This window comes from Staphylococcus caseorum, from assembly GCF_049943195.1.
Classification (GTDB): Bacteria; Bacillota; Bacilli; order Staphylococcales; family Staphylococcaceae; genus Staphylococcus; species Staphylococcus equorum_A.
The window spans coordinates 2,018,506-2,133,848 of sequence record NZ_JBNFUA010000001.1 but is presented as its reverse complement, the minus strand read 5'-3'; the positions used below and the strand labels follow the sequence as shown (position 1 = coordinate 2,133,848).

At 33.1% G+C, this 115,343-nt stretch carries 104 protein-coding genes, 6 pseudogenes and 2 riboswitches (2 of these 112 only partly in view); of the genes and pseudogenes, 67 read left to right on the top strand and 43 right to left on the bottom strand.

What is annotated here, in order from left to right:
* The 3 genes from cysC to add form a co-directional block, all read left to right on the top strand.
* Nucleotides 1–62, top strand: the 3' portion of a protein-coding gene (gene cysC, locus ACP3TL_RS10935) for an adenylyl-sulfate kinase (RefSeq protein WP_069832264.1). Its footprint begins 538 nt before the window's first position; 62 of the gene's 600 nt are visible here — the last part of the coding sequence; its start codon lies beyond the left edge, outside the window; its stop codon occupies nucleotides 60–62.
* Between the two features lie 72 nt (nucleotides 63–134).
* Nucleotides 135–335 (top strand): hypothetical protein, encoded by a 201-nt coding sequence (locus ACP3TL_RS10930; protein WP_069832263.1) that lies wholly within the window; start codon nucleotides 135–137, stop codon nucleotides 333–335.
* A 202-nt stretch (nucleotides 336–537) separates the two neighbouring features.
* Nucleotides 538–1,497: an adenosine deaminase gene (add, locus tag ACP3TL_RS10925; RefSeq protein ID WP_256092656.1), complete on the top strand. Its 960-nt coding sequence runs from the start codon at nucleotides 538–540 to the stop codon at nucleotides 1,495–1,497.
* Nucleotides 1,498–1,843: 346 nt separating this feature from the next.
* Here the strand turns inward: add and ACP3TL_RS10920 are convergent, their stop codons facing one another.
* On the bottom strand, nucleotides 1,844–2,446 hold the full coding sequence (locus tag ACP3TL_RS10920; RefSeq protein WP_069832262.1) for a class I SAM-dependent methyltransferase: 603 nt from the start codon (nucleotides 2,444–2,446) through the stop codon (nucleotides 1,844–1,846).
* 255 nt (nucleotides 2,447–2,701) lie between these two features.
* On the opposite strand from ACP3TL_RS10920, the gene ACP3TL_RS10915 reads away from it, so the two are divergent.
* On the top strand, nucleotides 2,702–3,883 hold the full coding sequence (locus ACP3TL_RS10915; RefSeq protein ID WP_069832261.1) for an FtsW/RodA/SpoVE family cell cycle protein: 1,182 nt from the start codon (nucleotides 2,702–2,704) through the stop codon (nucleotides 3,881–3,883).
* Nucleotides 3,884–3,901: 18 nt separating this feature from the next.
* Complete coding sequence (locus tag ACP3TL_RS10910; protein WP_285336754.1) at nucleotides 3,902–4,462, top strand: phosphatase PAP2 family protein; 561 nt, start codon at nucleotides 3,902–3,904, stop codon at nucleotides 4,460–4,462.
* A 273-nt stretch (nucleotides 4,463–4,735) separates the two neighbouring features.
* On the opposite strand, the gene ACP3TL_RS10905 is transcribed toward ACP3TL_RS10910, so the two are convergent.
* A complete protein-coding gene (locus tag ACP3TL_RS10905; RefSeq protein ID WP_069832260.1) occupies nucleotides 4,736–5,521 on the bottom strand; it encodes a VLRF1 family aeRF1-type release factor in 786 nt (261 codons plus the stop codon).
* 240 nt (nucleotides 5,522–5,761) lie between these two features.
* Here ACP3TL_RS10905 and ACP3TL_RS10900 point away from each other — a divergent pair, with 240 nt between their 5' ends.
* The 8 genes from ACP3TL_RS10900 to ACP3TL_RS10865 all read left to right on the top strand — a co-directional run bounded on the left by ACP3TL_RS10900 (nucleotide 5,762) and on the right by ACP3TL_RS10865 (nucleotide 12,279).
* Nucleotides 5,762–6,160 carry a hypothetical protein gene (locus ACP3TL_RS10900; protein WP_069832259.1) on the top strand — a complete coding sequence of 133 codons (399 nt, stop codon included), beginning with the start codon at nucleotides 5,762–5,764 and terminating at the stop codon, nucleotides 6,158–6,160.
* Nucleotides 6,161–6,199: 39 nt separating this feature from the next.
* The gene (locus ACP3TL_RS10895) at nucleotides 6,200–6,532 is read left to right on the top strand and encodes a YflT domain-containing protein (RefSeq protein ID WP_069832258.1); all 333 of its coding nucleotides are present in this window, start codon (nucleotides 6,200–6,202) and stop codon (nucleotides 6,530–6,532) included.
* Between the two features lie 21 nt (nucleotides 6,533–6,553).
* Nucleotides 6,554–7,450, top strand: a complete 897-nt coding sequence (locus ACP3TL_RS10890) for an ABC transporter ATP-binding protein (RefSeq protein WP_277575749.1) — start codon at nucleotides 6,554–6,556, stop codon at nucleotides 7,448–7,450.
* A 1-nt stretch (nucleotide 7,451) separates the two neighbouring features.
* Nucleotides 7,452–7,826 (top strand): hypothetical protein, encoded by a 375-nt coding sequence (locus ACP3TL_RS10885; RefSeq protein WP_256092649.1) that lies wholly within the window; start codon nucleotides 7,452–7,454, stop codon nucleotides 7,824–7,826.
* Between the two features lie 9 nt (nucleotides 7,827–7,835).
* Nucleotides 7,836–9,041, top strand: coding sequence for an ABC transporter permease (locus tag ACP3TL_RS10880; RefSeq protein WP_256092648.1), 1,206 nt, complete (start codon nucleotides 7,836–7,838; stop codon nucleotides 9,039–9,041).
* Between the two features lie 448 nt (nucleotides 9,042–9,489).
* Nucleotides 9,490–10,437, top strand: coding sequence for a ferrochelatase (hemH, locus tag ACP3TL_RS10875; protein WP_069832256.1), 948 nt, complete (start codon nucleotides 9,490–9,492; stop codon nucleotides 10,435–10,437).
* A gap of 13 nt (nucleotides 10,438–10,450) precedes the next feature.
* Nucleotides 10,451–11,932 (top strand): catalase, encoded by a 1,482-nt coding sequence (locus tag ACP3TL_RS10870; RefSeq protein ID WP_069832255.1) that lies wholly within the window; start codon nucleotides 10,451–10,453, stop codon nucleotides 11,930–11,932.
* 20 nt (nucleotides 11,933–11,952) lie between these two features.
* Complete coding sequence (locus ACP3TL_RS10865) at nucleotides 11,953–12,279, top strand: PH domain-containing protein (RefSeq protein ID WP_069826353.1); 327 nt, start codon at nucleotides 11,953–11,955, stop codon at nucleotides 12,277–12,279.
* Nucleotides 12,280–12,394: 115 nt separating this feature from the next.
* Here ACP3TL_RS10865 and ACP3TL_RS10860 read toward each other — a convergent pair whose 3' ends face one another.
* On the bottom strand, nucleotides 12,395–13,129 hold the full coding sequence (locus tag ACP3TL_RS10860) for a glucose 1-dehydrogenase (protein ID WP_069832254.1): 735 nt from the start codon (nucleotides 13,127–13,129) through the stop codon (nucleotides 12,395–12,397).
* A gap of 144 nt (nucleotides 13,130–13,273) precedes the next feature.
* Here ACP3TL_RS10860 and ACP3TL_RS10855 point away from each other — a divergent pair, with 144 nt between their 5' ends.
* The gene (locus ACP3TL_RS10855; protein ID WP_277575750.1) at nucleotides 13,274–13,708 is read left to right on the top strand and encodes a MarR family winged helix-turn-helix transcriptional regulator; all 435 of its coding nucleotides are present in this window, start codon (nucleotides 13,274–13,276) and stop codon (nucleotides 13,706–13,708) included.
* A 44-nt stretch (nucleotides 13,709–13,752) separates the two neighbouring features.
* Nucleotides 13,753–14,508, top strand: coding sequence for an SDR family NAD(P)-dependent oxidoreductase (locus ACP3TL_RS10850; RefSeq protein ID WP_069832252.1), 756 nt, complete (start codon nucleotides 13,753–13,755; stop codon nucleotides 14,506–14,508).
* A gap of 133 nt (nucleotides 14,509–14,641) precedes the next feature.
* On the opposite strand, the gene ACP3TL_RS10845 is transcribed toward ACP3TL_RS10850, so the two are convergent.
* Nucleotides 14,642–15,067 carry a MaoC family dehydratase gene (locus ACP3TL_RS10845; protein ID WP_069832251.1) on the bottom strand — a complete coding sequence of 142 codons (426 nt, stop codon included), beginning with the start codon at nucleotides 15,065–15,067 and terminating at the stop codon, nucleotides 14,642–14,644.
* 117 nt (nucleotides 15,068–15,184) lie between these two features.
* Nucleotides 15,185–15,565, bottom strand: a complete 381-nt coding sequence (locus ACP3TL_RS10840) for a winged helix-turn-helix transcriptional regulator (protein WP_069832250.1) — start codon at nucleotides 15,563–15,565, stop codon at nucleotides 15,185–15,187.
* 120 nt (nucleotides 15,566–15,685) lie between these two features.
* Between ACP3TL_RS10840 and ACP3TL_RS10835 the strand changes: the two genes are divergently transcribed.
* Nucleotides 15,686–16,867: an MFS transporter gene (locus tag ACP3TL_RS10835; RefSeq protein ID WP_285326657.1), complete on the top strand. Its 1,182-nt coding sequence runs from the start codon at nucleotides 15,686–15,688 to the stop codon at nucleotides 16,865–16,867.
* A gap of 114 nt (nucleotides 16,868–16,981) precedes the next feature.
* Nucleotides 16,982–18,061 carry an amidohydrolase gene (locus ACP3TL_RS10830; protein ID WP_277575752.1) on the top strand — a complete coding sequence of 360 codons (1,080 nt, stop codon included), beginning with the start codon at nucleotides 16,982–16,984 and terminating at the stop codon, nucleotides 18,059–18,061.
* Nucleotides 18,062–18,185: 124 nt separating this feature from the next.
* On the opposite strand, the gene ACP3TL_RS10825 is transcribed toward ACP3TL_RS10830, so the two are convergent.
* Complete coding sequence (locus tag ACP3TL_RS10825; RefSeq protein WP_069832248.1) at nucleotides 18,186–19,607, bottom strand: MDR family MFS transporter; 1,422 nt, start codon at nucleotides 19,605–19,607, stop codon at nucleotides 18,186–18,188.
* Nucleotides 19,608–20,191: 584 nt separating this feature from the next.
* Between ACP3TL_RS10825 and mbcS the strand changes: the two genes are divergently transcribed.
* On the top strand, nucleotides 20,192–21,769 hold the full coding sequence (gene mbcS / locus ACP3TL_RS10820) for an acyl-CoA synthetase MbcS (RefSeq protein ID WP_069832247.1): 1,578 nt from the start codon (nucleotides 20,192–20,194) through the stop codon (nucleotides 21,767–21,769).
* Between the two features lie 201 nt (nucleotides 21,770–21,970).
* On the opposite strand, the gene ACP3TL_RS10815 is transcribed toward mbcS, so the two are convergent.
* The gene (locus tag ACP3TL_RS10815; RefSeq protein ID WP_277575753.1) at nucleotides 21,971–22,516 is read right to left on the bottom strand and encodes a DUF1541 domain-containing protein; all 546 of its coding nucleotides are present in this window, start codon (nucleotides 22,514–22,516) and stop codon (nucleotides 21,971–21,973) included.
* Nucleotides 22,517–22,535: 19 nt separating this feature from the next.
* Nucleotides 22,536–24,581 (bottom strand): heavy metal translocating P-type ATPase, encoded by a 2,046-nt coding sequence (locus ACP3TL_RS10810; RefSeq protein ID WP_069832245.1) that lies wholly within the window; start codon nucleotides 24,579–24,581, stop codon nucleotides 22,536–22,538.
* 183 nt (nucleotides 24,582–24,764) lie between these two features.
* Here ACP3TL_RS10810 and ACP3TL_RS10805 point away from each other — a divergent pair, with 183 nt between their 5' ends.
* The 3 genes and pseudogenes from ACP3TL_RS10805 to ACP3TL_RS10795 all read left to right on the top strand — a co-directional run bounded on the left by ACP3TL_RS10805 (nucleotide 24,765) and on the right by ACP3TL_RS10795 (nucleotide 27,177).
* Entirely contained in the window at nucleotides 24,765–25,496 is a 732-nt protein-coding gene (locus ACP3TL_RS10805) for a MerR family transcriptional regulator (protein ID WP_069832244.1), read from the top strand.
* A 177-nt stretch (nucleotides 25,497–25,673) separates the two neighbouring features.
* Nucleotides 25,674–26,378: pseudogene (locus ACP3TL_RS10800) on the top strand (dihydropteridine reductase).
* Nucleotides 26,379–26,589: 211 nt separating this feature from the next.
* Nucleotides 26,590–27,177: pseudogene (locus ACP3TL_RS10795) on the top strand (undecaprenyl-diphosphatase).
* A gap of 154 nt (nucleotides 27,178–27,331) precedes the next feature.
* On the opposite strand, the gene ACP3TL_RS10790 reads toward ACP3TL_RS10795, so the two are convergent.
* Nucleotides 27,332–27,535: a TM2 domain-containing protein gene (locus tag ACP3TL_RS10790; protein ID WP_285336753.1), complete on the bottom strand. Its 204-nt coding sequence runs from the start codon at nucleotides 27,533–27,535 to the stop codon at nucleotides 27,332–27,334.
* 262 nt (nucleotides 27,536–27,797) lie between these two features.
* On the opposite strand from ACP3TL_RS10790, the gene ACP3TL_RS10785 reads away from it, so the two are divergent.
* Both ACP3TL_RS10785 and ACP3TL_RS10780 read left to right on the top strand, forming a co-directional pair.
* Nucleotides 27,798–28,436: a 4'-phosphopantetheinyl transferase family protein gene (locus ACP3TL_RS10785; protein WP_069832243.1), complete on the top strand. Its 639-nt coding sequence runs from the start codon at nucleotides 27,798–27,800 to the stop codon at nucleotides 28,434–28,436.
* Between the two features lie 204 nt (nucleotides 28,437–28,640).
* Nucleotides 28,641–32,495: a non-ribosomal peptide synthetase gene (locus ACP3TL_RS10780; RefSeq protein ID WP_081325275.1), complete on the top strand. Its 3,855-nt coding sequence runs from the start codon at nucleotides 28,641–28,643 to the stop codon at nucleotides 32,493–32,495.
* A 207-nt stretch (nucleotides 32,496–32,702) separates the two neighbouring features.
* On the opposite strand, the gene ACP3TL_RS10775 is transcribed toward ACP3TL_RS10780, so the two are convergent.
* Both ACP3TL_RS10775 and fmdA read right to left on the bottom strand, forming a co-directional pair.
* The gene (locus ACP3TL_RS10775) at nucleotides 32,703–32,969 is read right to left on the bottom strand and encodes an FmdB family zinc ribbon protein (protein WP_285326663.1); all 267 of its coding nucleotides are present in this window, start codon (nucleotides 32,967–32,969) and stop codon (nucleotides 32,703–32,705) included.
* Nucleotides 32,969–34,163, bottom strand: a pseudogene (gene fmdA / locus ACP3TL_RS10770) (formamidase). The gene ACP3TL_RS10775 and the pseudogene fmdA overlap by 1 nt, the downstream one beginning before the upstream one ends.
* Before the next feature lie 653 nt (nucleotides 34,164–34,816).
* Between fmdA and ACP3TL_RS10765 the strand changes: the two are divergent.
* The 6 genes from ACP3TL_RS10765 to ychF all read left to right on the top strand — a co-directional run bounded on the left by ACP3TL_RS10765 (nucleotide 34,817) and on the right by ychF (nucleotide 43,063).
* Entirely contained in the window at nucleotides 34,817–36,346 is a 1,530-nt protein-coding gene (locus ACP3TL_RS10765; RefSeq protein WP_285326664.1) for an NADH dehydrogenase subunit 5, read from the top strand.
* 1 nt (nucleotide 36,347) lies between these two features.
* Nucleotides 36,348–38,975 carry a DUF2309 domain-containing protein gene (locus ACP3TL_RS10760; protein ID WP_069832240.1) on the top strand — a complete coding sequence of 876 codons (2,628 nt, stop codon included), beginning with the start codon at nucleotides 36,348–36,350 and terminating at the stop codon, nucleotides 38,973–38,975.
* Nucleotides 38,976–39,177: 202 nt separating this feature from the next.
* Nucleotides 39,178–39,546, top strand: coding sequence for a Na-translocating system protein MpsC family protein (locus ACP3TL_RS10755; protein WP_002506093.1), 369 nt, complete (start codon nucleotides 39,178–39,180; stop codon nucleotides 39,544–39,546).
* 1,298 nt (nucleotides 39,547–40,844) lie between these two features.
* On the top strand, nucleotides 40,845–41,729 hold the full coding sequence (locus ACP3TL_RS10750) for a mechanosensitive ion channel family protein (protein WP_069832239.1): 885 nt from the start codon (nucleotides 40,845–40,847) through the stop codon (nucleotides 41,727–41,729).
* Between the two features lie 21 nt (nucleotides 41,730–41,750).
* Entirely contained in the window at nucleotides 41,751–41,966 is a 216-nt protein-coding gene (locus ACP3TL_RS10745; RefSeq protein ID WP_002506091.1) for a DUF951 domain-containing protein, read from the top strand.
* Complete coding sequence (gene ychF, locus ACP3TL_RS10740) at nucleotides 41,966–43,063, top strand: redox-regulated ATPase YchF (RefSeq protein WP_069832238.1); 1,098 nt, start codon at nucleotides 41,966–41,968, stop codon at nucleotides 43,061–43,063. Before ACP3TL_RS10745 ends, ychF begins: the two co-directional genes overlap by 1 nt.
* Before the next feature lie 1,016 nt (nucleotides 43,064–44,079).
* Here the strand turns inward: ychF and ACP3TL_RS10735 are convergent.
* Nucleotides 44,080–44,874, bottom strand: a complete 795-nt coding sequence (locus ACP3TL_RS10735; RefSeq protein ID WP_069832237.1) for a GH25 family lysozyme — start codon at nucleotides 44,872–44,874, stop codon at nucleotides 44,080–44,082.
* 404 nt (nucleotides 44,875–45,278) lie between these two features.
* On the opposite strand from ACP3TL_RS10735, the gene rpsF reads away from it, so the two are divergent.
* From rpsF to rpsR, 3 genes are read left to right on the top strand one after another with little or no spacing between them, the layout of a single operon-like run.
* Nucleotides 45,279–45,584 (top strand): 30S ribosomal protein S6, encoded by a 306-nt coding sequence (gene rpsF, locus ACP3TL_RS10730; protein WP_069826483.1) that lies wholly within the window; start codon nucleotides 45,279–45,281, stop codon nucleotides 45,582–45,584.
* 19 nt (nucleotides 45,585–45,603) lie between these two features.
* On the top strand, nucleotides 45,604–46,143 hold the full coding sequence (ssb, locus tag ACP3TL_RS10725) for a single-stranded DNA-binding protein (RefSeq protein WP_069816640.1): 540 nt from the start codon (nucleotides 45,604–45,606) through the stop codon (nucleotides 46,141–46,143).
* Nucleotides 46,144–46,194: 51 nt separating this feature from the next.
* Nucleotides 46,195–46,437, top strand: coding sequence for a 30S ribosomal protein S18 (rpsR, locus tag ACP3TL_RS10720; RefSeq protein ID WP_002506086.1), 243 nt, complete (start codon nucleotides 46,195–46,197; stop codon nucleotides 46,435–46,437).
* A 79-nt stretch (nucleotides 46,438–46,516) separates the two neighbouring features.
* Here rpsR and ACP3TL_RS10715 read toward each other — a convergent pair whose 3' ends face one another.
* Nucleotides 46,517–47,578: a type I restriction endonuclease gene (locus tag ACP3TL_RS10715; protein WP_069832236.1), complete on the bottom strand. Its 1,062-nt coding sequence runs from the start codon at nucleotides 47,576–47,578 to the stop codon at nucleotides 46,517–46,519.
* A 447-nt stretch (nucleotides 47,579–48,025) separates the two neighbouring features.
* Here ACP3TL_RS10715 and ACP3TL_RS10710 point away from each other — a divergent pair, with 447 nt between their 5' ends.
* Entirely contained in the window at nucleotides 48,026–48,214 is a 189-nt protein-coding gene (locus ACP3TL_RS10710) for a hypothetical protein (protein ID WP_069826482.1), read from the top strand.
* Between the two features lie 217 nt (nucleotides 48,215–48,431).
* Complete coding sequence (locus ACP3TL_RS10705; protein ID WP_069832235.1) at nucleotides 48,432–49,733, top strand: peptidoglycan recognition protein family protein; 1,302 nt, start codon at nucleotides 48,432–48,434, stop codon at nucleotides 49,731–49,733.
* Between the two features lie 153 nt (nucleotides 49,734–49,886).
* On the opposite strand, the gene ACP3TL_RS10700 is transcribed toward ACP3TL_RS10705, so the two are convergent.
* The gene (locus tag ACP3TL_RS10700; protein ID WP_069832234.1) at nucleotides 49,887–50,090 is read right to left on the bottom strand and encodes a hypothetical protein; all 204 of its coding nucleotides are present in this window, start codon (nucleotides 50,088–50,090) and stop codon (nucleotides 49,887–49,889) included.
* A 143-nt stretch (nucleotides 50,091–50,233) separates the two neighbouring features.
* On the opposite strand from ACP3TL_RS10700, the gene ACP3TL_RS10695 reads away from it, so the two are divergent.
* A complete protein-coding gene (locus ACP3TL_RS10695) occupies nucleotides 50,234–50,473 on the top strand; it encodes a hypothetical protein (RefSeq protein ID WP_069832233.1) in 240 nt (79 codons plus the stop codon).
* Nucleotides 50,474–50,627: 154 nt separating this feature from the next.
* On the opposite strand, the gene iolG is transcribed toward ACP3TL_RS10695, so the two are convergent.
* Complete coding sequence (gene iolG / locus ACP3TL_RS10690; protein WP_069832232.1) at nucleotides 50,628–51,506, bottom strand: inositol 2-dehydrogenase; 879 nt, start codon at nucleotides 51,504–51,506, stop codon at nucleotides 50,628–50,630.
* Between the two features lie 109 nt (nucleotides 51,507–51,615).
* Between iolG and hypR the strand changes: the two genes are divergently transcribed.
* A complete protein-coding gene (gene hypR, locus ACP3TL_RS10685; RefSeq protein ID WP_069832231.1) occupies nucleotides 51,616–52,050 on the top strand; it encodes a redox-sensitive transcriptional regulator HypR in 435 nt (144 codons plus the stop codon).
* Nucleotides 52,037–53,359 (top strand): hypothiocyanous acid reductase MerA, encoded by a 1,323-nt coding sequence (gene merA, locus ACP3TL_RS10680; RefSeq protein WP_069832230.1) that lies wholly within the window; start codon nucleotides 52,037–52,039, stop codon nucleotides 53,357–53,359. The genes hypR and merA overlap by 14 nt, the downstream gene beginning before the upstream one ends.
* A 64-nt stretch (nucleotides 53,360–53,423) precedes the next feature.
* Here merA and ACP3TL_RS10675 read toward each other — a convergent pair whose 3' ends face one another.
* Both ACP3TL_RS10675 and ACP3TL_RS10670 read right to left on the bottom strand, forming a co-directional pair.
* Nucleotides 53,424–53,600: a hypothetical protein gene (locus ACP3TL_RS10675; RefSeq protein ID WP_176722975.1), complete on the bottom strand. Its 177-nt coding sequence runs from the start codon at nucleotides 53,598–53,600 to the stop codon at nucleotides 53,424–53,426.
* A gap of 205 nt (nucleotides 53,601–53,805) precedes the next feature.
* Entirely contained in the window at nucleotides 53,806–54,030 is a 225-nt protein-coding gene (locus tag ACP3TL_RS10670) for a hypothetical protein (protein ID WP_069816656.1), read from the bottom strand.
* Between the two features lie 299 nt (nucleotides 54,031–54,329).
* A riboswitch (guanidine-I (ykkC/yxkD leader) is annotated at nucleotides 54,330–54,427 on the top strand.
* A 52-nt stretch (nucleotides 54,428–54,479) separates the two neighbouring features.
* Here ACP3TL_RS10670 and ACP3TL_RS10665 point away from each other — a divergent pair.
* The 3 genes from ACP3TL_RS10665 to ACP3TL_RS10655 all read left to right on the top strand — a co-directional run bounded on the left by ACP3TL_RS10665 (nucleotide 54,480) and on the right by ACP3TL_RS10655 (nucleotide 55,860).
* Nucleotides 54,480–54,806, top strand: a complete 327-nt coding sequence (locus ACP3TL_RS10665; protein WP_069826287.1) for a DMT family transporter — start codon at nucleotides 54,480–54,482, stop codon at nucleotides 54,804–54,806.
* Complete coding sequence (locus ACP3TL_RS10660; protein ID WP_069832229.1) at nucleotides 54,806–55,120, top strand: DMT family transporter; 315 nt, start codon at nucleotides 54,806–54,808, stop codon at nucleotides 55,118–55,120. Before ACP3TL_RS10665 ends, ACP3TL_RS10660 begins: the two co-directional genes overlap by 1 nt.
* A gap of 113 nt (nucleotides 55,121–55,233) precedes the next feature.
* Complete coding sequence (locus tag ACP3TL_RS10655) at nucleotides 55,234–55,860, top strand: LysE family translocator (protein ID WP_069816662.1); 627 nt, start codon at nucleotides 55,234–55,236, stop codon at nucleotides 55,858–55,860.
* 99 nt (nucleotides 55,861–55,959) lie between these two features.
* Here ACP3TL_RS10655 and ACP3TL_RS10650 read toward each other — a convergent pair whose 3' ends face one another.
* Complete coding sequence (locus ACP3TL_RS10650; RefSeq protein ID WP_069832228.1) at nucleotides 55,960–56,325, bottom strand: magnetosome magnetite crystal formation protein family; 366 nt, start codon at nucleotides 56,323–56,325, stop codon at nucleotides 55,960–55,962.
* A gap of 140 nt (nucleotides 56,326–56,465) precedes the next feature.
* Here ACP3TL_RS10650 and ACP3TL_RS10645 point away from each other — a divergent pair, with 140 nt between their 5' ends.
* A complete protein-coding gene (locus ACP3TL_RS10645) occupies nucleotides 56,466–57,044 on the top strand; it encodes a histidine phosphatase family protein (protein WP_069826291.1) in 579 nt (192 codons plus the stop codon).
* A 41-nt stretch (nucleotides 57,045–57,085) separates the two neighbouring features.
* Here the strand turns inward: ACP3TL_RS10645 and ACP3TL_RS10640 are convergent, their stop codons facing one another.
* The 7 genes from ACP3TL_RS10640 to ACP3TL_RS10610 all read right to left on the bottom strand — a co-directional run bounded on the left by ACP3TL_RS10640 (nucleotide 57,086) and on the right by ACP3TL_RS10610 (nucleotide 65,548).
* Nucleotides 57,086–57,301 (bottom strand): hypothetical protein, encoded by a 216-nt coding sequence (locus ACP3TL_RS10640; protein ID WP_002511986.1) that lies wholly within the window; start codon nucleotides 57,299–57,301, stop codon nucleotides 57,086–57,088.
* 427 nt (nucleotides 57,302–57,728) lie between these two features.
* Nucleotides 57,729–58,355, bottom strand: a complete 627-nt coding sequence (locus ACP3TL_RS10635; RefSeq protein WP_069816668.1) for an NDxxF motif lipoprotein — start codon at nucleotides 58,353–58,355, stop codon at nucleotides 57,729–57,731.
* A 615-nt stretch (nucleotides 58,356–58,970) separates the two neighbouring features.
* On the bottom strand, nucleotides 58,971–60,494 hold the full coding sequence (gene ahpF, locus ACP3TL_RS10630; protein ID WP_069832227.1) for an alkyl hydroperoxide reductase subunit F: 1,524 nt from the start codon (nucleotides 60,492–60,494) through the stop codon (nucleotides 58,971–58,973).
* 16 nt (nucleotides 60,495–60,510) lie between these two features.
* Nucleotides 60,511–61,080: an alkyl hydroperoxide reductase subunit C gene (gene ahpC, locus ACP3TL_RS10625; protein ID WP_069816672.1), complete on the bottom strand. Its 570-nt coding sequence runs from the start codon at nucleotides 61,078–61,080 to the stop codon at nucleotides 60,511–60,513.
* A 563-nt stretch (nucleotides 61,081–61,643) separates the two neighbouring features.
* Complete coding sequence (locus ACP3TL_RS10620; RefSeq protein WP_069826292.1) at nucleotides 61,644–61,997, bottom strand: helix-turn-helix domain-containing protein; 354 nt, start codon at nucleotides 61,995–61,997, stop codon at nucleotides 61,644–61,646.
* Between the two features lie 440 nt (nucleotides 61,998–62,437).
* Nucleotides 62,438–64,429, bottom strand: a complete 1,992-nt coding sequence (locus tag ACP3TL_RS10615; RefSeq protein ID WP_069832226.1) for a catalase — start codon at nucleotides 64,427–64,429, stop codon at nucleotides 62,438–62,440.
* A gap of 339 nt (nucleotides 64,430–64,768) precedes the next feature.
* Nucleotides 64,769–65,548, bottom strand: coding sequence for a 2-keto-4-pentenoate hydratase (locus tag ACP3TL_RS10610; RefSeq protein ID WP_069832225.1), 780 nt, complete (start codon nucleotides 65,546–65,548; stop codon nucleotides 64,769–64,771).
* A gap of 166 nt (nucleotides 65,549–65,714) precedes the next feature.
* Between ACP3TL_RS10610 and nfsA the strand changes: the two genes are divergently transcribed.
* Nucleotides 65,715–66,470: an oxygen-insensitive NADPH nitroreductase gene (gene nfsA / locus ACP3TL_RS10605; RefSeq protein WP_277575756.1), complete on the top strand. Its 756-nt coding sequence runs from the start codon at nucleotides 65,715–65,717 to the stop codon at nucleotides 66,468–66,470.
* Nucleotides 66,471–66,545: 75 nt separating this feature from the next.
* Entirely contained in the window at nucleotides 66,546–67,121 is a 576-nt protein-coding gene (locus tag ACP3TL_RS10600) for a hypothetical protein (RefSeq protein ID WP_069832402.1), read from the top strand.
* Between the two features lie 115 nt (nucleotides 67,122–67,236).
* On the opposite strand, the gene ACP3TL_RS10595 is transcribed toward ACP3TL_RS10600, so the two are convergent.
* The 4 genes from ACP3TL_RS10595 to ACP3TL_RS10580 all read right to left on the bottom strand — a co-directional run bounded on the left by ACP3TL_RS10595 (nucleotide 67,237) and on the right by ACP3TL_RS10580 (nucleotide 71,387).
* A complete protein-coding gene (locus tag ACP3TL_RS10595) occupies nucleotides 67,237–68,616 on the bottom strand; it encodes an L-cystine transporter (RefSeq protein ID WP_069832223.1) in 1,380 nt (459 codons plus the stop codon).
* Between the two features lie 276 nt (nucleotides 68,617–68,892).
* Complete coding sequence (locus ACP3TL_RS10590) at nucleotides 68,893–69,939, bottom strand: hypothetical protein (RefSeq protein ID WP_069832222.1); 1,047 nt, start codon at nucleotides 69,937–69,939, stop codon at nucleotides 68,893–68,895.
* A gap of 125 nt (nucleotides 69,940–70,064) precedes the next feature.
* A complete protein-coding gene (locus ACP3TL_RS10585) occupies nucleotides 70,065–70,727 on the bottom strand; it encodes a hypothetical protein (RefSeq protein ID WP_069826279.1) in 663 nt (220 codons plus the stop codon).
* A gap of 246 nt (nucleotides 70,728–70,973) precedes the next feature.
* Nucleotides 70,974–71,387 carry a general stress protein gene (locus ACP3TL_RS10580; protein WP_069832221.1) on the bottom strand — a complete coding sequence of 138 codons (414 nt, stop codon included), beginning with the start codon at nucleotides 71,385–71,387 and terminating at the stop codon, nucleotides 70,974–70,976.
* A 227-nt stretch (nucleotides 71,388–71,614) separates the two neighbouring features.
* A riboswitch (purine riboswitch) is annotated at nucleotides 71,615–71,717 on the top strand.
* Between the two features lie 250 nt (nucleotides 71,718–71,967).
* On the opposite strand from ACP3TL_RS10580, the gene xpt reads away from it, so the two are divergent.
* The 6 genes from xpt to ACP3TL_RS10550 all read left to right on the top strand — a co-directional run bounded on the left by xpt (nucleotide 71,968) and on the right by ACP3TL_RS10550 (nucleotide 80,008).
* Nucleotides 71,968–72,549 carry a xanthine phosphoribosyltransferase gene (xpt, locus tag ACP3TL_RS10575; RefSeq protein WP_069816693.1) on the top strand — a complete coding sequence of 194 codons (582 nt, stop codon included), beginning with the start codon at nucleotides 71,968–71,970 and terminating at the stop codon, nucleotides 72,547–72,549.
* Nucleotides 72,546–73,814 (top strand): xanthine permease PbuX, encoded by a 1,269-nt coding sequence (gene pbuX, locus ACP3TL_RS10570; protein WP_069832220.1) that lies wholly within the window; start codon nucleotides 72,546–72,548, stop codon nucleotides 73,812–73,814. The genes xpt and pbuX overlap by 4 nt, the downstream gene beginning before the upstream one ends.
* A 35-nt stretch (nucleotides 73,815–73,849) precedes the next feature.
* Entirely contained in the window at nucleotides 73,850–75,316 is a 1,467-nt protein-coding gene (gene guaB / locus ACP3TL_RS10565) for an IMP dehydrogenase (RefSeq protein ID WP_285326862.1), read from the top strand.
* 21 nt (nucleotides 75,317–75,337) lie between these two features.
* The gene (gene guaA / locus ACP3TL_RS10560) at nucleotides 75,338–76,879 is read left to right on the top strand and encodes a glutamine-hydrolyzing GMP synthase (RefSeq protein WP_069816699.1); all 1,542 of its coding nucleotides are present in this window, start codon (nucleotides 75,338–75,340) and stop codon (nucleotides 76,877–76,879) included.
* 463 nt (nucleotides 76,880–77,342) lie between these two features.
* Nucleotides 77,343–79,379, top strand: a complete 2,037-nt coding sequence (locus ACP3TL_RS10555; RefSeq protein ID WP_277575766.1) for a DUF1430 domain-containing protein — start codon at nucleotides 77,343–77,345, stop codon at nucleotides 79,377–79,379.
* On the top strand, nucleotides 79,376–80,008 hold the full coding sequence (locus tag ACP3TL_RS10550; RefSeq protein ID WP_069832202.1) for an ABC transporter ATP-binding protein: 633 nt from the start codon (nucleotides 79,376–79,378) through the stop codon (nucleotides 80,006–80,008). Before ACP3TL_RS10555 ends, ACP3TL_RS10550 begins: the two co-directional genes overlap by 4 nt.
* A 296-nt stretch (nucleotides 80,009–80,304) precedes the next feature.
* Here ACP3TL_RS10550 and ACP3TL_RS10545 read toward each other — a convergent pair.
* Both ACP3TL_RS10545 and ACP3TL_RS10540 read right to left on the bottom strand, forming a co-directional pair.
* A pseudogene (locus ACP3TL_RS10545) lies at nucleotides 80,305–80,512 on the bottom strand (halocin C8 precursor-like protein); the annotation flags it as partial.
* 263 nt (nucleotides 80,513–80,775) lie between these two features.
* Nucleotides 80,776–81,003, bottom strand: coding sequence for a hypothetical protein (locus tag ACP3TL_RS10540; RefSeq protein ID WP_069832201.1), 228 nt, complete (start codon nucleotides 81,001–81,003; stop codon nucleotides 80,776–80,778).
* Between the two features lie 687 nt (nucleotides 81,004–81,690).
* Between ACP3TL_RS10540 and ACP3TL_RS10535 the strand changes: the two genes are divergently transcribed.
* From ACP3TL_RS10535 to cspD, 4 genes are all read left to right on the top strand, one after another.
* Nucleotides 81,691–81,885 (top strand): hypothetical protein, encoded by a 195-nt coding sequence (locus ACP3TL_RS10535; protein WP_069832200.1) that lies wholly within the window; start codon nucleotides 81,691–81,693, stop codon nucleotides 81,883–81,885.
* Nucleotides 81,886–81,919: 34 nt separating this feature from the next.
* Nucleotides 81,920–82,120: a hypothetical protein gene (locus ACP3TL_RS10530; RefSeq protein WP_277579927.1), complete on the top strand. Its 201-nt coding sequence runs from the start codon at nucleotides 81,920–81,922 to the stop codon at nucleotides 82,118–82,120.
* Between the two features lie 132 nt (nucleotides 82,121–82,252).
* Nucleotides 82,253–82,636 (top strand): phosphate-starvation-inducible PsiE family protein, encoded by a 384-nt coding sequence (locus tag ACP3TL_RS10525; protein ID WP_256092389.1) that lies wholly within the window; start codon nucleotides 82,253–82,255, stop codon nucleotides 82,634–82,636.
* Nucleotides 82,637–83,232: 596 nt separating this feature from the next.
* The gene (cspD, locus tag ACP3TL_RS10520) at nucleotides 83,233–83,433 is read left to right on the top strand and encodes a cold-shock protein CspD (RefSeq protein WP_002506017.1); all 201 of its coding nucleotides are present in this window, start codon (nucleotides 83,233–83,235) and stop codon (nucleotides 83,431–83,433) included.
* 117 nt (nucleotides 83,434–83,550) lie between these two features.
* On the opposite strand, the pseudogene ACP3TL_RS10515 reads toward cspD, so the two are convergent.
* Nucleotides 83,551–84,713, bottom strand: a pseudogene (locus tag ACP3TL_RS10515) (MFS transporter).
* 114 nt (nucleotides 84,714–84,827) lie between these two features.
* Here ACP3TL_RS10515 and ACP3TL_RS10510 point away from each other — a divergent pair.
* Nucleotides 84,828–85,717: pseudogene (locus tag ACP3TL_RS10510) on the top strand (LysR family transcriptional regulator).
* A 436-nt stretch (nucleotides 85,718–86,153) separates the two neighbouring features.
* Here ACP3TL_RS10510 and ACP3TL_RS10505 read toward each other — a convergent pair.
* Nucleotides 86,154–86,402 (bottom strand): hypothetical protein, encoded by a 249-nt coding sequence (locus tag ACP3TL_RS10505; protein WP_069832198.1) that lies wholly within the window; start codon nucleotides 86,400–86,402, stop codon nucleotides 86,154–86,156.
* A 339-nt stretch (nucleotides 86,403–86,741) separates the two neighbouring features.
* On the opposite strand from ACP3TL_RS10505, the gene ACP3TL_RS10500 reads away from it, so the two are divergent.
* The 3 genes from ACP3TL_RS10500 to ACP3TL_RS10490 all read left to right on the top strand — a co-directional run bounded on the left by ACP3TL_RS10500 (nucleotide 86,742) and on the right by ACP3TL_RS10490 (nucleotide 89,742).
* Entirely contained in the window at nucleotides 86,742–87,311 is a 570-nt protein-coding gene (locus ACP3TL_RS10500) for an RNA polymerase sigma factor (RefSeq protein ID WP_069816724.1), read from the top strand.
* The gene (locus ACP3TL_RS10495; protein WP_069832197.1) at nucleotides 87,301–88,119 is read left to right on the top strand and encodes an anti-sigma factor; all 819 of its coding nucleotides are present in this window, start codon (nucleotides 87,301–87,303) and stop codon (nucleotides 88,117–88,119) included. Before ACP3TL_RS10500 ends, ACP3TL_RS10495 begins: the two co-directional genes overlap by 11 nt.
* Nucleotides 88,120–88,266: 147 nt before the next feature.
* Nucleotides 88,267–89,742 (top strand): Mur ligase family protein, encoded by a 1,476-nt coding sequence (locus ACP3TL_RS10490; protein WP_069832196.1) that lies wholly within the window; start codon nucleotides 88,267–88,269, stop codon nucleotides 89,740–89,742.
* Between the two features lie 193 nt (nucleotides 89,743–89,935).
* On the opposite strand, the gene isaB is transcribed toward ACP3TL_RS10490, so the two are convergent.
* Nucleotides 89,936–90,727 carry an immunodominant staphylococcal antigen IsaB family protein gene (gene isaB / locus ACP3TL_RS10485; protein ID WP_069826229.1) on the bottom strand — a complete coding sequence of 264 codons (792 nt, stop codon included), beginning with the start codon at nucleotides 90,725–90,727 and terminating at the stop codon, nucleotides 89,936–89,938.
* Nucleotides 90,728–91,079: 352 nt separating this feature from the next.
* Nucleotides 91,080–91,673: a histidine phosphatase family protein gene (locus tag ACP3TL_RS10480; protein WP_069832194.1), complete on the bottom strand. Its 594-nt coding sequence runs from the start codon at nucleotides 91,671–91,673 to the stop codon at nucleotides 91,080–91,082.
* Between the two features lie 269 nt (nucleotides 91,674–91,942).
* On the opposite strand from ACP3TL_RS10480, the gene ACP3TL_RS10475 reads away from it, so the two are divergent.
* Entirely contained in the window at nucleotides 91,943–93,157 is a 1,215-nt protein-coding gene (locus ACP3TL_RS10475) for a CynX/NimT family MFS transporter (RefSeq protein WP_069816735.1), read from the top strand.
* Between the two features lie 96 nt (nucleotides 93,158–93,253).
* On the opposite strand, the gene ACP3TL_RS10470 is transcribed toward ACP3TL_RS10475, so the two are convergent.
* A complete protein-coding gene (locus tag ACP3TL_RS10470) occupies nucleotides 93,254–93,988 on the bottom strand; it encodes a poly-gamma-glutamate hydrolase family protein (protein WP_069832193.1) in 735 nt (244 codons plus the stop codon).
* A gap of 309 nt (nucleotides 93,989–94,297) precedes the next feature.
* Between ACP3TL_RS10470 and ACP3TL_RS10465 the strand changes: the two genes are divergently transcribed.
* Together ACP3TL_RS10465 and ACP3TL_RS10460 are read left to right on the top strand one after the other, a co-directional pair.
* Nucleotides 94,298–94,831, top strand: a complete 534-nt coding sequence (locus ACP3TL_RS10465; RefSeq protein WP_069816739.1) for a hypothetical protein — start codon at nucleotides 94,298–94,300, stop codon at nucleotides 94,829–94,831.
* Nucleotides 94,832–95,018: 187 nt separating this feature from the next.
* Nucleotides 95,019–95,756 carry an alpha/beta hydrolase gene (locus ACP3TL_RS10460; protein ID WP_069832192.1) on the top strand — a complete coding sequence of 246 codons (738 nt, stop codon included), beginning with the start codon at nucleotides 95,019–95,021 and terminating at the stop codon, nucleotides 95,754–95,756.
* Nucleotides 95,757–95,937: 181 nt separating this feature from the next.
* Here the strand turns inward: ACP3TL_RS10460 and ACP3TL_RS10455 are convergent, their stop codons facing one another.
* Together ACP3TL_RS10455 and brnQ are read right to left on the bottom strand one after the other, a co-directional pair.
* Nucleotides 95,938–96,309 (bottom strand): iron chaperone, encoded by a 372-nt coding sequence (locus ACP3TL_RS10455; RefSeq protein WP_069832191.1) that lies wholly within the window; start codon nucleotides 96,307–96,309, stop codon nucleotides 95,938–95,940.
* Between the two features lie 128 nt (nucleotides 96,310–96,437).
* Entirely contained in the window at nucleotides 96,438–97,742 is a 1,305-nt protein-coding gene (gene brnQ / locus ACP3TL_RS10450; protein WP_277575771.1) for a branched-chain amino acid transport system II carrier protein, read from the bottom strand.
* 297 nt (nucleotides 97,743–98,039) lie between these two features.
* Here brnQ and ACP3TL_RS10445 point away from each other — a divergent pair, with 297 nt between their 5' ends.
* The gene (locus tag ACP3TL_RS10445) at nucleotides 98,040–99,371 is read left to right on the top strand and encodes a sodium-dependent transporter (protein WP_176722980.1); all 1,332 of its coding nucleotides are present in this window, start codon (nucleotides 98,040–98,042) and stop codon (nucleotides 99,369–99,371) included.
* A gap of 394 nt (nucleotides 99,372–99,765) precedes the next feature.
* Here the strand turns inward: ACP3TL_RS10445 and ilvD are convergent, their stop codons facing one another.
* Entirely contained in the window at nucleotides 99,766–101,466 is a 1,701-nt protein-coding gene (gene ilvD / locus ACP3TL_RS10440) for a dihydroxy-acid dehydratase (protein WP_069816750.1), read from the bottom strand.
* Between the two features lie 483 nt (nucleotides 101,467–101,949).
* Between ilvD and ACP3TL_RS10435 the strand changes: the two genes are divergently transcribed.
* On the top strand, nucleotides 101,950–102,735 hold the full coding sequence (locus tag ACP3TL_RS10435; protein ID WP_069832188.1) for an arylamine N-acetyltransferase family protein: 786 nt from the start codon (nucleotides 101,950–101,952) through the stop codon (nucleotides 102,733–102,735).
* A 160-nt stretch (nucleotides 102,736–102,895) separates the two neighbouring features.
* A complete protein-coding gene (locus tag ACP3TL_RS10430) occupies nucleotides 102,896–103,867 on the top strand; it encodes a LysM peptidoglycan-binding domain-containing protein (protein WP_069832187.1) in 972 nt (323 codons plus the stop codon).
* A gap of 154 nt (nucleotides 103,868–104,021) precedes the next feature.
* Here the strand turns inward: ACP3TL_RS10430 and ACP3TL_RS10425 are convergent, their stop codons facing one another.
* Nucleotides 104,022–104,291 (bottom strand): hypothetical protein, encoded by a 270-nt coding sequence (locus ACP3TL_RS10425; protein ID WP_285326918.1) that lies wholly within the window; start codon nucleotides 104,289–104,291, stop codon nucleotides 104,022–104,024.
* A gap of 208 nt (nucleotides 104,292–104,499) precedes the next feature.
* Here ACP3TL_RS10425 and ACP3TL_RS10420 point away from each other — a divergent pair, with 208 nt between their 5' ends.
* The gene (locus tag ACP3TL_RS10420) at nucleotides 104,500–105,351 is read left to right on the top strand and encodes a GNAT family N-acetyltransferase (RefSeq protein ID WP_069832186.1); all 852 of its coding nucleotides are present in this window, start codon (nucleotides 104,500–104,502) and stop codon (nucleotides 105,349–105,351) included.
* A 109-nt stretch (nucleotides 105,352–105,460) separates the two neighbouring features.
* Entirely contained in the window at nucleotides 105,461–106,705 is a 1,245-nt protein-coding gene (locus ACP3TL_RS10415) for an ammonium transporter (RefSeq protein WP_069832185.1), read from the top strand.
* A gap of 65 nt (nucleotides 106,706–106,770) precedes the next feature.
* On the opposite strand, the gene ACP3TL_RS10410 is transcribed toward ACP3TL_RS10415, so the two are convergent.
* The 3 genes from ACP3TL_RS10410 to gltC all read right to left on the bottom strand — a co-directional run bounded on the left by ACP3TL_RS10410 (nucleotide 106,771) and on the right by gltC (nucleotide 109,647).
* A complete protein-coding gene (locus ACP3TL_RS10410) occupies nucleotides 106,771–107,556 on the bottom strand; it encodes a YibE/F family protein (protein ID WP_069826428.1) in 786 nt (261 codons plus the stop codon).
* Nucleotides 107,553–108,665, bottom strand: coding sequence for a YibE/F family protein (locus ACP3TL_RS10405; protein ID WP_069832184.1), 1,113 nt, complete (start codon nucleotides 108,663–108,665; stop codon nucleotides 107,553–107,555). The genes ACP3TL_RS10410 and ACP3TL_RS10405 overlap by 4 nt, the downstream gene beginning before the upstream one ends.
* A gap of 94 nt (nucleotides 108,666–108,759) precedes the next feature.
* The gene (gene gltC, locus ACP3TL_RS10400; protein WP_069832183.1) at nucleotides 108,760–109,647 is read right to left on the bottom strand and encodes a glutamate biosynthesis transcriptional regulator GltC; all 888 of its coding nucleotides are present in this window, start codon (nucleotides 109,645–109,647) and stop codon (nucleotides 108,760–108,762) included.
* Between the two features lie 137 nt (nucleotides 109,648–109,784).
* Between gltC and gltB the strand changes: the two genes are divergently transcribed.
* Nucleotides 109,785–114,284 carry a glutamate synthase large subunit gene (gene gltB, locus ACP3TL_RS10395; RefSeq protein WP_069832182.1) on the top strand — a complete coding sequence of 1,500 codons (4,500 nt, stop codon included), beginning with the start codon at nucleotides 109,785–109,787 and terminating at the stop codon, nucleotides 114,282–114,284.
* 19 nt (nucleotides 114,285–114,303) lie between these two features.
* On the top strand, nucleotides 114,304–115,343 hold the 5' portion of the coding sequence (locus ACP3TL_RS10390; protein ID WP_069832181.1) for a glutamate synthase subunit beta. Its footprint extends 424 nt past the window's final position; only the first 1,040 of its 1,464 coding nucleotides appear in the window; the start codon lies at nucleotides 114,304–114,306; its stop codon lies off the right edge, out of view.

Sequence of the window (115,343 nt, the reverse complement as noted above, 5' to 3'; positions counted from 1 at the left end):
ATAGTATCGAGCAATCTGTAAATAAAATTGTTAACTATTTGAAAGTGTATCAATATATTTAGATAGATGAGTTAAATTTTGTGGTGTGTTGATTTAAGTATTTAATAAAGATAAAACACGAAAGGGGAATATGGATGGAAATCTTAAATATAATTGCTTATAGTTTGCTTATTATATTGATCTTAGTAGTGTTTTGTGGTGTTTTCCTAGTAAATAAAGGACAAGATAGAAGTTATTTTATGCTAGAGTTCAAAGTGATTGTAGTTATATTGTTCACATGCTTTATAGGCTTAGGTATAACATTAACAATTTTGGGTTATTTTGGAAAATTATAATAAATTAAAGGGCATAAGCGATTTATAATTGATTAGCATCGGTCTTTAATGTAGATGGTTTTATGGTCATGTTAAAATAATCATGTTATAGTATATGAATTAATTTCTAATAAAATCTTTCTTTGTGTCTACAGCAAAATATAATTATAGTGACATATTGGAAGTAAGGAAGGTTTCGGACATGAATAAAACCATATAAGATATATCTAAAATAGAACTTCATTGTCATCTCGATGGCTCAACAAGTATAGCGTTAATCAAGCAACTTGCTTCTGAACAAAATATAGTTTTAAAAGAATCCCGTTTGCTCGTAAGTGAAAATTGTGAAAGCCTAGATGAATATTTGCAGTGTTTTGATGAAATATTAAAAGTGCTACAGACAAAAGATAGTCTCAAAAGAGCTGTCGTAGATGTTGCACAACAGGCAAGTAAGGATAATGTAAAGTATATAGAAATTCGCTTTGCACCGTTATTGCATACTGAACACGACTTGTCGTTAGCAGATGTATTGGAAGCAGTCGAAGCGGGCGTCCAACTTACAACAGAAACGATGGATATCAAAATTAATTTATTGGTTTGTGCAATGAGACAGCATGAAGCTACAGTGAATGAAGCGCTTTTCGATTATCTTGAGCAGAGAGATAGTGAAGTGGTGCGTGGGATTGATTTTGCAGGTCCTGAAGCAGCATTTCCACCAGAAGCTATTCGTACCACAATTCAATACGGTTTAGATAAAGGGTTTAATCTCACTTTACACGCCGGTGAATGTGGATGTATGCATAATGTTATGGAGTCTATTAAATTAGGCGCAAAACGTGTGGGCCATGGTGTTGCCATTAATGAAAATGAAGCTGCGTTACAAGAAATAAAGAGAAACAATGTGATGTTAGAAATGTGTCCGAAAAGTAATGTTCAAACGAAAGCGATAAAGGATTTAACAGAATTAAACATACCTTATTTGCTAGAGCAGGATATACCTTTTATTATTAATACGGATAATCGTACCGTCACTCAAACTTCACTAAATGAAGAGTATGCGTTATTAATGAAACATCAATTGATTTCATTCGAACAGATTGAATTTATCAATTTAAGAGCAGTTCAATATGCCTTTTTGTCAGATGTTGAAAAAGAAAATTTAAAAGCAGTGATGCAATCATAAAAAAATGAACTTCCAATAGTTGGAAGTGCTCTTAAAGTCTCTGACTTTATTGGCAGTTTTTGTGCATGCTTTCCGCGGGCACAGCCTCAGCCTGTAGTCTTCGGCTAGTGCTTTCCCCGCAGGAGTCAGCCCAAATCACTGCCATTTTCTAAAACAATAATAATATATTTATTACTTATTGAACTTATACAAAGGCAAAAGCATATAAAAAAGAAGATATAACTGAATTAACAAAAAGAGAACTTCCTTTTCTAATAAGTGTTAAATAAAGAAATGAATCAACAAAGATGGTCTACGTTCTGAGAGAACTTCCAATAGCTGGAAGTTCTCTTTTTTGTATAACAGATTATGAACGGCCAGATGCAATAAATAAACTCGCATCTTTATTCATAAATATATTTTCACCTTCATAAAATGTGTGTGATTGGACATGTGTTAAGTCTAATTCAGTAAATAGTTGCTGGATATCTTCTTGTTCAAAGCCACTATAGACTTTTGGATGATATACATTTTCATTCTTATTAAAATCAACAAGAACGAGCAGCCCACCAGGATTTAATTTTGCACGTAACGCTGTTAATAATGCTTTGTAATCACCGCTGTGTAGTAGTACTAATGAAAGGAAAACTATATCATAGGTAGCGTTAATCTGTGTTTTATCTGAAAGAATGTCGCCTACATATGCGTGAATATGTGTTTTGCCTAGTTCAGCAATTTTGCTTTCAAACACCTCGATCATTTGAGGTGCAGCATCTATCATTGTGACTTCGTCAAAATGGCGCTCTATATTCAATGTAACTAGACCAGTGCCGCCACCATAATCTAATAGTGACTGATATGAAGTGTTTTCGAATACCTTATTCACTTCGGCTGCAATTGTATCGGCAAGATGTATTCTACTCGGACCATCGTACTTTTTGGCAATTTGATCAAAACGGTCTTTATTCAAGTTAAAACTCCTTTGTTGAGTGAAATTATTATAAAAAAATCATTTGTTTCTATAATAGCTATTACAGACATGTTAAGTCGTTAATAGAGTTTATCACAAGCTGAAAAGTAGCACAATGTATATTATTTAAAATAGTATATTTAATAATATGAAAATACATATATCCAAATAAGTATTGGGTGAGCCTAAAGTATGATTGAGGACATGTTAAAAATATGTTTTACTGGAGTCTATCAGTCATAATGAGGTGAAGTCATGAAGCGATTTTTAACACTGGCGCGCAGGCGTTTAGAAGGTTTGGATTTTAGTATGATTCTCTGTTTTATCATACTTGGTATTATAGGTGTAATGATGGTTTACAGTGCGAGTATGGTATCTGCATCTAAAGGCGCATTAACAGGCGGTGTGCCTATCGAAAGTAATTATTTTATGAAAAGACAATTGTTCTTTTTGGTATTAGGTGTAGTTATTATTATATTTATTGGTAGTTTCGTTAACATTAACGCTTTTAAAGAGAACAATGTACAGAAAATGATGGTGTTAGGTACATTGTTGCTATTGCTAATTACTGTGTTAATTGGTAAGGAAATCAACGGTTCCAAAAACTGGATTAATTTAGGTTTGTTTAGTATTCAATCTTCAGAATTTTTAAAGCTAACCTCAATTTTTTACCTTTCCTATGTGATTAACCAACGTGTATCGAGTCGAAGGGATTATCAGTTGAAACATCTCATTTCACCACTAGGCATCATCGGGATAAGTTTATTACTTGTCTTAATGCAAGGGGACATGGGCGGTACTTTATTAACAGTAGCGATTATTGCTTGCATACTGATTTATTCAGATTTAAAAAATAAGGTGAAAATTCAAATCATGGCAATCGCAGTGATTCCAATTGTATTTTATAGTATTTATACATTGATTTTTGATGCTAAAAACCTTTACAGATTAAGACGTATTCAAGTCATGCTCGACCCATTTAAATACGAAAAAGATGATGGGTATCAACTGACGAGTGCTTTAACAGCAATTGGAAATGGCGGATTTACTGGCAAAGGTCTAGGTAATGGTATTGCTAAATTAGGGTATTTACCAGAACCGCATACTGATTTTATTTTCACGGTTATTTCAGAGGAATTAGGTTTACTGGGTGTATTATTTATATTACTGATTTATGGCTTTATATTAGTTAAAGGACTTATATATGCAAATAAAACCACAAATCAATTTTATAAATTAATTTGCGTCGGTGTCGTAAGTTATTTATTTATGCAAGTGTTCATTAATTTAGCAGGAGTCTCTGGCATCATTCCTTTAACGGGGGTAACATTGCCGCTATTAAGCTATGGCGGATCATCTATATTGAGCATAAGCATTGCCTATGGAACGCTATTAGCAGTAGCTAGAAGAATTAATAATGAAAGGAAATTAAACTAAGTGAGAGACTATTTGAAAATGATTTTAATAAGTTTGTGCTTATTGATACTCATGATATGTATACATATAGATTTAACTGATTCATTAGATAATTTTATTTATCAATGGTTACATGGAACGATTAACTCTAATAGTGTCGTTGTATATATTGAAATAATTTCTAATATATTTGAACCGTTGCATTGTTTAATCATGATATTGATGATTTTAACACTCGTATTTTTTTATAATCAATTTAAGTTTTGGTGGTATGGATTTTGGTGTTTCAGTGTTTTGTTGATAGGTACATTTTTTAAATATATTATTCAACGACCAAGACCTGATATCAGTATAGATGGCTATAGTTTTCCAAGTATGCACGTGTTAAGTGTCTGTCTACTGGTGAGTCTCATATTATTGTTGAAAAATAATAAATGGCTAACGCTCATATGCGTATTATTGATCATTTCGATTATCGTTTCTAGAATTTATCTACGTGCACACTTTTTTACAGATACAATAGGTAGCATACTCATTATAGGGATTATGCTCCAAGCTTTGAAAGTGGGTAACGCAACCTCAACTAAAAATAATAAGTGACATTACTAAACATGTGTAAAAAACACCCTTTATCAGATTGTAGCCTTCGGCTAGTGCTTTATTAACGAATCAGGAGTCGACCCAAATTATCGTTATTTTTAATTTAATAAATCTGCAATAACAATGAACAAATCAAAACAAAATTTAAAGGCTTGTCTCCTACAAAAATTAGGAAACAAGCCTTTAAAATTATATGCTAAAGTAAAGTACAGCTTTTAAAATTCAGTACATATTCAGGTGTTTTGATACATTGTGACTAGCATGATTTGAAATTTATTCTTCCATTACTTTATTTATAATTTCTGTTGCATTTAAATTTAATATATTACTTGGTGTGACTTGGTCAATGTTACGATTGAACATCGTTTTTAATTTTTCTACTTCTTCTTTTTCACCAGCTAAATAGAGTTGGTGCCAGCCTTTTTTCTTAGCATTTTTCTCAATAGTAGCGACTAAACTTTTGAACCAACGCTCTTGATTAGCTTTCACACGTTCTTTATATTCATCTCTTTGCGCGCCACCTTGAGTTAAATCATCGCCCTGTGGTCCGGAATGTTCTCTCCAATCATTAGTATCTAAATCTAGAGTGTAATAATCTTCGTCTACAATTGTACCAATTTCAGTTTCAATCACACGTGCTTTGTCTTGTTGTAAAACTAAAATACCAGTGTAAGGATAGCTTTGTTGTAATGATTTTAGCTGATCTAATTTGGGTTTTGTGTCCCATTTAAATTCTGTTTTTATAGAAATATTTACGTGTTTTTCGAACCTTAATGACTCGTCGGCAGTCATAAATAAAATAAGACCTCCTTTTAAATTAGGTTTAGCGCCTTGTATTTCAGTTTCTACTTTATTGATAATATCTTTTGCTTGGTTTTTTTCTTCGTGATTGTCACTGCTTTTTGTTTTGTCTGATAAGTCTTTCAAGGCATTTTTTAATTCAATTTTCCACTTTGTTCCTTGTTCGGGACTGGTATCTAAATAAATTGAGAATACTTTTTGATTTTGTGACTTACCATCGAATTGTTCCAAGTTATTAATTTCTTCTTGTAAAAGCATTATATATCACCCTTCATAATTCTTACATACTATATATTTTGCCTTTTTTATAGAAGTTAAACTTTAGATATATTATCAGATTGTATAAGTAAATAAGCATAAATTATTAATAGTGATTTCTTACAACAATAAAAGTTAATTTTAAAAGTGTTTAAAAGCGTTTTCAAAGGGAAAATTAACTATAATATTGGAAAATGATAACTTGAATTGAAAATTCACATAAATAAAGGGGGAGTATGTATGGCTACGCTACTATTTCTTGTAACGATACTTTTCATATTAGTCATTTACTTACTTGTTAAGCTAAAGTATACAAAGGATTTTAAAGCTTCAAAAGGTAAGCGTCACAGAGAAAGACGAATTGAAGAGTTTGTACAAAGTGCCTATAAGATAGAGAACTTAGAAGCGATACATCAAGGGCGTGCGCATCTCGAACTCATTTATAAACGTAAGACAGTAGATGTAAGAAAAGATCAAGTTATTTTTGTTGAAGATGCAGCGCAAGAAAAGGTTGAAACGCAATTTGAAATGACAGATGACATGGTCAGAGATGAATTGTTCGATTTAATGTTAGAGGATACTTATTTTTATATAACTAAAAATCGATATAACAGTTTAATGATTAAGGCAAAAAATTAATATATTAATAAGTTGAAGTATTGGAAAGGGAGGATTCTTATGGCACCGGTTGTAAAACCTTATACAAATGACGCGGCTTTAGTAGCGGATATAAAAGCTTTAAAAGATCGTGGTATTGGTAGCCAAGATATATACGTGCTATCAGATGATAAAGATCGAACTGCAGAGGTTACTGAAAATATAAAAGTTACAGCAGTTGATTACAATAAAGTTGATATAGATGAAGATTTTGATTCGAAAGCTGAAGAATTAAGAGAAAAGCTTAGCATATTAGGTGTGCCTTCTAGTGATGCAGATCATTGTGAGGCAGAAATGAAAGAAGGCAATATCATTTTAATTGTTACTGATTTTAGAGTTAAAGGACTGTTATAAATCATGTAAAGGGTGGTGTGTATGACCCTACTTAAAATTCATAATTTAACAAAACGCTTTGGTAAATTCTATGCTTTAGATGGTGTGGATTTAGAACTTAATGAGGGTGAAGTTTATGGCTTTATTGGGCCAAACGGGGATGGGAAATCAACGACAATCAAAGCAATATTAGGTATGTTGAAACCAACGCAAGGTACTATTGAAATTTTTGACAAAAATGCGCTGAAAGATGCAGTAGCCGTGCATAAAGATCTTGCTTTTGTGCCTGGCGATGTCAATTTTTGGCCAAATTTAACTGGTGGAGAAATTATTGATTTTTTTCTTAGTCTTCATCCTAAAGCAAATTACGATAGAAAAAATGAATTAATTAAACGCTTTGAATTAGATACTACTAAAAAATGTAGTGCTTATTCTACAGGAAATCGTCAGAAAGTAGCGTTAATTACTGCGTTTAGTATTGATGCAAAATTATATATCTTAGATGAACCTACTTCTGGTCTTGATCCTCTAATGGAAGAGGTTTTTCAAGAATGTATAAGAGACATTAAAAATAATAAAAAAAGTGTATTACTCTCAAGCCATATTTTAAGTGAAGTAGAAAAATTGTGCGATCGCGTAGGTATTATCCGTAAAGGGAAGATGATAACTTCTGGGACTTTAGATGAGATGCGCCATCTTACACGCATGCAATTTACCGTAGAAAGTGGACAGCAATTAGGCGCGTTAACACAAGTGACGGGTGTGCATAACGTGAGGCAAGAAGACAACACATATTATTTTGAAGTTGATTCAGATAAAATTTCTGCTGTCATTGAATATCTAAGCCGCTTTGAAATTAAAAAATTAGAATCTACGCCACCAACACTAGAAGCAATATTTAAACGATATTATGAAGCCACAGATGAAGTAGGTGAATGATATGAAGCAATCATTTTACCAAACCTCAAAGTTATTTTATTTTTATGTAAAAAGAAATAGTAAAAAAATAATTTTATGGGTGGTTTTATTAACTGCTTTAACGTTAATGATTCCACCTGCTTTTGAGTCGATGTATCCGAGTCAATCTAAGATGAGTCCTATCATCGAGATGTCAAAAAATCCTGCGATGCAAGCGATGCTTGGTCCGGCTGATTTTGATGATGTAAATATTGGCGTGCTTTTTACGCATGAAATGACTTTATTCACAGCAATAATGGTAGCAATTATGAATATTTTAATAGTATCTCGAGACACACGAGGCGATGAAGAAGACGGTAGAATAATCATTTTAACTGCATTGCCAATTGGTAAATAAGCACCTTTGATGGGGCATCTAATTCAGACTTTATTACTTAATGTCAGCCTAATAATATTACTCACTTTAGGGCTAGCGTCGTTAAACGTTGAGGGTATAGATTTAGTAGGTGCATTTTTATATAGTTCAGCTTTAGGTGTATTTGGGATTATGTTTGCTGCGTTGACCATGTTCGTTGCCCAATTTGTATCATCTAGTAGTGAGACGACTGGTGTGAGTATCGCTTTATTGCTCATTATGTATTTGATTAGAGCGTTTGGAGATGTAGCCAATGAGACGCTATCTATATTTTCACCGATGGGCTGGTTGTCTAGAACGTATGCATTTTCAGAAGATCATTGGTGGCCGGTGTGGTGCATTTTAGGCCTTACAGTTATCATTGCTATATTTGCCTTTGTGTTAAATGGTTTGCGTGATATCGATGCAAAATTATTACCACAGAAAAAAGGGAGCCAACATGCGAAGTGGTACATGAAGTCTCCACTAGGTTTACAAATCAGATTACAAAAAATGAGTTTTATATATTTTGCTATTGGATTATTTATACTTGGATTATCATATGGCTCTATTTTTGGAAATTTAGACGACTTTTTTAAAGATAATCCATTATTACTGTCTATGTTAGAAAATCCAAATGGAGATTACGTCAAACAATTTTTACCGCAATTAATGTTGGTGATGGCAATAATCAGTACGGTGCCTACACTGTTAGCTTTATTTAAAATAAAGAAAGAGATAGATAAAGAATACGCGATGCTTGTATTAGCCAATCCACTTTCGCGTATCAAGTACTTATTGAGTTTTCTAATTATCAGTGTGGTGAATGCGGTAGTGATGATTTTTGTCGCAGGACTCGGTTTGTATGTTGGCCAATTCTATTCAATGGATACACCTCTCGACTTTAACATGGTCATTCAATCGGCTATTGTCTATATACCAGCCATACTGAGTTTTGTTGGTATAGGAACTGTCGTAATTGGATGGGGCATAAGGTTAACGACTTTAGTCTATGCTTATCTCGCTTATACTTTTTTAGTGAATTATTTAGGTACTTTACTGAATGTGAAAGATTGGATGAAAGATATCACACCATTTGAACATATACCAAGTTTGCCTATAGATGATTTTACAAGTGGACCGATAATCAGCCTTATGCTTATTTTTATTATACTATGTGTCACAGGTGCGGTCGGATTTAACGAAAAAGATATATAATGACTATAATAAAAATGATTTTGTATAATGATGAATCGTGATGTGAATTGAATATAATCACTAAAAAGAGTTGCCAAATTGTTGGCAGCTCTTTTTTTGCCATATTAAATACTATTTCACACTCGCTTGCCAAGGCCACAGTCACAGCCTTCAGATGTTCAACTCGTGTTAAATTGTTTGGTGTGAGGCAGACGTTTACTATGTACACTACCAATATATAAAATATAGATTATTGCAAGAAAACAAAGTGTTTTATTACTATTTAATAGTAATAAAAAATTATGAAAACGCATAATTCATTATCACTTATAAGGATATATTATCAATTCAAATGATATATTAAATTTTTAAATATAGACTTTAATCATTTTTACGTTATAATAGATTATAATAATTACAAATAGATAATTATTGTAAAGAAGAGCAAGTTAGTGGAGGTGCACTTAACATGAAACGTGTAGCATTATTATGTATGTCTTATGGTACGCCATATAAGGAAGAAGATATTTTACCTTACTATACGCATATCAGACATGGACACGAACCAAGCCATGAAGCATACATAGATTTGAAAGATAGATATGAATATATTGGTGGCGTATCACCTTTAGCAACAACGACTGAAAAACAAGCTGAAACATTATGTCATACACTTAACTCAATGACGAGTGACATAAGCTATGAATTATATATAGGTTTGAAACATATACATCCATTTATTGAAGATGCGATAGATGACATTAGTGCGGCAGGCATAGATGAAATCGTCAGCGTAGTTTTAACGCCGCATTATTCTTCATTTTCAGTAGAAATGTATAACCAGCGCGCATCTCAATATGCAAATGAGAAAAATATTAAAGTAACGACATTGAATCAATTTTATAAAGAAGAGAAATTCATTCAGTATTGGGTTGATTCAGTAAATACACAATTGAATTTAATACCTGAGGAAGCGCATCAAAAAACAGCAATTATCGTTTCGGCGCATAGTCTTCCAGAAAAAATATTGGAACATAATGATCCTTATCCAAGTCAACTTGAAGAAACAACACAGTTAATCCAATCACGAATTGGACATAACCATGTTTTTAACGGTTGGCAATCTGAAGGTAACACTGGGGAACCTTGGATTGGACCAGATGTGCAAGATTTGACTCAAACATTACATGAACAATATGATTATCAAAACTTTATATACGTTCCATTAGGTTTTACATGTGAACACTTAGAAGTCTTATATGATAACGATTATGAATGTAAAAAAGTTTGCGATGATTTAGGTTCTAATTATTATAGAGCTGAAATGCCTGGCTCAAATCAACTATTTATTGAAAGCATCGCAAATGCAGTCATCAATAATTATAAAGAAAAGAATCACTTAACTGCGGTAAATTAAAGGAGATAATATAATGAGTAAAAAACTAACAGGATTATTTGGTGCACCAGTAGGAGATAGAGAAAATAGTATGACGGCAGGCCCTAGAGGTCCGCTTTTAATGCAAGATATATATTTCTTAGAACAAATGGCACACTTCGATAGAGAAGTTATTCCGGAACGTCGTATGCATGCAAAAGGTTCTGGTGCGTTTGGTACATTTAAAGTAACAAATGATATTACACAGTACACTTGTGCAAGTATTTTTTCTGAAGTTGGCAAAGAAACAGAAATGTTCGCTCGCTTTTCAACAGTAGCAGGTGAACGTGGTGCAGCTGATGCAGAACGTGATATTCGTGGGTTTGCCTTGAAATTTTATACAGACGAAGGTAACTGGGATCTAGTTGGTAACAATACACCAGTATTCTTCTTCAGAGACCCTAAATTATTCGCAAGTTTAAACCATGTTGTTAAACGTAATCCAAAAACAAACATGAGAGACCCTCAAGCAAACTGGGATTTCTGGACATTATTACCAGAAGCGTTACATCAAATTACGATAGTGATGTCAGATCGTGGTATTCCTAAAGGTTTCAGAAATATGCATGGCTTTGGTTCTCACACATACTCTATGTACAATGATAAAGGTGAGCGTGTTTGGGTTAAATTCCACCACAGAACACAACAAGGTATAGAAAACTATTCACCTGAAGAAGCAGCACAAGTTATAGCAAATGACAGAGAGTCTTCTCAAAGAGATTTATTTGGAAACATTGAAGAAGGTAACTTCCCTAAATGGAAAATGTACATCCAAGTAATGACTGAAGAACAAGCACGCAATCATAAAGATAATCCATTTGATTTAACAAAAGTTTGGTATAAAGACGAATACCCATTAATCGAAGTAGGAGAGTTTGAATTAAATAGAAACCCTGAAAACTATTTCCAAGATGTTGAGCAAGCAGCATTTGCACCAACAAACATCGTTCCAGGGCTAGATTTTTCACCAGATAAAATGTTACAAGGGCGTCTATTCTCATATGGCGATACACAAAGATATCGTTTAGGTGTAAACCATTGGCAGATTCCTGTTAACCAACCTAAAGGTGTAGGTGTAGAAAATATCTGTCCATTTAGTAGAGATGGACAAATGCGTATTTTAGATGATAACCAAGGTTCAAAAACACACTACTATCCGAATAGTAACGGTGCGCTTGAAGACCAACCGCAACACAAAAAACCAGGCTTAGACATTCAAGGCCAAGCGTTCGAATATGATTATCGTGAAGATGATGATAATTACTTTGAACAACCAGGTGAATTGTTCCGTAGAATGTCACCTGATAAACAACAAATATTATTTAATAATACGGCTAATGAAATGGGCCCAGTTACTGACCCACTAAAACACCGTCATATTAGACATTGTTATAAAGCAGATCCAGCTTACGGTCAAGGTGTAGCAGATGCTTTGGGTATTGATATTAATACTGTAGACTTAAAAGTTGCAGACTAATTGAAAAGGTAGGTAATCGAATGATATTAGATAATATTAATCCAGAAGATTTATTTCCAACTGAGAAACAAGGGCCTTCCGTTTTAGGAAATATGGAATACCCTGTTCAAGGAGAAATAAAAGTATACGAAGCGGCTTATGTCGCAACAAATGAACGTCTTATATTAAATGTTGATATGGACGGCCAGTTTTACTATAGAAACATTAGATATGACGAAATTGAAAATATCGAATTAGACGATAATGTATTAACGATGCGCTTTAGCATTGGCACATTTTCTTTAACAGATTTAAATAAAGAAGATGCTGAAAACTTTGTTGCTTACGTAGAACCTAAAAAAATATAATTATTAATTTGATTTCAATAGATAGTATGAATTATTATAAAACCCCTTCACAACCATTTAAATGGTATTGCGAAGGGGTTTTTGTTGTTTAAAATATTTGGTTTGCTTAAGTTGTTTATAATGCAGTAAGACCGCCATCGATGACGAATTCAGAACCTGTAGAGTAACTGGCGTCATCTGAAGCTAAAAAGATGACCATATTAGATACTTCTTCAGTCAAAGCAACACGACGCATTGGAATGGTCTTCGCAAATTGTTCGACTGCTTCTTTAACACCTTCTTGTTCAATCATAGGTGTCTGAATTACACCGGGATGTATTGAATTTACACGTATATTATAGGGTGAAAGATCTCTTGAAGCAGCTTTCGTCATACCTCGAACTGCAAATTTCGTATCTGTGTAACCAATAGCACCACCAACAAGTCCATTCATAGAAGATATGTTAATAATTGAACCGTGTTGTTGAGCCTTCATAGTTGAAGCGACTGATTTCATACCTAAAAATACAGACACTTGATTGATGTTTACAATTTTCATATAACTTTCTAAACTGAGTTCTTCTATAGGCGTGTTATAAGTAATGCCAGCATTATTTACTAAGACGTCTATTTTGTCCCATTTTTTGATTACTGTATCTACTACATTTTGCCAATCTGCTTCATTAGAAACATCATGCTTAATAAAAAGTGCATTTTTTCCAAATTCTTGTGCAACCTCTTGACCGAGCGTTTCATTGATGTCAGTAATCACAACTTTTGCACCTTCACGCAATACTTTTTCAGCGTGCATTTTTCCCATACCTTGTGCTGCGCCAGTAATAACTACAACTTTATTGTCTAATCTTTTCATAAATAACATCCTCCCAATTTATATTCCTTGTTATATAATTTAACAGTAAATACATTAAAAGTTAAATATTTATTCTTAAGTATTTTACTGCTAAAGTAAATTTATATATACTATTTTTATATCAACATATATAGGAGGGATATCATGGAAAAGAATAATTTTTTCGAACTGATTCATAATGCTGAGTTATTTAATGACGCGACAATGACACTTTTTATGAAACAATTTAATATGAATGTTAATATTTCACAAATTATTGCCTTATCTAAACTTAAAGAGCATGGTGCGCAGAAGCCATCCGCGCTTGCGCAGTCCCTTGGCTATACTTCAGGAGCAATTACCGGTTTGACAAACAAACTCGTTAAAGAAGGTTACATAGTAAGGGAACATCAAGAAGAAGATAGACGTTCCATTTTAATTACGATTACTGCAAAAGGACTGGATGTGTTAGAAGAGGCTCAAAAACAAGGTCAAGCAATGAGAAATGACATTTATTCAGTATTGAATGATGATGAAGTGACACAACTACTTAATATTCAGAAGAAACTTTATAGTCATGTAAAACAAATGAATAAATAACATTTTGTAAGTAACCCAATATAAAAAATGAAAGTGTGATTTTAATGGCTAAACTAGAAGGTAAAATAGCAATTGTGACAGGCGGTGCAGGAGGTATTGGCTCTGGAATCGTGAAGTCTTATGCTAAGGAACATGCTAAAGTAGTTATCGCTGATATTGCTGAAGAAAAAGGAAGATTATTGAGTGAAACATTGAATAATCAAGGATACGAAACATTATTTATTAAAACAGACTTAACAAATAAAGATTCTTTGCAAGCTTGTGTCGATACTACAATTGTAAACTATGGAAAAATTGACATATTGGTTAATAATGCACATGCATCTCGCATGAATTCTTTTTTAGATATTACAGAAGAAGATTTAAATTTATCTCTGAATACGGGATTTTATGCGACATTTTATTTATGCCAAATGGTTATACCTTATTTGAAAGAAACAAAAGGTAATATTATAAACTTTGGTTCAGGTGCCGCTATAAAAGGTGATAAGAATCAAGGCGCATATGTTGTAGCAAAAGAGGCGATACGTGGTATTACACGTGTGATAGCGAATGAATTTGGCGAATTTGGCATTAATGCTAATATCATATCTCCAATCGCTTATTCTGAAGGCGTTAATCAATGGCGTAAAGATAACCCTGAATATTATGAAAAGGTGGTCCAAGGCATTCCATTGCAAAAATTTGGAGATGTTGAAAAAGATATTGGTCCAGTAGCAGTATTTTTAGGAAGTGAAGACGCGCAATATATCACGGGACAAACGGTTATGGTAGATGGCGGTAGTATTAAATTATACTGATTATGTTAAAAGTATAACGCAGTATTTTTGTATCAACTGAGTTGAAATAAAATAATTTATTGACGAGAGCGGGACAAAAAACAACTTTCAAATGTTGGTTTTTGTCCCGCTCTTGTTTTATATTTTAAAAATTTTAACGTTTGATAAGTGCCGTGAGTTCGCCTTCAAATACTTTAACTTCTTCATGATTAAATGTTGTCATTAATACCGTAAGTAAACCTTGGTCTCTTTTACCAGCCTTTTTATCAATAACTTTTATCACAGTATGTAATTCGTCATCAGGAAACACTGGTTTAATAAATTTAATATTATTCATATGTGTACCTGCAATGACATCTTCTCCGTATTTGCCTGTTTCAATCCATAGTTTAAAAGAAATGGCTAGTGTCTGGATACCGGAAGCGATGACACTATTAAATCTGCCTTGTTGCGCTTTTTCTTTATCTAGGTGCATATATTGTGGATCAAATTCACTAGCAAAATCCGTAATTGCTTCTTCGCTTATTTTATATGGCTTAGTCGTAAATGTTTCGCCAATGTGAAAATCATCTAGTTTCATGATTTTATTCTCCTTTAATGTGTTAAATGATTAATATTACTATTGTACTGAGGAATATGGAAAATTAATTCAAAGCATAAAGTGTGAATTAAAAGGAATGCTAAGTGGTGGAAATTATTAACTCGGTTTGGGTATATCGACAAAATCTTGTTGTGCTAATGATACTGTTTCCCCTTGTTGGTGCATTTTTTCAATATGGAACTCTCCCCAATAACAAAGTGAAGAAAGTAATTCTCCTAGTGTTTGACCATAGGTTGATAATTCGTATTCAACTTTAGGTGGGATTTGATCATATACGATACGGTTGATGATACCGTCTTTTTCTAGTTCGCGTAATTGCTGTGTTAACATTTTTTGAGTAATCGTTGGAATGGCACGTTTTAATGCAGATGTACGCATCAACCCGTTGTTTTGTAAATGACATAAGATGACAGGTTTCCATTTTCCGCCGATGACATCAATGGTTGCTTCGACGCCAATATTATAAGCTTTGCTCATTTAATTACCTCCTGATAGATACTCAAAGGTACCTATAGTACTTTAAAGTGCGTACTTCCACTTTTGATATGTGTAGTTTATATTAACACATACACAAAACAAGAAGGAGTCAAAAACATTATGAGAAAAAACAAATTCGCTATATTAGCGTTAGCAATGTCTGCCTTTGCAATTGGAATGACTGAGTTTATTAGTGTAGGTCTCTTACCGCTCATTAAAGATGATTTTGATACTACGATTTCATTAGCAGGGTTAACTGTATCTTTGTACGCTGTGGGGGTAACAATAGGAGCTCCTATACTCACACCACTGACAAATAAAATGAAAAGGAAGCATTTACTATTAGTCATTATGCTTATTTTTATTGTTGCGAATTCACTTGCTGCCTTTGCGACCACGTTTAGTATGTTGTTAGCTATGCGTGTATTATCTGCATTGATGCACGGCGTGTTTATGTCTATCGCTACAGCAATCGCAAGTGATTTGGTAACGTTTGATAAGCGTGCAAGCGCGATTGCAATGATGTTTACAGGTTTAACCGTTGCTACAATTACAGGCGTACCATTAGGAACATGGATCGGTAAGCACTTTGGTTGGGAAGCATCGTTTATTACGATCGCTATGATTGGATTGATCAGTTTAATCATTAATATATTTGCAGTACCAAGTAATTTGAAAGAATATGCTCAGGCATCTATAAAGGAACAACTAAAAGTGTTTAAAAACAAATCATTAATGATGGTTTATTTGATTACTGCACTCGGTTATGGTGGCACTTTTGTAGTCTACACATACCTGACTAGTATACTTACAGATATATTGAATTATAGTGACGAAGCGGTGGTGTTACTACTAGTGATATATGGTGTAATGGTTGCTATTGGCAATACACTTGGTGGGAAATTAACAAACAATAAACCAACAAAAGCACTTATATGGATATTCTTAATTCAAGCGATAGTTTTATTACTTCTAGGCTTAACTGTGACACATTATTTCTTAGGTACCATAGCCATACTTCTGATGGGCTTGTTTGCATTTATGAATGTTCCGGGTCTGCAATTGATTGTGGTACTTTTTGCAGAACGTAAAAATAAGGCAACGACTAACTTTGCTTCTAGTTTAAATATTGCTGCTTTTAATATCGGTATCACATTGGGAGCAGTCATCGGAGGGTGTGCGCTCAATCATTTTTCACTTGCAATGACACCATATTTTGGTTTTGCTATGGTGATGATTGCTAGTATTATGATGTATATCGTTTATAAAAATGAGAGAGAAATACAAGTAGGAATACTATAAAAATACCGTAAAGAGACGAATCAATATCACTTCATTAAATATTTAAAAATGTAAAATTCCATAAAACAGTAATTTATTTTTGTATTAAACTTCTTTAAGATTTAAACTTTTAAAATGGTTAAAGTATTTACAAACAAATTGAAAGAAGTGACGGTTACGCAACCTGTTCTAGGTAGTAACGCAATTATTGTAGAAATCAAAGGGGGACAACCTGGCAAAACAATAGGATTACGCGCTGATTTTGATGCGTTGCCAATACAAGAAGAAGTAGAGGTACCCTTTAAGTCAACAAATGAAGGGGTGATGCATGCGTGTGGCCATGATGCACATACCGCGTATTTGTTGGGATTAGCAGATGCATTAATTGAAATGAAAGCAGAACTTTCAGGTACAATTAAAATCATTCATCAACATGCTGAAGAAATGCCTCCGGGTGGCGCACAACAAGTGATGCAATCTGGTGCATTAAATGATGTGGATGAAATATATGGCGTTCACGTCGTTCCTGTAGTAGGTCCAGAAGTAATTGGATATAATAAAGGTAATGCTTTTGCTGGAAGTTCTACATTTACATTAACAATTAAAGGTTTAGGGGGACACGCTGCAAGTCCTCATAAAACACATGATGCTTTGATTGCAGGAACCAATTTTGTAAACACACTCCAAACAATTGTATCTAGACGTATTGATCCTTCAGAGATGGGTGTAATTACAGTGGGTGCGTTTGATGCACCTGGTGGAGCTAATGTTATTCAAGACAAAGTAACAATCAAAGGCACAGCACGTTATCTTAATGATGACTTAGAGCAATTTATGTATGAAGAGATTGAAAAAGTAGCAAAAAGTGTAGCAGTAGGTTTTGATATTACGTATGATTTAGATTACCAATTTGGTTATCCGATACTTTACAATCATCCAGAACAAACAGAACAAGTAGTAGATATTTTAACAGCAAGTAAGAATGACTATTTTGAACATCTTGTAGAAATACCAGCAGTTTCAGGTTCTGAAGATTTTGCGTATTATTTAAAAGAAATACCAGGAACATTTTTCATCGTTGGCTGCAAACCAGAAGGTATTGAAGAACCATATATGAACCATCATCCTAAGTTTGAAGTGAATGAAGATGCATTATTAGTTGCAGCAAAAGCAGTGGGTGAAATTGCAATTAACAGACTTTTAGACCCGAAATAATGATGTTTGAATTAAATTATTCATTGTTCGATGATATTAATGTTTGCAATGAAAGTAATGCATGCTAAAAAGGCGACCAGTTAACAAAGCAATATATTAATGAACTTTTTTATTAGATGACTGATTACAATGTTCTGCGAGATGGTTTTGTTTCATCTGTAAGTTTTGCTGATAACAATAGTGCGATGACTGATATACCAGTAGCAACCATAAATGTTACGTTTACACCATGAATCATACCTTCCATACCTTCACTAGGGATGGCTGAAACAGACATTAATGTAATAAATAATGCTGTACCGATTGCGCCGGCCATTTGTCTAAATGTATTATTCATGGCAGTACCATGAGCAATGAGGCTGTTCGGTAATTGGTTAATCGCTAACGTTGTCATAGGCATCATAACCATTGCAAGTGATATCATACGCACTGCGTTGGCTGTCGCAAGATAAGTAAAGGTTGTATGCGCTGTGAGCATTGTAAAGGGTATCGTTGAAGCGACTAATATGAGTAAGCCGATACGAGCGAGCCATTTACCACCAAATTTATCAAATAACACACCTGTAACTGGGTTCATAAGTCCCATCACAATTGCACCTGGTAGTAATACTAAACCAGATTCCAATGGAGAAAAACCAAGCATATTTTGCATATATAACGGTAAGATAATATTTGAAGCGATTAATACACCAAATACGAACATACTTAATGCTGTACCTAGAGTGTAAACGCTGTAACTAAACACTCTAAATTCAAGCATAGGTTCTTTGAGTTTCAACTGGCGACGAATGAATATAACCAATGAAATAATACCAATGATAAATGGTAAGATAAATTGTACACTACCCCATCCGGCTTCTCCAACAGAACTGAAACTATATAAGAGTCCTCCAAAACCTAGTGTAGATAGAATGACTGATGCGATATCTAGTTTTGGATTTGAAGTTTCTGTAACGTTTTTCAATAGGAAAATTGAAGCGACGATAATAACAACTGCAATTGGGAATACGACGTAGAAGACACTTCTCCATGAGAGATGCTCTACTAAAATACCTGATAGCGTAGGTCCAATCGCTGGCGCGAATGCAATGACTAATCCGAATAAGCCCATTGCCGTACCACGTTTTTCTATAGGGAAAAGTAAGAATAAGATTGTTTGCATAAGTGGCATCATGATACCTGCACCTGCTGCTTGTAAGACACGTCCGATTAATAACATTGAAAAATCTAGTCCAACAGCACATATTAAAGTACCTACTGCAAAAATGCTCATGGCGGTTAAGAATAACTGTCTTGATGTAAAACGTTGAATTAAAAATGCTGTAACAGGTATCATAATACCGTTTACTAACATAAATATAGATTGTAACCACTGTACCGTACTTTCAGATACTTGTAAGTCGTTCATAATAGGGGGTAAAGCTGTACCAAGTAATGTTTGGTTTAAAATTGTAATAAAGGCCCCTGATAGTAATACGATAAATAAGGGGATTCTTTTTTCAACATGGAATGCTCCTGTTTCAGTCAATAGACTCACTTCTTTCATAAAAATTGCACATCTAAAAATTTTAACACTAAGCTCATTTTCAATCTAGTGATTGAGCTTAAAAAAATAATACATCCGATAATTGGTGAACAGGGACCATTTCTCAATCTATTTTAATAATTTTGAAATAGTGCGTATAATTTTCATAGTTATTTACACATTTGTAATGCTACGTATGAAATACTACACTTTTATTGTAGCTAATGTCAAAATAAACTCTATTTATATGAAGGGAAATATAAATAAAGTTGAAAAATTAGGAGTTAACATAAATTATATAGATTAATTTCAGAACTCTATAAAGTGCTTAATCGAGCTTTTCTCAGAATTAATAAGTAAATAAAAAATGATATTGCAAAAATATTTTAATTATTCTGAATTTAAAATATATCTATCTATGGGTCACTTTTGCTATAATAAATAAGTAAATAAATCATTTAAGTCATAATCGTATCTATTTACATGTAATAAGTTTAAAATTATCATTAAATTATTGGAAAGTATTTGGATAAGTAATCAGTAATCTATACATTTAAAGTACAATTGTACAGATTATAGATGTTCAAATAAAAGGAGAGTAAATAATGGATAAACAAGATTTGATCGCTCCAGAAACTTATAACATAGTGAGCGAAATCGAAAAATTTACAGTAGATCAATCTAAAAAAGCTGTAATATTTGAAAATGAAACAGGAGAAAATAGAGAAATTACATATACCAACCTTATCAAAAATGCGAATAAAGTGGGTAATATGTTTTTAAAATATGGTTTGAAAAAAGGTGACAAAGTGCTCATCATGATGCCGCGTTGCATTGAAACATATGAGATTTATCTTGCTGCCTTAAAATTAGGTATCATTATTATCCCTAGTTCTGAAATGTTACGTACGAAAGATTTACAATACAGAATTACACATGGTGAAGTAAAAGGAATTGTAGTTATTTCAGATGCCCTTGATGAGTTTAAAGCGGTCAAAGAATACGACACTTTAACTAAGTTTATTGTTGGCGGTCAAGAAGATGGTTGGATGTCAGTTGAAGATGAAAAAGCAAATTCAACGGATCAATTAGACATTGTTGAAACTTCTCGTGAAGATATTGCTTTATTATCTTATACGTCTGGCACAACTGGTAATCCTAAAGCTGTTGTCCATTCACATGGTTGGGGCTATGCACATATGCAGATGGCACCGAAACATTGGTTGAGTATTAAAGAAGACGATGTTGTTTGGGCAACTGCTGCACCAGGTTGGCAAAAATGGGTATGGAGCCCATTATTATCAATTATGGGATCAGGAGCAACTGCCTTTGTATATAATGGAAGATTTGATGCTGAAAAATATTTACAATTATTACAAGATAATAAAATTAATGCGCTTTGTTGTACACCGACTGAGTATCGATTGATGGCAAAACTTTCTAATTTAACAGATTATAATTTAGAACATTTGCATAGTGCAGTGTCTGCAGGTGAACCATTAAATAGAGAAGTCGTTGAAAAATTCCAAGAAAACTTTGATCTTACAGTAAGAGATGGTTATGGCCAAACAGAAAGTACATTGCTGATTGGATTTTTAAAAGATACAGAGAGCCGTCCTGGTTCAATGGGTAAAGCAATCCCTGGCAGTCATGTAACTGTCATTAATGATGATGGCGAACTATCTGAAGTAGGCGAAGTAGGTAATATCGCAGTGCCGTTAGACTTACCTGCATTGTTCAAAGGTTATTATAAAGACCCAGAACGTACAGCAGAACCACAAAATGGTGACTACTTTATGACGGGTGATTTAGCTAAAATAGACGAAGATGGTTATTTCTGGTTTGAAGGTCGTAAAGATGACATCATTATTAGTTCTGGTTATACAATAGGGCCGTTCGAAGTTGAAGATTCACTTACGAAACATTCTTACGTAAAAGAATGTGCTGTTGTTGCGAGCCCGCATGAAATTAGAGGGAACATCGTTAAAGCATTTATTATTTTACAAGATGACGTAACTGGTAATGAAGACACAATCAAAGAATTACAAAACTACGTCAAACACGATGTTGCGCCATATAAATATCCAAGAGCCATCGAGTTTGTCGAAGACTTACCTAAGACCAACTCAGGTAAAATTAGACGTATCGAATTAAGAGACGCTGAGAAAAAGAAACAATCATAATTGATTAATCTTAAAAATGCTTAGTATATAAAAAAACCTGTCAATATCATTGAGTAATTTTGATGATATTGACAGGTTTATTTTTTTATTGAAAAAGTGTTTGATCTTTTTATTACGTTGTATCATTTGTACTATAATATCGAAAGTAATGGGAATGCAAAACGCGGTTAGATTTTAAAAAGTCTAAAAGGATAATTTAATTTAGCGCGATTTTAGTTCGTTACTTGTCATCCATTTATGATTTTTAACCATTTTGTCATTTTCAGTTGATTTATAATCAACTACATAAACAGTTGTCTTATTTACATCATCTATTTTTGCTTCTGCGCCCTTCATACCTGGCATATGGTCAGCTTCTAATTTAACTGTATCAACTTTCTTAAAGCCATTTTCAGGGGCATCGGCAACTTCTTCATTAACAACCCATTTATGATTACTTACCTTTTCATCCCCATTTGTAGGTGTATAGCTTACGACATAAGCATAAGTCTCATAAGCACCTTTTACAGTAGCTTCCGCATTTTTCATACCTGGCATGTGTCCTACTGTAATAGTAACTTCATCACCTTTTTTAAATTTACTATCATCTGTACTTGTCATATCGTCTGGAACTTTACTTTCACTTTTGTGTTCCATATGTTCTTCTTGTTTTTGATCTTTAGTGTTTTTATCTTCTTCGCTTCCATTTGAACAAGCTGACAATACTAATCCTGATGCTAATATAATAAATCCTAATTTTTTATACATATTTTAAAACTCCTAGCTGTTATTTTAATTTTAATGTAAAAGCATTAATTGCTACGATAACCGTACTTAACGACATGAGTATTGCACCTACAGCAGGCGATAATATTAAACCTATAAAAGCTAATATGCCGGCTGCGAGAGGGACAGCTACAACGTTATATCCTGCACCCCACCATAAATTTTGAATTGTTTTTCTCATAGTGTTTTTAGAAAGTGTCAAGAATTTGATAATATCGGATGGATTACTTTTAACAAGTATGACATCGCCTGATTCGACTGCTACATCTGTTCCAGCGCCTATCGCCATTCCAATATCTGCTCTTATAAGACTGGGAGCATCATTGATTCCATCGCCGACCATCATAATTTTACTGCCCTTACCTTGATATGCTTTAATAATATTTTCTTTATCTTCGGGCATTAATTGTGCATGAACATCGTTAATTCCTAATTCTTTAGCAACTGTTTCTGCAACTTCTTTATTATCACCAGTAAGCATCACTGGTGTAATGTTTCTTGATAATAAGTCTGAAATCATTTGTTTTGAGCTTTCTTTGATTTTATCGCCTTGTGCAATCATGCCAATAACTTGTTGGTTATGAATTAAATAACTAATAGAATTACCTTGTTGAGCAAGATGAGTATATTGTTCTTTGTTGTACTTAAGATTGTTATTATCGAGATAAGAAGCGTTCGTTATTTTGAGTGTTTTATTATCAACTGTGCCTTCTAATCCTACGCCCGGTAAATTATTAACTTCTTCAGGATTAGCATAAGAGATGTTTTTACCTTTAGTAAAATCAACAATTCCAGTAGCAAGTGGATGATTAGAACTACTTTCTAATGAAGCAAATAGACTCAATATGATCTCGTCATGGAATTCATCAGTAAAACTTTCATAGTGATTTACTGTAAAATCACCTTCAGTAAGTGTTCCTGTTTTATCCATAATAACGTAATCAATATGTTGGGCAATTTCTACAGATTCTCTGTTTTTTATGATTAAGCCATTATGTGCACCTATAGAAGTAGAGCGTGCTGTAACTAATGGAATTGCCAAACCCAATGCGTGAGGACAAGCAATAACTAATACAGTAACAAGTCTTTCAAGTGCGAAGTCGATATCATTTTGAATAAGCATCCATACAATAAATGAAATTAACCCTACGCTGACTGCAAAATAAAATAAATAACCTGCTACTTTATCTGAGAGAAGCTCGGCTTTTGATTTATCATTTTGCGCTTGATTAACAAGTCCCATAACTTGGGAGAGATAGCCATTTGCACCAGTGGCTGTAACTTTAACTTGTATTGTTCCTGAACCATTGATAGAACCGCCAATAACGTCATCATTATACTTTTTAGCAACTTTCTTTGATTCACCAGTAACTAATGATTCATCAATTGATGTTTCACCCTGAGTAATTGTGCCATCTGTAGGTATGCTTTCCCCAGCTTTAACTTCAACAACATCATCAATATTGATGTTATCAATTTTAACTTCATGACGTTGATCATCATCTGCAATTTTAACTGCAGTATTAGGTAACAGTTCTGCCATTTTTTTCAATGCATTATCTGCATTACCTACTGCGTTCATTTCAATCCAATGACCTAACAACATGATTAAAATTAAAGTCGCTAATTCCCAGAAAAAATCCATTGTGTGTGTTGAGGAATCGGTAAAATTATTCATGTAAAAAGCATATAAACTATAAAAATAAGCTACTGAAATGCCTAAAGCAACTAGCGTCATCATTCCAGGTTTTTTAGTTGAAATCTCATCCCTAGCACCTGTTAAAAACGGTTTGCCACCGTAAAAGAATAAAATTGTAGCAAGGATTAATACAATCCAATCAGAACCTGGAAATGAAAATTGGAATGGCAATGTAACACCCATCATTGGTGATAGAATAATAATAGGTATTGCAAAAATTAAAGAAATAAAAAATTTAGTTTTAAAATTGCCGTGATGATGATGCGCATGACCATCATGACTGGCATGGTTCTCGTGTTCGTGATGACTATGAGCATCATGATTATGGTGTTTATCATTATGTTCCATAATAAAACCTCCTATATTTATCGAATTTGTAATAAGATGATTTTAGTATAACACATACCTTATAGGGGTATAAATGTTTCGACTTTTAATAAAGATTCTGGTGAAAAATATAATGAAGATGTTTATTTATATTGACTGTTACTCAGGGTAATAGTTTATTAAATAAAGTAGGAGGTGAAAATTATGTCTATATATTCAACAGGAGAGTTAGCTGCCCTTTTTTCTATTACAACTATAACTATTCAATATTATGATAAAAAAGGAATACTCAAACCATCCTATGTCAAGGATAATAACTACAGAGTTTATACAGAAAAAGAAGTTAAAAAACTACAAATCGTCATAGCTTTAAGAAATATGCAATTCAATTTAAAAGATATTAATAAGCTAATTAATAGTGATGAAGATTTGAGGTCAATATATTTATTATTAAATCAAAAGATAGAGGATGATGAACAACGCATAAAAGAAGATCAGCAAAGGCTTAATAACTTGAAACGTGTTAAAAGTATGATTTCTGAAACATCTAACTCACCGATACAAAAATTATTAGACATAGAAGATGTTATGAATAAAAATGAAAATATTAGCAAGTTATATCGAAAACTATTTTTGGTGGGTGGATTAGGGACATTAGTCCAGTTAATAGGTATATCAATAAGTTTTGCTATAAAAAGTTATTTACCATTTTTGATATCTTTTGTTTTAGCTATTATTTGTGCGATTACAATAACAAACAAATTCTTTAATTCAGTATTATACATGTGCCCGAATTGCCATTTTAAATTCAAACCTAAAAAATTAAAATGGATGTTAGCTGCGCATACATCGAAGACTAGAAAATTAAAATGTCCAAACTGTAACGAAAAATATCATTGTATAGAAACATTAAAAGAGGTTGAAAAATTCTCTTAATTAATGGAAAAGCGTGAGCAGAAAACATTTATTTTCTGTTCACGCTTTAAATATAGCGAAAATTACTTCTGCAAAATGATTTTCAATAAACAGTAACATCCTTTAATTGATAATTATTATCATTTGAAGTATATTATATAAATAGATTTAATTGTAAATGATGAGGAGAATATATAAATGCAGATATATTGGACTAAAATAAATAAGATTATTAATGAGACGTCTGAAATTAAAACGTATTTACTTGATTGTCCAGAGGGTTTTACTTGGGAAGAGGGCTCTCACACGCACATGGGATTAAAAGGTTTTAATGAAGGCGAAAAACCAAATAAAAGCTTAGTTCGCCATATGTCGATTTCTACTGTTCCTAACGAGAATATAATTGGAATTACTACAAGAATAAGAAAACAATGTTCTGAATTTAAAAACATTTTAAATAAGTTAGAAGTTGGCCAAGAAGTAGCGATTTTTAAAACACATTCAAATATTCCACTAAAAAGAGAAAATAAAAATGTGTATTTACTATCTTCGGGTGTTGGCTTAGCGACATATAGACCAATAGTACTTAAATATTTAGAGAACGCTGAAAATGTTAATAAAATACATTCTATAAATGTTGATTCATCTAAAGAATTCTTATTTACAGATATATTTAAATCTGTACCAGATAAAAAATTCACATCACAATTTGTGGATAGCAGAGCATCATAATATGAGCAATTAGAAAATATTGCAATGGATAAAAATGCTTTATTTTATATAGTAGGTAGCGATGAATTCGTAACTCAAAATATTGAAAAATTATTTGAGTTAGGTGTTAAAACATCACAAATTGTAATTGATAAGCGTGAGAAACAACGCTCGGAATTCCTAACAATATAAATGCTTAAATTGCTATAAAATTAAAATATTGTAATGCCTCAAGCCAAAGGTCTGTTATATATTTTTGGATATATTCAAAAATCGTTTCTTTATATTTCAAAGTAATTTTCAACAATATTTTATATATATTGTTTTAATATTTTATTTTGGTATAGTTGAAGGTCAGTATAAACTATATTTAATAAAATTAAATAATTAAGGAATGATTTGAATCAATTTATCAGAATTAAATGTTGAACTATTTAGGGTGTTTAACGAATTAAGTAAACAACTGGTGTTTTTAAATCCAGTAATGATTTTTTTAGCTAAATACATGGAGTATTTTTTAATTTTAAGTATTATCATATATTGGTTTACTCGAAAACAACAAAATAGAATGATGGTCATTAGTGCAATCATTGCTTTTGTAGTCGCAGAGTTATTAGGAGATATTATAGGGAAAGTATATTCAAATAATCAACCATTTGCAGAATTATCAAATGTTAATCAACTTATTGGACATGAAATAGATAATTAATTTCCAAGTGATCATGCACTACAATATTTTGCTATATGTATCATGTTTCTGCTTTTCAAAAAAAACTTAAGGTATTTTTGGCTAGTATTAGCTTTTCTTGTAGGAATTTCACGGATTTGGGTTGGTGTACATTATCCGGCAGATATACTGGTAGGCGCAATTTTAGGTACGTTTTCGGCAGTATTTTCTTTCTGGATCGTTCCTCATATAAGGCTAACTAAAAAACTTTTAGAAATATATGAAAGAGGAGAAACGTTCATATTATCAAAAATATCAAAATAAAGCGTATAGATAAATAATACGGCACGATAATATATAAAATTTCTGAAGATAAGAAAATATACTAAAATAGCAGTGAAGAAATCTATAATGATAGAGGTCTTCACTGCTATTTTTATATGAGTAGATTATCCAGTATCTTAAATTTTAAATTGCTTTATACTGCTATATCTCCATTACTATCCGACTTTTTAAAAACAGTTAAAATCGCTTTTACGATACCAATGATTTCAGGAATACCAGTCCAACAAAATACAAAATATAATATCCCTAATTTTCTTTTGTTTGAGTAAAATTTATGGACGCCTAATCCACCTAGAAAGAAGGCTAATAGCATATAAATTATTTTGTTAACTTTCATTAAACCATCTCCTGACTCTTTTATACGCACTATACAATATAAATGGTGGTATACATAATGTTTTGACTATTTATACTTGAATAACAAATATATCTAATATAATAAGGTCTTAGAGTTTTAAAAATCATTAAAAACTTTAACATTAAAAATATTTTAATATGTTACTATAATACTAATAATATAATATTTTTAATAATGTTCATGTATGAGTAAAGTTTTTAATAATGATATATCGTGAACCTATATAGAATGGAGCAAATAGATGAAGTTATATTTAATAAATGTAAATGACTTAAACTATGATGCTATACAAAACCGGTTTTTAAATCATATCAAATGTGACAAACAGAATAGAATTCATAATTTACATGTTGAAAATGATAAAGTGCTTACTTTGATCAGTGAATTGTTATTGTATTATGCACTGATCAAAGATTATGGTTTTTCTTTAGAAGAACTTATTTTTGAGGAAAATGAGTATGGCAAGCCATATTTACTAAAATCACAGAACGTACATTTTAATTTATCTCATTCAAATGAATGGGCGGCTTGTTATATCTCTGATTCGCCAGTAGGCGTCGATATAGAGCAAATAGATGATATAGATAAGAATCTATTTGGTGATATTACACATGCTAATGAACGCGCTATGATGAGCAATAACAAAGAGAATTTCTTTTCTTTTTGGTGTTTAAAAGAAAGTTATACCAAATTTATAGGAAAAGGTTTATATTTTGATATTAAACACAATATTGAGTTGATATATAATAACGAAATAATTACAAACCATTTTTTATTGTTAGATGTTATAGAAAATTATAAATTAGCTGTTTGTTGTGAAAATATAGTTACACCTAAAATTGAGTTTGTAACCTATAAAAATATAGAAAAACACTTATAAAATCATTGTAGGAGAGCTGTTTGGGAATAATTTTACAATCATTTACTATAAGTTAATAATAATTTATGATTTAATAAAAAAATTACAAAATATTTACAATTTATAACCTTTTATAACTTTTATTATTATAATAATAAAAGTTATAAAAGGTTATTTTTTTAAAAAATATGTTAATCTTAAGATATAAAAAAAGGGGGTTTAATTATGGAAACAAGTACTTTATCAGATGCACAGACCGAAATTATTCAGGTACAAGAATATTATGAAAATAATAGCATTAATAATATACCAGGAATTATTTATATTAAACCTGAAGTTAAAATAGAAGAAATAGAAAAGGCATTAAATAATCTAATAAAAACACATGAGAGCTATAGAATTAAAATGAAAAAAGTGAAAGGTGAATATAAACAATATATTACTGAACACAAAGATAGAAATTTTGATTTTATTGACTTTATGAATAATCAAGTAGGGTATGATGAATGGATTAATGAACAGGCACGTAAAAACCTGTTTTTTGAAAATAAGGACTTATTTGACTTTAAAATAATGAGGTTACCTACTGGGAAAACCGGAATACTTTTGCTGGAACATCATGTTATTTCAGATGCATGGAGTTTGACAGTAGCTATCAATACAATATGTAAATATTTAATTAATGGAACTAATAACAAGCAAATAGAGTCTACATATTTTAATTACATCAAAGAAGAATTAGAATATAAAAATTCTAAAAGGTTTGAAAAAGATAAACATTTCTGGTTGAAAAAGGTTGAAAATTTAGAAGATAATGAATTATTCGAAAATAATAGTGAAAATAATGGTCTGAGTAATAGAAAAAGTTATAGTTTCTCTGATATAGAAACCCATAGAATACAAGACTTTTGTGAAAAAAATAATATAAGTATTAATAATTTATTCTCTTCCATTATGATTATTATAAAATATAAAAAAACACCATCGAAAAAAATTTCAGTCGGGTCAGTAATGCATAATAAAAATAAAAAAGCAGAAAAAGGGCTTAATGGCGTGTTTTCAAGGGCGTTGCCAATTATAATTGATGTCTCTAGTGATTATTCTATATTTGATTTATTAACCCAAACAAAATATGAAAGTTTCAATATACTAAAACATAGAAAATATCCGTATAGAAATATAGTAGAAGATAGTGGTGGGCAAAAAGGACTATTAGACTGTTTGATTTCTTATCAAAACACTCAACACAATTATGAAATTATAAAAAATGGTTATTCAGATGAATGGATAGAAAATGGCTCAAATAACGCACCATTAACTGTAAATATTAGTAATAGGAATAGAGAAGATACTTTAATTGTAGATTATGATTATCAAAGTGCTGTTGTGAATGAGAAAGAAATTATAGACCTGCATAAGATAATATTAAAAGTCATAGAAGAAATAATAGAAAATCCAAATAAAAAGATTAAAAATATAGAGTTATTGGATGAAAACGAAAAACATACCATTTTAAACGACTTTAATGACACAGAGGTGAGTTTAAATAATACGGAAACGTTTGTTGAACGTTTTGAAAAGCAAGTGAAAAAAACGCCTCATCAAACAGCGGTTGCGTATGAAGGCAAACGTTTAAGCTATAATGAGTTAAATATCCGTGCGAATCAGCTTGCTTATCAATTAAGAGATGAAGGTGTGGAAGCTGACAGTCTAGTTGGTTTAATTATGGATCGACAACTTGAAACGATTATTAGTATTTATGGAATTTTAAAAGCGGGTGGCGCTTATGTTCCAATTGATCCTAATTACCCAATTGACCGTATTAATTATATTTTAGAAGATAGTCAACCGAAGGTTTTACTAACAGATCGAGTATTAGATGAATCTATAAAATATGAAAATAAAGTAATTGATTTAACTAAAGAGACAAAATCAGAAACATTTCCAACTTCTAATTTAAAACAAATTTCAGATAAGTCTAACTTAATGTATGTGATTTATACTTCAGATACAACTGGAAAACCGAAGGGCGTTATGGCACATAGTGAAGGCGTTATGAACCGTTTGAACTGGGTGATAAATAAATATAATGTTGATGGCGACGATACAATATTATTTAAAACGCCTTATACTTTCGACGTTTCAGTTTGGGAAATATTTGGCTGGGCTATGGCTGGTAGTCAAATTGTTTTACTACCATCTGGAGAAGAAGGCAACCCTGAAAAAATAACTGCATTATTAGAAGATTACGCGGTAACGATGGTTCACTTCGTGCCTTCGATGTTAAATATGTTCGTCAATTTTATTAAATCTACGAACAACTCACAGTTCATTTCGAAATTAAAATATGTTTTAGCTAGTGGCGAAGCATTGAAACCTGAACAAGCTAATGACTTTAATCATTTTATCGGGAATAAAAACAATACTACCTTACTAAATCTATATGGTCCTACTGAGACAACCGTTGACGTAACAAGTTTTGACTGTGAAAATCATAAGACATATGACTCAATTCCAATCGGTAAACCAATCTCAAATATTCAAGCTTATATTTTAAATGAAGATAATAATATAATGGGTATCGGCGTGCCTGGAGAGCTCTGTATTGCGGGTGTGGGTGTCACAGCAGGTTATTTAAACCGTCCTGAATTAACACAAGAGAAATTTATTGATAACCCGTTTGGGAAAGGTAAATTATATCGTACGGGAGATTTAGCGAAATGGAATGCCGACGGCAATATTAGTTATATAGGTCGTATAGATGAACAAGTTAAAATACGTGGTTATCGTATTGAATTGGGCGAAATTGAAAGTGTTTTAAGACAACAGGCTCATATCATTGATGTAGCGGTTGTTGCGACAACGATGGTTGAAAATGAATTATCTATTTGTGCGTATTTAGTATCAGATGACACACTTGATTTTAAATCTCTAAAAACATCTTTAGGTCAAAAGTTACCAGATTATATGATACCAGCATATATGACACAACTTGATAAACTGCCAGTAACTTCAAATGGAAAGCTGAATAAAAAAGCTTTACCAAAAATCAAAGTTGAAAGTAAAGTATATGTAGCGCCGACAAACGACATAGAAAGCGCTGTAGCGAAAGCATTTGAAGCAGTATTACAAGTAAATCAAGTTAGTATTCATGATAATTTCTTCGAAATGGGCGGAGATTCACTTAAGGCCATAAAGTTAACATCGTTAATATCTAAATTATATAATATATCAATTAAAGATATCTTTGAATTACAGACAGTGGAATCTATAAGTAAAGCATTGATTGAACGTGAAGAAATGAATGTAATGACAAAATTAGACGCATTAAAATTTCCGAATGTTAAGAATGAACATCATTTAAATAGTGATTTTATATCAGAAATCAATGATTACAAAGTGCAAAGTAACGAAAATTATAAATTCATTGATAAAGATGTCGTTAAATCTAACAAACAAATATTATTGACAGGCGCTACAGGTTACTTAGGTATCCATATATTAAAAGATTTATTAGAACGTAAAGATTTAATTATTCATGTGTTAGTGAGAAATAATAAAAAAATAAGCGGTGAGAGCAAATTAAATAACAATTGGTCCTATTACTTTAATTCTCAATTAAAAACAGAAGATTTGAACCGTATTCATTTTGTAGAGGGCGATATTGAATCAAAATATTTAGGTTTTTCTAATAGTAATTATGATTATTTAGTAAATAATATAGATATTATTATAAATGCAGCAGCAAATGTAAATCATTTTGCGACAGAAGAATCTTCTTATAACACAAATGTTAAATCAATCCACAATTTAATATCTTTTGCGAAAGACAAAAAGAAAAAAGAAATTCACCATATGTCTACAATTAGCGTAGCTTCAGGTAGCGTAGAGGATAAAAATAGTATTACTTTTTCTGAATATGATGTAGATATTTCTCAAAAACCAAATAATATCTATATTGATGGTAAGATAGAAGCTGAAAAATTACTTATTGCTTATTTTATAAATATATCACAAATTATACTTTTATTAAAAAATAGATTCTCTTTAGTTTTATTAAAATTGTTAACAAAATATTAATTTTATCTACTAAAAGTTAAATTAATATTTTTTTGTTGATTATTGTCATTGTGTTTTTTAAGGATGGTTAATGAAATTAGGGGGAAGGAAGTAATGTCATATATTAAGTTGATGAAGGGAAGGCTGAAGTGTAAAAATCCATCATTGCTTTATGATTATAAGCAATGATGGATCAGAGTGTTAGTAAAATACTATTAAATATTTAGATTAATGGCTGGCCATCCAAGGTCTGGCAGTGTTTGTGGTTGTTTGATTTTTTTGTGGTAATTTATCTTTTGTGACTACTTTTGGTTTTTGTCCTTGTTCGATGCGTTTTTTTAACTTTGAGTCCATTCCATAAGTTTGAAAAGCAGTATATACACGTTTAGATAAATGGCCGCATTCAGGACATGAAACGTTATCGTGTGTGTCATTCATAGATTGACGAATTGTAAATTTATCACAATTTGGACATGCATATGTGTAGTTTGGCATTATTCATCAGGCTCCAATTCGGGTAAAATATCGCCCTTGAATATTTCCCGGGGAATGGCAATGGTACAACAGGCATTAGGGACGTCGACAATACCGGCTACGGTGCCTTGAACAGGTGCTGATCCTAGTAACATATAGGCTTGTTCACCTGTAAAACCACGCGTTTTTAAGAATTCAATTGCATTTAAACAAGCATTCCGATAAGCAGTGTTTGCATCTAAGTATGTTTGGTCTCCGTTAAATTCATTAACTGAAATACCTTCAAAAACAATATAGTCTGTATAATTTGGCATAACAGGGCCGGGTTTAAATGCAGGATTTTTCTTGATTTGGTATTTCTCCATCCCATTTTTAATTACGTTTACGCGTAATTCAATCCAACCTGGCATTTCAATTCCACCGCAAAAAGTGATTTCACCATCTCCTTGAGAGAAGTGTAAATCTCCTACAGACAGTTTGGCGCCATCAACGAATACAGGAAAATAAATACGAGAACCTTTTGATAAATTTTTAATGTCACAATTGCCTCCATTTTCTCTTGGAGGCACTGTTCTTGCACCTTCTTTTGCTACACGTTCAAAATCATTTCCTTTAAGATCACCTAGTACGACTGCATCAGTTTCGGGTAAGTTAGCTAATACAGGTTCACGATTAGGATCAGTATCGACCAACGCTTGTTCACGTCGATTCCATTCATTAAGCATGTCTTGTGAAGGTGCGACACCGATTAATTCCTGGATGAATAATACCAGCAAATTCAACGCCAGGGATATGACGACTCGTAGCGTATATCCCATTGAAATCCCAAATTGATTTTTGAGCATTTGGATAATGATCTACTAAAAAACTTCCGCCATTCGTTTTATCAAAAATACCGTTAAAACCCCATTCGTGTTCTGGGAATGTACCTATGTCTAGTATATCTACGACTAATAAATCACCAGGTTCAACACCATTGATGTGAACAGGTCCACTTAATACATGCACACGGTTTAAATTAACGTGTTTGATATCACTTGCATCATCGTTATTGGAAATTTGTCCATCTGTCCAATCTAAACATTCCATACGAAATGATTCACCAAGTTCTACTGAAAAAGCTGCTGGAATATCTGGGTGCCATCGGTTATGTCCAGGGTGATCTTGTTGGTCCATTTTCTTACTTAAATCAATATTGAATAACTTTTTTGTCATAATAAGCATCCTCCTACTTAATTTAAATAGATAAAATGTGACTGTATAATATGTTGATTAAATAATAACACAAAATGTGTAAAATTATAATTAAATTGAGTGGATGGATAAATAAGAAAAGAGAAAGTTAAAAACTAAGAAAGTATATAGCAAAGAAGGAATGTTATTTTAATTATTAATAGCGTGTTTTAAGCTGTATATATAATTATTAAAAGCATTGTTAAATTCATTATAGAAGTTTGTGTTTCTTGACAATAACGAATAATAAGTATATGTTTGTAATATTAAATAAAAATAAATATAGTCGTTGAATACTGCTTTTTTCACGATATTAAAGCTTTAGCAAGCTGTTAATAATCATATTGGCAAATTGAAAAAGTGTACGAATAGTGTTGAAAAGTTAAAATCATTCGTCATATAAGATTAAATGTAATATTTTAGATTATAAAATTCATACATATAAGGTAGCAAAGCAAATCACTTCGTTAAAAAGTGCGTTGTAATGAAGCCGACAATTGTAATAAACCGTCCGTGGTTTATTGTATATTGTCGGCTTTTTTTAATGGGAAAATAACTGAACATACTAAGTTATACATAAAAGTAGCTTGATTTTGTAACACTAAAATTAATGTAAAAAGAAGGGAGAATCCAATATGTTCACATCGCTTAATGTATCAATACTGTTAATAATATTTTTCATCACTGTTATTGTTTCTGTATTGAGTGGCATCATGTTTTTAAATTCACGCATACCATTGGCGTATGTGCGCATACATATATTTTTAGTGGCTTTACCACCACTTGTAGCATTTATCGGACTTATAGGCGCACCGAAAAATATAGAAGTAGGATTTTGGTATTCGGATTTTCTAGCATGGTTAATGGCCTTTTTCGTTTTAGTCATAGGCTTAATCATTCAACGTTATTGTGTACAGTATTTAATGGGCGATCGAAGTTATAGAAAGTACTTCACTTTATTTACAATTACCACTAGTTTTGCCGCAATGGCTTGGTTAACAGGTGATTTGCGTATTATGGTGATCAGTTGGGGCGTAACGTTACTTGGTTTAACGCTATTAATTAGCTTAACAAGCGCTTGGAAAGTGACAAGAGCTGCTGCAAAAGTAACTGGTAAATTGTTTTTGTTAAGTTGGGTAGCATTATTGTTGGCAGTAGTGTGGATTGCATTACTAACAGGTGAATGGCAATATACCTCAATTTTCACAGCTACAAATTTAGCTCAAATTAATGCGTGGGAAAGTTTTGGTATTAATATGCTCATTATATTAGCAGTTATGGTGCCAGCTGCACAGTTTCCATTTCAAAGATGGTTAATAGAATCAGTCGCAGCACCAACACCGGTGTCGGCGATTATGCATGCAGGTATTGTGAATGCGGGTGGTATCATATTGGCGAGATTTTCACCGATATTTAATGGTGACATTGCAACATTCGTATTGTTATTGTTTGCCAGTATTTCTGTACTGATTGGTGCAGGTATAAGTTTAGTGCATGTAGATTATAAACGCCTTTTAGTAGGATCTACAATTGGACAAATGGGCTTTATGTTAATCCAGTGTGCAATGGGTGCATACATTCCTGCGATTATCCATTTGATTTTACATGGTTTATTTAAAGCAACGCTCTTCTTACGCTCTGGTTCGGCGGTGCGTCACTTTAATGTACCAAGTCGTGCTAGTGAGAGAATGTCATATTTATGGATCATATCAGGTCGTGTATTAGCTTTGGTTATTGGTTTAGGTTTTTGGCTTACATCTCCTGGTGAAGGCTACCGTTTAGTGAGTGGCCTCATCTTAGCTTGGTCATTATCGGTATCATGGACACAACTTGTTGCATTTGGAGAAGGGAAATTCGGACGTATCATGGGATTATTAATGATCATTGTCGTTGGCTCGGTATACTTTATCGTTCATCACTTCTTCGCTAGCGCCTTACATACGATGACTTTCAATAGTGTTCAACCACCTATGCTTGTCGTTGTAATTGTAGCTTTAATGCTCTTGATTGGTAGTTTAATGAGTACATGGGTCGCACGTAATCGTTCATCGGTCGCATTTTCAATATTATATATGTGGCTTGTACGTATCGGGGATGCAAAAGCTGACACTGTAGAACGTCATCCAAACTACCTTAAAACATATTTAACAAAAGGAGGACACTAAAATGGGGGAAGCAAATAGAGAGACAGACTATGTTTCACAAAACAATCCTAATGATATTCGAACATTAATTGATGATGCAAGTAAGGTTATTGTCCCGTTATCGCCCATTTCAGTGTTTGCGGCAAGAAGTCCGTGGTCTGGGTTAGAGGATAAAACGTTTGATGAAGTTGCACATTGGCTTAAACAAGTGCGAGAAGTAGATATTTATCCTGCGATAGCAAGTATATTAGAAGCTAAGAAACAAGGCGAAATAGACGAGCGTAAGATAGAGGAACGATTCCAACAGTGGTTGGAGCAAGCGTCATTAGCAATACCAAGAGAAAACGCAATGAAATATGGGCGTAATGCTTTAAAATTACATCCTTTAAAATCTAATCATCATGTACAAGGGCAAGTCGATGCATTGGCACAACAGTTAGAGGATTTAGATTTATCAAGTGATGTCAAAAGCTCAACGCCGTTATTGTCTACGTATGTAATGGATGAAAATAATAAAAAATTAATCGATACAGTGGATTATCACGTTATTAAGTGGTGTAAGTTATTTGTTGATGATGCACAATCAGGGTGGACAATGCCCCATCGTGAAAAAGGACTATTCTATTCTTGGAGACGTTTAATCCAATATGATCCAGCGTTAACGAAAGATCAACGTGCCCGGTTGAAGACTTTACCTGATGATGCTGAGTCATTAATTAGAGCCACATTGTTAAAATTAGGTATTGCTGAGGCAGACACGCAAAATTATTTAGAGAATCATTTATTATCATTACCAGGTTGGGCAGGTATGATGCTATGGCAGCATGAAAATAATAGTAAAATGGAGTCGTTGTTATTGGATTACCTTGCGCTTCGTTTAGGCATGGAGTGGGTAATAATGGAACCGTATTTATCAGACTTACCTATAAATGATACATCAGCGAATCAATCTATTTCATTAACGGATTGCATTTTGTCATGGATGCAATGGGGCGGTTTTACGGCACAACAATGGGACAAATTAACAACGCAAGCACAACAACAACATGTGTTATTTGCCGTTCAGTTTAATGATCAATTACGTCGTAAATTATTGTTAGAGGCTTGGGAAGCAACTTATAATCAGCAATTAAGAAAGATTATTGCGCCTGAAAAGCAAGTGTTGTTGGAGAATGACACGCCACTTGCACAAATGGCATTTTGTATAGATGTACGTTCTGAGCCATTTCGTAAACAAATTGAAGCAGCAGGTCCCTTTGAAACGATAGGTATTGCAGGGTTCTTTGGTTTGCCGATTGCCAAAAATGAACTTGGAAATCAACATAGTCATCCATCTTTACCTGTAATGAGTAAGCCACAGCATAAAATTAAAGAATATACACAGGAAAAAGAACCAACTATTTTCCGACAACGTAAGCATGTACTTGAATCGGTCACTTATACGTTCAAGAAAATGAAACAAAACGTGTTGCCTAGTTTACTATTACCAGAACTCAGTGGTCCGTGGTTAACACTACAAACATTTACACGCAGTTTTATACCAAATCGTGTAGGCAACGTGATTCGCAAGTTCTATGCAGGCTGGTTGCAAAAGCCAGAAGATACAGCACTTACGCTTAATCATCATCATCGTAGAGAAGATGGTTTGCCTGTAGGGTTTACAAAGGATGAACAGTTAAATTATACACGCCAAGCGCTACGCTTAATGGATTTAACGACAGACTTTTCACCTTTAGTTGTTATGTGTGGTCATGGTAGTCAAAGCGCGAATAATCCGTATGCTGCCTCGTTAGATTGTGGTGCATGTGGTGGTGCAGCAAGTGGTTTTAATGGCAAAGTATTAGCACAGTTGTGTAATTTGCCAGAAGTGAGACAAGGGCTAGCACGCGATGGTATTGAAATTCCGGAAACGACCGTATTTGCAGCTGCAGAACATCAGACTTCTGTGGATACATTAGAGTGGGTTTATGTACCAGAATTACCAGAAGCGGCACAAAAAGCTTATGATGCTATTGAAGCAGCAATGCCTAACGTCAGCTATTATGCTAATGAACAACGCTTAGAACAATTACCAAATAATAATGTAACGAAGAAAGATCCTGTCAATGAAGCACATCGCTTATCAAATGATTGGAGCGAGATAAGACCAGAGTGGGGTTTAGCTAAAAATGCTACCTTTATTATTGGACAACGTGAGCTAACAAAGCACAGTGACTTACAAGGCAGAGCATTTTTGCATAATTATGATTGGAAAAACGACCAAGATGGTAGTATATTAGCAAATATTATTGGTGGGCCTGCAGTTGTAGCACAATGGATTAACTTACAATACTATGCTTCTACAGTTGCGCCACATTATTATGGTAGTGGTAGTAAAACAACACAAACTGTGACAGCTGGCATTGGTGTTATGCAAGGGAATGCGAGTGACTTGTTAACAGGCTTACCTTGGCAATCCGTGATGTCGTCAGATGATAAAATGTACCATTCACCTATACGTTTACTTGTAGTGATTCAAGCTCCTGAAAACTTTGTAAAAGAACGATTAGAAGCGGATAAAGCATTCCAACAAAAAGTACAAAACGGTTGGGTGAGATTAGCAACGATTGATGAAGATGGCCAATGGCATGACTGGTCAACGGATTATTAAACTATATTTGAATGTCATGTCAATGAAAATCTATGAGCATATCGATATCTTATCGTACTTAATTTATTAAATAAAATATAAATGATTTTTCGGGTGATATTGTAGAACTGTGGAGAAAAGTATGCAAAAATGATAATGTTATCTTTATTCAAATAATAATCTAACTTAACCTCATTTTGGTTCTACAGGAGATGCATACTAAATGAAAACAACCAAAGGCACTTACGAGTCTGAAATCAGCAAAGCAATTACACAGTGGGAAAAAGACTTCCTTGGCCGCGGCTCTCTTTCTGTAAAAACAGATATATTGCGCGATATGATTATTGTGAGTTTACAAGGTGTATTAACACAAGCAGAGTATAAAGTTTGTGAAACGAACGAAGGACTAGTAACAATTAAAAGAACACGCTCAAAACTCGTGGAATCAGGTATTGAAGCACTCGATGACATTGTATTATCCATTACTGGCGAAGAAGTCAAAGGTTTTCATACTGATTTAAGTTCTCGTACAGGTGAACGTGTGATGATTTTTAAACTTCATAATGACCTTGAAAAACAAATTGCTGAATAGAACAATTCACTACATTTATTAATGAAAATTAAATCCTAGTATTTAAAAAGCCTAATCAATTTCCGAATAGAAGTTGATTAGGCTTTTTAATATTGTAATTAAAGTATTTTTGACAAAACAAGCACTTACCGATGTAAGGCTCAGTAAGTGCTTGTTAATTATAGGAATTCAGAAGAACCGTTTACTTAAAAATGACTATCGTCATATATATATTTGGGTGTTAAAGAATCATAATCTTTAATTAGAGTTCTTAAGCGTTAACGTTTTGTTCTTATAATGGTAAAATACTTGATACTAAATCTAAAATTGTTTGTACGATATCTCCTAGCATAATACCCCTCCTTATAAAAGTTATGTAATCTCATAGTTCAAGACGTTATACAAAGTGTAAAATTGTCTCAATCTAATTTACGAGGATTATTTTAAAAGTGATTTGAAGATGAGTTCAACGATGTTTTCGATCATTTCAATGCCCTCCTTCATAAATGCTATCTTGTAATTACTATTCTACTTGGTCTAATACTAAGTTTAAAATTTGTTCTACTAGAGTTGCTAACATTGTATGCACCCCCTTTATCTGAATATTATAATAAATACATTTAAATTTGGTGGAAATTCCCCAAGTGTCTAAATTTAATGCGTAAGTGTTAATATGTTAAATTTATTGTAATTTTATATAAATTTAGTTGTATTTTAAATATTATGAAAAGATGTTGATTAATTTTTAATATATTTAAATAGTGCTACATACATTTGAGAGGTAGTGAATGTGACTTGTTTAAAAATTTATACCAAAAATTTAAACAAACACTTGAATTTTGTGAGTATTTGGTAGTATAATTTTAAATTGGGTGTTAAAGAATCATAATTTTTAATTATGGTTCTTTTTCTTTTGCCATTTTTTAAGTTATTTAGGCAATCTTACGTCTAAGAATAAGATTAAAGGTATACATAAAAGTTAAATTAATAATAAAATTCCAATCACTGCAGCACTAGTCTATTTGTAGAAATAATTTCGTTAATCTAGTGATGATTGATATAAAGCTTCATTAAATACCTCATTTTAAATCTTAATTACAGAATAAGGTTTAAAACTATCCTTCTAGATACATTTTTAATAAACTATATAAGTCTATAATTATTTTAATGAGAGAAAATAGTTATGTATTTGTAAGGATATACTCAGATAGTGCTTAATTATAAAATAGCTTATGAAATTAAAGCTGAAGTTGGATTTATTTCATAGAAAAATTGCTTATAATAGAATGGTATAGAGTATGACTAAGGAGGAAGTGTAGTTGGATCAAATTAAAAGCATCCTTTATTCGTTAATTGAACCGTTAACGAAGCCAGAGACATATCAAACGTTGATATCGAATGTTATTATGATTTTTGTTTATATCATTGTGGCTTGGATTGTCCTACGTTTCATAAATAAAGCGATAGCACAATTCTTTAAAATACAAAATAGAGGTAAAAAAGCGAATAAAAAACGTTCGAAAACTTTAATAGCATTAGTTCAAAACGTAGTAGCATATGTGGTATGGTTTATAGTATTGACTACAATTTTAAGTAAGTTTGGTATAAGCGTTGGAGGCATTATTGCCAGTGCTGGTGTTGTTGGTTTAGCAGTTGGTTTCGGCGCACAAACAATTGTTAAAGATATTATCACAGGTTTCTTCATTATTTTTGAAAATCAATTTGATGTTGGAGATTATGTTAAAATCAATAGTAGTGGTACTACCGTTGCAGAAGGCACAGTACAGTCTATTGGTTTGCGTTCGATGCGAATTAATACGATTACAGGTGAGTTAACAACATTACCTAATGGTAGTGTGGGTGAAATTACAAACTATTCAGTAACGAATGGTGAGTCAATGGTAGAAATACCAGTTTCCGTAGAAGAAGATATAGATAAAGTAGAAGAGATATTAGTCGAACATTTTGAAACAATGCGTTCTAAATATTACTTATTTATATCAAATCCAGAAGTGGTTGGTATCAATTCCATTACAAGAGATGAAATTACTTTGTGGATTTCTGCTGAAACGATACCTGGAGAAGGATTTTCAGGTGCACGTATTTTAAGAAAAGAGAGTTTAAAAGTATTTAAACAGCATGAAATTCAAATACCGAAACCTATGATGGTACAATACGATGCGAATCAACAAAATAATGCATAAGATGTTCGGAGGTGTGACAGAATGACATCAAATTACGGTTTAAATGATATTGTAGAGATGAAAAAACAACATGCATGTGGCACGAATTGTTTTAAAATCATTCGTGTAGGTGCAGACATCCGAATAAAATGTGAAAACTGTCAAAGAAGTATTATGATCCCAAGACAAACTTTTAATAAAAAACTAAAAAAAATCTTAGTGTCTCATCAAGATACTGAAAATAAGGAGAATGAATAATGGCTTTAACAGCAGGTATAGTTGGTTTGCCCAACGTAGGTAAGTCTACACTTTTCAATGCAATCACAAAAGCAGGTGCACTGGCAGCGAATTACCCTTTCGCGACAATCGATCCTAACGTAGGTATCGTAGAAGTACCAGACAGAAGATTAGATAAATTAACAGAAATGGTACAACCAAAGAAAACAATTCCAACAACATTTGAATTTACAGATATCGCTGGAATCGTTAAAGGGGCTTCTAAAGGTGAAGGACTTGGTAATAAATTCTTATCACATATTCGAGAAGTAGATGCAATTTGCCAAGTGGTACGTGCATTTGACGATGATAATGTGACACACGTTTCAGGACGCGTAGACCCAGTTGATGATATCGAAGTAATTAATATGGAATTAGTATTGGCAGATTTAGAATCTGTTGAAAAACGTTTGCCAAAAGCCGAAAAAATGGCGAAACAAAAAGATAAAGATGCAGTGAATGAAGCGCGCATTTTAGCAAGAATTAAGGAAGCATTAGAAGAAGGAAATCCTGTTCGTAGCCTTGAATTTAATGACGACGATCAAAAATTTGTGAATCAAGCACAGTTATTAACTTCTAAAGAAATGTTATATATTGCTAACGTGGGCGAAGATGAAATTGGCGATGAAGATAATGAAAAAGTTAAATTAATTCGTGAGTATGCGACCAAAGAAGATTCAGAAGTTATCGTAATTAGCGCTAAGATCGAAGAAGAAATTGCAACGCTTGAAGATGAAGATAGAGAAATGTTCTTAGAAGACTTAGGTATTGAAGAGCCTGGTTTAGATCGTTTAATTCGTACAACATACGACTTACTTGGTTTAGCAACTTACTTTACTGCAGGTGTTCAAGAAGTACGTGCATGGACGTTCATCTCTGGTATGACAGCGCCACAGTGTGCGGGTATTATTCATACAGACTTTGAGCGTGGTTTTATCCGTGCCGAAGTAACAAGCTACGATGATTACGTTGAATTCAATGGCGAAAATGGTGCCAAAGATGCTGGGAAACAGCGCTTAGAAGGTAAAGAATATATTATGAAAGATGGCGACGTCGTACACTTTAGATTTAATGTGTAAGATAAGCATGAAGCCTTCTCATTACAGAATAGTGATGAGAAGGCTTTTTTATTATAGCTAAAACTATAATGCTAATTTATGTGGAATTTTACACAATTAGATAAATTTAAAATAAAGGACAGGGCGATGGACTATTTAGTGAATATAAATGCAATCAATTCAATTCTGCATTAAATAATTATGTTATGTAAAATTAAAGTTAACTTTTAGTAAAAATATTATTTTCCTCTACAAAATGATTTTATTGAAAATTATTTTATGTTAGTCTGTATTTAGACACTTCAAGGGGGTGCATCATATGTTAGCAAATCTAGTAGAACAAATTCTTGGATTAATCCTTGATCAAGTTGAATAGTAAAAATACAGTGAGTAGGTTTATGTGATGGGAGGGGCTCGATTATGATAGAAAATATTGTCGAACTAATTTTTAAAGCATTACTTAAATAATACGAGGTATTTTGTGTAACATTTATATTTTAAGTGTCACTTAAATTAAACAATTAGAATAACAACATTCGATGTTTAGAATTAGGAGGCGTTACTATATTAGGCGAATTATTACAAACAGTATTAGACTTAGTATCAAGCATCTTACCAGTATAAAATTACCTAGAAGTACCCTAATTAAAGATTATGATTCTTTAACACCCAATCAAAATACATTTATATTTAACGACTTATAACGTTGAATATAAATATATAAGAGGCCGGACAACCAATCGTGTTGTTTGGCCTTTTTTCTTACAATAAAATTATGGCATACGATGTTAACATTTTAAAAAGGACAATCCCTGTAATAGAGATTGTCCTTGAGTGCTAACAAAGTCTTTGCCTTTGTTGGCATTTATTTGTGCACGCTTTCCACGGGCACCGTCTCAACCTGTAGTCTTCGGCTAGTGCTTTATTAACGCGTCAGGAGTCGCGGCCCAAATCGTTGTCGTTATTTAAATAACCCTAATATAATCAACTTAAACCGTTGCGATATATGAGCTAATATATTTTGAAAATATATAAATTTAAGATGTAAACCATGATGTATCGACACCTGGACCAGTATAGTTTGCATCGACATTTTGGTCTAATTCTGGAGATGCGTAACTATCAGTATATTGCCATAAAACGTGTTCACTAGCGGGTTGGTCAGGATTGTAATTGGCAATCCAATAACCATCATATTCACCGACAGATTGTGAAGCATGTTCCTTCATGAAATTTTCATATGAATAGAATAATACTTTCTTGTTGCCAGCTAAACTTTTCATTTCATCATACCATGCAGATGTACTTTCTTCTGCAGTACCCGAAGTGACCGTATCTTGTTCAAAGTCATTGATGTAAAAGCTAGCTTTAGGTGCACGGTTGTATAACGTTTGCGCTTCGTAGCGTGCATCTTCAGGATTTTCATACATACTATAAGAATATACGCCAAAGTCCAAGCCGTGTTTGTCTAATAAAGCTGAATTGTGTTCTAATGATGCATCCACTTTTTCAGAACCATATTGAGCACGAATAATGATGAAGTCGTAATTAGCTTTAAGGTCTATAACTTCTTGTTCTGTTAAGTCACCTTGCCATTCTGAAATGTCTAGAACACGTTCGCCAGATTGTGTTGTGCTTGCTTCAGACTGTATCTCATTTGAACTTTGTTTGGATGATTTTTCAGGATGTTTCTCAATGTATTGTTGATAGCCATACCCCATCGTTCCTTTTTGGTTTGATGTATCTCCAGCGGCGTGTGCTGCGTTCATTGCTAACGTTGATGCAAATAATACACTTGCAGTGACTAAACCTTTTTTGATTACTGAAACCATAATATGCTCCTTTGTATGTAATTAATATTTTGAAAATGCTAGGTGCTAAATAAGGTTATAATTATAAAAAACGAACTCAGATTGTATGCTATTAGAATTAAAAAGATTTAGCAACCATATATTTTATGTAATCAATTTTTTATTAAGATTAATTTTATTTAGAATTCAAAAAATGAATGTCAGCATAAAGCGTTTTGCAAGAAACTTTTGAAAGGCATTTTATTGTGACTGTACAGCATGTTTCATATGAAACATTTTAATAATTTTTAGATTATAGCAGTGTAATAACCATTGTAAAATGTAATGCGCTGTGCTATAATTCTTGATTGTGAGTAATGAAAATTATTCCTTGCTTATCACATATGATGATGAGCCGCATAGACCACAAGGAGGTGCAATTATAAATGAGAACATATGAAGTTATGTACATCGTTCGTCCGAACATTGAAGAAGATGCTAAAAAAGCTGTTGTTGAACGTTTCAACGGTATTTTATCTTCTAACGGATCAGAGGCTTTAGAAGTTAAAGATTGGGGTAAACGTCGTTTAGCTTATGAAATTAATGATTTCAGTGAAGGTTATTACAACTTAGTACGTATCCAAGCTGAAAACAATGAAGCTACTGATGAATTCCAACGTTTAGCTAAAATCAACGATGATATCATCCGTTATATCGTAATTCGTGCAGACGAAGATAAGACTAAAAAATAATAATTGGGGGTTCGTTTAAATGATAAATAGAGTTGTTTTAGTCGGTCGTTTAACGAAAGATCCAGAATATAGAACAACACCCTCAGGCGTGAGTGTTGCGACTTTTACTCTAGCAGTAAACCGTACGTTTACAAATGCGCAAGGGGAACGCGAAGCAGATTTCATTAACTGTGTTGTTTTTAGAAAACAAGCAGATAATGTGAATAACTACTTATTCAAAGGTAGTTTAGCTGGCGTTGACGGTCGCATTCAATCACGTAGCTACGAAAACCAAGAAGGACGTCGTATTTTTGTAACTGAAGTGGTTTGTGATAGTGTTCAATTCCTTGAACCTAAAAATCAAAATCAACGTCATGCCCAAGAAGGAAATAACAATTTCCAAAACTTTGGCGGACAACAATCAGGTCAAAATACGTCATCTTATCAAAACAATAACCAAAACCAAAACAACAATAATAATAATAACAACAATTCATCAAACAACAATAACCAATCGGATAATCCATTTGCAAATGCAAACGGGCCAATTGATATTAGTGATGATGACTTACCATTCTAATTATATAGCGTATATAAATAAGAAAATATCATAAAAAGGGAGGCAGTTACCATGGCAGGTGGACCAAGAAGAGGCGGACGTCGTCGTAAAAAAGTTTGTTATTTCACAGCAAACGGAATTACACACATCGACTATAAAGACACAGACTTATTAAAACGTTTTATCTCAGAACGCGGTAAAATTTTACCACGTCGTGTAACAGGTACTTCAGCTAAATATCAACGTATGTTGACATTAGCTATTAAACGTTCTCGTCATATGGCATTATTACCATATGTTAAAGAAGAACAATAATAGATATTGTATCTGAAAACCCCGTAAGCTTAGGCTTACGGGGTTATTTTTGTGGTTTTATAATGAATTTTAAGTAATTCTATAAAAATTTTTCAACAACTTTTACAATGGATTCTTTGTACTTTAGAATATCTAAAGGTTTATCAAATTTTATAATTGTTTTATCATCATCATTTAAAACAAATTCTGATTTAGTGTTAGTTATATAAATTCTCATAATCCATTTTCTTATATTATTATCTAACAGTATATTGAAGTAACTTCTATTATCTCTAAAAAAAATACGCTCAGCGTCTGTAATTTCTGAAGCAATTACTTTAGTCATTGAATATGATTCGAGCTCTTCTTGTGTTGTTATAATATCATCTTTTTTAATAGGTTTGATTTCTTCTTCTTCGTTTTCTTCAATTGTAATTTTATTAGAAGAACTAGAATTTAATGCTGCATTTAAGCGATCAGTTACTTTTTCATTGATAAATATATTCAAAGTATTTTTTACAGTTGGAGTAAACTTATCAATAATTGTTTTTGTTTTAACACCGTCATACACTTCAGTTAATAAATATTTAACAAAATCTTCTTTAGGTTCTTCTAATTGTTTTTCGAAAAATGATTTAATTAAATTCATATATTTAAGCTCATAAGCAGAACTTGAGATATTATCAATATCAAAATTTTCCTTCTTAAATTTAAATAGTTCTTTAATACTATTTTCTTTCAATTTTTCAATATTTACTACTAAAAAAGGCTTGGTATCCATTTTATTTGGGATTTCTAAATCAGTGTAAAACCTATATTCAATCCCATTTGTTAAAATTCCGAATTTAGAAGTACTAGTACCGAAATATCTGAATAACTGCGAATCATGGTTATTCAATTTTTCATTAATAGATTTGCATTCTATTAATATAGAGGGAGAGTCATCAGTTATAATTGCATAATCAACTTTTTCGCCTTTTTTAATACCGACATCAGCTATAAATTCAGGTGTGAATTCCATTGGATTAAAAACATCATAACCTAGTAACTGAAAAAAGGGTAAAATTAAAGCATTCTTAGTAGCTTCTTCAGTTTTAATATTATCTTTTAAATTAGAAACTCTTTTTTGAAGATCTTCTATCTTTTGAGTGAACTCTTTCATTTAACCATCTCCTAAAAAATTGTGAGCTACCTAAATATAGGTTGGTAAACTCCTTATTTTATACAATAAAACAAAAATACACTTGATAGAAATATGATACTTATAATTTAATTATACACTCAAATCAATTTTATAGGAATGATTATTAATTAACTTTATATGTTGCTTGTATTCTAAAATAGAAATAATTGTTTTGAGAAGGTAAAAGAAAAGGCATACTTTATAAAAATATTATTACATATGCTGGATGAACGATTGATATTTGTTTCTAATCGTCGAAAAAGGGGTAATTGAATAAAAAGAATATAAATTAATCTTTGTTTTTTGTAACTGTGAAATATAAATCTTAACATATCGAATCGGGAAGGCTTTGTACATGAAAAGTCTAAATAAAAGAAGAAGATTTAAAGCAACAAACTTAATTATTTCAAGTTTGGAGTGATGATAATGGAAGTATTAGCGTTGGTATTTCATTTATTGTGTTTAGTCATTGTATTAATTACAGGATTTTTCGCATTAAAAGAATTTAAAAAACCTATGAATGAACGTAACCAAAAACGAATTGATTCACTTTTAGTATTGGTACTTGTAGTCGCATTGGTTGCTATTTTATCTAGTGTGGTTATGGATATTTGAATATGAGCTACTGCCTTTTGAGGTAGTAGCTTTTTTGTGCAAAAATAAAAATAATAATTATGCTTATATAAAAATATTTAAAATAATAGCATAAAATAAAACTATGTTTTGTAAATAATCTTATAATATTATAAGATGAGACAATAAGGTGTTGTGCAAGGAATGGATGTTTATATAGTGTCGTGTTTTTAAAAATTTGAAATGGGAGATGTTTTTTATGAAGTACAGGATTAGTTTGTCATTAGTATTAGCAACGAGTTTATTGTTAAGTAGTACAGTTGCAACCGCACAAGAAGATAATTCTAATAAGAGTACAGAAGAAACTAAAAATGAAAATACAAGTAAGGCAATAGATTTTGAAAAAGCACAAAAAATGAGTCCACAGGCCTTGAAAGATCAGTTAACACCAGGGGATTTGAAGCTACATGATAAAGTTGCAGAACATAATTCAGTAGAAATGAGTACATTTGCAAATAGAGCGTACCAAGACGTTAATACATATATAGACAATAACAACATACAACCTGCAGAAATAGTGCAAGATTCTCGTATGAATAATTTACCAAAATATAATTATAAATCAGGGAAATTCATCGGTGTCGTTATTCACGAAACTGCAAACCCTAATAGTACAATCGATGGTGAAGTAAATTACATGTATAATAACTACAATAATGCCTTTGTTCACGCATACGCAGGTAGTGACAAAATTATACAAACAGCACCAAGCGACTATTTAGCATGGGGCGCCGGAGCGAATGCTAACCCATATTTTTATCAAATAGAATTAACAAGATCTAACACGTTTGATGGTTTTGCTAAATCTGTGAACAACCAAGCTTATTTAACTGCTAAAATGCTAAAACAAAACGGACTACAACCTTCACTTGCAGATAACAATCAAGGAACTGGAACAATTATTAGTCATAATGCAGTTAGTCAATACTGGGGCGGGACAAACCATACTGATCCTGTAGGTTATTTTAACCAATGGGGCTATAACATGAATCAATTTTATAGTTTAGTTCAGAAACACTATAAAGAATTAGGCGGCGAAGATGACGATGCCATTACAGGTTCTACTTATAAAGTAGTTAAAGGCGATACATTGTATAGTATATCTAAGAGAAGTGGCGTAACAATTGATAATATTAAAAAATGGAATGACTTAAACGATAATACATTATCCATCGGTCAAACATTGAAATTGACGGACCCTGATAGTAACGATGACAGTATTTCAGGTGATACACATAAAGTAGTCGAAGGTGACACTTTATATAATATTTCTAAAAGAAGCAAAGTGAGTATTGAAGATCTCAAAAAATGGAATAATCTTGAAACGAATAATATCAGTAAAGGGCAAACACTCTACTTAGTTAAAACATATACTGTTGAAAAAGGTGATACATTGTATAGTATCGCTAAGAAACAAGATACAACAGTAAGTAAAATCAAATCTGATAATAATCTAGACTCAAATAGCATTAAAACAGGACAAATCTTAAAAATAAAATAGGCATGTAACGTTCAGTTAATTAAAAAATAGCTGTTAGGTATCTTTGCGATATCTAACAGCTATTTTATATTTTTAGACTCACTTGAGTAGGAGCTGTACTTATCCTGTAGTTTTCGACCCGTGTTGTTTCCTTAGGTAGTTTTAGGTACAAATTTATTTTAGGTCTACGTCTTCTTTTATACCATCTTGAAAACCTGCTACTAAATCATCTATGTGCATAAAACCACTAGTTATAATTACAGCTATTAGTATAACGAATAAGCCAAAAAACCAATCTTTTACAGTCAAATACTTCTTTTTTTTATGATAATAAAATCCTATAAGTAAACCAACTATGATGGCAACTATTAACTCCATAGTAAAAGACTCATAAAAAAATTAAAAAACATTTAAGTAATATAATATCACAATTAATTTTTTATGATATATTAAAATTGAATATAACTGTAGTAGCTTTTTAATTTAGGACAGTGAATAAAACTAAAGTAAGGAGTGGTCACATGATAGCTGAAAATATTAAGTATCCTTATGTTAAATTATTGTTTGATGTAGTTGGTATATTATCTTTTATTACCTTGCTATTTGTATTTGGGATTAATTTTTACATAGAAAGTGATCCTAACGGAAATTTTAATGCGGGAATCACAATAAGCGGGAGCAACGCTATCGTATGTGGTATCTTATTTTGGGTGACAATTATCAGTGCTTTAGCATCCTTTCTTTTGAAAAAAATAAAATAATGAAGTTAAGTTTCAAAGTATAAGTAAATGCTTGTTATTCAATGAATCAATTTAATTTAACCGATATTATTAAAAAAGAAGTATTCTCATTTTTTACTGAGAATACTTCTTTTAAAATTGCTCAAATAATATTTTGATTTAAAGGATTTAATCTTTATAATGCTTTTGCTTGTTGCTCATCTAATGACTCTTTGCATTTTATTGCAATTTTTTGTGCATTGTAGCCATCTTCAATGCTACATGGTACCTCTGTATCGTTAACAATTGCATCTAAAAATTGATCCATTTCAATTTTATATGCTTCTGAATATCTCTCTAAGAAGAAATAGGGGGGATTTTCAGTTGAGATGCCTGTAGCTTTGTGGAATGTTAAAGTAGATGCCTGTGCATTATCAACTGTAATTAGTCCGTTTTCTCCAAGCACTTCAATTCTTTGGTCATACCCATAAACGCTTCTTCTACAGTTTTCGATTACAGCTAGTGCACCATTTTCAAATTTAAGTGTAATAATTGCAGTGTCAATGTCATCATATTGACTAATTTCAGGATTAACTAACGCACCGCCTACAGCAGATACTTCTGTTATTTCAGATTGCATTAAATAGCGTGCCATATCGAAATCGTGAATAGACATATCCATAAATAAGCCACCTGATCTCTTAATATAGTCAATTGGTGGGGGTTCCGGGTCTCTTGAAGTAATCCTTAAGGTTTGTATTTCGCCTAAATCACCATTTGTAATGCTTTGTTGTAGTTGCTTGAAGTTATTATCAAAACGTCTATTAAAGCCCATTTGCAATTTAACCTTAGACTTCTTAACAGCGTCTAATGCTTCTTCGGATTCTTTTATAGATAAACTAATGGGTTTTTCACAAAATATATGTTTTCCTGCGGCACATGCTGATTTAATAATATCCACATGAGTATCAGTTGGAGAACAAATTATAATAGCTTCTACTTCTGAATCATTGATTATATCCATATGGTTTTTTGTTTTGTTCTCGATACTGCATTCTTTAATCCAAGCATCCATTTTGTCGCAATGTAATTAGGGAATATAAATAATATAAGCAAAAAACTTTCGAGAAATTTCAAGACATGTTTTAATGTAATTATAAAAGTTACAATTAAAGGTGATGTAAATGAATTTAGAGTTTAATATAGCAGTACATCTGCTAACATTTCTAGTTAAGCATCCAGATGTGCGTTATAGTAGTGGGTCATTATCAGAACGGATATGTATTAACCCAGTGCAAATACGCAGGGTGACGAGAAAGTTAAATGATCAACATTACCTAGATGCTAGTAGAGGGAAATATGGTGGTTATCAAGCTAATGAACTGACCAAGGATGTTAATCTGGCAGACTTGTTTGAATTATTTAATGAAGAAAGGTCAGATGGACGTATATTTACAGGTGATAAAGGTAGCGATTGTGAGATTTCCAGGGAAATAGGAACCACGATGTCTAAGTTTCAGCAAAAAGAAAATGATATATTAATTAATTATTATAAAAGCGTCAAGATTACTGATATATTAGACGATGTATTGAAGGAGGATATTCATGAGACAATTTGATTTAGTGATTATAGGATTTGGTAAAGGTGGTAAAACATTAGCGAAGTTTGCTTCAGCACAAGGTAAAAAAGTAGCAGTCGTAGAGAAATCTAAAGCGATGTATGGTGGGACTTGTATCAATGTTGGCTGTATCCCTTCAAAAACGCTTGTTCACGAAGGTCTAACTCATAATGATTTTAACAAAGCATTTTCTAGAAAAAAAGATGTAGTAGATGCATTAAACAATAAAAATTATCATAATCTTGCAGATGATAACAATATTGAAGTGTTGGATTATACTGCGAAATTCAAATCTAACAATGAAGTGAACTTATTCAATGACAATGATGAGATAGTGGAAACATTGCATGCGGAAGATGTCGTTATTAATACGGGTGCAATGTCAGTGATTCCGCCAATCACAGGCGTTGAAAGTTCTCAACATTTATACGATTCAGCTGGGATAATGAGTTTGGATTTTCAACCTAAACAATTAGTCATCATTGGTGGTGGATATATTGCTTTAGAATTTGCTTCTATGTTTGCTAACTTTGGCACACAAGTGACCGTACTTGAACGTGGCAATGATATTATGACTAAAGAAGATAAGGACATTGTTACAGAAGTTAAAAAAGTTTTAGCTAACAAAGGTGTAAATATCATATACAATATGAATACAGAGGGCTTTGAAGATGCTGACTCTGGAACTATTGTGCATACGTCTAATGGAGATTATGAAGCGGATGCAGTTCTATTAGCGACTGGTCGTAAGCCTAATGTGAATTTAGATTTAGACAATACAGATGTAACACTAGGTGAGCATGGAGAGATTAAGGTCAATGAATACCTCCAAACGGATGCGCCACATGTTTATGCAATCGGTGATGTTAAAGGTGGCATGCAATTCACATATATTTCTTTAGATGACTTTAGAATTGTAAAAGACCAACTCTTTGGAACAGGAGTGCGTTCTACTGAAAATAGAGGCGCTGTACCTTATACAGTATTTATTGATCCACCAATGGCGCGTGTAGGTTTGACTGCTGATGAAGCTAAAAATCAAGGCTATAATGTAATAGAAAACGCACTTCCAGTTAACGCTATCCCTAGACATAAAGTGAATAATGATCCAAGAGGTTTGTTTAAAGTAGTAGTGAATAAAGATACGGAAACAATACTTGGAGCAACATTATACGGCTTAGAAGCAGAAGAAATTATCAATCTAATAAAATTAGCAATAGATCAGAAATTAAATTATAAGGTGTTGAAAGATAATATCTATACACATCCAACGATGGTTGAATCATTTAATGATTTATTCGATATGTAAGAGTGTAGAAATTTAAAAAGAGATAGATTCCTTATAGGGAATCTATCTCTTTTTTTCATGCAAATTAGGTCATTGCCATAATAATAACACCTATAAGACCAAAGAGGCCAAAAACCAATGACATCACACCGAAACTGACCAAACTTTGTTTTTTACTTGTATCACCTTTTTTTGAAAGGCGTTTATTTAAAACGAGTAGTACAATACCAAGGATTATGAGTAATATTGAACCATAGAACAATTTGCGTCCCCCCTAAACTATATTTATCACGTTTGAATATCTTTATTATGTATTTACCCGGTAAATGATGTGAACTAACTCAATATACCATGCACAGTTCAATTATAGGTAGTGTTTTTCTTGAAGCATATATAAGCAAAAATAAAAGACGAGTACGCTGTTTTAAAGTTAACAGTATACTCATCCTTTTGGTGTGTGATTAATATTATAAACTATTGTGGCTCACATCCGCATATGTGTAATTTTTTAGTAATGAACAGCCTAATGGATGGTGACCATTGTCTACATATTCGTTAATTTCTTCAAGTACATCTAAAATTTCGTATTCCGGCGTGTTTACATCAAATGTGTATTTGAACACTTGTTTCTTATCGGATAATACTGTAGCGATGAGTTCATCATTGTGCATTTTGTAATTTAATAATTGCATAGTCATCCCTCACTTTTTTATATTTCAATCCAATAATCGGATTGTTTTAATTGAGAATTCATTTCATTGATTAACCATTCAGATTATAATTGTTCTAATCTGATATTCAGTATACATGAAATAGTATAAAATGTAGAGGGGAATGACTTAAATAATTAAAACTTTTTAAAATTAAAATGTAAAAAGAAACTAAGACGTTTCTTGTAAGCGTTTTTAAATGATAATAATTTTAAATTGAGCAAAAATAAAATACTATGCTTGATGTCTATAAGATGAATTGATATGATACAGAGAATTAAATAAAAGCTTTCTAGGGTTCCGCAACACTTAATGTTGGCCTGGTCCGAGAGGAAGCCACATGTTAAATGTGACACGGAAGGATAAAAGCCTGGGAGATAGTAGTGATGACTATCTCTCGGGCTTTTTTTATTTTAATAGGGGGAATATGAATGAATTGGATAAAAATTATTATCGCATCAATCTTTGAAGTTGGTTGGGTCGTAGGGTTAACACATGCAACGACTGGTCTCGAATGGATGTTAACACTTATAGCTATATTTTTAAGTTTTTATTTGCTTATAGACGCATCAAAAATGTTACCAGTAGGCACATCTTATGCAGTATTTGTTGGTCTGGGAACAACAGGCGTTACCATATTTGATTTTGCTTTCTTTGGTCAGGAAGTTAATTATGGAAAAATCATTTTAATTTTAACATTACTTTTAGGTGTGATTTGTTTGAAATTAGTCACACCAGATAAAGGGGGAGAAGCATAATGGCTTGGATATTATTAATCATTGCAGGTATTTTTGAAATGTTAGGTATTACTTTTTTAAATGCTTATACGCATACACGGAAAAAATCCGCTGTCATAGGACTGATAGGCTTCTTTAGTTTGAGTTTCTTAGCTTTATCTATGGCAATGACTCAATTACCTATGAGTACAGCGTATGCAGTTTGGACAGGTATTGGTGCAGTGGGTGGAGCGATATTAGGTATGGTTTTTTATAAAGAGTCTACTGATATCAAACGAATAATTTGTATTGGAGTTATATTAGCTAGTACAGTTGGTTTAAAATTATTGAGTTAATGTGGAAGTGATAAAAGGTTTTGCTAATCAGTTAGCAAAAAGAAATATGGGCCAGGTGTATTGCGGTGACATAGTGTAATTGATACGATGTAGTTAAGATGGAGGTGCATGTGATGGAAGGTCTTGCAGCATTTATTACGATTACATTAATGATTATTATTGTTCCTGGTCCAGATTTTTTTGTAGTAATGAAAAATTCAATTACTTCAGGTAAAGGTAATGGCGCAATGGCTGCATTAGGTATTACGTCAGCACACGTTATCTATTCTTTATTAGCAGTGTTTGGCATTATATTTATCTTGGCAAATATGTATTATGTCTTTCTGATGATTAAAATTTTAGGCGCGTGTTATCTGATTTATTTAGGCATTAAAAGTATCATCTGTGCACGTCAAAGCATGAATTTTTCAACATCTCAAATGCAGACACAACAGATTAGCTATTTAAGTTCTTATCGCCAAGGTTTTATCAGCACAATATTAAACCCTAAAGCATTACTTTATTACATAAGTATTTTACCGCAGTTTATAACTGCTGGCGAAGGTGTGTCATCTCAAATTGCAATATTATCGGCAGTAGTAACAACGGTGATTCTTATCTGGTTTATTTTTTGCGTATACATATTCCAATATATTAAATTACTTTTTGGAAACAGAAAAATAAAAGCGGTGTTTGATTATGCAGTAGGTGCCATCCTCATTGGTTTATCTATTAGTTTGTTATTTAGTAAAAGCAGTTGATTCAACTTAAAAGTATAATGAAAGAAGGGGGCTGGGACACAAATAATTGTCTCAGCCTCAATCATTTTCTAAATAGATTTTCTAAAAAATTGCAATGCTTTATGGACGGAAATAAGCATCTTCAGAAATATATATCTTGATACCACGATATATATTTTTGATTGTGTACCAAATGGTTACCACTAATAAAAGGATGGCCACCACAATCGCTATGATTGCAATTGTAGTATTCTGTTGATCAATTATTGTAGTTCCAAACGCTACGCTTAAAACTAATAGTATTGGTCCAATATACGTTATAATATGATAGACTAATGATTTTGCTGCATGCGTTGAAGCAGGTTTATCAGCAAAAATCCAAAGGATAATAGGTAATATAATTGGTGCAAAGAATATACTGAAATAACTGACTGCTGCTAATACACGCCCACTTTGTGTGTCATGATGTAACATTTTTTCGCTCATTTGTATCACCTCAATTGGATAATAACAAGAATAATCATTGAAATATAGACATATTGCTTCATCTAACAGTATTGTAAGATATGAGCGTCGTTAAAAGAATAATGAAATATTGGATTATAAATAGAGAAGAGGTAATCACTATGAAAATTTATTTAGTTCGTCATGGAGAATCGCAGTCAAATTACGATAAAAAACAAGGAAAAAAATACTTTTGTGGTCAATTAGATGTACCTTTAACAGAAAGTGGTGTATATTCTGCTCAATTACTGCAAAGCTATTTTGAAAAAAAGAATATTGAACACGTGTATATATCTGATTTGACTCGCACGAGACAAACATATAATGCGATATTTGATAAGCACATTCCAGCGAGTGTGACCCCTTTATTAAGAGAGCGTTCTTTAGGCATCTTTGAAGGTAAAATGATAGATGCAATTGAACAAAATCCTGAATATCATGCTTATTTTAATGATGAAAATCTGCTTGCTTTTCGCCATAGTTTCACACAAAAAGCCCCTGAAGGAGAAAGCTATTCGGATGTATTACAGCGTGTTGAACAATTTTTTGACCAAGAACTTGATCCGTCTTTAGAGTCTATCGCAATTGTTGCGCATCAGGTCGTAATCAGATGTTTTCTTGTTTACTTACGCTATGAAACGAAAGAAACTGTAATTGATAGAAAAATAGAAAATTGTGTACCCTATGAACTTGAAATATAAGACAAACAAAAAACCTGAACTGCGACGTTGTCGGTTCAGGTTTAATATTTTTTAGCTGCTGTTAAGCTATCATGAAATCCTTGGAATAATGTATTGATATTGTCTAAAAAGCTTCCGACAATAACAGCCAGTATGACGTAAGTTACACTTAGCGCAATTGTTCTAAAAGAAACGACGCCATATTTTTCTTTCTTCTCAAAGAGATTAAAAGCTATGAAAATAGCAGCCATGGCACCTATTAAAATAGTTAATATCATAACAGTGTGGCCTCCTTAAATTTATTAATGAGTGGCTGTGCTTCTAATAACGTATTTCTTAACTTGTATATAGCTTAACAAATTAAGCTTTGAGAAAAACAGGATAATCATATTAAAAAACCTTACAATCATGTAAGGTTTTTTACGAGAATAAGTCAGAGTGTATCAATGTATGAGTAGAAAATAGGCTCAACGCCTTTGCCATCATGGAAAGGTGACATGTCATCATTTTGTAACCTTGGCTAAAATTGTGAAACATAAATGAAAAGCATGACGCTAAAACAACAATCTTTTGACACAAATGAGGCTAGGGCGTTAATACATGTCTTAGCCTCATTCATTATATAGTCAGCTTTGCCGGGAGAGGATTATACGACGAAATCTTGTTAGAAAAATTAGATTTCATTGTCCTACTCCCATTTATCATCTATTTATCTACTGCATCACTCTCAATTCCTTTTTCATCAAGGAATTTCTTAATTGATTTTTGCTTTTTATGATTTACATTTCCGGCAACTTTAGCAGGAACGTCAACAACGTTGAGGTCATTGTCAGGTTGGTAATCTATTTCTTCAATTTCTTTATCAACGTTTTTAATTGTAGTGTTTAGGGATGTAAAATAAGCGATAATTTCATCGAGATTATCTTTATAACCGCTTGGCATGTTGTTATCTTCTACGAAATTTTTAAAATGAAGGTCATTTTTAATTGCATTATTCGATAAATCTGATAAACGTTTTTCTTGTGCATCAGTGATTTTTGTATCTGTACCTATTTGTTTATCTAACTTATATTGCATGAGGTATTTATTATCAATAATAAGTGAGTTAACATCTAAATATTTTTTAATCGCTTTATTCATTTCATCTTCACTAATATCTTCACCCTTTTTATCTGAATGGAAGATATCTTTCTCAGCCAATTTGCTCACATTTTTTGGTGCATTGCGTTCATTATGTTCTTCTTGTTCATCATCTTCTGTATTACCATTTGAACATGCTGCGAGTATGACAGCTAGCACCAAAACTAACGATAAAAGTATACTTTTCTTCATAAATAATATTGCTCCTTTAATAATAAGTCGTTCTATTTTAACAGTCCCATTGTATGTTTACATACGTTCTTAGAAAATTATAACTTAAGCGTATCATGTAGTGCTATCTATTTGTATGATGAATTAAATAATAAACGCACAATCTATTGAACAAATGAATGGTGTAAGAGGATAATTGCTATATAAATTTAAAAATTCATTAGATTTTCATTTTAAAATGTTAGCTAATTTAAATAATTAATCGCATAGATACAAGAATAAGCATATAAGGGTTAAACTTAGATTTAAAAGAGAAAAGTATACAAATAAAAAGAGAAGCACATATAGATTTTGTTAAGCGTATGCGATTTTGTTGGGAGTTTTTATGCACTTTTTCCGCGGGCACACAACCTCATCTTGTAGTCTTCGACTAGTGCTTCTCCCACAGAAGTTTGCCCAAATCACTGCTAGTGTTCAAATAATATAATCCATTATTAGATAATAAATAAGAACTGTTTCAAGGAAAAAACTATAAAAAAACAAACCACTTGCAAAAGCGAGTGGTTTGTCAATGTTAAGAGAAGAACCGCATAAGGGTTCTCCTTAATCTTTATTGTTAAATGAAAGGGGGTGCGATTAATGTCTGATGATATAATCAAAAGCGTTTAATGCTGCATTTGCACCAGCACCCATAGAAATAATAATTTGTTTGTTACGATCATCGGTAACATCACCAGCAGCAAAAATACCAGGGATGCTTGTAGCATTCTTGCGATCAATTACTATTTCTTTAGCTTGGTTTAATTCAACATAATTATCAAGCCATTCAGTGTTTGGTAATAAACCAATTTGAACAAAGATACCTTCGAGTTCTAAAGTATGATCTTCGCCAAGTGATTTATCCTGATATTTAATACCAGTTACTGCACTGTCACCTAAAACTTCTGTTGTTTGAGCATTTTTAATTATAGTTACGTTTGGCAAAGAAGCCAAACGTTCTTGTAATACGTTGTCTGCTTTCAGCGTAGCGTTACGTTCTAGTAACGTTACGTGTTTAACGATACCTGCAAGATCGATTGCAGCTTCGACTCCAGAATTACCGCCGCCTACAACAGCAACATTTTTATTTTCAAATAATGGACCATCACAATGTGGGCAGAATGCAACGCCTTTATTGATTAATTCTTCCTCACCAGGCACTTCTAGCTTGCGCCAACGCGCACCTGTTGAAATAATAACAGTTTTACTTGTTAATTGTGCACCATTATCTAAAGTGACAATGATACCATCGTCTGTTTTTTCAATATCACTGGCACGAATACCAGTCATTACATCAATATTGTATTGTTTAATATGATCTTCGAGTGCTGAAGTAAATTTAGGTCCATCTGTTTCTTTAACAGTGACAAAGTTTTCGATAGTAGCGGTATCGTTGACTTGACCCCCGATGCGATCCGCAACAATACCTGTACGTAAACCTTTACGTGCAGTATAAATTGCTGCACTACCACTTGCAGGTCCACCTCCGACAATTAGTACATCATATGGATCTTTGTCGTTAAATTCAGCTGGGTCTGCTTGACTGCCTAAGTTTGCTAATATATCTTGAACTGTCATACGTCCGTTACCAAATTCTTCTCCATCTAGGAAAATTGCAGGAACGGCCATAATGTCTTCAGACTCTTCTCTAAAGATAGATCCGTCTACCATAGAATGTGTGATATTTGGATTTACCAAACTCATTAAGTTTAAAGCTTGAACAACGTCGGGACATTTTTGACAAGTTAGACTAATAAAAGTCTCAAAATGTAACGGACGGTCTAATGCTTTGATTTGATCTATAACTGCTTGTTCTTCTTTTGGTGCACGACCGCTTACTTGTAATAAAGCGAGAACAAGAGAGTTGAACTCATGACCCATTGGTAAACCAGCGAATGTAATACCTGTTTCTTCACCAGGTCTATTAACAGAAAAGCTTGGTGTACGTTTAAGGTCAACTTCTTCTATAGTAATGCGAGATGACATCTCTGCTACTTCGTCTAATAATTCTTTTAATTCTTTAGACTTTTCATCTGTACCAAAACTTGCACTTAGTACAACGTCACCTTCCATTAATTGAAATAATTGTTGTAATTGTGATTTTAGCTGATCATTAAGCATTTAAATTAATGCCTCCTTAGATTTTACCTACTAAATCAAGACCAGGTTGTAATGTTTCTGAACCTTCTTCCCATTTAGCTGGGCAAACTTCGCCTGGGTGTTGACGTACATATTGTGCTGCTTTGATTTTGTGTACCAATGTACTTGCGTCACGGCCGATACCGTCAGCATTCACTTCAGCTGCTTGTACAATACCGTCAGGGTCTACGATGAAAGTACCACGTTGAGCTAAACCTAATTCTTCATCTAATACATCAAAACTACGAGTGATTGTTTGAGAAGGGTCACCAATCATAGTGTATTGGATTTTGTTAATGGCTTCTGAATGGTCATGCCAAGCTTTGTGTACGAAATGCGTATCAGTTGATACTGAGTACACGTTTACGCCTAATTCTTGTAATTTATCATATTGTCCTTGTAAATCTTCTAATTCAGTTGGACATACGAATGAGAAGTCTGCTGGATAGAAGCAAACAACACTCCATGAACCTTTTAAGTTTTCATCTGAAACTTCGAAAAACTCATCTTGCTTTGGATCATAAGCGTTAGCTGTGAATGGTAAAATTTCTTTGTTAATTAAAGACATAAAAAACATCCTCCTGATTGATTAACTAATTTTGATTAGAATATTAGTTAAGTAGATTATTATAGTTTGTTAATTGTAATAATTCTAATCTTTCACGTACTATTATTGCACGCTCATATATTCTCGTCAACGATGAAGGGCTATATAAAAAAGTGTAAAATAACGCTCTACGTGTGCTTTTGAACCATTAATGACAAGTGAAAATATATATGAAAAAGAGAGCGTTTACATAGTAGATATAATCTTTCTACATATTAAATAGCCTTTCAATTCTCAACTAAACATATGAAAATGAGAAGAAAGGTTTGTTATTTATTAAATTGGCTTAAAAACATGAATTACACAGCTTTTTAGAGCATTTTTTACAATTTTGTGAACGACTAGCGTTTACGGAATTTATACTTATAAGTAATGAACAACGAAACCATAATAAGAATAAACTAAATCAGAATATATAGTGATAATGTGTGAGATTTTTCTAAAAAAAAGACCTATTTACAGTTTGAAATAGGTCTCGTATTTTTTAGAAGTATAAAGTTACTAAAGAAGGTTTTAGCACTTAATTACATGAATGATTGTGTTATCCACCAAATCATTGCAGCAACAGGAAAGAACAACCACCAGTAACCTGCTAGGAATTCCCAACCATTCATAGCATTTTTCTCTTTATCATCTGAAACAGGTTGCTGATATGTTTCAATAATTGTATGTTTAAGTTGCTTGTCTCCTTTAATGAGTTCATCTAATGAGATGTCGAATAGATCGCTCATTTTAATTAACATATCAATGCTCGGATAGACTTTATTTAATTCCCATTTTGAAATACTTTGGCGTGAAATGTTAAGTATTTCGGCTAAATCATCTTGAGACCAATTTTTTTGTTCTCTTTGCTCTTTAATCTTTTTTCCAATTTCCATATCAACCACATCCTTTGTTTAAAGGTAAAATATTACATGTTCAGCGTCACGAACCTAATGTTATTTTCTGCCGCAACGGCAGGTTGCAATCGCATGTTTATCATCTTTATTTGCTTTTTTTAAAATTAAATATGTATAAGATTGGCCTATGTTAAAAGGAATTTGCGAACAACCGCTTTAATGTAATAATACCCATTATCTTCCATTATAATAAAAAACTGCCCAAGTTATAACTTGGGCAGTTAGAGTGTCGACAAAGTCTCCGACTTTGTTGGCACTTTTTTGTGCACGCTTTCCGCGAGTACAGCCTCATCCTGTAGTCTTCGGCTAGTGCTTTTCCCGCAGGAGTCGGCACAAATTACTGGTATTTTTTAAACAAAAATAATATATTATATTTAAATTAAACAGTGGTGGTGTTCAATAATTATTTGTGAATTTTTTTATCTATCCCAGTATCTTGCTCTATCAAAAGCTTGCACAATTGTATTAGGATCATCCGATACGAAAACACCAGGTGCTGCTAAATTCAATTTGGCATCTGCTAAATTTGTCGCAGCTGTTTGGCTAACAATTAATGGTTTATTGTGTTTATAAGTGAGTTCTGCAAACTCCTCGACAGGTGGAAGTATGTCGCTACCATCTGAAAGTACAATTAAGCTATCATATAAAGTTGGATGAGCAGTATCAAATGTTTCAGTGATACCGTAGTCTTCTGAGATATCTTTAGGATGTTGTCCCACAAATGCGTAGTTTAATTTATGTTCAGTGAACGTTTTAGCGTATGATTTTAGTGTGTCAGCACTAATATCGCCATTTACTGCAACAGCTACAGAATGTCCAGCTAATGGGATGTCGAATTTTTCCATTGTTAGTTTACTATCTTTTGCGTCTGATTGGACTTCTTCATTTTCTGCGGGCACTTCCACACCTACATTTTTAGCTACACGTTCGGCTAATGTGCGGTCAACCTTGTTCAATTGGTTAACAGCATTTTGTTTAACCATAACCGATTTACACATACCGATTTCAAATGAAAAGCCATCTACGGTATGATCAAATTCAGGCTGAGTCAGACTGTTTAAATAAAGTTTGGCTTGGCTATAATAATCTTTGAAACTTTCACTGCGTTTTTGAATCTTGCGGCCTTCAACTTTTTCTTGATAGTGCTCATAACCACCTTCTTCTTTTGGCGTTGTATGAGGGTCATTATTATTCAGTGCATTTTTATGATACGCAACTTGTCCCTTGTTTACACTTGTTTGGTGCATACCTTCTCTTTGGTTGTTGTGTACTTCATTCACAGGACGGTTAATTGGAATTTGATTAAAGTTTGGACCACCTAATCTCGTGATTTGTGTATCTGTATAAGAGAATAAACGTCCTTGTAATAATGGGTCGTTAGAAAAGTCGATACCTGGCACAATATGACCTGGATGGAATGCAGCTTGTTCTGTTTCATCAAACACATTCGTAACATTTTGGTTTAACGTCATTTTACCAACTCTTTGTACTGGAACGTCATCTTCAGGCCAAATTTTTGTCGGGTCTAAAATATCAAAATCAAAGTCAAATTCTTGTTCGGGACGAATAATTTGTAGGCCTAATTCCCATTCAGGATAATCGCCTTTTTCGATAGATTCGTAAAGGTCTTTACGATGAAAGTCAACGTCTTTACCATGTAGAATTTGTGCTTCATCCCATACGAGAGACTCTAGCCCTTGAAGTGGTTTCCAATGGAATTTAACAAAATAAGACTGTCCCTCGCTATTAACAAGGCGGAACGTATGCACGCCGAAACCTTCGACTTGTCTGAAATCTTTAGGTATCCCACGATCACTCATAGCCCATACAGCGGTATGTGTAGATTCTGGGTTTTGAGCAAAGAAATCCCAAAATGTATCATGTGCAGTACCACCTTGAGGCATTTCGTTATGTGGTTCAGGTTTAACTGCGTGAATTAAATCTGGGAATTTGATTGCGTCTTGTATGAAAAACACTGGTATATCGTTACCTACTAGATCGAAAATACCTTCATCTGTGTAAAATTTTGTCGCAAAGCCACGGACGTCTCTAACTGTATCAGGAGAGCCTTTAGAACCTTGAACTGTGGAAAATCTAACGAATAGTGGCGTTGTTTTCTCGGGGTGAGTTAAAAAGTCGGCTGAAGTATATTTCGATAAATCTTCATAAACTTGAAATTCTCCATGTGCACCAAAGCCACGGGCATGTACAACACGTTCTGGGATTCGTTCATGATCGAAGTGCATGATTTTTTCTCTGAAATGGAAATCTTCTAATAAGCTAGGACCACGTTCACCAACAGTTAGCGTGTTTTCATCTTCACTTACTTTGACACCATTATTAGTCGTCATTGCTTTATCGTCATTGCTTTTTTCTACTTCATTTAATTGATCTTTCTTTTTATTGCTCATTAAAATACCCCCTATCTTTACGTACAGTTAGTGTTTTCCACGTTACGATAAAGAGAAACATATCTATGAGTTAAATGAATTATTTTAAATGATTTATAAATTATAGTATGCATAGTGAGAAGATTATATGTGAGAGATTGTCGACAAGACTCCGACTTTGTTGGCAGTTTTTGTGCACGTTTTCCTTGGAACAGACTTAGACTGTGGGCTTCGGCTACTGCATTTTATGTAGGAGTCGACCCAAGAACTACTATTTTTAAAGAAAAATACTATAAAAAAACCAAATGCCTTTATAACACTTGGTTTGTCTATATTCTGTGACATGAGTGAAAGGGGAGTCTAGTCTACAAATGTGACATCCACTTGTCCTACATTGCTATATTCCGCTTTATAAGATCCTAGTTCTACTGGGACAGGCGATATAAAGGTACCTGAAGAAATGATATGACCTTTGTGTAATTTTTTATCGTGCGTTGCGAGTTTTTGTGCAAGCCATTTAACAGACTCGATTGGGTTGCCAAGTACTTCCGTAGAATCGCCTTCATGCTCTACTATTCCGTTATACGATAGTTTCATATGGATGTTTGCAAAATCTTCATATGACAGAGGCTCAATTGTTTCACCAACAACAATTAATCCTGTCGCAGTGTTGTCTGCTAATAAATCACCTAAAGTAAAATTAGGGAACCAATTTTTGTAGCGTGCATCGGGTATTTCAATACCTGGTGCAACTTTAACGCTAGATAGGACTTCTTCATTTGTTGGATTAGAAGATAAATCTTTCGTTAGAATAAACATAATTTCTGCTTCAATTAAAGGTGAAAATAGACTTGAAAGTGATACAGAGCCATTGCTTTCTACAATTTTAGAAGAAAGTATTGTGCCATAAGCTGGCTCATCAGTATTAGCGATACTTTGTGTTGCTGCACTTGTCATACTTACTTTATAGCCGGCGATATTGGATTGATCAACGTCTTGAAGTTTATCGATAAGTAAATCCTGTGTTTGGTATGCTTCTCGTTCACTGATATTGTGAGTGTGACTAACAAAATCTATGGGTTCGTGCTGTTTAAAGGCTTCAAACAATGCATCTGCGACAGTTGTATTGGCTTGTGTCATGAAATATTAGCGCTCCTTTTTCAGAATATTGTTACTATTATACTAACCATAAACTTAATTACTTTCAAATCTTTTAAGAAAGGTAGAAAATGGGTAAACATAATATAAGCAATCAAAATATGCTTTTGGTAAGATATGGATATATTTCATAAAGAGGAGCGATAGCATGTCTGATCACGTGTACAACTTATTGAAAAAACACCATTCAGTAAGAAAATTTAAGAAAGAACCTATTCCAGAAGAGCATATTAAACAACTTGTTGAGGCAGGGCAAAGCGCTTCGACTTCTAGTTATTTACAAACTTATTCCATTATAGGTATAGAAGATCCTGAGATAAAAGAAGATTTAAAAGAAGTATCTGGGCAGCCTTATGTCGTAGAAAATGGCTATTTGTTTGTTTTTGTAATGGATTATTATAGACACTCAATAGTGAATGAAGATTCCAAGCATCAAATGGAGACATCATTTGAATCTGCGGAAGGCTTGCTTGTTGGTACAATAGATGCAACGTTAGTAGCACAAAATATCGCTGCTACAGCAGAGGATATGGGCTATGGAATTGTTTATCTAGGCTCATTAAGAAATGATGTTGAACGAGTTAAAGAAGTATTAGACCTACCCGAGCATACTTTCCCTCTATTTGGTATGGCACTTGGTATACCTGAAGATGAGGAAGATGGTAGCCCGAAACCGCGTTTACCGTTTGAACATGTTTTTCATCGTGATAGATATAATAGCGATAAGGACGAGCAAAAAGAAGCATTACAAAGATATGATCAAACCGTAAGTGATTATTACAAATCGCGTACAAACGGTGAACGTAGTGAAACATGGTCTAATCAAATTGCGAATTTTATGAGCGCAAAACAAAGATTAGATATGTTAGATCAATTGAATAGAGCAGGTTTTATTAGAAAATAATAGTATAGCAAGATAGCTAAAGTGTTTCATTTTCACAAACTCATTACATTAAGGAAGGGGTTGGTTAAGTTGAGCATGTTTAATAGATTTTTTAGAAAAAAACCGGATGAGATTGATGGACGTGACATAAATAATCAATATATTTATTCATCTGAGAGCAAACTAACCCCGGAAGAAGCGCAAAAGTATTGGGCGAAAATGGCGCAAAAAGTGCTTGTCACAGCAATCAATTCAGTAGATCATACAGCTGAGCGCATATTTACTTTAATTACCTTTGATGAGAAAGATTCGACAATCGATTTGTTTTTTCAAATGGATGGCCAACTCAGAATGTGGAATGACTTGGATAATGAAACACATAAAAAGGTTATTTCAGGTAGTATCGTTTCTCAAGCACCGAATTTAGTGAAACAAGTGAATTGTTTATACGATAGTGTAGACAAAGTTAGGTTAGCATATGCTCAAATTCAATATGAATTTGAAAGTAAAGCTTGGTATTTACATGATGTTACTCAAGAAAGTGTTGAAGCATATTTGGAAAAAGATCCCGCTTTTTTAAAATGGTTTGATGATGTATCGAAAGAAATTGATGCAATTCCACTAGATGGTAAAGAAAGAATCACTTGGGGGCCATTCAAACCAGAATACTAGATAAAATAAAAACCTTCCTAAACAACGTGAAATGACACGGTTTGGGAAGGTTTTTTACATTTTTAATTATAGTTAGAACTATTAATGCGCAGAGATAGTTCTGGTTAAAGGCTGATTAGCCAGTAATTTCACCATATTCTTCTGAGTTATATGCGTCTTTATCTAAGTTGTCTGTCAGTTTAGCTGTACCTGTACCTGCAAGTAAAGAGTCATTGACGTTCAATGCAGTACGACCCATATCAATTAAGGGTTCTACAGAAATTAACACACCTGCAAGTGCTACAGGTAAGTTCAGTGTAGACAATACGATGATTGAAGCAAACGTTGCGCCGCCACCAACACCAGCTACACCAAATGAACTAATAATGACAACGCCGATAACTGCCAATATAAATTGTAAGTTAACTTCCACACCGGCAGCAGGTGCCACCATGACAGCTAACATAGCTGGATAAATACCCGCACAACCATTCTGTCCGATAGATAAACCAAACGAGGCAGAGAAATTAGCGATACCGTCTGGTATACCTAAACGATTTTTTTGAGTTTGTACGTTAAGTGGCAATGAACCTGCACTTGAACGAGACGTAAAGGCGAAGAGTAATACTTCACCCGTTTTCTTAACAAAAGTAACAGGGTTTAAACCTAATCCTGTAACAATAAGTAAGTGAATGATATACATTACGATAAGGGCTGCATAAGATGCGAGCACAAATTTACCTAATGTCCATATAGCACCGAAGTCACTTGTGGCAATGGTTGATGTCATAATCGCTAAAATACCATAAGGTGTTAAGCGTAATACGAACGTTACAATCGCCATTACTAGGTTATACAATGCATCGATACCACGTTTTAAGATATTTCCACTTTCAGGTTGTTTACGCATTACACGTAAGAATGCAAAACCAATAAATGCAGCAAATATAACAACTGCAATAGTAGAAGTTGTACGTTGACCTGTGAAATCTAAGAATGGATTACTTGGTAGTAACTCTAAGATTTGCTGTGGCAATGTATTGGCAGTCATTCCTTTAGCCTGACTTGCGAGTTCGCTACCTCTTGAACTTTCAGCACTTCCTAAATCGATAGATGAAGCATCTAAGCCAAAAACAAGGGCAGAGACAATACCAACAATAGCTGCGATAGCTACTGTACCGATTAAGAACATGAAAATATAAATGCCTATTTTAGCAAATTTTTCTCCAATTTGAATTTTAGTGAAAGCTGAAACGATTGAAATAAAGATTAAGGGCATTACTATCATTTGTAATAATGAGATATAGCCATCTCCGACAATACTAAACCAGTCTGTTGTTTGTTTAGTAATCGTAGAATCCACACCATAAATTAGATGAATGAAAATACCATAAATGATACCTACGCCTAAAGCACTGAAAACACGTTTGGGAAATGATACGTGTCGTTTAGCCATTACATATAATCCGATGAGGAAGGCCACAAAAATGACGATGTTAAGAATTGTTAATAACATAAAGCAGGACCTACACTTTCATAATTTAATTTTTTAATTCCGATAAGCATACTAAGGATATTAGAAAAGTTGATAATATTCAAGTCTATTTTGCAAGAAAATTTGAAAATGAAAATGACTTTATATTCTGACAATAATGAAATGCAGTGAGAGACTGCTATGAAGATGTTTTTGTGGGTGAAGAAAGGGGTGAGGAGAGAAGATTGATATACTGGATAATTATATAAAAAAACCATCCCTTGATTGTTGGGATGGTTAAAATAAATTAGATTGTCTTTATAGATTGAATAAACGAGCAAAAAATCCTTTGCGTTCATCTTTTGGTTCTTCTTTAGCAAGTGGGGATTCATAAGCGTGCGTTTGCTCTGAAGATGCTTCTTGCTCACTAGACGATGCTAGGTCAGTAGCATGATCATTGTCTGGTGTTTTTTGTATAGAATCATCTTTAGCTTGATCAACTGAAGTTGTATCTTTTTCTTCTAACGATGCAGTAGTTGCAGCACCCGTTGTGTCAGTTTCTTTAGCTGTCTCACTTGTAGAAGAAGTTGAAGCAACTTTGCTATCATCAGTTGTTGGTTTAGCTACAGTAGATGGTTGAGCGCCAACTTGTGTAATATCGCTATCTTCGACTTGAACTGAGTTTGAAGTGTTTTCAGTACTTACTTTACTGTCTTTAGCTGGATGTGCAGTAGCAGATGAAGCTTGTTCAGTAGTATTATCAGTCAAATTATCACCTTTACCAGCAGTTGTAGCCGTAGAAGCAGTAATATTGTCTGTCTCAACGTTAGATTTCACAAGTTCTGATTGTTCTTTTTGAGAATCTTGAATCACACTTTGAGTTGTCTTAATTTCATCCGTTGATGTTTGGATAGCTTTTAATGATTCCGTGTTAGCATCTAATTTTGATGTGATTTGATTTTGCATTTCATGTAATTCGTGTTGTTGTTGGTGTACTTGGTTAATCATTTGCCCAAGCATTTGACGTTCGTCACGCATTTTTTGGATTTCAGAACGTAAGTCATCCACAAGTTTAGAAACATTTTGGTCAGTAGGTAGATTACTGTCATTGTCTTTAACAAGTACTTGTAGGAAGTCTTTTTCTTTTTCTAATTCCTCGAAAGCTAAATCATAGCTATTGGTTTGTTTAACTTTTTCGGCAATTTCTTGGAAAAGCTCAATATCCTCTTCTTTGAAATCTGTAGCTTCACGGCCACGGTATTCGGTTTTGCTAAGTTGGTACCCGCGTTCTTCTAAATGTTGAACGATTTTACGGACTTGTTTTTCACTTAGCTCTACACGTAGTGCAAATTCTTTAGTTAACATAGTAATAAGTCCTTTCATATAAGCGATTTATGTATACGGACGTTTGTCTTCGGTTAGTGAAACGTCAGTCTTACCTCTATGTTAGTCTAAACTGTTTTAACAGTGATTTCAAGTAGTGCCTGCTATCATTTGCGCAAATCCATTTCCGTGAGTAAAGGATAAATAACACTTCTAGATATTCTGTTAGCAAATACATACTTTAATATATAATTTGATTTAATACTTGGTCCATAAATATCTTTAGTTAATTCGATATTAGATTTAATAAATAAATCCATAGGTCGTCCTTCAGAAAAACCTTTCAGACTGGGTGCTAAATAATCGATGTCATATTGTCTTTCGAAACCATTTTCGAATAAAAACTGACGTCTGTTATCCATAATAGTTATTTCATCTTCAGACACTTCTTCAGGTTCTTTTGGCACTTCCAACATGATGAAGTTAACATCATGAGCATGGAGTTGATTAGATAATTTATTAATTTCTTTTTCCATACGTTTCAGTGTTAAATTGATTAATTCATCATGGTTAGGTTGATCGAGGGCTATTAAATAAATTAAAAAAGCTGAGTTCGTCGTTGCTTCATAGTGAGCAGTAGCTAAACTCACAGGTTTTTCTGACTCGATGCCTACTAAAAATAAATAATCATGTTTAGTACGTTCGTTTTTTAACGATTGTTTAAATATTTGTTCGTCCTCTGTTAACCCGATATCAAACTTTTCGTCATATATCTTTAAAGCTGATTTGAACAATGGATCATCAATTGATGTTACGGCTTTAAATTCCATAGACTCACCCCCAAAATTATTGCGTTCATTATAACATAATAGTTATATTTGTAATTTATTAACACATAATCTAAATCTTGTTAATACTTATTATGTAATTGAAAAAGAGCGGGACAGAAATCAAATTTTGATTTCGTATTCCCGCCCCCACTAAGTTGACTAAATAGCTAGTCAACTACTGTGCAGTCTTTAAATTAATAAATACAATTATGTTTCAGACTCAAAATGATTATAGTAAGTGCATCTTTACGATTTTGGTCCGTTTGATTCTTCGGCATAATGATGCCCGACAACTGATTCATCTTCATAAGCAGCATTTGTTTTTTCTACTTCTTCATGTGAAGAGGTATCTCTCGCAGCTACGATAATGTATTTATCGTTTAGTATTTCCTTTTTATAATGTTCTTTTTCATCATCTGTAATATCATAGTGAGATAAGACAACTTCTTCACCGTCTTCACCTGTCATAATCTTAGCTACTTTATCGCTAAATGATCCACTTGTTGCTATTAAACTCACTTCGGAATTATGTAATTCATCAATATGGAGTTTTGTTCTAGATAAAACGGATAGTTCTGATTCATGGTATCCTTCAGAAACTTTTTCTTTAACTTTTTGTAATAATTCTTCTTCATTTTGTACAATTGTAAAATCTGACATGTAAAATCCCTCCAGCCATTATTTTAATGATTATTAAGTATTTACCCAGTTCACATATAGATAAAACGAATACAACTTTATTATATAACGGAATGACAACTCTGACAAACATCATTTTCTCGCCATAGAAAACGTTTACAAATTCGAGGAAAAAGTAATGAAAAGGCCGTTGTGAAGCGCTTACTTGTAATATGTGTATTGAAAATAAAGCTAAAATTTGCTATCATCAGTTAATAATTTATCTAACTCATATAATCTAAAGGATAAGGCTTTAGAAGTTTCTACCATGTCGCCATTAACGATATGACTATGGGTAACCAATACAATACATAAGTAATTCGAATTCATATGTTTTAAATCGTAGGAAGACGTACACGTTTTAGAACACTTATCGCTACTGTTGTCACAAATCTAACCTTTTTACATATAATTGGGGAAGTGAATGTGAAACAACCAACTTGGACAACATGAGTTATAAGTTGAAGAAGGGCTTCTTCTCGTATTGCAAGTTCACTCATAGATCCTGAAACTAAGTTAGTTTAGGACTTTTTTTGTACACAAAACGAGGAGGTTTTTTCGAGTGGATTTGTTGAAACAGAAAGTAGAAGCAGATGGTGTCGTTATTGATGAGAAGATTTTGAAAGTGGATGGATTTTTAAATCATCAAATCGATGCAAGGTTAATGTACGATGTAGGACAAACGTTTTATGAGCAGTTTAAGGACGAAGGTATTACTAAAATATTAACAATAGAGGCTTCAGGTATTGCACCAGCTATCATGGCTGCAATGCACTTTGATGTACCGTGTCTATTTGCGAAAAAAGCAATGCCGAGCACGTTAAAGAAAGATGTATATCAAGCAGATATCCATTCATTCACAAAAAACACGACAAGTACGGTCATTGTTTCAAATGAGTTTTTAGGTGAGCATGATCGCGTATTAATCATAGATGACTTTTTAGCGAACGGCGATGCATCACTTGGTTTAAACGAAATTGTAGAAAAAGCGCATGCAACTACGGTCGGTGTTGGCATTGTCGTAGAAAAAAGCTTCCAGCCCGGTAGAGAGCGATTAGAACAAGCGGGTCTTACAGTTTCATCACTATGTAAAGTTGCTTCTTTAAGTGGAAACAAAGTAACGTTTCTAGGGGACGAAGCATGAAGACCTTTTTCTTAAGCTTACAACATTTATTAGGAATGTATGCAGGAGCCATCCTAGTTCCTATTATCGTTGGAACAAGTTTAGACTTCTCTCCAGAAGAAATTGCATTCTTAGTTACAGTAGATATTTTTATGTGTGGTGTAGCTACATTTTTACAAGTTTGGAAAGGTACTGGTACAGGATTACCTATTGTATTGGGGTGTACATTCACTGCGGTAGCACCGATGATTTTGATTGGTCAGACAAAAGGTATTGGTGACTTATATGGTTCACTATTTTTATCAGGTATCTTAGTTGTTGTTATTGCGCCATTCTTTTCGCATTTAGTGAAGTTATTCCCACCTGTTGTAACAGGGAGTGTCGTTACGATAATAGGGATTAACCTAATGCCAGTTGCAATGAATTATTTAGCTGGCGGAGAAGACGCAAAAGATTATGGTGATGCTACGAATATTATGCTTGGTGCGACGACGTTAATTATTATTTTGATAGTTCAACGATTTACATCAGGTTTTCTAAAATCTATTGCTATTTTAATAGGATTGGTTGCAGGGACGATTTTAGCTTCGATATTTGGTATTGTAGATGTGAAGCAAGTTGGAACAGCGCATTGGTTTGCGTTACCACAACCATTTAGGTTTTCAACTTTCAGCTTTGACTTAGGTGCGACGCTTGTATTTTTCATTGTTGCATTAGTCAGCTTGATAGAATCAACAGGTGTGTATCATGCATTAAGTGAGATTACAGGTAAGAAACTAGAACGTAAAGATTTCCGTAAAGGCTATACTGCAGAAGGTATTGCGATTATATTAGGGTCAATTTTTAACGCCTTCCCATATACAGCGTATTCTCAAAATGTTGGATTAGTATCGTTATCAGGTGCTAAAAAGAACAATGTGATATATGGCATGGTTATATTATTGATTATTTGTGGATGTATTCCTAAATTAGGTGCATTGGCGAATATGATCCCACTTCCAGTATTAGGTGGTGCCATGATAGCTATGTTTGGCATGGTTATGGCATATGGTGTTAGTATATTAGGTAATATTAATTTTAAGAATCAAAACAATTTGTTAGTAATTGCTGTATCAGTTGGGCTAGGAACGGGTATAAGTGCAGTACCTCAAGCATTTGAAGCATTAGGTGAGCAGTTTGCATGGTTAACTCAAAATGGTATTGTACTTGGCGCGATTTCAGCAATTATTTTGAATTTCTTTTTTAATGGTATAAAGATTCAACAAAATACGGAAGTTATGAAATAATAACTATAAAACAAATAATAGGAGGCTGTACCAGTATGTGGGAAAATAAATTTGAAAAAGAATCTTTAACTTTTGACGATGTGTTATTGTTACCAGCAGAATCAGATGTTTTACCGAAAGAAGTAGATTTAAGTGTTCAATTATCAGAAGGCGTTAAATTGAACATTCCTGTGATTTCAGCGGGTATGGACACAGTAACTGAATCGAAAATGGCGATTTCAATGGCTAGACAAGGTGGACTTGGTGTAATTCATAAAAACATGAACATTGAAGATCAAGCAGACGAAGTTCAAAAAGTAAAACGCTCTGAAAATGGTGTTATTTCAAATCCATTTTTCTTAACACCTGAAGAAAGTGTTTTTGAAGCGGAAGCATTAATGGGTAAATATCGTATCTCAGGCGTACCAATTGTTAACAGTAAACAAGATAGACAATTTGTAGGTATTATTACAAACCGTGATTTACGTTTTATTGAAGATTTTTCAATTAAAATCTCTGATGTGATGACTAAAGATGGACTTGTTACAGCACCTGTTGGTACAACATTAGACGAAGCTGAAAAATTATTACAAAAACATAAAATCGAAAAACTACCTCTAGTAAAAGAAGGGCGTTTAGAAGGTTTAATCACAATTAAAGATATTGAAAAAGTACTTGAATTCCCATATTCAGCTAAAGATGCACACGGTAGATTATTAGTTGGTGCGGCAATTGGTATTGCTAAAGACACAGACATCCGTGCTAAAAAATTAGTTGAAGCTGGTGTAGATGCGTTAGTTATAGACACAGCGCATGGCCATTCTAAAGGCGTATTAGACCAAGTTGCGCATATTAAAGAGCAATTCCCACAAGTAACATTAATCGCTGGTAACGTAGCTACTACTGCAGGTACAAAGGCATTATATGATGCAGGTGCTGATGTAGTAAAAGTAGGTATTGGCCCAGGTTCAATTTGTACAACACGTGTTGTAGCAGGTGTTGGTGTACCTCAAATTACAGCTATCTATGATTGTGCTACAGAAGCACGTAGACAAGGCAAATCAATTATTGCTGATGGCGGTATTAAATTCTCTGGTGACATCATCAAAGCATTAGCTGCTGGTGGGCATGCGGTAATGTTAGGAAGCTTACTCGCTGGTACTGAAGAAAGCCCTGGCGCAACAGAAGTATTCCAAGGTAGACAATATAAAGTATACAGAGGTATGGGTTCATTAGGTGCTATGGAAAGTGGTTCAAATGACCGTTATTTCCAAGAGGACAAAACACCTAAGAAATTCGTTCCAGAAGGTATTGAGGGCCGTATTGCTTATAAAGGTTCATTACAAGATACAATTTATCAACTTATGGGCGGCGTAAGATCTGGTATGGGTTATACTGGTTCAAGAAACTTAGAAGCACTAAGAGAAGAAGCACGATTTACACGTATGGGACCTGCTGGACTAGCAGAAAGTCACCCACATGATGTTCAAATTACAAAAGAATCACCAAATTATTCATTCTAAGTCAAAGGAGATTTAAAAGTTATGGAAATGGCGAAAGAGCAAGAGCTCATACTTGTTTTAGACTTTGGTAGCCAATACAACCAATTAATTACACGTCGTATTCGTGAAATGGGAGTGTACAGTGAATTACACGACCATGAAATGAGTATGGATGAAATTAAAAGTTTGAACCCTAAAGGTATTATCCTTTCTGGTGGACCAAATTCAGTTTACGAAGAAGATTCATTTACAATTGATCCAGAAATATATAATTTAGGTATTCCTATTTTAGGTATTTGCTATGGTATGCAACTTACAACTAAATTATTAGGTGGAAAAGTTGAGCGCGCTAATGAACGCGAATACGGTAAAGCAGTTATTAATGCTAAAACGGATGAATTATTCTTTGGTTTACCAGAAGAACAAAATGTTTGGATGAGTCATTCGGACAAAGTAATTGAAATTCCTGAAGGTTTTGAAGTCATTGCAGATAGCCCAAGCACACGTTATGCAGCTATCGAAGATAAAGAACGCCGCATTTATGGCGTGCAATTCCACCCAGAAGTACGTCATACAGAATTCGGTAACGATTTATTACGTAACTTTGTACGTCGCGTCTGTGATTGTACAGGCGAATGGTCAATGGAAAACTTTATCGATATTGAAATTGAAAAAATCCGCAACCTCGTTGGCGATCGTAAAGTCCTATCTGCAATGAGTGGTGGGGTAGATTCATCAGTAGTTTCAGTATTACTACACAAAGCAATCGGTGACCAATTAACATGTATCTTCGTAGACCATGGTCTTTTACGTAAAGGTGAAGGCGACATGGTAATGGAACAATTTGGTGAAGGTTTCAATATGAACATTATTCGTGTGGACGCACAAGAACGTTTCATGAGTAAACTAAAAGGTGTATCTGACCCAGAACAAAAACGTAAAATCATTGGTAATGAATTCATCTATGTATTTGATGACGAATCATCTAAGTTAGAAGGCGTAGACTTCCTAGCTCAAGGAACATTGTATACAGATGTTATTGAATCAGGTACGAAGACTGCACAAACAATTAAATCACACCATAACGTTGGTGGATTACCAGAAGATATGGATTTCCAATTAATCGAACCAATCAATACATTGTTTAAAGACGAAGTACGTGAATTAGGTATCGAATTAGGAATTCCAGAGCATTTAGTATGGAGACAACCGTTCCCAGGTCCTGGACTTGGTATTCGTGTGCTTGGCGAAATCACAGAAGATAAACTAGAAATTGTACGTGAATCTGACGCGATTTTAAGACAAGTTGTACGTGAAGAAGGTCTTGAACGTGAGATTTGGCAATACTTCACGGTATTACCAGGCATCCAATCTGTAGGTGTTATGGGAGACTACCGCACGTATGATCACACAGTAGGCATCCGTGCTGTAACTTCTATTGATGGCATGACAAGTGACTTCGCACGCATTGACTGGGAAGTCTTACAAAAGATTTCAAGTCGTATTGTAAACGAAGTAGACCACGTCAACCGCGTCGTCTATGACATTACATCTAAGCCACCAAGCACAATCGAGTGGGAATAATAGTATAGAATGATGCCCCCTTAGGCCATAGGCTTAAGGGGGTGTTTTTTATTATAATAAAGTACTAGAAATATTTCTTCATACTAATTCTTATGCTACTAATATCTTAAAAATTTCAAGGTATTATTAGCATATTTTTAATTGAATCTCATTCTATCTTTCATCTAATATAAAGAAAATTTAATCTTAGGCAATAAAAATTAAATAAACGTTAAGACTTATGGATATTTTTTAAGGAATAAGTATAATTTAAGTTAAATATAGAGAAATGTGTAACTTAGAATGCAGCCTAAATTATGAATGAAGGGTGGACCTAAAATGGAAAAAACCGGGGGGATTTTTCATATGGCAGAATAGTGAAAACTTTATATGGTAATAAAGTATATTATGATCACAAATAATAATGTTTAGCCCACTAAGATTATTATTCTTAGTGGGCTTTCTTTATAAGGAGATAGATGTTGTGAAAAGGATTTTAATAATATTAGCAGTAGTGATTTCACTCACTTTAAATTTTATTATTATCGACACTTATAAGTCACTTTCTTTTTATAATACTGTAGCAAAAGGAAATGAGAAAATAGAGTTTTTATTCACTCAAGAAAAGAAAAAGTATACTGACGAAGCGTTAGAGTATTTCAATAGACTTTCAAAAAAATACAACACTAAAATTACAAAAGTCACATACATAAATAATGATGAAATCGTTATAAATACTAATGATGAAAAATTGAAAGCTATGGCAAACACCAATAATAAGATGATGATATTTGATAGTAAGTTACATATTAAAATATATGCTCTAGAAGATACAAAATTATCAGAGAATGGCACTTATTATTTGTCAGGTAGTAAAAATAATACTGAAAAAGTTAAAAATTTGATAGAAAAAAATGTAGGTCATATCGAAGAAATGGATAATAGTAGTGAAGTTTACTTAAAAATAGACCAATTTAGTTTAACCCTATGTTCACTTTTAATTTTGATATATATGACAGTGTTACATCATTATTTAAACAATAATAAAAGTAACTATAAAATATTATATGATTTAGGATATGTAAGATATAGAATCATCTTGGCTATTATTAAATTATTTAGAACACAGATGCTCTACTATATTCTCCTTAATATATTACTTACACTATTGATGTATATATTAATTTATAAAGATTTTCAGTTGTTAAATGTGATAGGTATTATTTTATTAACTACTTTAATCATACTATTACTGTCTTTAATAATTATAGTAATAATCACTTATATATTTGGAAAGGATTTTGCTAAAAATAAAAAGCATAGTAATAAATTACTTATAATGTACACCTATATGCTATTAACAATTGTAATAGTTGTATTTTTAGTGCTATCTACTCAAAGTTTAATTAATAATTATAGCGAATATCAAAGACAAAAACTTTCTTGTGAACACTGGACACAAGCCGAGAAAACCTATAAAACCAACGTTATGGATAGAGGTCAGCTGAAAAATAGAAAGTTAGATATAGAAGTTAATAAGAAGTTAAAAAATTACTATAACAGTAACGAGAATAAAGGGTTTATTATTGATACTATTAAATTTCTTGAGGTTGATGGAGAGCCATTATATGTAAGTGGTGAAATAGAAAATTATAATATCGATCCAGCTGGCAAAACAATTACGATAGACCAACGATTTTTGAAAGACCATCCACAATATACTCTGGAAAATAAAAATGTATTAACTAAAATGATATATAAAGATAATACGCATAATATTATAGTTCCAGCAAAGTATAAAAGCTATGAAAGTGAAATTAAAGACAATTTCAAAGATGATTTCACTTTCAGAAAAAATATATTTAACTATAAAGGACAAGTAGATGAAAGTTTAGATGTAAATATTATTTGGACGAAAAATAATTCCTCTTACTTTACCTATGACGCTCAAATAGGAGGAGAAAAAAATACCATTATAGATCCTATTGCAATAGTTGAAAGTGGAAACACACATGAAGAAAATTTTGAACCATATTTTTCTCAATCTTATATGTTTAAGAGTATGTTAGATCATCCATATAAAACAATAGAATCGGGATTGAAAAAATATAAATTAGATAGCTATATTCCTACAGTAAGTTCGGTGTTCGATTCTAAAATAGAATTTATAAATGAACTGAAATCAAAAATATATAAATATACTTTTTTATCGGGATTAACAGCATTAATTTATATGATAGTAAGTATCACTTTTATAAACCTTTATTTTAAATCGTATCAATATGTTATTTTTCTTAAACGAAATTTAGGCTATAGTTATTTTGAAATTCACAAATGGGTTTTATTCTTTTTATGCTTGGTTAATTTCTTTATGGGCTTGTTCCTTTGTAAAGACTTAAATCATATAGCAATACTATTTTATATAATTTTACTTATAGTTCACTCTACTGTAATAATGCATTCATTTAAAAAGTTGAATAAAGAAAATATAAATCAAGTATTGAAGGGGAAAAAGGAATGATAAAACTTAATCATATTAATAAATCTTTTGATGGAAAAGTAATTTTCGAAAATTTTAGTGTCGGTATTGAATCAGGAGACTTTGTAATCATTAGAGGAGCAAGTGGTAAAGGGAAATCAAGCTTATTAAATATTATTGGATTACTTGAAGCTCCAGACTCAGGAGAAGTATTATACAACGGCGTTGTAGTGAAAAATGAAAAAACGAAATTAATCTATAAGCGTAAAGCTATATCATATGTTTATCAAAATTATGGTCTGCTTGAAAATGAGACAATCCTTAAAAACCTCACTTTGCCATTAAATGTTTCGAAAAAAGAGATAATTAAATTAAAAAGTGTAATGAAAAAAGTTGGTTTGCAAGATCTATCTTTAAAAACGAAAATTTACACATGTAGCGGCGGTGAACAACAAAGAATTGCTATCGCAAGAGCAATATTAAAAGAACCGAAATTAATTATTGCGGACGAACCTACAGGTAATTTGGATAGAGATAACAGTGATAATGTAATAAATATATTTAAAGCGTTAAATAAGCAAGGCATAACTATAATAATGGCGACACATGATAGCAATTATTTTGGTGTTGGAAATAAAATCATAAATTTAGACTTATCATCATCATGCTAATCGAAGCGTGCTTGAGTAATTTGATCACTATTAAGCGAGAGACATAAATCAGTTTAAACCTAATTGTGGGCATAGTTCTCGCTTGTCTTGGTGCATATTTAGCATTAAAGAAAAAAGAGATTTCTTGATTTAGATAATTCCAAAAGCAACAAAAGGGCGACTGTTATTAGAGTCGCCCTTTCAAAGTAAAAGTGTTTTAATTATTTTTGATTTTTAAAATACATTAACGTTATGACTATAGAGTATACAAATAGGAATATTATGATAAACATCGTCATAGTAAAACCTCATTTCTTTCATCTACAAATATAGTTTGTCGCGCCTATACACCCCAATGAAGTAATTAAGCCACATATTGTTGCCATGCCAAAGGGTAATACCTAAAGCAACAGCAACTGCCCAACAACCTCCAGCACCACCAGTTCCACAAAGTGATCCTACTGCCCATTCACACCAACCTCGTTCTTTGTGAGGTAAATTTTTATAAGAGTCAGTTTCAATTTCCTTGTAAATTAATGAAGTGGTTACCGTTATGTTTTATAAATGTTTTTCTTGTATTAACTATAGTACCCGGTTTGTCTTCATCAACTAAAATAGCAACATTAAGTATTTCTATTCTTTTTCTCAAATCCAAAAAATATACATACAAGAAAGGCAACAAATACTGATGGTGTAAATAGTGATACTACTAAAAGTGGTATAGATATAAGCAAATAATTATAATCAAATTTATATTTACCAAAATTCATACATATCTTCCATTTTGTTTATTCTGCTTGTTTCGTTTTTTTATAATTCATGTAGGCATTAATATCTAACGTTAACAATGATGTGAAAAATATTAATGCGATTATAGATGTAACTATATAAGCTGTATTATCTTTAGTTATTATAGTGTATATTGCAAATACAATGAAAATTAAAGGTACCGGAAAAGGTTTTGAAAATATCGTCCTAACATCCTTAGTATTTGATTGAGAATCGCTATATTTCATGAAATTCCTCCTGTGTAATTGCTACTATTATTTCTCATAATTTTCTATAGTAGTGCCATCTTTCTTAACATGTTTACTGTTAGCGCTTAGTAATAATATCGTATTACAAACAAATACAATTGCTAATACGATTAAAGCTTATGATCCACCTATATTGGTGAAATCTAGTATGGATAGGATAATCAAAATGTTAATTGTGCTGAATATACAATGCATTGCTCATTTTAATTTCTGATAATTTTTATAAATTAGAAACTTTCGTTTCACTGTAAAGTATGCCGACACCAAAGCCGCTATAAACCTATTTGATAATCGAATTTAATAATCTCAATATATGGATTTTCTGTTAAAAATTCATTCACCTTTTTATTTAATCCTTTTTCTGTCATTGCAGTAAAATTTATGAATTTCATAATTGTATCAATCCTTTTTTTATTTTATGTATTCTTATTTTATTACTCGCCAGTAGAGTATTTTTTCCTAACAACTAAATAATTTGCGACCACTAATATAAAAGTTGCAACTAAAAATGTGATTTCAAAATAGTATCTCCTTATCACTTAATCAACAATATAAGTATAATCCATTTTGTATTGCTTTTAAATATATTATCAATAAAATATACATGGCAAAAAAATTTTATGTTAGTGTATTGTTAAAAGAATTAAACACCAAGGAGATGTATTGATGAAGAAAGAAAATGACTTAGACACGGGTTTTATGATTTCTAGTTTTATAAATATCTTTCTTGTATTAATCATAGCTTTCGGTTCATCTTCATTAAATATGCCATTATTAATTATATTAGTAATAATCACCATTCTAAATGCAGGTTACCTCGTTTATAAAGCTATGAACATAAGAAAAAAACACAATAATTAAGCTTACATATAATTATAAAAAGGGAGATATATCTATGATTATCACAATCTTAATTATAGTCTTGCTCGTTAATTTACTAGAAGTATTGTATTTATTAACAAAGTGCTGGCATTTAAAGAAAAATAATGTGCCAGATAAAGAATATAAAAAAATGATTGATAAAGTAGCACCAATATTGAGTTGGACAATGATTATTTCGGTAATATTGTTAGTGGGTACATTTATGGTTGCTTAGCCGAATTATAAATTTTATTTATAAGGTTTTATATGATGTATTTTAAGATATAAATGTTAAAATAGACGTCCTCATACAAGTGTTTGTATGAGGACATTCTCAAGTTAAGGAGATTTATTAATATTGAACAAAGTGATAGATTATTTCACTAAAGCACTTTATTTTTGTTTAAACCTCTGTATTGCAATATTAGGAGTTATATTAGTCGTATTTTTATTTCAAGAATGTTGGGGTATGATTTATACCTTTATAGAAAATAAAACGGTGAAGTATAATTATGTCGTAGAGAAAATGTTGATTGCTTTCATGCATATCGAATTCATACTTTTAATCATACAATATTTCAGAAAGAATTATCATTTCTCATTACAATTTTTTATTTACGTAGGAATTACGGCAGTGATTCGATTTATTATTGTAGAGCATTATAATGCAATTGAAACATTGCTTCTTGCAGTGACAATTGGTGTATTAATATTTTGCTTACACTTATTGAAACGCTATTCATTAGATTAAAAATTAAGACGCAGATTTTGTGACTGAAATACTAATATGCATTTAGAATGCCAAAAGGGAGTTTTATAATTGATAAAGAAGGTAAAAAGTACGTTAAGTAAATACGTAAAAAACGGTAAATTAGAGCAAGGCTTGTATAAAATAAGTGATAAACTTAAAAAGAAAACTGGAAAAGATTATTCAAAATATGTTAGTAAAATAATGGACCAATTACGTAAAAGAGTATAATAAAGCCTGAAAATAGAGTCATTTGAAACAATGGAGCACACTTAATAGCGTGTCTTCATTGTTTTTTGTAGTGAATCAATTTTCTAAACAGCGATGTGATGAGTGATCATATTAATGAGAGGCATAGTGTACGCAGGTTTAATTGAAAATAAAATGAGTCGAGCAACACAATATATTCGTATCAAAGATTAAAAATTAAAATTAAATTAGAAATAGGGGTGTACAAAATGAGTATAACTCGTTATAATAGGTATTAAGTAATTTAGTTCGTGAAATTGATTTGTAGTTTTATTCTTTTGAATTTACTCCTTTTGATTTTTTAAGACAGATTACAAATATTAGTGCAAAAGCACATGGAGGAATTTAATATGAATAACGGTACAGTTAAATGGTTTAATGCAGAAAAAGGTTTTGGTTTCATCGAGGTTGAAGGTGGAAACGACGTATTCGTACACTTCTCAGCAATCACTCAAGAAGGCTACAAATCATTAGAAGAAGGCCAAGCTGTTGAATTCGAAATCGTTGAAGGCGACCGCGGTCCTCAAGCAGCTAACGTTGTTAAATTATAATAACGGCTAAAAGACGAGTATAACTCGTCTTTTTTTTATGCCTAAATTTAAATTTCAAAATGAATAATGAAAGTATCAACATAAAATCCCTTAATCTATCTAGATTAAGGGATTTTATTATGAAATATTGTCTTGCTTTTTAAAACTTTTATTTCTAATTAAGATAAACAAGATATTAATGACACAGGCTAAGATACCAACCATAATGACATAATTAGATCCTAGTGTAGTGATAAATATACCACCAATAAATGTACCTATCGTGGTTCCTGAATTTACAGCTGATAAAAATATACCATTGGAAAGATCTGTGCATCAGGAGCAGATGAAGTAATTACGTATTGTGTGATATTTGCAGAAATTCCAGCTAATGTACCCCAAAATATTGAAATGATAGCCATTGGGATAAGGAAAGAGCCTAAGCCAAACATTGATATATATATAATAATTAACGCAAACGGTAGTAGAAAAATTGCTGTTTGTGGAATAGAAGTTAATAGTTTTCCCGCAATAATATTTCCTAAAATGTTGGATATACCATATAGGAATAAAATTATGGATACATAGTGACTAGGCGCTTCTGTCACAATATTTAAGTAATCGGTTAAGTAACTGTAAACACCAAATATAGCAGCATTAAATAGTATAGAAATAATGATGGACATCCATGTTAAAGGACGTTTTAATACACTAAGTTGCGTGCCGTAAGTCACAGATTTTTTTGTTGGCATTTTAGGTATAAAGATTAATGTTAAAATCAAAACGATTATATTAACCAGTGCAAAAAATGATAAAGCGATAGACAAGTTGAATTGAGTTGCTAAGAAATTAACGATAGGTACACCTACAACCATGCCTGCAGAAACACCAATAAATACGCGAGATACAGCCTTAGGTGCATCTTTAGAATTGACCGAATCAGACGCGACTGAAAAAGTTAAGGCAATATATACTGGGTGGAAAATGGCTGGAATTACCCTAGCAATTAATAAAATAGTAAAACTTGTAGTGAATACTGAAATGATATTACTAATTATAAAAATTAAAAGCACAATAATCATTACTTTTTTTCTTTCCAATTTAGATAATAATAAAGGCATAATTGGACCTGATATTGCTATGCCAATAGCAAAAATGGAGACGAGCCAACCTGCAGTTGAAGTGCTAACACCAAAACGTTCAGCAATTTGAGGTATTAATCCGATGAAACCCATCTCAGTATTTAAGATACCAAAAACACCAATAGTTAAAATGAGTATAATTAATTTATTGTTTTTCACTATGTACCTCCTACAAAACTTTTATAATAAAAGTGTAAAGGGTATAAGTAGTTATAACAAATACTTAATTGTAATTATTAGATATGTTTAAAATGCATAATGAGGAGAAATGTAATGGAATTAAAAACCCTATATTATTTTGTCACGATTGCAAAAGAAGAGAGTATAACACGTGCTGCTAACACAGTGCATATTACGCAACCAACTTTATCTAGACAAATTAAAGATTTGGAAAGTGAACTAGGTGTCAAACTTTTTAAAAGAAGCAACCACAGTATCTATATTACAGATGAAGGGCTGTTACTAAAAAAGAGAGCTGAAGAATTATTAGAAATGTCTCACCAAATTCAGGATGAATTTAAATTTATAGATAAAAATATTGAAGGTAATGTCTATATAGGATGTGGTGAAACTAAGGGGATGCAAGTAATAGCTAATGTTTTTAAAAATATTCAATCAATGTATCCTAATATTCATTTTCATATATATAGTGGTAATGCAGAAGATATTGAGAGTCGGTTAGATAAAGGATTGTTGGATTTTGGGATATTTATTCAACCAGCAAACTTAAATAAGTATAAAGCATTAAATTTACCATCTTCAGATCATTGGGGGTGGTAGCTAAAAGTGATAGTACCTTAGCACAGCAAAATTTTGTAACTAAGGATGATTTATTAACGCAACCATTAATTTGTTCCAGACAAGTTTTAGATACAACAATTTCTAAAAATGAATTTGCAGATTGGTTTGGTAGTAGTTTTGAAGCACTGAATATTGTAGGTACTTTCAATTTAGCATATAACGCTGGATTAATGGTCAAAGCTGGCATAGGGTATGTCATCACTTTGGATAGTATTATCAATACTTCTATTGAAAACAAACTTAGCTTTGTACCACTAAAACCGAAATTAATAGCAAAACATAATATGGTATGGCGCAAAGACCATACTTTTTCTAAGGCAGCACAACTTTTTTTAGAAAAAGCGACGGAAATTTGTCAGTAACTATTAGGATTTGAACCAAATTATTTTTCGTTTAATTGACGCATATATATAGTGAATATGATTTTGAAGAAGATTATATGATAAAAATTGAAATTCATCTACACCAAGAATCATGGTAAAAAGAAGTTTGAAAGAGGAAAATAAAAAGTGTGGAATTTTTAAAAATGAAGTAATTGATATACATCATATACACATTTTTCAACTTGATCACTCATTATAATATAGAGGGCTACTGTGATGGTAAGCATGTTTCGAAAAATGATTAAAACAAGATACACTAGTTTGCTATTTGAAGCTATAAGTCATTTCAAAAACTGAAAAGCACTTACTATCATGAATAACTTAAGATGAGTTATATGTAAACATTCCTTTTGAAAATTTATATTACAAGGAATGTTTTTTGCAGTTTAATATCGACTTGTAGTTAGAACTTAACTTAGTTTCTTACAACATCGATGCTTGTATTAATGATGAATAGAACAAGCAATGTAAGCGTAAATGCGCCTATAAATGCTGTGATTAAGAAATACATACTTGGTGCTATTAATAAAGATGTGCCTATAAATGCGCCTAAAACACCTGAAATCAGACTGACAATAACAGTGGGAATTGAGTTACTCGTTAACCAAAGCGATAAACTGATGCCTACAATAGCACCTACGATTAGTGTAAGAATGATACTCATCAAAATCCCTCCAGTAGGTTATGATTTACGTCCAGTGTAACACCTATTTATAGACAATCTAGTACGAAGACTTATAGTATTATTACACTTGTCAGTTAACTAACAAGTGTACAACCACTTTTGTAATGAAATGCTTGAGCTATTAGTGGTAATGTGAATAATAGGTTAAAAATAAAAGGGGAAAAGGAAATAACTCTAATTATTTAGCGATATTATAAAAAGATTCTTGAAAGTTAAACTTTTAACGAATAACTTTCGTATGTTTATTGAATACATATGTAAATATACATATAGGATAGGTATTTCTAGATACTGAATTTAAACTAAGGAGGGGACGGCATGATAGATGAAAATGATCTTTATAGATCAATAATCGATAAAAAGGACAGCGAGAGTTTAGAAATCCTATATGATCGATATGAGTCATTGTTATTTAATTTGGCTTACAAAATCACAAAAGATGTTCAATCTAGTGAAGAAGTTTTGCAAGATGTTTTCATGAAAATTTGGAATCAAAAAGCTATATTCAAACCAAATAAAGGGAAAATGTCGACTTGGCTTATTACGTTATGCCGTAATAAATCTATTGATATGTTAAGAAAGAATAAACATATTGAAAATGAGTTTGATGAGGATTTTCAAGGAATACAAAATGATCATCTACCAGAATATGACTTATTGGATAAGGAAGTGTCTGAAGAAATTAAAAAAATGATTTCACTTTTAAATAAAGACCAACAAAAGATTATTTATTTGTTTTATTATAAAGGTTTGAGTCAGCAAGAAATTGCTGATAAACTACAAACTCCACTGGGCACTGTTAAGAGTAGAATGAGGCTGTCAATTAAGCATTTGAACGATTACTCCAAAAAACATTTAAGAAGGGAGCGTGGAGAAAATGAAAGATAATAAAGTTGATAAGCTATATGATTATTTCAATGACAATCTGAGCGAAAGTGAAAAAGAGCAAGTTGAACAAGAATTAGAATTGTCATCTGAAAGCCATGAGACTTTAGAAGACCTAAACGTTCTTCACCATTCACTTCCTTATAGTAATAAAGAAATTGAACCGCCAACAGGTATGAAGAAAAGAATTTTAACGTCAGTGCTAGATGAAGAAAACAATTCAAACGAAGAAGCAGAAAAAGAACAACAAGAAGATGAACTTGATACAACAAGTGCAAATAACAATCATGAAAATCAACAAATAGCGCATATTTCAAAACACAAAAAGAAAAAATCTAAAAGTGTTATTACCAAGCGTGTATCGATAGGCGTTATAGTAGCGCTATTGTTCTTATCTATTATAGGGAATGGCGTGCAATACTTTGGATATAAGGCATCTCAAAACCAATCAGCTTCTATGATTAATACGAATGATGCGAAAGCAATAAACTTAAAGTCCATGTCTGGGGACGAAGTGCAAGGGCAAGCCTATCTGTCTGACTCTAGTAGTACAAAAAATAGAAAATTAATGGTTGAAGCCAATGATATTGAAGCAACAAAAGGTAATGAAGTTTATCAAGTGTGGATATTAAAAGACGAGCAAGCACACCCTGCAGGCACGTTTGCGAGTGCGAATGATAAAGGTATGGTTGTTTTTGACTTAAGTAATGTAGATGTTGATAAAGAAGATAAAATAGCAATTACACTAGAACCATCACCTAATAATAAGCAACCTAAAGGACAAATGATTATGTCTAGTAATGAAATTTAACTAGGTTTTAATTTAGAAAAAATGATTTTGAAAGGATCACAAATTAATGTGATCCTTTTCTTTGATTTATACGTATACTTTATAATTACTTTTTTAATATGCATATTTAAGTATTATAAAATAAACGATAAATGTTGGGTGAATATAATGAAAATAACTTTTGAAGACATATTATTAACAATTGGAGAAAATATAGTTAAGCGTTCATTAAGCGTAAAAGTGAAGACAGATAAGACCTGTAAAAAAATTACGTCAATGTATCAAGATATTCAGCAAGACACAATATTTATGTTGAAGCGTTCGGACAATACGGTTTATTATGCGGAACGTGCAAATGAAATGAAACCATTGATAATGATTACAGATGCGTCTCCGTCTACATTTAAAGATTTCGAATTTAATATGCCCGTTATTTATATCAATGATTTTCCTGAAGTGGCTAATCAATTAGTGAAGTTATACTATGGAGGCGCCATTGACGCTTTAAATTTTATTGCAGTGACGGGCACAAACGGTAAAACAACAACCTGTCATATGATTGGGAATTTATTAACACAGTTAGGTAAAAAAGTAGCTATCATTGGTACGATGGGCGTGTTCGATAGTCATTATAACAAAATGAAATTTAACCATACGACGCAAATGACGCCGATGTATTTTGAAATGGGAGAAATCATAGATTATTTTTATCGTGAAAATTATGATTATATTGTTTATGAAGCAACCTCTATTGCTTTAGAACAAAGGCGCATAGACTTCATTCAAAATGAGTTAGCAGTATTTACTAACTTTAGTCCGGAACATCTTGAATATCATGGCACAATGGAAAAATATTTAAATGCTAAGTTAAAATTGAATGATTTAAGTAAGGCGAATTTAGTGAATTGGGACACGCTTGAATATAGAACCATAGCAAAAGATGATTTATATTTTTCAAATCAAGAAGAAACATATTATCAATATCATGCGAAAAATAATCATATTGATATTGTCATCGATGGAGTGAAGTATCGTGTTCATCCTACTTTTCAGGGCGGCCATAACTACATTAATTTAGCGACGAGTATGTTTGCATTGCATAAAATAGGTTTTGATATCGAAGACATTATTCAAGCAGCTCATGTAATTGGTTCACCTTTACATCGTTTTCAAATTATTAATATAGGTGCATATACGATTATTTTAGATTTTGCGCATACAGCTTTAGCAGTTAGAGAATCAGTAAACAATGCTTTAGACTATACAGACAGTATAGGTAAAAAATTAAATACGATGATTACTGGTATAGGCTTAAGAGGTTTTGATAAAATTGCTTTGACTGTCGATGAGCTTCCTGATGGGGTGCATAAGTTGATGTTGGCTGCAGAGCAAGTAGGGTATGTAGATCCTAAACTTATCATCAAATTTATGAATCAACATTTACCTGATTGTTATAAAAAGCGTGTTGTTTTAAATGGATGTTCGAGAAAAGAAGGTATACGAGAGCTGCTATATGCCACAGATAGCAATAATGAGGTCATCCTACTTACTGGCATTAATGAACCACAGAACTTTAAAGGGAGTAAGTATGAACATGATGATCAATCATATATAGAGGAAATACTACAAATGGATGTTATTTAACTAAATTGGCTGTGTTGTTGCGTACGCTTCCCATGGGCACAGCCCCACCTTGTAGTCTTTGGTGAGTGCTTTTTCCATTGGAGTCGGTCCTATAAACTGCCATCATTTCGTAATTATTAATATAACCACATTATAATTTATTATATAAAGCACAAAAAAGGACCTATAATCAGGTCCTTTTTGTTATTGCTTATTAACTTATCATCACTTTCATTAAAAAGCCTTGTTCGTCGAAGTGTGCTGTATACATACCATGATTTGTTTCATAAGTTATATATGAGCCGTTTTCTGTTTGTCCTTCGTCAGACATGTGGTTAGACATATGTGCTTTTTTGAACATTGCTTTGCTTACTGTATCTGCTTTAGTATCAAAAGTGATATTAACGACTTGACCATCTTTATTCATATCAACCATTGTGTCATTCACTTTTTTGCTTGTAGCTACATCTTTATCGTTTGTTGCAGTGTTAACTTTGTATCCGTCAATCATTACATTATCGTATTTTAATGCTCTTACAAAATCATAATCTTGAGTAAAATGGCCATCATATGTTGTGTAGCCTGTGTAATTATAATATGGCATCATAGCTTCTTCCATGTTACCCTTCATCATATTACCTTGCATGTCGTTCATGCCTTGATCCATGGCCATATCGTTGTGATTCATATTGCCTTGCATGTCGTTCATGCCTTGATCCATAGCCATATCGTTGTGATTCATATTACCTTGCATGTCGTTCATGCCTTGATCCATAGCCATATCGTTGTGATTCATATTGCCTTGCATGTTGTTCATGTCTTGATCCATAGCCATATCGTTTTCCATTGGCATGGCTTGTTGTTGCATATTGTTGTTCATGTTATTTTCTTGAGGATTCATTGTATCTGCATGTGCAGTGTTATTTCCAATTACGCCATTTCCTGCTCCTACTAAAAATCCTGTAGCTGCGACTGTTGATGATAATACTAATAATTTTTTATTCATAATGCTTCACCCCTATTTTAAAATTTTAAAGTAATTCATGTTGTCTAACCTTAATTCTTATGAGATTTTATCTACCAAATTAAATCCCAAATAAGCTTACACAACTAGCCCCCTTTTTTAATTTCACTCAATAAATATACGTTTTCTTTTTAGATAGAGTTCACATTTTACAAAGTTTCTTCTGATTATTTTTAAAACGCTCTATTTATTCAATCTACTTACTGCTCTAAAGTATTGTCATAGAGCTGTATAACAAAAAAACGGTTAATCATAACAAAAAGTTATAATTAACCGTTAAAGATATAAAATTCATTTTCAAGCTACATCATTCATAATAATTATAAAATGACCGTTACTTTTTCCCTAGTGAAGAATGCGATGGTAAGTGTGCCGCTTCATTATAATTTAAAATTGTGGCTTGCTCGTTCGTTAGTTTAAGTGTACTTAGACTGCCATTAGACAATCTCGGCGAATCAGTGCTAATTTCTCCATTAGAATAGTAAGAAAATACTGCTTTAATAAATGCGCCATGAGAAACAATTAGGATTTTTTGATCTTTGTATTGCTCTATAAGTGAGTTTATCCCATTAAGAAAGCGATTTGTTACGAGATGTGCTTGTTCTTTGTTTGGGTAAAGTCGATCGGGATATAACGCTGTACGTTCTTCTGTTGATAATCCCTCAGCATCACCGAATGAAATTTCAATAAATGCCTCCATTTCTATTAAAGGTATAGTAAGTTGTTGCTGAATAATTTCAGCTGTCTTTTTTGCTCTCGCTAATGGGCTCGAGATGATAATATCCCATTCTGAATGATTTAGAAATTGGCTGCATGCTTCTGCTTGTTTAATGCCTGTATGGTTTAAAGGTACGTCTGTACGACCTTGTAATATCCCTGCTGTATTCCAATCTGTTTCTCCGTGTCTGATAAAACAAATTTCCGTCATTGATATCAACCTTTATAGTAGTTTTTTTAATTTAAAATCATATCATTACTCCATGTATCTTATAGATTAGTTTCTCATGTATCTATCAATTTTACAAAAGTAGTTTTGCAATTAAAAATTTAGCATCTTTAAATTTACTCAGTATTGTAGTAACGTAATTAGCTATAGTATAAATAGGTCACTATAATATTTTTTATTAATTAGGTAAATTGAATGATATGGAATATATAAAACTTTAAAATTAATTTATTGTAGAAAGGTGGTATAAGATGTCTGAACTTTATCGTACACACAGAATTAATGAGCATTGGGGCGTCATTATAGCTATTGTTTTTATTGCTTCTACCTTAAGAGCACCACTTACTTCTGTAGGTCCTGTAGTAGAAGAGATTAAACAGGTGATGGAAATTGGTAATAGTGTAGCGGGTATTTTGACTACGATACCACTGATTATCTTTGCGATTGTATCGCCACTCGTATCTAAAGTTACGTCACGCTTAACGATGTCGCGCACGATATTTTATTCTACGATATTATTGATTATTGCGCTGCTTTTACGTATCGCTGGTGATTTTAATCTGTTTATTATAGGAACGTTATTGTTGGGTATTGCGATTGCATTTGGAAATGTCGTCTTGCCAAGTTATGTTAAATGGTATTTTCCAATGCAAATTGGATTAGCAACAGGTATTTATAGCGGAACGATGAATTTCACGGCGGGTTTAGGTGGGGGACTAAGCTTCCCCTTATCTGAAATGTCACCTATAGGATTCAGATTGTCCTTATCATTTTGGATTATCTTTGGTGTCATTGCTTTATTACTGTGGATACCCAAAGCGCGCACTGGCGCCAAATTGGAGCAAGAGACAGTGGACCAATCGAAACTAGAGCCTTCTAAAAAAGTGAATGTTGTAAAGTCTAAATTAGCGTGGATGGTCGCATTGACGATGGGATTTCAGTCGATGGTGTTCTATACGATGGTGGCATGGGTGCCTTCAATTCTCATAGATAGAGGGTTAGAACCAACCACAGCAGGCTATCTATTAATGTTAAATCAATTCTCTCAAGTTCCTATGACTTTTATATTTCCGATTGTTGCTTCTAAGTTGAAAGACCAACGCATTTTAGTCGTGATTATTACAGTATTATTCTTAATCGGATTTAGTCTGTTCTTTACACAATCGCTCGTGTTGCTAATCATCGGTATTGTGATTGCAGGTTTAGCGATGGGCGCATGTTTCAGTTTGTGTATGACATTCTTCTCGATTCGTGCGCACACAAGTGAGGGGAGTATATCACTCTCAGGGTTTGGACAATCTGTCGGTTATTTAATTGCTGCAATTGGACCATTCCTAATTGGTTATCTGTATGATGCGACTGGAAGTTGGAATTCAGGTATTGTTGCATTAATCATTATGTCGATTTTAATCTTTATTTTTGGCTATCCAGCTGCTAAAAATAAAGTGGTTGAAGATGAGACGTAATAAAATTCGGGAAATAAATGATAAAAAACGCAGTCGTTTGAGTTAAAAAAGCGACTGCGTTTTTATGTTAGCTTAAAGTATTATTTTTAATAAAAATTATTCGTGCTCATGTATTGCTGTTTGTATTGCTTGAGCAAAGTCATACATTGCAAAGCTCCAATTACTTTGATCTTGCCTAGAATTCATGGTTAGATCTTGGTTGTTAAAGAAGGATTGTCGTAGTCCAGTCGTTAATTCTAACTGTACACCTGCACCTTGATTATTTTTATTGGCAATATTTTCATCAGCTTCACCTTCTAAATGACTAGTTGATGTTTGTACATCAAATTCTTTAAGCTCTAATTGTTCTTCAATAGACGCTTTTAAAGCATCATCTTTGCCACCAATATAAACGATAGGCGCTTCGCCATTTGCACCATGAATCATGACAGAATTTGATACTTGTTGTTGCATATCTTCTATTATAGGTTCATCAAAGTTAACTGAAGTTACATGTAAATTTGCGTTGTTTGTTGAACGAATGCCTTGGAAGCTATAGTAATTATAAGCCCCTTTAGTAGCAGTTAGTTTTGCTACTTCAGTAGTTCCAGGTTCGATATTACCGCCATGTATTGCTGCAATAAGTGCGTTGCTTTGGTTGTTGTTATAGTTGAGCTCCCAGTCGCTACCTTCTTCAGTGTCCTCCATAAGTTCAGTCATTGACGTGTATAAATCATCGGCATAAGCTGCTTTAGGAGATAAAGTTAGAAAAAAGCAAAAAGTAAAAAAACATACAGTAGAAAATGTGGTGATTTTTAAAAATGAGGTAACTCTTTGATTAGAACTATACATACGACAACTCCTATTGATATTAAATCATATTTTATAAATATAATATTAGCATACAATTGTAAATGCTATAAAACATTTATAAAATTAAAAATATATGTTGGGTTGTAAAAAGTAAAAGTTCATTGTACAATAATTGTTCGTGCCCTCGGGCATGATAACTAGAGGCAGGTCTGTAACATGCCCTTGGGCATGTTAACAGACTTCCTCTTAGTTACGAGCTGCCTTTTGGTGGCTCGTTATTTTTTTGAGTATAAAATATGTTACAATGCAAATCCTGCCTCTTAAATAGAACAATGGGGGTTTACAATTATGATAAATATTATTTCGGCGATTGGCTCACTTGGTACATTTATAATGGCACTGTTTTACTTTATCTCAGTCAGTGTGCAACTGTACCAAATGAAAATCAGTTTTTTACCGGCGCTCGGTTTTAATCAAATACTGATTACTAGAGACCATGATGAATTAAACTTAAGAAATACTGCTATTGATAGTGATGAAGACCAAGACTTTTTGAAATTATATAACTTAGGTGGCGGTGCTGCTAAAAATATAAAAATCGAAATCTATCTTGGTAATCAAGACATCTTACAAACAAAATATGTTAATATTTTACCTAGTAAAGAAGGTTATTTGTTACCGATTAATAAAGACGTTTATTCAGAAATTGAAAGCACAATTAAGAATAATGGTTATGAATCTGATTTAAATGTGAGGATAACTTACAAGCATAATGTAAGTAGAAAAACACAAGAAATACATTTAAACGGTAAAATTGATACTTTTAATGCGTATGATGAAAAATCAATATATGAATTACAATTCTTTAACATGAACGAATAACTAAAAACTAAGAGAAGTTATAAATGTTAATAATTCATTAAAATATCCCCTTCAAAATTAACACGTAAGCGTGTTGGATTTTGAAGGGGATATTTATTTTTAAAAAGAGTGATAGTTTATATGCTTTGTACGCATTATGAATTTGAATTACAATAAATGGTGAATCTAAATTTTGGAGTGACAAAAGATGATAAATGTTAAGGCACCAAACCCAATATTTTTGGAGAATAATGAAGCGAAACGGGCTATATTATTATTACATTCATTCACGGGTACGGTAAGAGATGTAAAATTATTAGCTACTAAATTACATAAAGCGGGTTTCACATGTTATGTTCCCGCATACAAAGGTCATGGTTTAATGTTAGACACGTTGATGGACTATGATATTGAAGATTGGTGGCAAGATGTATTAGATGGTTATCAATTTTTACAGGATAAAGGGTATTCAAGTATTGGTGTCTGCGGTATCTCATTAGGTGGTATATTATCACTCAAATTGGCAGAGCATCAACCTATAGATGCAATAGCTATTATGTCTACACCATATAGAAAAAGTGATGCTGGTCTCTCAGGTAGATTGACCTATTATGGTCAACGTATGGGAGAGTTGGTTGGTTTAGAACAATCGGAGGTAGCGCAACAAATTAAAAATATTGAGCGTTATGGAGCAGGACTTAATCAGTTTCAAATCGTAGTTGAAGATGTGATGTCAAAATTAGCCCAAATCACTGCTCCCATTACTATCAAATATGGTGAACAAGACGATGATGCTTATGAAACGAGTGCGCGCTATATCTATGATCATATTACGCATGAACAAAAAGAAGTGCAAGGTTATGCGCCATGCAAACATTTAATGACTTATGGTGAAGGCCATATAGAAGTAGAACAAGATGTGATTGCATTTTTCGAAGATTATTAACTTTTAAGCATGAGAAATGTTTGAGATATAAGCTTTCCTGATAATTAAAATAATGGTTTCTACTGAAATATAGTAGAAACCATTATTTTATATCTTTGACTATGAATATAGAGTGAAAAACGAAATTAAATTTTGATTTATGTTCGCTTTCTTTAACATTTATTTCATATTGAAATAAATGTTAAGTTCTCCAAAATGTAGAGCAATCAGCTTTATCATCGATGTTGAATTGAATCATGTCTTTTAACAATGTGTAATCGACCTCTTGAGTCCATTTTATTCGAAATAAATTGTTCGTTTGTGAGTAACCAGCGGTATCGATACGTTCGCTAAATTCAGTCATGCATTTCGCTTCAGGTGCAATTGAAAAGTGCTGTTTTGCTTTACTAAAGCCGAGAATAAAAGTACCGTGATCTGTGAACATAGGCTGGTTCCATTTTATGGTTGTTTCGAGATTTGGAAATGTTTCCGAAATCCATTTGAATATCTCAGTCATTGTTTCTTTGTGTTTATCATTATCTATAGTTTGTAAAAAATCATTGAAATTATCCATGTAACATCCCGTCCCCTTAAAAAATATAACTAAAATAAATTTATTGGTTTAATATCCATTTTAGCAAAACTACTCATGACAAGCCATTATACAGTGAAATAAGGAAAGTCTAGACAACGAAATCAAATTTATAACGATTTTGCTGGTTTATTTTTTAAGAAAAAATCTATTATTAATCCAACAATAAGTAAGACTATAAAGGGTATGAGCCAACTTAATTGAATATCAGAGAGTGGTAACACTTGATATAACGCATTCAGGGGTTGGAATAATTTGAAATCATTGAGTATCTGTAACACCGAAATAATTAAAGTCACGATAGTAGGAATGATAAATGCAAATTTCATTTCAAATGGAATGAAAATACTTACTAATGAAATAAGAACCAATACAATAGATGTTGGATATATAAACGTTAACAACGGTACTGCAATTTGTAATATCAGTTCTAAACCTAACGTTGAAACTAAAAAGCCCAATAATGAAAAGATAAGTACGAAAATTTTATATGATATTTTCGGTAATTTTTTCATCGCAAAGGCCGCACATGCGTTTACTAATCCAACACAAGTAGTTAAGCAAGCCAATATAACGATGACCCCAAATAACAGGTTGCCGAATGAACCGAATACACGTAACGAATTAAATGTTAAGATGCCAGTGCCATCTTTAAAGCCAGCTTGAGTGGTTGTAGCACCTACATAAGCTAGTGCAAAATAAATGACTAATAATAAAATAGCAGAGATCAAACCAGCTTTAATTACGTTTTTAACAAGTGTTTTTTGATCGGTGATGCCATTCATTTTGAAGCTTTGCACAATCACAACAGAAAAGGCTAGCGCAGCCACAAGATCCATTGTAAAGTACCCCTCTAAAATACCTGATACGAGTGGAGTTTGTGCATAATCACCACTTGCTTGGCCAATTGAACCTTCTGGATTTATGATTACTAGGATACATAAAATAGCTATAATAAGTATTAAAATTGGCGTCAGATATTTACCTAAATTATCTATAATACGATTTGGATATAATGCGATAAAATAAACAATTAGGAAAAATATGACTGAAAATACGATTAATGTAAAATGGTTATGTACTGGTAAAACATGATTTGTTCCAATTTCGTACGCAACATTTGCAGCACGTGGGATACCATATAATGCCCCGATAGATAAATAAATGAAGATCGCAAAGATTGTCCCGAAAATAGGGTGGACTTTGTTCCCGATACTTTCAACGCCGCCATTCATATAAGCTACGACGATTACTGTAAGATAAGGCAATAAGATGCCTGTTATAGCGAATCCAGTCATAGAAACCCACATATTTTCTTGAGCTGTATAACCTAACATAGGTGGAAATATTAAATTTCCGGCTCCAAAGAAAAATGAGAATAACATTAGACCAGAAATTAAGATGAGTCTGTTCATTTCTAATACCTCGATTTAAAGGAAATTTACTTGCACAAAACACAAGCAACTTTAACATATATTACTTGTTAATTCAATAAGATGTCAGATAATTTTCAATATTAAAAGTATTGTGTTTTATAAACGTCATAAAATGTTCAATGTAACAGAACGCTTTCATGTTTTGTCTTAGGGTACATAGTGCGCACTATTCAATGAAATTTATATTGAGACAATTGCTGAAAAATGTTATAGTAATTGCTATGTTACTAAAACGATTTAACGTAATGAAGTTTTCTAAAACACAAAGGATGTAAAATTATGAGTAAACAATCACAATGGAAGTCGTCGACGGGCTTCATTTTAGCAAGTGCGGGATCTGCTATAGGACTAGGAGCAATGTGGAAATTTCCATATATGGCTGGTATATATGGCGGGGGCGCATTTTTATTAATGTTTTTAATATTTACGATAGTTGTCGGACTGCCCTTATTAATGATGGAATTTACTGTTGGTAAGATGGGGAAGACTTATACAACTGTAATTTATGAAAAGTTAACAAAGAAAAAATGGCTGAACGTTATCGGATGGAACGGTAATTTAGCTGTATTCATACTATTTGGGTTTTATAGTGTGATAGGCGGTTGGATTATCATCTATATATTTAATGTTGCGCTTCAAATATTAACCCTTAATGGTGGTCAATTAGGCAATATACAGTTTGAATCTATTATTAGTAATCCTTTCTTAACGATTACTGGGCAAGGCATCTTTATATTGTTAACGATGTTTATTGTGATGATGGGCGTTGAAAAAGGTTTAGAAAAAGCCTCTAAGTTTATGATGCCACTATTATTTATCTTTTTAATTGTTATTGTTATCAAATCTTTAACACTTGAAGGGTCATTTGAAGGATTAAAATATATTTTACAACCACGACTAGAAGAAATTTCTATGGAGGGTGTCTTATTTGCACTTGGACAATCCTTCTTCACATTATCATTAGGGACGACGGGCATGATTACGTACGCGAGTTATGCTTCAAAAGAGATGACGATTAAGACTTCGGCGATTTCTATTGTAGCAATGAATATACTGGTTTCAATTTTGGCAGGTTTAGCTATATTTCCTGCAATTTCAGCATTCGGCTACAGCCCAACAGAAGGGCCTGGGTTACTATTTAAAGTATTACCAAAAGTATTTGATCAAATGGCATATGGACAAGGATTTTACCTAATCTTTTTAATCTTATTCTTATTTGCAGCACTTACTTCTTCAATTTCACTATTAGAATTGAACGTTTCGAACTTCACAAAAAATGATAATGCAAAACGTAAGCCAGTTGCATTTTATGTAAGTATATTAGTGTTCGCAATCAGTATACCAGCAACACTATCGTTTGGAAGTTTAGGTCATATACAATTTGCCGCAGGTACTATTTTTAATAATATGGACTTTTTAGTTTCGAATATATTAATGCCACTGGGAGCATTAGGAACAACACTAGTTGTTGGTCAATTATTAGATAAAAATGATTTGAAAGCACATTTTGGTAAAGATAAACTCAGATTATTTATACCTTGGTATTACTTAATTAAATTTATTTTACCTGTAGTAATTATTTTGATTTTTGTAGTGCAATTCATATAAAAATTTAATATGACTCAGTTAACACTACCAATAAGGGCCTGATATTTAATTAAATATCAGGCCCTTAAAGCAATTTTAGAAATTATTTGCCAGTGAATAAACCGATAATTTTTTTGATGATATCAATGATAAAGCTCATATAACTCACCTCGCTTTGTTTTTTTATCTTCACTTTAATATAATTGTGCTTAATTTTGTTTATAACTTCTTAAATAGTAACAAATTATTCGTAAGTGTGAATAATTTGAAAAATAAAACGACAACGCATGCAAAAGTGTTTTTCACGATTCTTTTTTTAAAAATATCCGAAAATAAAAAGCATTACCATAGAGAACAGGATAAATGTTCATTATGATAATGCTTTAGTTAAAATGGATAGAAACGTTTTAATATATTAGTCTGTGATAGCGCCTTTAGAAGCAGAAGACACGAGTTTAGCATATTTTGCGAGTGTGCCTCGTGTAGCTTTTGATGGTGGCGCCTGCCATTGCTGACTACGACGTTCAAGTTCTTCATCTGATACATCAAAGCTTATTTCAAGATTTTCAGCATCGATTGTAACTGTGTCATTTTCTTCTAGTAAGGCCATTGGTCCACCTACCATTGATTCAGGAGCAGCATGTCCGATTACGAGACCATGCGAACCACCTGAGAAGCGGCCATCTGTAACTAAAGCAACAGATTCGCCTAATCCTTTACCTACTAAAATAGATGATGCGGATAACATTTCAGGCATGCCAGGTGCGCCTTTAGGGCCAGCATAACGGATAACTACGACGTCGCCAGGTTTAATATCGTCATTAAGAATCGCTTTTGTCGCTTTAGATTCAGAATCGAATACACGTGCAGGTCCTTTAATATAAGTTACACTTAATCCTGAAATTTTAGCAACTGCGCCTTCTGGTGCAAGGTTACCTTTTAAGATAACAAGTGGTCCCGTTGCATGTTTAGGCTTATCAAAGTTAATAATTTCTTTATTATCAGTTAACCCAGGTTCGTTTTCTAAGTTTTCGGCAACAGTTTTACCAGTTACTGTTAAGCAGTCGCCATGGATTAAGCCATTGTCATAAAGTAATTTCATTACTCCAGGAATACCACCTGCTTCATCAAGATGTGCCATAACGTATTTACCGCTTGGTCTTAAGTCAGCAATGTGTGGTACGCGTTTACGAATTTTTTCAAAATCGTCAAGTGTCAGATCTACTTCAATCGTATGTGCAATAGCTAATAAATGTAAAATAGCATTTGTAGAACCACCTAGGGCCATAACGACTGTGATTGCATTTTCAAACGCTTCTTTTGTCATGATGTCTTTAGGATAAATATCTTGTTCTAATAATTTATAAACTGCTTTTCCAGCAGCTCTACTATCTTTCATTTTGTTTGTCGATACAGCTGGATGAGAGGCACTTCCAGGTAAACTCATGCCCATCGCTTCTATAGCTGAAGACATAGTATTTGCAGTGAACATACCACCACAAGCGCCTGCGCCAGGACATGCTGCACATTCTACTTTATGTAATGCTTCTTTGTCGATTTCTCCATTATTGTATTGACCTACGCCTTCAAATGCTGAAACGGCATCTAAATCTTTGCCATCTAATTTACCAGGCATAATCGTGCCACCAAATACGAAAACAGCAGGTAAGTTAAGACGTGCAATGCCGATCATACAACCAGGCATATTCTTATCACAGCCACCAATTGCCACAACGCCATCTAAATTCTCGGCGCTTACTACAGATTCGATTGAATCAGCAATAACTTCACGACTTGGTAGTGAGAAACGCATGCCATCTGTACCCATGGAAATACCGTCAGAGACAGTAATGGTGTTGAAAATAAGTGGTGAGGCACCAGCTTCACTAATGCCTTGTTTAGATGCACGCGCTAAACCATCAATGTGCATGTTACATGGTGTTACTTCACTCCATGTACTTGCTACACCAATCATCGGTTTTTTGAAATCTTCATCTTCAAAGCCAAGCGCACGTAGATAGGAACGGTTAGGTGTACGACTTACACCTTCACTAATGACTTTGCTGCGGATACGCAAATCTTTTTTCTCTTCTGTATGTTCTGTTTCTTTAGTCAAAAAATTACCTCCATTAATAAGTCTGTATTGTATGAATACTCTGAAAATTTAAAATAATCAAATGTTTTGTTCATTAAAAAATATTTAATCCGTTTTTTAATGTAACCTGCATAGAAGTGTAAAATAGTTATGAATTTAAAATCACATTGCTACATAGGGCTGTTGAGCCATTCGTAAAGCGTTTTTTAAAAAAAACATACTATATATGCTAAGTAAATTGAAAAATGGTATTGAATATACACAGTATCGGTATATTTCCCTCATGTCAATATTAAAATGATTTATACAAATTTTCATAACATCTATGATATGAAAGTAGAATGTGAATACTAAATATTATTTATGAGACTACAACATTTTAAGGTGAAGACACAAATTACATGAAACTTTCCACAAAACAGTCTGTTTGTCTGAAGTAGATTAAGTCGGCTAAAATAGTATTGTATAAACAATAGACTATCGTGTTAGAAGGGGTAACGGTAAATGACAAACTTTAAACGATTGGAAACGTACTTAAATATTAATTCCGATTATTACAATAAAGTCGATTTAGAGACGTTGAATCATTATATTCACCAATATGTACTACATGTGCCGTTTGAAAATATTAATGTTCAAAATAAGCAACCCATCGCACTAGATGATGAAACGATGCTTCATAAAATCATTCGAGCGCATAGAGGTGGTTTTTGCTATGAACAAAATAGATTGTTTTATAGCTTTTTAAAGGAAAAAGGTTTTGACGTTTATATGATTTCTGCAACTATTAATACAGGTGAGGGATGGGCAATGGAAGGGTCTCATATGGCTTTGATTGTACGTTTAAATCAGCATAAATATCTGGTCGATGTTGGTTATGCGGATGTACCTAAAAGAGCGATGCCGCTTATTAAGAATCAAAATGAAGTGAGCGATGTAAATGGTACATTTCAAGTGATACATATTGATGCGGATACAATTGAAATGCAAAAGTATAAAACAGGTGATTGGGAAACACAATATAGAGCAAGTGATATATCTAAAACGCTCAAAGATTTTACAGCGGGAATTGAATTTAATCAGCATCATCCAGACTCTGTTTTTGTTCGAAAATTATTGGTTAGTAAAGCCAAAACATACGGCAGAGTTACATTGTCTAATGCACATTTAACGATATCAAAAAATGGAGAAGTTCAAAAAATTCCAGTAACCCAAAATAATTATCAAGCTTTACTAAGTGATTACTTTGGGATAGACGATATTCGGATTCAAACATTTGAACAGCATTAAATGAATTGATAATCATGAAGGCGTTTATATTACGAGTAGTTCTTGTTTGTAATATGAATGTCATACAAATAATATACTCACGCGCAACTTTAAGCTGTATAATAATATAGTGAGCAATGAATGATAAAATGTAAAAAGAAATATTGGGAGGTTTACATAAGTGCGTAAAAAAATAATTGCAACTGTAATAGGGACAAGCGCGATAGCGGCTGTAACTTCAGCAAATGCTGATGCTGCAACAACTTATAAAGTTAAGAGCGGGGATTCTCTGTGGTCAATAGCAAATAAATATGATATTTCAATTTCAAAATTGAAATCGTTGAATAATTTGACGTCTAACGTTATTTTTCCTAACCAAACATTGAAAGTTTCTGGTTCAACAAGTACATCAACGAATACATCATCAGGATCAACATATACAGTGAAATCTGGAGACACGTTATCAGGCATCGCTGCTAAACACGGTACGACTTACCAAAAAATCATGAGTTTAAATAATTTATCAAACACTAACACTTATCCTGGACAGAAGTTGAAGGTATCGGGAACAGCTTCAACTGGTGGTTCAAGTTCATCAGGTGGGACGAACAGTGGCAGTACAACAACATATACAGTGAAATCAGGCGATTCTTTATCAGCAATCGCTGCAAGATATGGCACGACTTACCAAAAAATCATGAGTTTAAATGGTTTATCAAATACTAATATTTATCCAGGACAGAAGTTGAAAGTTTCAGGGACAGCTTCAACTGGTGGATCAGGTTCATCAGGATCTACAGGTTATAACACACCGATATTTAATCATTCCAATTTGTATGACTGGGGCCAATGCACATGGCACGTATTTAACAAACGTGCACAAATTGGTAAAGGCATTAGTACATATTGGTGGAATGCTAATAGTTGGGATACTGGCGCAGCAGCTGATGGTTATACAGTTGACCATAAGGCAACAGTGGGATCTATTTTACAATCTGATCAAGGTTATTATGGTCATGTTGCATTCGTAGAATCTGTTAATTCTAACGGTAGTATTACTATTTCAGAAATGAATTACGGTGCATCACCAGGTATTGTAACTTACAGAACGATTCCTGCATCACAAGTAAGTTCATATAAATATATTCACTAATTTGAAAAGTGCTTCTGATGTATTTTAAAACGAATACGTTAGAAGCATTTTTATGTTCTTTTTAAAAAAATGCCAACAGAGCGCGTGTCCCTGTTGGCAGATTGATTTTATAGTAATTAGTTGTGAAAAGGTTTTTCCTAAAGAAAATGAGAGATTATGCTTCTTTACGTATAGATTGTACACGTTTAGCAGTCGTGAATAATGTGCTAGCTGCTGTGAAAGTTGAAAAACCTTTAACGAATTTACGCGGTGATTTTAATGCTGTATAAAAATCGAGTACCGCACCTGCACTTGTGATTGCCATGCTAGCGTAAAGTAATTTTTTGTTTTTTGATTGATAGGCGTACCAGTTGAAACCTTCTACGGCAATACCTACAAAATTGATTGTATTAGAAATGCGATTAATGCTTGGTTTTTTAGCCATTTTTATTGTATCCTCCATTTTGAAAGTGAATATATTGTTCAATATTATAACATTTTATGAGTTGATTGTTATGTTCCACACTGTGATGTTGCTCTAAATGAGATGTTCTCGAATAATAAAATATGATAACATAAGCGCAGTTAGTTTGAAAATGGTACGATTATTTCCGTATAAATAAAAAATTGAAATACGTTTGGAGTGCGTAGTTATGATTAAATGTGTTTGTTTAGTTGTTGAAGAAAATGACGAATTACTACTAGTACAAGCTAGAGATAGAGAGAAATATTATTTTCCAGGCGGTAAAATAGATGGTGATGAAACTTATAAGCAAGCATTACAGAGAGAGTTGAAAGAGGAACTGCAAGTTGATGTATCGGAAAACTCGCTCATTTATATGGACACAGTTATTGGAGATGCTTATCCACAGCACAATGAGCAGACAGAACTGAATTGTTTTTATACAACAGAACAAATAGATTGGTCTAATGTTGCAACTGACCAAGAAATTACAGATGTAAAATGGATTCATAAGCTAGAGTTCAATAAAATCGCACCTGCAGTAGTGACTTGGATCAATGAACAATTAGAAAATATATTTATGATTCCATATAGTGCAGAACTTGTTTCAGATATTGAAAAAATCACAATTACGTCAGGAGACCATCAATTTACTAAAACGCCAAAAGTGAATATTGAACTTGCGCAACGCGACTCGGAACGTCATCCTGTACTCGTATATAACGACGAGCAACAATGTATAGGTTTTTTTACACTGCATGAAGGTGCAGGTGTAGCGCCTTATTCATTAAATAAAAATGCAATGTTTTTTAGGTCTTTTAGTGTAGATGCACATTATCGAGGACGTGGTTATGGAAAACAAATTATTCAAGCGTTGCCAGAATATATACATCGCCACTTTCCTAATATCGATGAAATTTGCCTGGCGGTCAATGATAATAATGAAGTAGCTCAAAAATTATATCGACAGTGTCATTATAACGAAGTATGTGAAACCTTATTAGAAGGTAGACCTGTTTATATCTTACATCAACAAATATAATCAACTTAAAAATGCGTCATATAAGTTAACATAGAATGTTAATTTATATGACGCATTTTTGCTATTCATTTTGACCGGGGGTATGATTTTGATCAAAGGAGTGATTTAGATGAATATGAATGATACTTTATTTTTATTTTTGTGTACGTTACTTGTATGGTTAATGACGCCAGGGTTGAGTTTGTTTTATGGTGGGCTTGTACAATCTAAAAATGTGTTGAATACAGTTATGCAAAGTATGTCAGCGATTGTTGTCGTGACATTCGCGTGGGTTATTTTAGGCTTTAGCTTAAGCTTTGGTCCAGGAAATACTATTATAGGAGACTTTACATACTTGGGGTTAAAACAAGTTGGCTTTAATACACAAGATGATATTGCTACGCATATTCCTATAGCGCTTTTTATGCTGTTTCAATTAATGTTTTGTACCATTGCTGTATCGATTTTGTCAGGATCAATTGCAGAAAAAATGAAGTTTATACCCTATTTAATTTTTGTATTTTTATGGGTTCTTTTAGTTTACAGTCCAGTTGCACATTGGGTATGGGGAGGTGGCTGGATTCATAAATTAGGTGCGATAGATTATGCAGGGGGTACAGTAGTTCATATTACATCAGGAGTATCAGGACTAGTATTGGCCTTGATGATAGGTGCAGGGAAAAACTTTGATAAACGACCACCTCATAATCTTATTATTACGCTAGTAGGTGGCATATTAGTATGGGTTGGTTGGTATGGGTTTAACGTGGGAAGCGCATTAACATTCAATGATATTGCTATGACTTCTTTTGTAAATACTGTTTTAGCAGCAAGTGCAGGTTCGTTGGGATGGTTGCTTATAGAGTACATTATGAAAAAAACAACAAGTTTGATTGGTATGTTATCAGGAATGTTAGCCGGTTTAGTAGCAATTACGCCTTCTGCCGGATTTGTAGACTATATGAGTGCAATAGCGATTGCATTGATTGGTGGCGTTAGTTGTTATTTTGCAATTAATTATATTAAAGTGAAACTAAAATATAATGATGCATTGGATGCTTTTGGCATACATGGTATCGGTGGTATTATCGGTGCAATTTTAACAGGTGTCTTTCAATCTCATAAAGTGAATGACGAAATAGTAAATGGATTACTTTTTGGTGGCAATTTACAAACTGTATGGACACAATTGATTGCAGTTTTTGTAACAGTTGTTTTTAGCGGTTGCTTAACGTTTTTAATTGCAAAAGGAATAACATTATTTAGTGCTTTAGGCACAGACAAAGTCGAAGAAGTAAATGGATTGGATTATGTTGTTCATGGAGAACGTGCTTATTTCAGTGGAGAGTTAAATAAATTTAATAAGCTGCCTTAATGGATTGAAGAAAAAATAAGTCAAAACCACTCATCTAATATTTAATACAAGATGAGTGGTTTTGTTTATTTATACGTATGCTTTATAGGTAATTTCATTTTTTGTTCCTTTTTGATTAATAGCGAGGACAGCCAAGCCGTAATAGGGATGCTTATCGCAATCGCAATACCTCCTAATAAAATAGAGATAAATTCTTGAGCGAATATTTTAGAATTAATGATATGACCAAAGGAATAATTTAATTTGAAAAACCAGAAAAATAATGTGAGTTGACCTCCAAAATAAGCGAGATAAATTGTATTAGCTGATGTGGCTAAGATTTCTCTGCCTACACGCATTCCTGAATAAAATAGTTCTTTTTGAGTTAAATCAGGGTTGGTCTCACTTAATTCATACATGGGTGAACTAATTGTAATAGCTAAATCAATGACAGCAGCTATGACTGCAAGGACTATGGTGAAGACCATGAATTTAACCATGTCTATACCGATATTCATAGAGAAAATGTACGTTTCATCTTGTTGCTCAGTTGTGAATCCTTGTAGGTTACCGATAGATACAGAAAAGTAGATGGCTGCAATCAAGATGACTGTTGTTAGAATCGTTGCGTAAAAAGCTGCTTGTGTCTTGGTATTATAACTATTAAGTACAAATAGATTACACGCTGCGATAACGATACAAAAAATTAAGGTTACAAGATAAACCGGTGCGCCAAACATAATGATAATCAAGCTTATTAATAGGATGACAAAGTTTAAGAATAATGTCAGATAAGAGATGAGTCCTTTTTTACCACCAAAAATAAGCATGAGTATGAACAGTATGATACCTAAAATTGTTATTGCACTCATTGTTTAGCACCTCGCATTTTGAACCATACTTGCATCAATAATATTGTAATAGGAATTGTTAAGACGAGACCAATACCGCCTGTAATTGCCCGGGAAATTTCTAATGACCAATTCATAGAAATTGTGTAGGTAATGGTATTTGCATTTTTTAAATAAATAAGTAACATCGGTAAGCTTCCAGATAAATAAGAGAATAGTAAAATGTTGGTCATCGTCCCCATAATATCTTGGCCAATATTTCGTCCGGCAAGTGCCCAACGCGTCATACTAATATGAGGTGTTCGACGTAGGATTTCAGTCATCCCACTTGCAATTGTAATGGCGACATCCATTACTGCCCCAAGTGACCCAATCATTACCGATGCGAGAAAGACTTCTTTAGGTGGTAATGTTAAGAAACTCATCGTTTCAAATTTTAATCCTTCGCCATCAGTCATTTGAATTACTAATTGTGTTAACCCTACGCATATAAAAGTACCAAGAAAGGTACTAACAATAGTAATGAGCGTGCGCCATTGCCAACCAGTAACTAGCAATAAGGTTAATGTAGTAGATATGATAACTCCGATACTCATTAGACTGAATAAAGTCATAATATGGAATTGGTTATAAATATAAATCGCTAGAATGACGACGGCTGTGTTAATTGCCAAAGATAAAATGGATTGAAGTCCGATTTTCCTACCTACAAGAAGTACCGTTAATAAAAATAAACCTGTCACGGCTACTACGAGGCTATCACGCTTTTTCTCTAATATATATGCGTCATTTGGATGTTTATCGATATGTAGTAAGACTTTATTATTTTTAGAAAATTTTTCACTATCTGCTTGAGATTCATAATATTCATGTGGAATCGTTGCAGTTTGACCTTCAAATTTTCCGTTTAAAATTGTAAGTTTCAATGTTTCTGTATGTTTTATATCTTTATTATGATGGTCATCTGTGGTCTTAGATGTAGATTTATTTTCAATATTTGTAATTTGACCAATAGGTGTATCGTAAAACTTAGCGTTTACAAATGTGAAAATAAACAACCCAATAAATATGATGCAAAACAACAATAATACCCAATTGAAAGGGCGTTTGATTAGTGTTTTGATTGGCATCGCTCTAATTCAATCCTCTCTTTATAGACAATGCGATTATACGCGTCTCATATGTTGAATTCAACGATTTATAGGTTTGCGTATGAATTTTGAATTAGTGATACGTTGTACTGCGACTCAACAATTGATCGATCATTGAAAGCATTAAGCGAATGTCGTTTTTACGATTATCTTGGCGCATCACACTACAAATTGTGCGTTTTAGCTCTGTATGTCCGAGAGAGATGTCCACCCATTTATCAGGGTTCTTCTCTAGTAGGTGATAGGAAGCTGCGATAATATATCCACGCTCTTTATTTAAAATGTATTGTGCGAGTTGTGGATGGGTAATGGTACGTATTGGTTTTACTACAATATTGGCTAATGTTTGCTTGATATGCTGAGGTAACGGATAAAGTTCGTAAATTATTTTGTCTGAAAACTGTACTAGAGGCGGGTGGGTTGCCATAGTAATTGGTGCGTCTTTAGGGGCGTAGACGTGGTAGTTTTCCTCGAACAAAGCATTTACTTTTAGTTCGCGATTTTGTTTGATGTCATTTGATAAATCGGTAAATGCAATATCGATTTGATCAGTGGTTAAAGCATTTAAAATTTCACTTTCTTCCATTAGAATAGGTTCGACAATTGAATCGCTCTGATTTTCAAAAGATTGTATTAATAGCGTGAGTACTTGTGAGATATAACTTTCAACATAACCGATACGAATAATAAAATGATTGGATTCTGATTGTTTATGAAATAGACGGACGGTTTCGTCGAATTGATCTATAATTTTAGTTGCTTCTGAAAATAATTGCTTCCCTTCATCGGTAAGATAAATATTGCGGCCTTCTCTACTAAATAATTTAACTTGTAATTCTTTTTCGAGTTGCGTAATTTGACGACTTATTGCAGATTGTGCGATTTCCAATTCAAGTGCAGCTTCTGATAAATGCTCCCTTTTTGCGACTTCTATAAAGTATTTTAGTTGTTTGATTTCCATTGTATCCCCCCAAATTCAAAAACATTCTAATAATTAGAATAATATCATCTATTTTATATATTGAACAGATTGATCAACTACTATATAGTTTACTTACTAATTTAATATTCAGAATTTTCGAAAAATAGGTGAAGATCATGCTCGAATACAATAAGAAAATTGGCTTATATGATAGTCGTGAGGAACATGATGCATGTGGTATTGGCTTTTATGCCAATATGGATAACGAAAGGAACCATGCTATTGTCGAAAAATCATTGGAGATGCTGCGTAGGTTAGATCACCGTGGCGGTCTTGGTGCAGACAGTGTGACAGGTGATGGTGCAGGGATTATGACCGAAGTGCCATACGATTATTTTTCAAAACAAACGGACTTTGATTTGCCTGAAGAAGGTCAATATGCCGTTGGGATGTTTTTTACAAATGAACCGATTGCTGGTTCTCAGCACGAGGCACAGTTTAATGCACACTTTGAAGCGGAAGGATTAAGCGTAATTGGTTATAGAGATGTACCTGTAGACATTAATGCAATTGCTTCACATGTTGCCGATACAATGCCTTTTATTCAACAAGTGTTCGTGGCATTAAATGATGTTTCACATGTAGATCGTAAATTATTTTTAGCGCGAAAACAAATTGAAAATTATGCGAATCAGCAACAACTAGATTTATATTTTACAAGTCTGTCGAATAGAACGATTGTATATAAAGGATGGTTGCGTTCGGATCAGATTAAGGCTTTATATCAAGATTTGAATCACGAATCTTATGTTTCGAAATTAGGACTTGTTCATTCGCGTTTCAGTACAAATACCTTTCCAAGTTGGAAACGTGCACATCCTAATAGATTACTTATGCATAACGGTGAGATCAATACGATTAAAGGTAATGTAAACTGGATGCGCGCTAGACAAGATGAGCTGATTGAAACTATTTTTGGTGACGAAAAGGACAAGGTAAAAGAAATTATTGATGAAGATGGCAGTGACTCGGCTATAGTCGATAATGCTTTAGAATTTTTATCATTAGCTATGGAGCCTGAAAGAGCAGCGATGCTCATGATTCCAGAGCCTTGGTTATACAACAAAGCTAACGATGCGAATGTACGTGCTTTCTATGAGTATTATAGTTATTTAATGGAACCATGGGATGGACCGACGATGATTTCGTTTTGTAATGGAGACAAGATTGGTGCTTTAACGGATAGAAATGGCTTAAGACCAGGACGTTATACTATAACGAAAGACAATTACATTGTTTTTTCATCTGAAGTTGGTGTAGTTGATGTACCTGAAAAGAACGTTGCGTTTAAAGGCCAGTTGAACCCTGGGAAGTTATTACTTGTTGATTTTAACCAACATAAAGTGATTGAAAATAATGAGTTAAAAGCAAATATCGCAGATGAACTGCCTTATGAAAGTTGGTTAAACCAGTTTAAAGTAGATTTGGATTTAGAAAATGTGACGTATAAATCATCTGAGTGGGATAGTGCAACATTGAATCGATTGCAAAAACAATTTGTCTATACCAAAGAAGAAATGGATAAATACATGACAGAACTGGTTGAAAATAAAAAAGATCCAATTGGGGCAATGGGTTATGACATACCTATTGCAGTATTAAACGAAAAAAATGAAACACTTTTTAATTATTTCAAGCAATTATTCGCTCAAGTAACAAACCCGCCTATTGACGCTTATCGTGAAAAAATTGTCACTAGTGAGTTAGCTTATTTAGGCAGCGAAGGGAATTTGTTAAATCCTAATGAGGACGTGTTAAATAGAATTCAGCTTAAACGTCCCGTGATGACAGAAGCGCAACTTGAGGAAATTGAACAGAGTAGATTTAACGTAAGACATCTATCGACTGTTTATAAAGACGATTTAGAAGCAGCATTAGACGCTTTAGGGGGTAAAGCGATACGTGCTGTTAAAGAAGGTAGTGAAATTTTAGTATTAGATGATCGTACACTTGTAACAGAAAAAGGTTATGCAATGCCTATATTACTTGCGGTGAGTCATATTCATCAATTGCTTATCCGAGAAGGTCTACGTATGCGTACGAGTATTGTTGCTTTGTCAGGCGAAACAAGAGAGGTACATCATGTTGCATGCTTATTAGGTTACGGTGCAAATGCGGTAGTGCCATATTTAGCACAACGTACGATTGAACAATTGGTCTTGAACCAACGTTTAGAAGGGGATATTTCTGAAAATGTTCAAACCTATACACATACCTTGTCTGAAGGTGTCATCAAAGTAATGGCTAAGATGGGTATTTCTACAGTTCAAAGTTATCAAGGGGCACAGATTTTTGAAGCTGTAGGACTTTCAAATGAAATTGTAGACAAATATTTCACTGGCACACAGTCTAAGTTATCTGGGATAACGATGGATTTAATTGATAAAGAAAATAAAGCGAGACAAACACCTGAGAGTGAATACATTGAATCAGGTAGTACGTTCCAATGGCGCAAACAAGGCCAACATCACGCGTTTAATCCAACTTCGATACATTTATTGCAACATGCATGTCGCTTAAACGATTATGAAAAATTCAAAGCATTTTCAAATGAAGTTAATCATAAGCGAACAGACCATATTCGTCATTTGATGGAATTTAAAAAGCAGAAATCAATAGATATCGATAAAGTTGAACCTGCGAGTAAGATTGTACAACGTTTCAATACTGGAGCGATGAGTTATGGTTCGATTTCAGAAGAGGCACATCAAACGCTTGCAGAAGCAATGAATCAAATGGGCGGTAAAAGTAATAGTGGTGAAGGCGGCGAAAATCCTGAACGTTTTGTAATAGATGAAGAAGGTAAAAATCGTTCAAGTGCTATTAAACAAGTTGCTTCAGGTCGCTTTGGAGTAACGAGTGATTACTTACAACATGCAAAAGAAATACAAATTAAAGTTGCGCAAGGCGCTAAACCAGGGGAAGGCGGACAACTACCAGGTACGAAAGTATATCCGTGGATTGCGGAAGTAAGGGGTTCTACACCAGGTATTGGCTTAATATCACCACCGCCACATCACGATATTTATTCAATAGAAGATTTAGCACAATTAATTCACGATTTAAAAAATGCCAACAAAGATGCAAATATTACAGTTAAACTTGTCTCTAAAACAGGTGTCGGTACGATTGCGGCAGGTGTCGCGAAAGCATACGCTGATAAAATCGTAATCAGTGGTTATGATGGTGGGACAGGAGCATCACCTAAAACAAGCATTCAACATGCAGGCGTGCCATGGGAAATTGGTCTATCAGAGACGCATCAAACCTTAATGATGAACGGCTTAAGATCAAGAGTGAAAGTGGAAACCGATGGCAAATTACTTACAGGTAAAGATGTCGCTTATGCATGTGCGTTAGGTGCTGAAGAATTTGGTTTTGCCACTGCACCGCTAGTAGTTATGGGATGTATTATGATGCGCGTATGTCATAAAGATACATGTCCAGTAGGTATCGCTACACAAAATCAAGATTTACGCGCGTTATTCAATGGTAGAGCAGACCATGTAGTTAATTTCATGCATTTTGTAGCGGAAGAATTAAGAGGAATATTAGCTGAACTCGGTTTGAAATCAGTCGATGAATTAGTAGGGAGAACGGATTTATTACAACGAAGTAGCCAGTTATCATCACGTCGCTCTAAAGCAGCTACTATGAATGTTGAAGCGTTGTTGTATCAACATGAAGGTGACAGATTTAATAAAATAAAACAAAGTCATCACCTTGATGAAGGATTTGATTTAACGAGATTGTATCCTGACGCACAAACAGCTATTGAAAAAGGTGAAGCATTTACAGGTAAATATAAATTAAAAAATGAACAAAGAGACGTAGGTGTAATCACTGGTAGTGCAATTACTAGGATTCATGGCTCTGAAGGTTTACCTGAAGACACGATTTATGCCCAAACACAGGGTCATGGTGGGCAAAGCTTAGCAGCATATACGCCTAGTGGATTAACGATTCATCATACAGGTGACGCAAATGATTATGTTGGTAAAGGATTATCTGGCGGTAAGATTATTGTGAAAGCGCCGAATAAACACCGTGAAAATGAAATTATTATTGGTAATGTTTGTTTTTACGGTGCATCACATGGTAAAGCGTATATTAATGGTAAGGCAGGAGAACGTTTCTGTATCCGAAATAGTGGTGTACAAGCAGTTGTCGAAGGTATTGGCGACCACGGGCTTGAATATATGACTGGCGGACGTGTCGTTATACTTGGAGAAGTAGGTAAAAACTTTGGCCAAGGTATGAGTGGCGGCGTGAGTTACATTTTCCCATCAGACGTTGAAGCTTTTAGAAAAGAACATAAATTAGACAGTCTAGATTTCGATACGATTAGTGTAAAAGCAGAGCGTGAAATTTTGAAAGACATGCTACAAGCTCATGTTAAATATACACAGAGCACAAAAGCACAAGCTATTCTAAATGATTTTGAAAATGTGGCACAAAAAGTAGTCAAAGTAGTTCCGAAAGACTATAAATTAATGATGCAAAAAATAGAATTACAAAAACGTGATTCGAGTGAATTAGATGAAGCGTTGTTGAATGCATTTAATGATAAACGTACAAGCTTAGCATCAGAAGAACAGCAGACTGCCGTATATTAACCATAAAGGGGGATTTGTCATGGGCGAATTCAAAGGATTTATGAATTATGACAAACAACAATTAGATGAATTGTCATTGGTTGAACGTATAAGTAATCACGATGCCTTTCAACAGAGGTTTACTAAGGATGAAGCAGCAGAACAAGGTGCACGTTGTATGGATTGTGGGACACCATTTTGCCAAACGGGGGAACCTCATGGAAAAGAAACAATTGGTTGCCCAATTGGGAATTATATTCCGGAGTGGAACGATCTCGTTTATAGAAAAGATTTTAAAACAGCATATGAACGCTTGAGTGAGACAAATAACTTTCCAGAATTCACGGGTCGCGTTTGTCCTGCGCCTTGTGAACAATCGTGTGTAATGAAAATTAATCGTGAATCTGTTGCTATCAAAGGTATTGAACGTACGATTATTGATGAAGCTTATGAAAATGGCTGGGTTAAACCAACAAAGCCTGAGCAACGTCAATCCGAAACGGTAGCAATCGTCGGCAGTGGTCCAGCTGGGTTAACAGCGGCAGACGAACTAAATAAACTAGGATACAAAGTAACAGTATATGAACGTGCACATGAAGTGGGTGGGCTTCTAATGTATGGTATTCCTAATATGAAATTAGATAAGGATGTCGTGCGTCGTAGAATTGAAGTGATGAAACAATCAGGTATTGAATTTATGACAGATACAGAAATTGGTGTAGACGTAAGTCGTGATGAATTAAATGAACGACACGATGCAATTATACTTTGTACAGGTTCACAAAATGCGAGAGATTTACCATTAGAAGGACGCATGGGATTTGGAATTCACTTTGCAATGGATTACTTAACTGAACAAGGCCAATTTTTAAATGGAGAAATTAACGAACCTGAGATTTCAGCTAAAGGAAAAAATGTCATTGTGATTGGTGCTGGTGATACAGGTGCTGACTGTGTAGCGACAGCACTGCGTGAAAATTGTAAGTCTATCGTTCAATTTAATAAATACACAAAGCAGCCAGAAGAGATTACATTTGATGAAAATACGTACTGGCCAATAGCAATGCCTGTGTTCAAGAT

Excerpts from the sequence above, each read along its gene's own strand:
- ACP3TL_RS10930 (WP_069832263.1), top strand. The coding sequence starts at position 135 with ATGGAAATCTTAAATATAATTGCTTATAGTTTGCTTATTATATTGATC.
- ACP3TL_RS10915 (WP_069832261.1), top strand. The coding sequence starts at position 2,702 with ATGAAGCGATTTTTAACACTGGCGCGCAGGCGTTTAGAAGGTTTGGAT.
- ACP3TL_RS10910 (WP_285336754.1), top strand. The coding sequence starts at position 3,902 with ATGATTTTAATAAGTTTGTGCTTATTGATACTCATGATATGTATACAT.
- ACP3TL_RS10905 (WP_069832260.1), bottom strand. The coding sequence starts at position 5,521 with ATGCTTTTACAAGAAGAAATTAATAACTTGGAACAATTCGATGGTAAG.
- ACP3TL_RS10900 (WP_069832259.1), top strand. The coding sequence starts at position 5,762 with ATGGCTACGCTACTATTTCTTGTAACGATACTTTTCATATTAGTCATT.
- ACP3TL_RS10895 (WP_069832258.1), top strand. The coding sequence starts at position 6,200 with ATGGCACCGGTTGTAAAACCTTATACAAATGACGCGGCTTTAGTAGCG.
- ACP3TL_RS10890 (WP_277575749.1), top strand. The coding sequence starts at position 6,554 with ATGACCCTACTTAAAATTCATAATTTAACAAAACGCTTTGGTAAATTC.
- ACP3TL_RS10885 (WP_256092649.1), top strand. The coding sequence starts at position 7,452 with ATGAAGCAATCATTTTACCAAACCTCAAAGTTATTTTATTTTTATGTA.
- ACP3TL_RS10880 (WP_256092648.1), top strand. The coding sequence starts at position 7,836 with ATGGGGCATCTAATTCAGACTTTATTACTTAATGTCAGCCTAATAATA.
- hemH (WP_069832256.1), top strand. The coding sequence starts at position 9,490 with ATGAAACGTGTAGCATTATTATGTATGTCTTATGGTACGCCATATAAG.
- ACP3TL_RS10870 (WP_069832255.1), top strand. The coding sequence starts at position 10,451 with ATGAGTAAAAAACTAACAGGATTATTTGGTGCACCAGTAGGAGATAGA.
- ACP3TL_RS10865 (WP_069826353.1), top strand. The coding sequence starts at position 11,953 with ATGATATTAGATAATATTAATCCAGAAGATTTATTTCCAACTGAGAAA.
- ACP3TL_RS10860 (WP_069832254.1), bottom strand. The coding sequence starts at position 13,129 with ATGAAAAGATTAGACAATAAAGTTGTAGTTATTACTGGCGCAGCACAA.
- ACP3TL_RS10855 (WP_277575750.1), top strand. The coding sequence starts at position 13,274 with ATGGAAAAGAATAATTTTTTCGAACTGATTCATAATGCTGAGTTATTT.
- ACP3TL_RS10850 (WP_069832252.1), top strand. The coding sequence starts at position 13,753 with ATGGCTAAACTAGAAGGTAAAATAGCAATTGTGACAGGCGGTGCAGGA.
- ACP3TL_RS10845 (WP_069832251.1), bottom strand. The coding sequence starts at position 15,067 with ATGAAACTAGATGATTTTCACATTGGCGAAACATTTACGACTAAGCCA.
- ACP3TL_RS10840 (WP_069832250.1), bottom strand. The coding sequence starts at position 15,565 with ATGAGCAAAGCTTATAATATTGGCGTCGAAGCAACCATTGATGTCATC.
- ACP3TL_RS10835 (WP_285326657.1), top strand. The coding sequence starts at position 15,686 with ATGAGAAAAAACAAATTCGCTATATTAGCGTTAGCAATGTCTGCCTTT.
- ACP3TL_RS10830 (WP_277575752.1), top strand. The coding sequence starts at position 16,982 with ATGGTTAAAGTATTTACAAACAAATTGAAAGAAGTGACGGTTACGCAA.
- ACP3TL_RS10825 (WP_069832248.1), bottom strand. The coding sequence starts at position 19,607 with ATGAAAGAAGTGAGTCTATTGACTGAAACAGGAGCATTCCATGTTGAA.
- mbcS (WP_069832247.1), top strand. The coding sequence starts at position 20,192 with ATGGATAAACAAGATTTGATCGCTCCAGAAACTTATAACATAGTGAGC.
- ACP3TL_RS10815 (WP_277575753.1), bottom strand. The coding sequence starts at position 22,516 with ATGTATAAAAAATTAGGATTTATTATATTAGCATCAGGATTAGTATTG.
- ACP3TL_RS10810 (WP_069832245.1), bottom strand. The coding sequence starts at position 24,581 with ATGGAACATAATGATAAACACCATAATCATGATGCTCATAGTCATCAC.
- ACP3TL_RS10805 (WP_069832244.1), top strand. The coding sequence starts at position 24,765 with ATGTCTATATATTCAACAGGAGAGTTAGCTGCCCTTTTTTCTATTACA.
- ACP3TL_RS10790 (WP_285336753.1), bottom strand. The coding sequence starts at position 27,535 with ATGAAAGTTAACAAAATAATTTATATGCTATTAGCCTTCTTTCTAGGT.
- ACP3TL_RS10785 (WP_069832243.1), top strand. The coding sequence starts at position 27,798 with ATGAAGTTATATTTAATAAATGTAAATGACTTAAACTATGATGCTATA.
- ACP3TL_RS10780 (WP_081325275.1), top strand. The coding sequence starts at position 28,641 with ATGGAAACAAGTACTTTATCAGATGCACAGACCGAAATTATTCAGGTA.
- ACP3TL_RS10775 (WP_285326663.1), bottom strand. The coding sequence starts at position 32,969 with ATGCCAAACTACACATATGCATGTCCAAATTGTGATAAATTTACAATT.
- ACP3TL_RS10765 (WP_285326664.1), top strand. The coding sequence starts at position 34,817 with ATGTTCACATCGCTTAATGTATCAATACTGTTAATAATATTTTTCATC.
- ACP3TL_RS10760 (WP_069832240.1), top strand. The coding sequence starts at position 36,348 with ATGGGGGAAGCAAATAGAGAGACAGACTATGTTTCACAAAACAATCCT.
- ACP3TL_RS10755 (WP_002506093.1), top strand. The coding sequence starts at position 39,178 with ATGAAAACAACCAAAGGCACTTACGAGTCTGAAATCAGCAAAGCAATT.
- ACP3TL_RS10745 (WP_002506091.1), top strand. The coding sequence starts at position 41,751 with ATGACATCAAATTACGGTTTAAATGATATTGTAGAGATGAAAAAACAA.
- ychF (WP_069832238.1), top strand. The coding sequence starts at position 41,966 with ATGGCTTTAACAGCAGGTATAGTTGGTTTGCCCAACGTAGGTAAGTCT.
- ACP3TL_RS10735 (WP_069832237.1), bottom strand. The coding sequence starts at position 44,874 with ATGGTTTCAGTAATCAAAAAAGGTTTAGTCACTGCAAGTGTATTATTT.
- rpsF (WP_069826483.1), top strand. The coding sequence starts at position 45,279 with ATGAGAACATATGAAGTTATGTACATCGTTCGTCCGAACATTGAAGAA.
- ssb (WP_069816640.1), top strand. The coding sequence starts at position 45,604 with ATGATAAATAGAGTTGTTTTAGTCGGTCGTTTAACGAAAGATCCAGAA.
- rpsR (WP_002506086.1), top strand. The coding sequence starts at position 46,195 with ATGGCAGGTGGACCAAGAAGAGGCGGACGTCGTCGTAAAAAAGTTTGT.
- ACP3TL_RS10715 (WP_069832236.1), bottom strand. The coding sequence starts at position 47,578 with ATGAAAGAGTTCACTCAAAAGATAGAAGATCTTCAAAAAAGAGTTTCT.
- ACP3TL_RS10710 (WP_069826482.1), top strand. The coding sequence starts at position 48,026 with ATGGAAGTATTAGCGTTGGTATTTCATTTATTGTGTTTAGTCATTGTA.
- ACP3TL_RS10705 (WP_069832235.1), top strand. The coding sequence starts at position 48,432 with ATGAAGTACAGGATTAGTTTGTCATTAGTATTAGCAACGAGTTTATTG.
- ACP3TL_RS10700 (WP_069832234.1), bottom strand. The coding sequence starts at position 50,090 with ATGGAGTTAATAGTTGCCATCATAGTTGGTTTACTTATAGGATTTTAT.
- ACP3TL_RS10695 (WP_069832233.1), top strand. The coding sequence starts at position 50,234 with ATGATAGCTGAAAATATTAAGTATCCTTATGTTAAATTATTGTTTGAT.
- iolG (WP_069832232.1), bottom strand. The coding sequence starts at position 51,506 with ATGGATGCTTGGATTAAAGAATGCAGTATCGAGAACAAAACAAAAAAC.
- hypR (WP_069832231.1), top strand. The coding sequence starts at position 51,616 with ATGAATTTAGAGTTTAATATAGCAGTACATCTGCTAACATTTCTAGTT.
- merA (WP_069832230.1), top strand. The coding sequence starts at position 52,037 with ATGAGACAATTTGATTTAGTGATTATAGGATTTGGTAAAGGTGGTAAA.
- ACP3TL_RS10670 (WP_069816656.1), bottom strand. The coding sequence starts at position 54,030 with ATGCAATTATTAAATTACAAAATGCACAATGATGAACTCATCGCTACA.
- ACP3TL_RS10665 (WP_069826287.1), top strand. The coding sequence starts at position 54,480 with ATGAATTGGATAAAAATTATTATCGCATCAATCTTTGAAGTTGGTTGG.
- ACP3TL_RS10660 (WP_069832229.1), top strand. The coding sequence starts at position 54,806 with ATGGCTTGGATATTATTAATCATTGCAGGTATTTTTGAAATGTTAGGT.
- ACP3TL_RS10655 (WP_069816662.1), top strand. The coding sequence starts at position 55,234 with ATGGAAGGTCTTGCAGCATTTATTACGATTACATTAATGATTATTATT.
- ACP3TL_RS10650 (WP_069832228.1), bottom strand. The coding sequence starts at position 56,325 with ATGAGCGAAAAAATGTTACATCATGACACACAAAGTGGGCGTGTATTA.
- ACP3TL_RS10645 (WP_069826291.1), top strand. The coding sequence starts at position 56,466 with ATGAAAATTTATTTAGTTCGTCATGGAGAATCGCAGTCAAATTACGAT.
- ACP3TL_RS10640 (WP_002511986.1), bottom strand. The coding sequence starts at position 57,301 with ATGATATTAACTATTTTAATAGGTGCCATGGCTGCTATTTTCATAGCT.
- ACP3TL_RS10635 (WP_069816668.1), bottom strand. The coding sequence starts at position 58,355 with ATGAAGAAAAGTATACTTTTATCGTTAGTTTTGGTGCTAGCTGTCATA.
- ahpF (WP_069832227.1), bottom strand. The coding sequence starts at position 60,494 with ATGCTTAATGATCAGCTAAAATCACAATTACAACAATTATTTCAATTA.
- ahpC (WP_069816672.1), bottom strand. The coding sequence starts at position 61,080 with ATGTCTTTAATTAACAAAGAAATTTTACCATTCACAGCTAACGCTTAT.
- ACP3TL_RS10620 (WP_069826292.1), bottom strand. The coding sequence starts at position 61,997 with ATGGAAATTGGAAAAAAGATTAAAGAGCAAAGAGAACAAAAAAATTGG.
- ACP3TL_RS10615 (WP_069832226.1), bottom strand. The coding sequence starts at position 64,429 with ATGAGCAATAAAAAGAAAGATCAATTAAATGAAGTAGAAAAAAGCAAT.
- ACP3TL_RS10610 (WP_069832225.1), bottom strand. The coding sequence starts at position 65,548 with ATGACACAAGCCAATACAACTGTCGCAGATGCATTGTTTGAAGCCTTT.
- nfsA (WP_277575756.1), top strand. The coding sequence starts at position 65,715 with ATGTCTGATCACGTGTACAACTTATTGAAAAAACACCATTCAGTAAGA.
- ACP3TL_RS10600 (WP_069832402.1), top strand. The coding sequence starts at position 66,546 with ATGTTTAATAGATTTTTTAGAAAAAAACCGGATGAGATTGATGGACGT.
- ACP3TL_RS10595 (WP_069832223.1), bottom strand. The coding sequence starts at position 68,616 with ATGTTATTAACAATTCTTAACATCGTCATTTTTGTGGCCTTCCTCATC.
- ACP3TL_RS10590 (WP_069832222.1), bottom strand. The coding sequence starts at position 69,939 with ATGTTAACTAAAGAATTTGCACTACGTGTAGAGCTAAGTGAAAAACAA.
- ACP3TL_RS10585 (WP_069826279.1), bottom strand. The coding sequence starts at position 70,727 with ATGGAATTTAAAGCCGTAACATCAATTGATGATCCATTGTTCAAATCA.
- ACP3TL_RS10580 (WP_069832221.1), bottom strand. The coding sequence starts at position 71,387 with ATGTCAGATTTTACAATTGTACAAAATGAAGAAGAATTATTACAAAAA.
- pbuX (WP_069832220.1), top strand. The coding sequence starts at position 72,546 with ATGAAGACCTTTTTCTTAAGCTTACAACATTTATTAGGAATGTATGCA.
- guaB (WP_285326862.1), top strand. The coding sequence starts at position 73,850 with ATGTGGGAAAATAAATTTGAAAAAGAATCTTTAACTTTTGACGATGTG.
- guaA (WP_069816699.1), top strand. The coding sequence starts at position 75,338 with ATGGAAATGGCGAAAGAGCAAGAGCTCATACTTGTTTTAGACTTTGGT.
- ACP3TL_RS10550 (WP_069832202.1), top strand. The coding sequence starts at position 79,376 with ATGATAAAACTTAATCATATTAATAAATCTTTTGATGGAAAAGTAATT.
- ACP3TL_RS10540 (WP_069832201.1), bottom strand. The coding sequence starts at position 81,003 with ATGAAATATAGCGATTCTCAATCAAATACTAAGGATGTTAGGACGATA.
- ACP3TL_RS10535 (WP_069832200.1), top strand. The coding sequence starts at position 81,691 with ATGAAGAAAGAAAATGACTTAGACACGGGTTTTATGATTTCTAGTTTT.
- ACP3TL_RS10530 (WP_277579927.1), top strand. The coding sequence starts at position 81,920 with ATGATTATCACAATCTTAATTATAGTCTTGCTCGTTAATTTACTAGAA.
- cspD (WP_002506017.1), top strand. The coding sequence starts at position 83,233 with ATGAATAACGGTACAGTTAAATGGTTTAATGCAGAAAAAGGTTTTGGT.
- ACP3TL_RS10505 (WP_069832198.1), bottom strand. The coding sequence starts at position 86,402 with ATGAGTATCATTCTTACACTAATCGTAGGTGCTATTGTAGGCATCAGT.
- ACP3TL_RS10500 (WP_069816724.1), top strand. The coding sequence starts at position 86,742 with ATGATAGATGAAAATGATCTTTATAGATCAATAATCGATAAAAAGGAC.
- ACP3TL_RS10495 (WP_069832197.1), top strand. The coding sequence starts at position 87,301 with ATGAAAGATAATAAAGTTGATAAGCTATATGATTATTTCAATGACAAT.
- ACP3TL_RS10490 (WP_069832196.1), top strand. The coding sequence starts at position 88,267 with ATGAAAATAACTTTTGAAGACATATTATTAACAATTGGAGAAAATATA.
- isaB (WP_069826229.1), bottom strand. The coding sequence starts at position 90,727 with ATGAATAAAAAATTATTAGTATTATCATCAACAGTCGCAGCTACAGGA.
- ACP3TL_RS10480 (WP_069832194.1), bottom strand. The coding sequence starts at position 91,673 with ATGACGGAAATTTGTTTTATCAGACACGGAGAAACAGATTGGAATACA.
- ACP3TL_RS10475 (WP_069816735.1), top strand. The coding sequence starts at position 91,943 with ATGTCTGAACTTTATCGTACACACAGAATTAATGAGCATTGGGGCGTC.
- ACP3TL_RS10470 (WP_069832193.1), bottom strand. The coding sequence starts at position 93,988 with ATGTATAGTTCTAATCAAAGAGTTACCTCATTTTTAAAAATCACCACA.
- ACP3TL_RS10465 (WP_069816739.1), top strand. The coding sequence starts at position 94,298 with ATGATAAATATTATTTCGGCGATTGGCTCACTTGGTACATTTATAATG.
- ACP3TL_RS10460 (WP_069832192.1), top strand. The coding sequence starts at position 95,019 with ATGATAAATGTTAAGGCACCAAACCCAATATTTTTGGAGAATAATGAA.
- ACP3TL_RS10455 (WP_069832191.1), bottom strand. The coding sequence starts at position 96,309 with ATGGATAATTTCAATGATTTTTTACAAACTATAGATAATGATAAACAC.
- brnQ (WP_277575771.1), bottom strand. The coding sequence starts at position 97,742 with ATGAACAGACTCATCTTAATTTCTGGTCTAATGTTATTCTCATTTTTC.
- ACP3TL_RS10435 (WP_069832188.1), top strand. The coding sequence starts at position 101,950 with ATGACAAACTTTAAACGATTGGAAACGTACTTAAATATTAATTCCGAT.
- ACP3TL_RS10425 (WP_285326918.1), bottom strand. The coding sequence starts at position 104,291 with ATGGCTAAAAAACCAAGCATTAATCGCATTTCTAATACAATCAATTTT.
- ACP3TL_RS10420 (WP_069832186.1), top strand. The coding sequence starts at position 104,500 with ATGATTAAATGTGTTTGTTTAGTTGTTGAAGAAAATGACGAATTACTA.
- ACP3TL_RS10415 (WP_069832185.1), top strand. The coding sequence starts at position 105,461 with ATGAATATGAATGATACTTTATTTTTATTTTTGTGTACGTTACTTGTA.
- ACP3TL_RS10410 (WP_069826428.1), bottom strand. The coding sequence starts at position 107,556 with ATGAGTGCAATAACAATTTTAGGTATCATACTGTTCATACTCATGCTT.
- ACP3TL_RS10405 (WP_069832184.1), bottom strand. The coding sequence starts at position 108,665 with ATGCCAATCAAAACACTAATCAAACGCCCTTTCAATTGGGTATTATTG.
- gltC (WP_069832183.1), bottom strand. The coding sequence starts at position 109,647 with ATGGAAATCAAACAACTAAAATACTTTATAGAAGTCGCAAAAAGGGAG.
- gltB (WP_069832182.1), top strand. The coding sequence starts at position 109,785 with ATGCTCGAATACAATAAGAAAATTGGCTTATATGATAGTCGTGAGGAA.